Below are 115,343 nucleotides of genomic sequence, written 5' to 3' on the forward strand. Positions count from 1 at the left end.
TTTCACTTCTATGCTTCGAAGTAAGGGTGGATAAAAATGCATATGAAAATGCCATTCAGGATGGTCTTTTCCGTCAGCCGGAGACTGATGAATCCCGGCAGAATATGGAAAAGACGTTTCAAAAAGATTATCATATTTTATGGTAATATTCTTCAATATTTCTGCATAAGACCATTTTTCCTCTTCCGTAAACTGTGTGATATTTCCCATCTTCCTTTTACTGACAATCATTGTTTCATAAGGCCAGGCTGCCCAAAAAGGAACCAGCACCGCAAAGTAATCATTTTCCAGGACAATCCGTTCCCCGGCTTTAATTTCTTCAGTCAGATAATCCTGTAATAAAGAACGGTTATGCTTTTCAAAGTAAGCTTTAAAATTTTCCTGGGTTTTGGCAACCAAGGTCGGAATGGAAGACTGTGCCCAGATCTGGCCATGCGGATGAGGATTGCTGCATCCCATAATGCTTCCTTTATTTTCAAAAATCTGTATATAATTAATGTAATCAAGCGCTTCCAGTTCTCTGTACTGATCCTGCCACAGATCGACCACCTTTTTTATTTCGTCCAGAGACATTTCCGGCAGCGTGAGACTGTGATCTTGAGAAAAGCAGATCACCCTGTTGATCCCCCTTTCGGGTTTAGAGGTAAAAAAAAAGCCGGTGTCCGGTGGTGATTCCACTTGCTCGCTCAGTAAAGCTCCAAAATCATTATCAAAAACATAGGTTCCTTTGTATTCGGGATTCCGGCTTCCGTTTACGCGTAAATTTCCGGAACACAGGTAACAAGACGGGTCATGCGTAGGAAGGTCTTCTTCCGTTACTTTCTCTTTCTGCCCTTGCCAGGGACGGTTGGCCCGCTGTGGTGAAACCAGTATCCATTCATCCAAAAGCGGATTATATCTTCTGTGGGGATGTTTTTTACTGTCAAATGATGTATTCATTGGAGGTATATTCTTTTATTCCTTCAGAGATTTTAACCTGATAAACTTTCATTTCAATATTAAATTTCTTCAGATACTTTTCTTTTACACTATCGATCACGTCATTGATCTTATTCTCCTGTATCAGATTAATACTGCATCCGCCAAATCCACCGCCCATAATCCGGGCTCCCATCACGCCTTCTTCTTTCAGGGCTTCTTCTACCAGGAAATCAATTTCCTGGCAGCTTACCTCAAATTCAGTCGAAAGTCCGTGATGTGTTTCGGTGAGCAGTTGTCCAAGATGCTCAATATTTCTTTGTGATAAGGCTTCAGCTGCTTTTTTAACCCGTTGGGTTTCTTTTAAAAGATACAGACATCTTTTGTAGGAAATAGCGCCCATTTCATTTTTCACTTCATTCAACATTGACAAAGTAAAGTCCCTGAATTTTTTTACGTCAGGAAACCGTTTTCCTAAAACCGCTTTGCCACGCTCCACATCTTTTCTTCTTTCGTTATAGCCGGAGGTAAGATGACTGTGCTTTACACAACTGTCGAACAGCACCAGACCATATCCCTCAAGATTTGCGTTATAGTATTCATATTCCAGTGAGTGGCAGTCCAGCATTATTGCATTGTTTTCCTTCCCGAAAACTGAAGCAAACTGGTCCATAATCCCACACTGTACTCCAACAAAGGTGTGTTCTGATTTTTGCCCGATCAGTGCAATTTCATTTTTTGAAAGCTGAAGATCAAATAGTGTATTCAGTATGTATGCAAAACCGCATTCAAGAGCTGCTGAAGAAGAAAGCCCAGATCCCATTGGAATCGTACTGCTGAAAACGACTTCCATCCCGCACAGTTGCTCCTTCATCTTCTGTACCTGGCTGTAAACTCCTAAAATAAAGTTCATCCACAACTGCTCAACCGGTTCAGCCTGAAGGGTGACATCAAAGGAATATTGTTCCCCTAAATCTTTGGCAACAATTTTACAGATATGGGTATCCGGAATCTTCCGGACAGCAAAACAAATGTATTTATCTATGGCAGCAGGCAATACAAAACCATCGCTGTAATCCACATGCTCACCGATTATATTGATTCTTCCCGGGGAAAGAAAAATATGTTCCGGCTCTGCATCAAATTCAGATCTGAATGTTTTTGTAGTTGAGCTGATCAGCTGTTCGTGCATGGTATTTTTTCTTTACTGAAATGAATATATCAGACTATAAAACTAATAAATTCATTCCGAAAACTATTTTATTTTTCTTTTCTTTGAATCACTTTTATGACGGCTTTTACAATAGCATCAGCATTAAGTCCGTATTTTTCCATCAGCTGTTCAGGTGTTCCGCTTTCTCCGAAGGTATCATCAACAGCTACATACTCCTGGGGAACTAAGTAATTCGTGATTAAAAGTTGGGCTACACTGTCTCCCAAACCTCCCAGTCTGTTGTGCTCTTCTGCTGTAACAACACAGCCTGTTTTTTTCACTGAGTCAAGGATTGCTCCGGCATCCAACGGTTTAATGGTATGAATATTAATAATTTCAGCATCAATACCTTGCTCTTCCAATATTTCCCCTGCTTTAATGGCTTCCCAAACCAAATGTCCGGTTGCTATAATCGTTACATCCTTACCTTCGTTTACCATCCAGGCTTTACCGATCTCAAATTTCTGATCTTCCGGAGTAAAAACAGGAAGCACCGGCCTTCCGAAACGGAGGTATACGGGACCGTCATAATCTGCTATGGCAAGTGTGGCAGCTTTTGTCTGGTTAAAATCGCAGGTATTGATAACCGTCATTCCTGGAAGCATTTTCATAAGACCGATATCTTCAAGGATCTGATGTGTCGCTCCGTCTTCACCGAGGGTAAGGCCTGCATGGGAAGCACAGATTTTTACATTTTTATCTGAATAAGCCACCGACTGGCGGATCTGGTCATATACCCTTCCCGTAGAGAAGTTGGCAAACGTTCCTGTAAACGGGATTTTCCCTTCTATAGCCAATCCTGCTGCGATCCCGATCATATTGGCTTCTGCAATCCCGATCTGGAAAAATCTTTCCGGAGCTTTTTCAATGAATTTTTCCATTTTCAGAGACCCGACGAGATCTGCACAAAGGGCTACAACCTCCGGATTTTTATCTGCAAGCTCCGCCAGGCCTTCTCCAAAGCCGCTCCGGGTATCTTTTTTTTCTGTATACGTATATTTTTTCATAATTGTTTAATAGTCTCCAAGGGTTTCTTCCAGTTGTTCCAGTGCTTTTGCCAGCTGCTCATCATTCGGGGCTTTCCCGTGCCATGCGTGGCTTCCCATCATATAATCTACTCCATATCCCATTTCAGTTTTCAGGAGAATGCAGACAGGCTGTCCTTTAAATGCCAAAGATTTTGCTTCATCCAAGACTTTCAGAACCTCTTCTATATCATTTCCTTTCTCAGCCTCCAATACTTTCCAGTCAAAAGCTTCAAATTTTGCCTTAAGATTTCCGAGTGATAAAACTTTTGAAGTAGGTCCGTCAATCTGTTGGCCGTTATAATCTACTGTAGCAATAAGATTATCAACTTTATTGTGAGAGGCATACATGATGGCTTCCCAGATTTGCCCTTCCTGCAGCTCACCATCTCCATGAAGGCTGAAAACAAGATTCTCGTCCTTATTCAGTTTTTTACCAAGGGCATGACCTATGGCAACAGACATTCCCTGTCCTAAAGATCCTGAAGCAATGCGTACTCCCGGAAGATGCTCATGGGTAGTGGGATGCCCCTGCAGCCTGGAATTCAATTTGCGGAAAGTTTTCAGTTCAGATTTTTCAAAATATCCGGCATGAGCCAGAACACTGTAGAAAACCGGAGAAATATGTCCATTGGAAAGATAAAAGACATCTTCTCCTTTTCCTGTCATATCAAACCCTTCTTTTCTTTTCATCTTATCAAAATAAAGGGCTACCAGAAAATCGGTACAGCCAAGAGAGCCCCCCGGATGGCCGGACTGGCAGGCATGCACCATTCTTACAATATCTCTTCTTACCTGTGAAGCAATATTTTTCAGTTTTGAAATTGTATGATCTGTCATATTAGTGTTTCATTTTTTCTGAATCTTTGATAAACTGTTCCAAACCACTATCAGTAAGCGGATGTTTCAGCAATGACAATATAGGCTGTAAAGGGCACGTAACCACATCCGCACCTAATTTTGCACAGTTGATGATATGCATGCTGTGTCTTACGGATGCAGCCAGGATCTGAGTTTCATATCCATAATTATCATAAATGGTTCTGATCTCTTCGATCAGGTGAAGGCCATCGGTAGATACATCATCCAGCCTTCCCAGAAACGGAGAGACATAAGTAGCTCCCGCTTTTGCAGCAAGTAAAGCCTGCCCCGCAGAAAACACCAGAGTACAGTTTGTCTTGATTCCTTTTTCTGAAAAATACCTGATTGCCCTGATCCCGTCCTTAGTCACAGGAACTTTCACAACAATCTGAGGATTCAAAGCTGCAAGCTCCTCTCCTTCTGTGATCATTTCTTCATAAGTAACTCCTAAAACTTCGGCACTTACATCTCCGTCTACAATTTCACAGATACTCAGGTAGTGATTTAATATATCTTCTTTTCCGGAAATACCTTCTTTTGCCATAAGTGAAGGGTTTGTAGTAACCCCGTCCAAAACACCCAAAGCATTGGCTTCCTCTATCATAGCAAGATTAGCCGTGTCAATAAAAAATTTCATAAATAATATAGCGTTAATTTTATAAGTGTTAAAGTTACACTTATTTTATTTAATCGGATGCTTTATTATTTAAGTTTTTATCATTCTTAATCCGGAAATTTTCTTATTCAATAAAATAATTGAATTCTTTTCTGTATTGGGAAGGACTTTTTTTGATATATTCCTTAAAGGTTTTATTAAAATAGCTGAAATTGTTGAACCCGGATTCAAAGCAGACTTCCGTAATGCTTAAAGGCTGTTCTGCAAGCAGCTTCAGAGCGTGTGTGATCCTGTATTCATTCACAAACTGGGTAAAGGTTTTATTGGTGATTTTTTTAAAATACCGGCAGAAGGAAGGAACCTTCATATTGGCCAATTCTGCCATCTCATCCAATGTGATCTGCTCTCTGAAATGGTCTTTTACAAAATTGAAAATAATATTTATCCTTTCATTATCCTCTACCTGAGTCTGCAGATAGTATTTTCCGGCATTCAGAATTCTGTAGTCCTGCGTCGTGGCAAGTGTGTCCAGAATCTCCAAAAACCGGAGAAGCTTATCGAGCGAAGAAGCTTCATGCATCTGTACAATTTTATTCCCAACCTGTTTTTTCACCTCTTCACCGTACACTATTCCGGCTTTGGATTTATCGAGCAGGCTTGCAATCCTGTTCATTTCCGGAGCTTTCCAGAGCGCATCGCCCAAAAAATCAGGTTTAAACTGAAGCACCATCTCATATTCATTATTCGTATTCTCGTTTGTTAAGCCGCAATGTGGCAGGTTGCTTCCAATCAGCACCAGGTCTCCGTCTGAAAAATAGGAAATATTACTCCCGATCTGTCTTTTTCCAGAACCTCCGCAGACAAAAATCAACTCAACCTCAGGATGATAATGCCATACATGGGATTTAATGTTACCGTTCCGAAGAAATTTCAGACTGGTAAAACTGCTTCCGATATTAGGATTAATGATTTCAAATGCGGGATTTGAGTGTTTCATCATAAACAAGTTTATATGCACAAATTTAACAATTAAAATATAATTAACACCAATACAAGGTTAAAATAAAACATATATATGAAAATTATCTTGTAGAATACTATGAATTACCGCTTTATATTTGCAATATAAATAGCTGATAATAAAAAACTTACCATTATGAATAAATTATTAAAATATGGCTTTCTTGCCGGATTCTTATTGATCTCAGCAAGTTTGATGAGTAAAGACAAAGACTTTACGCTTTCTTTTGGAAATGTAACGGCTAAAACTTTAAATTTTGAAGTATCCAATGCACAAAATATCTCACTGTTGATCTACAATGATGTAGACGGAGAATTATTTTCCGAGAAAACAGGCGTTGAAGATCATATCGCAAAATCTTATGACCTTGCGAATCTGTCTACAGGGACTTACTACCTGGTGGCTGAGTCTGATTATAAAATTGAAAAATATAAAATAAGCATCAGCAGAAACAACACCATGCTGGTTGAAAAAACACCTGTTACAGATATCAGTAAGCCGCAATATAACGTTTCGGGGAATGTCGTAAAGCTGCATATGTCCGGCCTGAAAAACGGCATCCAGGTTTCCGTGTCTGATTTTTCAGACAATGTTTATTATACTTCCAACAAAAAAAGCGTTGATGGAGAATTTGACCTGACTTTTAATCTGAATCCGAATACTTCTGAAAATTATATTATCAGCGTTGAACAAAACGGAAATACTTTCAACAAGGTTATTTCCCTAAGACCATCTTTTTAAACCTTATATTTCAACTAATTATATTATAGACAATTCTGCTCATTTTGCAGCGGAATATAAATTTTACGTACAATCAAATTTTGTCTGATGCAACCCTTCTTTTTTAAATCACGGAGAATGGGTTGCTTTTTTTTAAGGTAACTATCACCACTTTTTATAACGCAAAATTTTTAAAATCCGACTGCTGTATTTTAAAGCAATAAGCTACTATGAAGCATTCTTTGAAAATCTATTGATAAGTGTATTTTAATTATGATGGGTCATATCAAGTTTAATTTTCTTCAGATCTTCAAGCTTGTGAACCGGAGGCTCTATACCGTAAGGAATCGGCATCTTTGAAAAAGTCTGAAAATAAAGCAGACAGGCATCTTTCCACCAGACGGCGTCTTTTGACTGAATTTTCAGCTTTGACTGAACTGCCATAAAACGTTCTCTATCTACATAAGGTTCCATTGTATCCCATGTTTTCTGATATTCACGTACTTGTTGCACGCCGCTTTCGTATTTATAACACAATTCATCCCATAAAGTTTTTCCATCATTCATTTTGTAATCCCAGGGAACATGATGGAACCAAAGAATGAGATTTTCCGGACAGGTTTTTAGATTTCCATAGGTTTCATTTAATGGCGGAAAGTACTGGGAAACCGCATTGCTTCCGCTCTTTGTTCTGTCGAATCCGATCCCCTGAATATCCGCCTTATGGTAATAAACCGGAGACCAGTCCGGTCTTACGCCTTTGTAATCTCCCCACGGTTCCGGGCCGTAATGATGACCTCCGGCAAAAATATGGTGTAAGCCAAGCGGCATCATATAATCTACAGCGGTTTCTCTTGATGAAAGCATCATTTGTTTTACCGGATCCAGGAAATTCCGGTCGTCTGTAAAGGTCATCCTGATCCATTCATCAGCAATCTGTTCGGAGGTGAGCTCATGATTCCAGGCCAGTCTTCCGAATGCATACCAGTTGGCCTGTGCAAAATGATGGCCGGTCCAGTTTTTATCTTCCCCGATATTGGCAACAGCAGAAATGGCGGTAATTTTTGCAGGTCTTAATGTGCCGTCCGTAATTTTAGCAATGGTAGAGCCTTTGCCTTCTGAGTACGTATCACTTTCCAAAGTTTCTTTCAATAAAGGCGCGAGATACACCAAATGATTGGAAAATCCGAGATATTCCTGGGTAATCTGAAATTCCACCATTTCGGAAGTCTTTCTGAGTGCCCCGAACAAGGGATTAAAAGGTTCACGAGGCTGAAAATCAACGGGTCCGTTTTTAATCTGTATAATGACATTATCCCTGAATTGACCGTCTAAGGGCACAAATTCCAGATGGGCCTGCTTGGCTCTGTCATCTTTGCTCGGACTGTACACAAAAGCCCGCCACATCACAATTCCGCCGTAGGGTTTCAGAACATCAGCCATCATATTGGCTCCGTCTGCATGGGTTCTTCCGTAATCCTGTGGTCCCGGCTGTCCTTCGGAATTGGCTTTTACCAGAAATCCTCCGAAATCCGGGATTAGTTTATAAATTTCGGAAGCTTTGTCTTTCCACCATTTCTGTACCTCTTTGTTTAAGGGATCTGAATTTTCAAGGTTTCCCAATACTTTAGGTGATGAAAAATTGACCGATAGATACACTTTTATCCCATATGGGCGAAAGATGTCCGCCAGTGCCTTTACTTTTACCAGGTAATCCGTTCGCAGCATATTCGGTGATGTGTTGACGTTATTAAGAACAACAGCATTAATGCCTATGGAAGCATTGGCTCTTGCATATTCCTGATACCGGGGAGAAATAGTACCCGGCAGTTGTTCCCATTTCCATAAAGATCGGCCGGCATATCCTCTTTCAATGCTTCCGTCAAGGTTATCCCAGTGATTCAGGATCCTTACATCGTATGAAGGCTTTTCTGTACTATTTATATTTTTAATGTCAGATTTCGTCTGCTGAAGCCGGAGAATATGATAGACTCCGTATAACAGCCCGATTTCTTTTCCGGCAGAAATGGTAATTTTTTCAGGGGTAGAGGTAATTTTGAAGCCGTCTTTCAGGTTTGTCAGCGATTTTTCGGTACGGAGTTCTACAGACTGTCCCTGCCAATGCCTGATCAGCTCTTTTCTGGCAATATCAATGGTTGGACTTTTTCCTTTAGAAATAATTTTGTCCGCCGAAATTCCTTTTTGTGTATCAGGGAAACGAAGCCAGAGCCTGCTGCCGTCTTCTGCGGAAAGCAGCAACGGAAACAACAATAATAGAGTGATATAGAAACGGAAATTACGCATGCCGGTTTTTTATTTGATCAGATTATATATTTTTATTAATCCAGCCCCTGAATGGTTTGGATGGTTCCGTCTTCATTATATTCAAGCTCAATGACTTTCATACTTCTAAGCCATGTTCTTCCTCCACTCGGAACACTGTCATGATAAAACAGATACCATTTTCCTTTGAACTCAACAATGCTGTGGTGGGTTGTCCACCCTACCACCGGTGTAAGAATAACGCCCTGATAAGTAAATGGTCCATAGGGATTATCTCCTGTTGCATAGCACAGAAGATGGGTATCTCCTGTAGAATATGAGAAATAATAGGTGCCATTGTGTCTGTGTACCCATGAAGCTTCGAAAAAACGATGCTCATCACCATGAAGCAGTGGATTTCCGTCTTTGTCAATAATCAGAACATCTTTCGGCTCTTCTGCAAATTCCAGCATATCTTCACTCAGCAAAGCAATCTTTGAACTGATCGCAGGTTCATTATCCGCGGGAATCACCGCTGATTCCAATGCTTTATTGTTCCTGTAACGTTGGAGCTGCCCACCCCATATTCCTCCGAAATACATATAATATTTCCCGTTATCTTCAAAAATACAGGGATCTATGCTGTAGCTTCCCATCATGGGATGTTTTTCAGGTACGAAAGGTCCGTAAGGTTTGTCACTTACTGCCACTCCGATACGGAAAATATCATTTTTATCTTTTAAAGGAAAGTACATATAGTATTTTCCATTTTTGAAGGCTACATCACAATCCCACAGCTGACGTCCGGCCCACGGGATATCTTTCACAGAAAGTACCGCTCCATGATCCGTAATTTCACCATTATCTATATCATCCAATGAGAATACATGATAATCATTCATATCGAAATGATCTCCGTTGTCATTTTCTTCGATTCCGCTTTCACGGTCGTGAGACGGATAAATGTACAGTTTATCTTCAAAAACATGTACGGAAGGATCTGCCATATAATCTTTAGGAAATAAATATTTTGATTTTTTCATGATGATAACTTGAAATTCTTATTTACAATTAATTTTTTTCTGCCAATTTTATAATTTTCTCTACAACAGGTTTTGCCTGGTCTTTTCTGTCAAAAAGCAATGGGTAGTCAGTTCTTCCTTTTACGGGAAAATCATTTTTCCAGGACTGTTTATCGGTAACACCCCATAATGTCACTCTTCTGATTTTATCTTTATTCTTTAAAAACAGGCGGAAAAAGTCGAGATAGCGGTTTTCCCACCGGGATTCCACACCCGCAGGAAGACCATTTGTGTAAGGGTTCATTTCTTTTTTAAAGGCAACCGTATCTGAAATATTGGCGGAACTGCCCCACGGTGAAGGTAAAGCACTGATCTCCAGCTCTGTGATATTAACTTTCACTCCCGCCTGGGAATAAGCAAGAATGGCTTTCTCATATTCTTCCATTGAGGGTGAATCCATTCCCACATGTGCCTGCATTCCTACCCCATCGATACGGATTCCTCTGGATTTAAAGTCTTTAACCATTTTTACCACAGTTGCCACTTTACCAGGATGCCATTCGTTATAATCGTTGTAATACAGTTCCGCATCCGGATCAGCTTCATGAGCATACTGAAATGCCAAAGGAATAAATTCTTCCCCCAGGATTTCGTAGAACTTGGATTTCCGGTAAGAACCGTCTTCCATGATCGCCTCATTCACTACATCCCAGCCTTTCACTCTTCCTTTGTACCGGGAAACAACAGTCGTAATATGGCTTTTCATTCTCTGCTTCAGAACCTCGGGCGACACCTCTTTCCCGTTTTGATCTGTAAAAAACCATTTGGGTAACTGGGAGTGCCAGATTAAGGTATGGCCTATAATAAACATATTATTTTTCTCTCCGAAAGAAACAAATCTGTCCGCATCATCGAAAAAAAATTCACCTTCCTGTGGCTGAAGGAACATGCTTTTCATGCAGTTCTCAGCAACTATGGAGCTGAATTGATTTTTAATGATCTGCACTGCTTTCGCATCAGTTCCGTCAATCTGGGGCAGGCTCATGGCTGTTCCGATGTAGAATTTATTTTTATAAGCTGTTTTGAGTGAAGCATCCGAGTGGTTAGCATTTGCTGTTTTACAGGAATACCCAAGAGTCGCAACAACCACTATTGAAATTATACGTTTCATATTATTTTTATTCTCCTATTAAAGCTGATCATTTTTATTTTCTTCTTTCCGCCAGTTCTTTTTCAATCTGGATTTCCATTTTCTTATTTATTTTATAGAATAAGAGCAGTCCGCAGGCGATAAAGAACGGTATGGAAGGAAATATACTGACCAGCAATCTTGATCCTTCCGCTACGGTTTCAGGCTGAATTACATTTTCCGTTCCGCCGGTAGAGATGTAGCCATATTTACCTATAATAAAGGCAACAAGTGAGCTGCCGATACTTAGACCTACTTTTAATCCTACCATCATAGCAGAGAAAATAATAGCTGTTGCCCTGCGGTTATTTTTCCATTCCGAATAGTCTGCAACATCTGCAATCATAGCCCACAAAATCGGGGTACTGATCCCGTAAAAAAAGCCGTGTAAGATTTGGGATAGAAACATGATACCTACTGCTTTCGGTGGATAAAAGATAAAAAACAAAACAAATAAGGTGGAGATAAAAAGTGAGGCGATAAAAGTATCGCGTTTTCCGTATTTATCTGCAAATCTTTTAGAGAATGTAATTCCTACAATCATCATGATAATTCCGCCTGCATTAAATAATCCAAAGCCTGCCGATCTGGGATCTTCTCCAAAGAAATTCATTCCGATTGAGTTGAAAAAAGAAGTTATGGGCGAAATAAAGTTTTTAAGCGAATCACTATCCACATAATTATTGAAATAATACACATAAGACCCTCCTTTCATCGCCAGTGTGATAAATATAAATGCGGTCACCGTCAGCATAATGATCCATGGTCTGTTTCCGAAAAGATCTTTTAAATCTTCTTTTAAACTGGATTTTTGCTCAGGTTTCGGAATAATCCTTTCTTTTGTGGTAAAGAATGTGATCAACAGCATCACTGAACCGATAACAGCCAGCCATGTCATTACCGTTTCTATGCCGGCAGCTTTGTCACCGTTTCCTACAGACAGGATAATGGGCAGCATAAATACCTGAACAAAGAACTGCGCAAACATCACCGCTACGAACCGGTAGGAAGAAATACTGTTTCTTTCACCCATATCACCGGTAATCACTCCACTCAAGGCTGCGTAGGGTAAATTGTTGGATGCGTACAACAACAATAATAATGAATAGGTTGCAGCTGCATAGATCATTTTGCCCTGATAAGAAAAATCGGGAGTGCTGAAAGCAAAGAGAGCTGCCAGACCAAGCGGAACAGCCGTCCATAAAATCCATGGACGAAATTTTCCCCATTTTGTATGGGTACGATCCGCCAAAGCCCCGATAAGCGGATTGAATCCGAATCCCGCAATTAATCCTACAACGAGGGTGATAATGGACGCATCTTCTGCTTTTAATCCGTAAATATCTGTGTAAAAATAAGCCAGATACGTCACCAGTGTCTGGAAAACCAGATTGGCCGCGAGATCACCTAAACTGTAACCTACTTTTTCTATAACTGATATTTTTTGTGGCTGATTATTCATTTCGGGGTATATAATTCTGTTTATAATTAATTTTATTCTGTAGTAAAAGGTGATGCTGGAAGTCCTTCTTTATTTTTAAGGTTCCCGTCAGGATTATCTGCCCAGTCATATCTGACTGCAACAGGATTGTTGATCCCATCGTTCCAGACTATAATCTTATTACCTTCTATTCTGGCTTTTGCCCATTGGTACTGACCGTCATTTGATTTGATGGAAAACCCCTTCAATTCTGAAACCGGAGCTAAATGATCCGTTCCGGGCTTAAAGGAAAGAATGATTTGACTTCCTTCTGTTTTCATGGACTGATAGACAGGGCCGTCTGCAACGATATTTTTTTCACCGGCAAATTTCAACGCCTGTAAAGCGAGCCTGTCCCCAATCGCTTTTTTATTTAAGGGATGTATATCATTCCATTCGCCGACATCAATGCCTACAGCAAGTCCTGTATTGGGAACACGGACAGAAACTTTTCGCTGCTGTTCTCTGAGTTCCGCCCAGTTACTTTCCACCGGCTGGCTTTTCTGCTCCATAAAATTAGCCAGCTGTACAATGAGGAAGGGTGCATTTTTTTCATCCCATTTAGAACGCCAGTCTGTAATCATTGTTGTGAGTAAATCTGCATATTCTTCCGGTTTTCCTGTATTGCTTTCTCCCTGATACCAGAGGAAACCTGTAATTTTATAATTGATGAGCGGATGTATCATGGCGTTATAAAGCCCTACGGGTTTCCAGCGTATGAAGGTTTGTCCGGGAGCCATTCTCTCCATTTTAGCGCTTATTTTATACTTCCACTCTCCTTTTAAATCTATTTTCTGACCGTCTGTTTCAAGATAATAGGGCTTATCGGCAATGAACGCTCCTTTTCCGCTTCCGTTGGTGACTTTTACTGCAATTATATTTTTTCCTTCTTTTAAAACGCCTGCCGGAACTTCATACCAGCGCGGCGGATATTCGTATGTTACATTTCCTACCTTTACTCCGTTAATGTAAGTCACATCTGCATCTTTTATTCTTCCCATATTTAAAAATGCAGATTTTTTCTCAGCTCCTTTGGGTAAGGTAATTTCTTTTCTGAACCATATCGAACCATCAAAAGACCCTTCTTTATCTTCCCATGATCCGGGAATATCCATGGTCTTCCAGCCGGAATCATTAAGGTCAGAACTTTCCCAGTGCTGATTTAACCCGATATCACTCTGATTAAGCTCTTCATACCAGGCTTTGCTGAGTGCCTGCTCGGTAGATTCGGTAGACCGGATAAGGCCATCATCCTGCCATTTTTTTGCTTCATTCAGATATTCAGGGTATTTTTTGAGTGAGTTTTCATCCATCCAGGCCTGTACCGGAGACCCTCCCAAGCTGGTGTGGATAATTCCTACCGGAACTTTATTTTTCTCGTTAAGTTGCTTTGCAAAAAAATAAGCAACTCCTGAAAAATTAAGGATAGTCTGAGGATTTGTAGCTTCCCACTTCCCTCCGTCCAGATCATCCTGTGCTGTTTTAAAATTGTATTTTTGAGGAACTGTAAAAAATCGTATATTCTGATTATCAGCATTTTTAATCTCATTTCCGTAGAGCGGCATCAGCCTGCGCATCGGAAGTTCCATATTCGACTGTCCGGAAGCTACCCAGACATCACCTATCAGAATATCTTTAAGGGTAATGTCGTTGATGGTCATTGTAAACGGTCCGCCTGCCTTAAGCTCGGGAAGCATAATTTTCCAGTTCCCGTTTTCATCGGCAGCAGTCATATAGCTTTTATTGAGAAACTTCACCGCTACTTTTTCTCCTGCATCTGCTTTGCCCCAGATTTTCAGTTTCTGGTTTCTCTGGAGAATCATTCCGTCAGAGACCAGGGCAGGCAGTTTTACGCGGGCCTGCAGTAAAGAAATAGTACAGATAATAAAAAATAATACAATTTTGGATCTATTTATTTTCATGGCTGATGATCTGATTTTAATTTTTTACTTTTTTTACGGATTATTTATTTTCATATTTCCGGTTAAGCAGCCTTACCTCGATTATTTTTGAAGTCATAGCCTGATTTTCTGAGAAAAATTTCACCGTAAGGATTGCTTTATTTTTTTCGGAGTCGGGAATGGGTAAAAGAATATATTGGGATATATTTCCAGACTTACCTTCCAGCTTTCTGGAAATCAATTTCTGACCATTGATCTCTACATTAAGAACCCGGCCGCTGTTGTCATCAAAATAGGATACATACAGATATTCTGCATCTTTTCCGGGATTTTTCATCTGATAACTGAACCATCTTTTGGCATTACGGAAATGGCGGTCTTCCATATATCCGGTATCGGAGTCTTTACTATCCATAAAATGATCTGCTTCCGGCTGCTGCTCTCCTAACTGGATTTTATCAGCCGTCATCTTATCCAGTTTCCCGGTTTCTTCTTCCTCCCGGGCTTTCTGTTTCTGAATGGTTTCTATTTTATTTCTATCGGCTTGCGGCCAATACATAATATATCTTTCTTCGTGTATTGTATAGAATGGGACCAGCTGGAATCCGCTGCTGAATTTATTTTCAGGATAAAGCCCCGTAAGATTGAAAGTCAGGTTTTCTCCGTCTGCAGGTTTTACATGACTTACAACAGCTGAAGAATTCCCCATAATAACGGGTATGTCATTGAGTGGAATCTGTGTACCGTGAGCAATGTGCCCGCCACGACTGTCATCAGCAAAAAGACCATCCTGATTCTCCTTTCCGTATCTGGCAGCAAGAACCACCGGACCGTATTTAAATGCATAATAATCCGAATGATCCGGCAGCTGCTCGGCAGAAAGATGCATGGGTAATTTCATTTCTACCGTATCCCCTTTCTTCCATTTTCTGGTTAAAGTAAAATATCCGGCTGAATCCGACTGTACTTTTTCTTCTTTCCCGTTTACTGAAATTTTTACTTCGGAAGGGATGACCCATCCCGGGCAACGTAGTTTTAAATTAACATCAGATTTACCCACCACGTCAAAAACGAGTTTTGTTTCCGGTATTTCCGGAAAATTATTTTCCTGCCGGAGCAGAAGTTTTTTTTCTGCCCATTGAACCGCTGAAGGAATGAACAGGTTGATGTATAAATCACGATCAGAATGAGCATAAATCATTTCTCCATATTTGGCATGATTTTCCATACCGGAGCCCACACAGCACCAGAAGCTGGTATCAGGTTGTGAATACACCCTGTAGTGTCCCGGGCGCATCGGTGTAAAATAGACAAAGCCTCCTTTTTCCGTATTCTGTGTGGAAAGGATATGATTGTATAATGCACGCTCATAATAATCCATATAATAAGATTTGGGCAGCGTAGCAAACAGCGCTTTGGTGAGCTTGAGCATATTATAGGTATTGCAGGTTTCCGGCCCTTCTATGCTTTTTATCATCCCGCTGAAATCGGTTACCGGGTTAAAATGCTCACTGACACTGTTTCCGCCGATGACGGAAGATCGTTTTTCCGTTACGTTGTGCCAAAAAAAATCTGCTGCATTGCTCCAGGCTGTATTATTTTCCAAATCAGCAATACGTTTGTAGCCGATTACTTTCGGGATTTGTGTATTGGCATGCATTCCGGTAAGGTTGTCTTCCTCCGACAAAAGAGGATTGAGTACCGCTTGATGTGAAAACCTGTGGGCAAGCTGCAGGTATTTTTTATCCTGTGTGATTTCATAAACATCTGCAAAAACCTCATTCAACCCGCCATGCTCACTCTTCAACATTTCCTGAATCTGCTGATCGGAAAGTCCGGAAACTTCGTTAATCATCCAGTCGGTAAGCCTGATCAGCATTTTTTTTGCTTTATCACTTCCTGCATACCAATAGGCATCGCGCAAACCTGCATAGATTTTGTGAATATTGTAAAGCGGAACCCAGCGATCATTTAACCCGAACCCTGAAGCCCGGATATTTCCTTCTGCTATTTCTTTCCAGATCTTTTTGCCGGCCGGGATTCCTGAAATATATCCGCTTCCGGATGCATTCTGGCAATTTTCCAGGATGTCAATCATGTATTCAAGTCTTTGCTTAACTTTTGTATCTCCGGTAGCGGCATACATGAGTGAAAGAGCTGAAATATAATGTCCGCCAATATGCCCGTCAAGACCTGTATTTTCCCAGTTGGGGTAATTATTATCTTTAGTTTTTAAGCCTGCCTCTTTAAGATAAGGAGCTAACAGCCTGTCAGGATTCATAGACATGATATAATTTCTGTCTGTCTGCATGGCTTTACTGAACATACTTTCTGACAAGTGTACAGCATTCAGGGGAAAATAACTGACTTTCTGCTTTACCTGCGCAAAGGCAAATGAAGTAAAACTTAACAATACTATTGAAAGGTTTTTGTGCATGAGTAGATATCGTTCAATATTTATAAAAGTAAAAGAAAGAATCTGAATACCCAACGATTTGAGGGCTTCACCAATCCGTATCACCACAGTATAATGCATAAAATAACTCTAAAATCAATTAAACAAAAAGACCTTATCATAAAAAATAAGAATATCAAAACCGGTAAATCATTTCGCTTATCTATCTATAGTATTTGTATATAAATCAATACAAAGATTTTTGGAAAGCAACTCTGTGGCAGACTTGCGAGGCTTATCGTATTTTTAACGGTATCCCTTTAAAGCTGATCCTATGTGAACAGAATTATTAAAAACTGAAACTTTAACACAATTTTAACATTAAGTTCATTTATTTTTAATGCATTTCCTAAATAATTTACCGGTTTCTGTCGTTTTTTTTTCTCCCGGAAACACGTTATAATTGCCTATTTTCTGTTCATCCGGCAGAAAAAGTGTAAATATCACATTTATTTATTAAAATGATTCTGTTCAGCCTAAAAAAAATTACCTTTGCATAAAATCAAACAAGAGATGAAGGAGAATTATTCAAATTATCCTAAACACCTGGTCGCAGTAGACTGTATTATTTTTGGGTTTGACGGCGAAAACCTTAATATTCTTCTTATAAAAAGAAATTTTGAACCCCAGAAGGGAGAATGGTCTTTGATGGGAGGCTTCATCGGCAGTGATGAGACTTCTGACGAAGCGGCCAACAGGGTCCTGAATGCTCTGACAGGGTTGGAAAATATTTATCTTGAACAGCTGAATTCGTACACCCAAATAGACCGTGAGCCTACAGCCCGCATCATCTCGATATCCTATTATGCCCTGATCAATATTGAAAAGAATATTCAGATCAATGAAAAATACAATGCCCAGTGGTTTGAACTTCAAAATTGTCCACATCTTATTTTTGATCACAACGAAATGGTAAAAGATGCTGTGTTAAGACTCAGAAGAAGAGCCTCGACAAGGCCGATAGGTTTTGAACTGCTGCCGGAAAAATTCACGATGAAAGATCTTCAGAGCCTTTACGAAGCCATATTTAATGAAAAGTATGACAAGCGTAATTTTACCAGCAAGATCAATGCGATGGATATTCTGGTCAATACCAATGAGAAAGACATGAATTCTTCTAAAAAAGGGTCTTTTCTTTACCGCTTTGATGAAGAAAAATATAATAAAAAGATTGCGCAGGGCTTCATGTTTAAGATTTAACGCATTAAAAACTTCCGGTAAATTTCATTTTGATTCCCAGCTGGAAATTACCAATGGTCTTGAATATTTCCGTCAGAGTAACACGCTCTATTTTGGTAAGCCGGCTGATCTCAATATAATTATCCGGGCTTTTCTTTTCTATATTGATCTGCCTTGCCTGGTTTCTCAGTCTTAAGGACATCAGATAATAATAGGAATGATAAATTTCCTGATACTGTTCTTTTTTAAATACCCCTTTTTCTTCAAGCAGCTTCATTCTTTCGCCCGTATTTTCGCTGTCTAGCTGATGCTGTAGTGCATATACCCGAATCAGGTCTACAATGGGACTCATGGCTGTTTTAATGTCAAAAACTTCGGCCTTATCAATGGTCTGGGTCTTTATCTTTTTGAAAAACGTTAAAGGAGGTTCATATTGAAGTGCATTCTTTGCGATGAAGGTAAAAAATCTTTCGTTGGGTACAGCCAGTTTTTCTTTGATAAAATCTTTAAGCTCATCAATAATAGATTCTTCCCCGTAAATGGACCTGCAGTCGAAAAACGTAGAAAATTTCATGGCATCTTCAGGAACTGTTTCATTGATCCATTCTTCATAATTTCTCTTCCAGTGGGATAATGAATGGGTCCATTTCGGATTGCTTGCCATAAATTCTCCTTTACAGTATACAAATCCTATGGTATTCAGATCATCCGATACCTTTTTGGCAAAACTGAGAAAATATTCCCGAACCGTTTCTCTGTGTTCATTTGCCCTGTCTTCATATATAATGCCGTTATCCTGATCAGTACTCAGCGTCTGCTCTCTTCTTCCTTCACTTCCCGTCACCATGAAAACAAATTTTGCAGGCGGTTTTCCGATCTGCCGAATGACATTTTCAATTACTTTTACTGTAATGGTATCTGCAATGGTGGTAATTATTTTACTGGCTATTTCCCCATGAACGCCCCTTCCCAGCAGTTGGTTGATAATATCCGGCACCTGAAGCCATTTTCTGCGTAATTCATCGATACTCTGGGCCAGCTTTACCGACTGAATAAATACCAAAGGAGACTGAGCCTGCTCACTCAACAGGCGGTTTCTGCTGAGAAACCCCAGAATCTCCCCTTCTTTTTCGATCAGTAAATATCTTGTTTTTGTTTTGAACATCATCAGTATGGCTTCATACAGATAAGCATCGCTGGAAATGGCAACAATAGGGTTATCCATCACCTCACTAATGGGTGCCAATGGGTCTTTGCACTCTGCAATCACACGATCTCTCAGTGTAATATCCGTAACATATCCTACCATCTTTTTATTACTCTGATCCTTTATAAACAGGCAGCTTACTTTATTTTCAGCCATTATTTTCGCAGCTTCATAAATAGGTGTATTCTCTTCACATGAAACAATGCTTTTGTAGTCAATACCTTCTATCTTTCTGGAGTACAGCTGATCTGCCGCAAAGTAACTTTCCTCAAAGGAAGCGGGTGTTTTGACGAAATGGGAAAACTCTTCATCCAACATTCTTTTTCCAAATTCTGAAGTAAAGTAATGGAAGAAATCTTCATTGGAGCTGCATAATTCCATAAACTCCTTTTTAGGAAGCGTATAGACCACCGTTCCCTTTTTTGCTATCGCCGATTTTAATGCACGCACCCTGTTGAGCACTACGGAAATACCTCCGAAACAATAAGGTGAATGATGAATTTCAATGCATCTTTTATTTTCCGAAGAATCAAAGAAAAAGGTTTCATATTCACCCTGAACAATAATATCAACACCCTGCATTTCTGTAACTTCCTGCCGGTAAGCTAATGTTTCTTTATGAAATTTTTTTTTGAGCATGCATTCTGAAACCTCGGCTAATATACTTTCGGAGAGCAGGTCAAACGGCCTGGTATTTTTTAAAAGCTGTGTGGGATCCATCATTATATTGATATTATTTTCGAGGTTGGGAATTTTATCTTTTTAAAAACAGCCCAATGGATATCATTAAAATCTTTCTCTGAAATTTTAGCTTTGCGGTCTATTTCAAAAAAACATTTTGCCGTAATTTCAGCATCAATTAATGCATTGTGTGAATTTTCCATTGTTTCACCAAACAGGTGATTATAAAGCTGAGGCAAACGCATATACTCAATCCTCGGATTAAAAATATATTGTTTGCTTTTAAGCATTGTACAGTAAAAGAAGCTGTTTTTAAAAGGATTTTCCAGACCTGCCCTGAAGAGATCGGTACCTAAAACGTGGAGATCAAACTCGATAAAATGCCCGGTTATCAAAGGAGCATATTTCTGAATATCATCTATAAGTATTTTCAGCACATCTTTACGGGATTTTCCGTATATTTTCAGAAAGTCTCTGGTAATGCCGTGAACTTTCAGTGATCGCTCAGCAATTTCAAGGTCTTCTTCAAATACATAATGATTTTCTCTTTTGATTTCAGTTCCTTCAGCAGAACAGATGATCCATGAAATCTGCACTGCAGAGGGCCAGTTTCCTGTTTCGGAATAAGGTAAATCCCACCGCTTCGGTATATCGGTAGTTTCCGTATCAATAAAAAGGATATGCGAATTCACTTTTGTTTTGCTTAATTAAATGTAATCATAATCTCTGAAACTATATTCTTTACAAAAAGAAGCAGGATGCTTCACCGGCATCCTGCTTTAACTTTATGGCTAATTTTACCAGAATCTTACATATAATGCAGTTAATAACAGCAGCGTCATTACTATTAAAACCAGCGTTCTGGAATCTACTTTAAACATACTTTTATCGATTGCAAAGGCTTTCGGATTTACTTTCGGACCTGCAAGACTGATCAGTACCATCACAATAACTGTAATCACAAAAGACCAGCCCATATTGATAAGGAACGGAATTTCGGTGATCGTGTGAACTACTCCGTTTTCTAATTTCTCATAAGTAAATGCTGTGTACAGCCAGGTTTCTTTACCAAAAATACCTATGGCAAAACTGTTAAAGAAAATCGCCAGCACGAAGCCAAGGATTACTCCCACCAAAGCAGCAGTACCGGTTGTTCTCTTCCAGAACATTCCCAGCAGGAACATCGCGAAAACTCCGGGGCTGATAAAGCCTGTGTATTTCTGAATAAAAGTAAAGCCTCCTTCTCCTCCTATTCCAAGCACATCCGTCCAGGTAAAAGCCAATGCCACAATCATAGCAATAATGATCACCCACCGCCCGGTTCTTACCATCTGGATTTCGGTTGCATCTGTTTTTATGTATTTTTTATAAATATCCAATGTAAATATCGTGGAGATACTGTTTACTTTTCCGGCAAGGGAAGCTACGATAGCTGCCGTTAAAGCGGCTATTGCAAGCCCTTTAAGACCGGACGGTAAAAAGCCCAGTATAGCAGAATACGCGCCGTCTTTCACTCCATTGAATCCTTGTAGATGTCCTTTGGAATACAGCACATAGGCAGCAATCCCCGGAAGCATCACGATAATAGGCATGAAAAGCTTTAAAAATCCTGCAAACAAAATTCCTGTTCTTGCTGTTTTCAGATCTGCACCTAAAGCACGCTGAGTAATGTACTGGTTGCATCCCCAATAATTAAGGTTTACGATCCATTGTCCCGCAAAATACATGGCCAGACCGGGCAGGACAACATATTTCTGAACATTAAGATTCTCAGGCATTGCCAGTGTTGTGGTGGTTGTTTTAGGTTTTTCAAGCATCAGTTTGAAATGTTCGGGAGCCTCATTCATTAAGGTATTGAAACCGGCTAAGGCATTTCCTACCGCTGCCCCGTTTATTCTCTGGTCTACAATCTGCAAAGCCATATAAACGGTTGCAAAGCCTCCGATAATAAGTACGGCAACCTGTATCACATCGGTATATCCGATTACTTTCATTCCGCCAAGACCAATCAGCAAAGCCATCAGCAAAAGCACCACCATAATAATGTGAAGATGCTCACCTCCCAGCAATGTGTCAATAGCCAAAGCTCCAAGATAGAGGATTGATGTAAGGTTTACAATGACATATAAAAACAGCCAGAACACCGCCATAATCAGAGAGACCGATTTATTGTAACGGGTCTGCAGAAACTGGGGCATTGTATAAATCTTGTTCTTAAGATAGATCGGAATAAACCATACTGCGATAATAATAAGGGCAACAGCCGCAATCCATTCATAGGCTGCTACTGCTATTCCCACAAAAAAACCTTCTCCGCTCATCCCGATGAACTGCTCGGCTGAAATATTGGATGCAATTAAACTGGCACCGATTGCCCACCACGTAAGGGAACCTTCCGCAAGAAAATAATCCTTGCTTCCGGTAGATTCGGATTTTTTCTTTTTATAGATCCAAATCCCGTAAGAAGCTACGACTATAAAGTAAATAAGAAATATGACAATATCAATTGTTGCTAAGTCTCCCATAATTTATTTTTTAACTGAGAATTTATAAATAGTTTTAGTCTGGTATTTCTCCCCCGGTTTCAGCTCAGTCGATGGAAAAGAAGGCTGGTTGGGAGAATCCGGGTAATGCTGGGTTTCCAGACAGAAACCTGTTCTGACTGTATTTTTCCCACCTGTTTTTGTATCATATTTCCCATCAAGAAAATTTCCTGAATAGAATTGTACGCCCGGCTGATCGGAAATGACTTCCATTTCTCTTCCTGATGCCGGATGGTATACTTTTGCGATGGTTCGCAATCCTTTTCCATTCAGTATCCAGTTGTGATCATATCCTTTCCCTTTTTTAAGCTGGTCGTCATCCGCATTGATGTCTTTTCCTATTGTCTTTGAAACCGTAAAATCAAAAGGAGTGTTTTTCACATCCTTTTCTTCGCCGGTAGGAATGAGCGTTTCATTGACAGGTAAGAATTTATTCGCATCTATCTGTAATTCATGATCTGTAACGGGCTGTGTAAAATTCCCGGAAAGGTTAAAATAAGAATGCTGGGTCAGATTGACAACCGTTGCTTTATCCGAGATGGCTTCATATGAGATTTCCAGGGCATTATCATCCGTAAGGGTATATAAAACCGTCGTAGTCAGTTTTCCCGGAAATCCTTCTTCTCCGTCTGCACTTGTGTAGATAAGCTTCAGTGTTGGGAATTTGGCATCTTTTACCAGTTCAGCAGCCCAGACCTTGGTATGAAAGCCTTGTTTGCCTCCATGAAGACTATTCGGGCCGTCATTTTTATCAATGGAGTAAGTCTTCCCATCAAGAATAAATTTTGCATTGGCAATCCTGTTTCCGTATCTTCCGATCAATGCACCGAAATAATAAGGATTTCCGTTGAAATAATCTTCGGGTTTGGTAAAGCCCAAAACCACATCATTATATTTGCCGTCTTTGTCCGGAGCGGTTAAAGAAGTAATGATACCGCCATAGTTGATCACTTCAACCTTCATTCCGTTTTTATTTGTTAAGGTGTATTTTTTTATAGAATCTCCTATTGCTGTAACTCCATATTCTGAGACTGTATTTTCCATTTTTTTCGAATGATTCTGATTAGCATTTTCTTTATTGCAGCCGAAAATACATAAAACAAGTAAAATAATAACCAAATTATATTTTGTTTTTTTCATAATTAATTAGATTTTTTTACATAATTAGCGATAATATATTTCGTTCCAGCGAAGTGTGTTCTTAAAATCACGGATTTTTGTATTCTCATCAATAACCAGGGATTCAATGCCTGCCATTTCAGCAAAATCTTCCAGCTGATCTACCGTGAGATTTTCACTGTAACAGGTATGGTGCGCACCTCCTGCCAAAATCCAGGCTTCTGCGGCCGTATAAAGATCCGGAAGCGGTTTCCAAAGCACTCTCGCAACAGGAAGCTTTGGCAGTTCTTCAGTTATTTCAAGGGATTTTGTTTTGTTAATAAGGAGCCTGAAATGATTTCCGAAGTCCATGAGTGCAGCTACCAGTGAATCTGCATTTCCTCTTGAATTAAAAACCAGGCGAACGGGATCTGCTTTTCCGCCAATTCCCAACGGATGAATTTCGCAAGACGGTTTTCCTACAGCTAAAACAGGATCTACTTCCAGCATATGAGAGCCTAAAATGGATGGGTTGGACGGATCTAAATGATAGGTATAGTCTTCCATAAAAGCATTTCCGCCGGTGAGCCCCTGTCCCATTGTTTTCATGGCACGTACGAGGGCTGCCGTTTTCCAGTCGCCTTCTCCTGCAAATCCGTATCCTTTCTGCATCAGGCGCTGAACAGCAATTCCGGGCAGCTGTTCCATGCCGTGAAGATCTTCAAAGGTATCTGAAAAACCTTTAAATCCTCCGTCTTTTAAAAATTTCTCTAATCCCAGTTCTATTCTGGCCGCTATTTCCAGTGATTTTCTGTCAGATCCTCCGGCAAGAAGCGATTCCGCCATATGGTATGAAGATTCATACTCTTCTATCAGTGTTTTTACTTCACCGTTACCGATGGAATTAATCACTCCCACCAGATCTCCGATTCCCCATGTATTTACAGAAAACCCGAATCTGGTTTCAGCTTCCACTTTATCGCCATCCGTAACGGCTACAAATCTCATATTATCTCCGAAACGCGCAAACTTTGCACCCTGCCAGTCGTCCCAGCCCGCAGCCACACGGCTCCAGTCACCAATCTGCTTTTGAACCCTTTCTTCAGACCAATGTCCTACCACCACTTTTCTGCTTTTACGAAGCCTGCTTACCATGAAACCGTATTCCCGGTCTCCGTGGGCGGCCTGGTTCAGATTCATGAAATCCATATCCATCGTAGACCATGGAATATCCCTGTTGTACTGGGTGTGCAGATGTAAAAGCGGTTTTTGTAAAGCTTTCAGGCCTCTGATCCACATTTTGGCAGGTGAAAAAGTATGCATCCATGTGACAACGCCTATACAGTTTTCTGCATGGTTGGCTGCCGTAAGGGTTTCAAATATTTCTTCCGTTGTTTTTACCGTAGGTTTAAGAATAACTTTTACGGGAATGAAAGAAGACTTCTCAAAAGCTTCTACTATTTTCCCTGAATGCTCTGCAACCTGAGCCAGAGTTTCAGGTCCGTATAAATGCTGGCTTCCGGTGATAAACCAGATTTCTTTCGTATTGAGATTTGTTAACATTATTTTTTAGAGGTTAGTTTTATTATTCTTTTTTGATTGACTATTGCCCGTAGTAGGCATTTTCCCCGTGTTTGCGTTCGTAATGCTTTTTAATAAGGGCATCTTTTAGTCGCGGTACATCAGGGTTGATCTGTCTGGTAAGATAGGCCATCTCTGCAATGGTTTCCAGGACTTTACTGTTATACACTGCTTTCTCTGCATTTTTCCCCCATGTAAAAGGGCCATGGTTACCGATAAGAACCATTTCCACTTCATCCGGTGAAAGGTTTTTATCTTTGAAACAGTCTAAAATCTGGATTCCGGTATTGTGTTCATAGTTTCCTGCAATCAGATCATCCCGCATTGGCGCTGCGCAGGGAATGTCGGAAGTAAGATGGTCTGCATGGGTTGTTCCGAAAATCGGGATATCCATCTGCGCCTGTGCCCAGGCTACGGAATAAATGGCATGAGTATGGGAAATCCCGCCGATATTTTCCCAGTTTTTATAGAGATAAGCATGTGTTTTGGTATCGGATGAAGGTCTTAGTTTACCTTCAATCACTCGGGCATCATAATCCAGGATGACCATGTCTTCAGGCTTCAGCTCTGCATAAGGCACTCCGCTTGGCTTTATGGCAAAAATCCCTTTTTCCCGATCGACAGCACTTACGTTTCCAAAAGTATAGACTACAAGCTGTAAGGCATTGAGCTGCATATTGGCTTCATAACATTCTCTCTGGAGTTCTTTATAGGTATTCATTAGCTTAAAAATTAAGGGTTCAGAAAAAGAAAAGGTTAATAATTCTGTAGTTCTTTTCTTCTGTTTTTAGAGGCACTGTTTGTCTCCATGAAATCTGCAAGTCGTTGGTAGTGTTCCATCAGCTCTTTATATTTCAGGACAGTTTCCTGTTGTGGATGATATTCAGCTTCGAAGGTTGATCCCATCTTCTGGCTGGCTTCCTGAACGGTTGGATAAATTCCCGCCGCAACCGCCGCATAAATTGCAGCTCCCAGGGCCGGAGCCTGATCTGAAGCTGCGACACTGATCGGCATATCAAGAACATTCGCCAGGGTCTGCATGATAAAGGGTGATTTTCTGGCTACACCTCCGATACCGATTACTTTATTGATTTTAATTCCTTCTTCTTCAAAACGGTCTACTATTTTTTTAGCTCCGAAGCAAATGGCATTCACTAATGCTTTAAAAATATGAGGTGCTTTTGTTCCAAGGGAAATATGGCTGATCGCAGCTTTAAGTTCCTGATCTGCATCAGGTGTTCTTCTTCCGTTGATCCAGTCCAGGGCAACGGGCACCGTTTCGGAAAGCGGAATTTTTTCTGCTTCTGCTGTGAGGCTTTTAATTAAATCATTTTCAATTTCTTCTTTCAGCTGTTTTTTCTGGTTTTCATCGATTACAGAGGAATTCATTAAAATATGATGAACGGGCCAGATAAGAATATCTTTGTACCATGCCAGAAGATCTCCGAACGCCGACTGTCCTGCTTCCAGGCCTGTTAATCCCGGAATTACAGATCCGTCTACCTGTCCGCAGATGCCTTTTACGGTCCTTTCACCGATGACATCGTTTGGAGCTACCATAATATCGCAGGTGGAAGTTCCCATAATCCGGATGAGCGTGTTTTCTTCTACCTTTGCCCCAACAGCTCCGGAATGGGCATCAAAAGTCCCTACAGCAATTACGGTTTTAGTTGTTAAGCCTAGTTTTTCCGCCCACTCTTTGTTCAAATGACCGGCATTTTCATCTGAAGTATAGGTTTTTTCAAATAGCCTTTCACGAAGATCACCCAAAGAAGGATCAAGCCTGTTAAGGAATTCTGTCGAAGGCAGCCCGTCCCAGCTTTCATGCCACATCGCTTTATGACCTGCTGCACAACGGCTTCTCTTAAATTTTTTCAGGTCCGGCTGATCTGAAAGGAGAAAAGTCATATAATCGCAGTGTTCCATCCAGCTATAGGCTGAATTTTTCACTTTTTCATCTATTCTATTAATGTGAAGGATTTTTGCCCAAAACCATTCGGATGAGTAAATTCCCCCTTCAAATCTTGTATAATCTTCGCCGCCCCAGGTTCTTGCCAGAGTGTTGATCTCTTCTGCTTCTCTGATAGAGGTATGGTCTTTCCATAAAACAAGCATTGCATTCGGGTTTTCCTCAAATCCCGGAGTCAATGACAATGCAATTCCATCTTTATTCACAGGAATCGGGGAAGAGCCTGTGGTATCAATACAGATGCTGACGATATCTTCGGGGGCTACTCCACTTTCTTTTACTACGCCGGAAATTGTTTTTTCCAGCCCTTCGATGTGATCTGAGGGATGCTGACGGAACCGGTTTTCTTCCGGCCTGCAGAATTTCCCTTCTTTCCATCGGGAATAATAGTGGACAGATGTTGCCTGCTCTGCTCCGTTTTCCGTATCAATCAGGACCGCCCGTACGGAATCTGTACCGTAGTCCAATCCGATAACATATTTTTTCATTAGGAATGGTAAATTAAATTGTAAACAAAATTTATATTTCTCTTCATCAGAGATTAAAACAAATATAAGATTCTAAATTAAATAAATGTAAAAAATACACTTAATTTTATTATTAATTGATTATCAGTATTTTAAATTCAATTCAGCTTTAAAATAACCAAAGAATTACCGGGAATATCAACTGAAAGTCTTCCATTTTTCACTGTTGAGGTATTTTCTTCAGGTCTTACGGGCTCTTCGTTAAAATTATTTTCACTGGAAAGCTTTGGTGCTGTCAGGATAATTCTGGTAAGCCGGTTTCCATATTTTATATTTTTCGGATTGATGATAACGGACCTGTTTTGCGTTCCGGTATTTACAATTTTGATGATGACTTCGTTATTCCGGGCATTTTTAACAGCAGTTGCATACAATTTATCTTGCCCTGTCACTGCTTTTCCGTTATTTTTGATCGTCAGTAAATCTGTTCCTTTATTATTGGAGAATAATTTCTGAACGTAATAACTTGGGGTTGCATAGGATTCAAGATTATTAAACCAGATAAGATCCGGTGTCCACTGCCATCCTTCTGCATGGGCGAAAAGCGGAGCATAGGAAGTCATATGCACCAGATCGGCATTTCTTTCCAGTCCCGTCATAAAAGCAGCTTCAGAAAGTGCCGATTCCCAGTTGTTTTTATTATCCGGGCTTACAACTTTTACGGACTGTACGGCATATTCACCTGCAAAAACTTTAGGCCCGTTTCTGTCGTATTGATCATACCTTGCAGCATTTTCCTGAAACCATTTTGCAGAATTGTAATAATGTTCGTCCACCATCTGTGCCTTCAGTTTTTTGAGTTCTTTCCATCCGTAATCGAAAAACTCTCCGTCCGGAGACGGTCCGCTTCCTGAAATGATGATCATTCCGGGATATTTATCATGAATTGCTTTTTCAAAAACCTTGTATCTTTCTATATAATCTTCTCCCCACTGCTCGTTTCCGACGCCGATATATTTCAGGTTAAAAGGTTTCGGATGTCCTATTTCCGAGCGGAGCTTCCCCCATTTTGTAGTGGTATCTCCGTTTGCAAATTCAATTAAATCCAATGCATCCTGTACATACGGATTCAGATCTTCCAGATGCACAAGCTCACCGGTATTGAACTGGCATGCCATTCCACAGCTGAGAATGGGTAACGGTTCGGCTCCCAAATCTTCGGAAAGCTGAAAATATTCGTAGAAACCCAGCCCGAAAGACTGATAATAATCCGGAGCCGGACGGTGCGGAAAGCCTGAGCTCCATTTATTGATTAAATATTCTCTGTCGGCAACATTCCCAACTGTTTTTTTCCATTGATATCTTTCGGCAAGGGTTCTTCCTTCTACAATGCATCCGCCGGGGAATCTTAAAAAACCGGGCTGAAGATCATACAGCTTCTGAACAAGATCTTTGCGCAGGCCTCCTTTTCTGCTCTTCCATGTGTCTTGCGGAAAGAGTGAGACCATATCCAGATTAACGGTTCCGTTTCCTGAAAAAGTAAGCTGCAGTTTGGCCTTTTCTACAGTTTCAGAAGAAATCAATACGGTAGAATAATGCTGCCAGCCTTTTCCCTTTATAATAACGGAAACCGTGGAAACAACTGTTCCTTTCTCATCCACCAGACTTGCATTCACTGTAGAAATATTTCCTGAAACATTTTCCAGATCAAAACTGAAATCATATTGGGCATTCTTATGAAGCCCGATTCCTTTGAATCCTTCGTTCTGCAAAAGATATTTATGACTGTTACTGACTGTTACCCGTGCATAGTTCCTGTTGGTTTTGGATTTGTCTGAAAAGATGGTCATAAAGCCTGAATCCAGATTCTGAGAAAGCGTTTGTGTATTAGGTTGCTTCCATCCTGTAAACGGTTCATCAAACTCGAAGCTCCTGTTCTTGATGAGCTCGGCATATATTCCGCCATCTGCAGCCTGATTGATATCTTCGAAGAAAATACCATACATCGTCGGCTGGATTTTTATTCCGGTATTGCTGCCGTCTAAATCAAGCCTGTAGGCAGATCCGGAAGACTGGGCATAAAACAGCACATTCATCAGGCAAAAGGCAGCAGTGTAGATTTTATTTTTTAAGGTGATCATGGTATTAGCGTTTATTATCTGACTTGTATTTCAATTTTTTTAAGTGACCGGTCTGCTGAACTTCCTCCATACAGAATCGTATAATTACCGGACTTTGAAATCAGGTCGTCTGCTTTTTCGTCATAAAATTTAAATGAATCCGGGGAGAGGATCAGATCTACATTTTTTGACTGTTTTGATTTAATGAAAACTCTTTCAAAAGCTCTCAATGTTTTTACAGGAGCCGATGCATCATTATTTCTCTTCACATACACCTGTACGACTTCTTCACCATCTCTTCCGGAAGTATTGGTAACAGGAATAGAAATGGTTATATTTTCGTTGGAGCTGATTGTATTTTTATTCAGTTTTCCCATCCCATAGCTGAATGCAGAGTAACTCAAACCATAGCCAAATGAATAAAGCGGACTTTCGGTCATATAGCGATAGGTTCTTCCCTGCATGTCATAATTTTCGAATCCCTGATGCCTGCCTGTTTTTGAAAGGGCATTATCCAGCTGTTCAAGATTTTTGTAAAACGTAACCGGCAACCGGCCTGAAGGATTGTAATCCCCGAACAGAACGTCTGCCACTGCAGTTCCGCCTGATTGTCCTCCGTACCATGCATTGAGCAGCGCATCATAGTTTTTTTCGTCTTGTTCCAGGCCGAGGGCGCTTCCGGTACAAAGAACAAAAACAACAGGTTTTCCGGTTTTTCTTAATTCGGCAAGCAGATCACGCTGAATCTTGGGAAGGTCAATCGATGTTTTATCACCTCCTTTGAAGCCTTCTGCATTTACGAGCATCTCCTCCCCTTCAAAGCTTGGTGAAAGCCCGCCGGCGAAAACAATGACATCTGCATCTTTTATTTTCTCTTTTACGGCTGTAAAGTTTACAGGATCTTTCCGGAAGACTTCGAAACCTATGTTTACATATTTACCTTTCTGGCTGTGGCGAAGTTCAATGCGGTATTCTTTTCCGTTTTCAAGCTGTACGGGGAATTCTGAAGGATGTCTTGCATCAGGGCCTTTTCGTGCTAAAACTTCTTTTCCGTCGATAAAAAGCGTGTAGCCATCTGATGCCATTGCAGAGAATATGACTTCCCCGGAATAGCTGCTTTTAAAGATCCCGGAAATTCTTGCGGAGGTATTTTCTCTTCCAACCCCCGGCGCGAGCTGTGTACCACCGAAACTGTTGTAATTAATTCCTGTTCTGTTAACTGAAGTATTGACCGGAGTTCCTTTAAAGTCGGGATTGTTGAAAAATTCCACTTTCATTCCCTTTTCTCCTTTTTCCTGGCTCAGAAAGTTCTGATAAAGGGAGGTCCGGGCAGAAGAATCTGCAATTTCACAGCCTTTTTCATATATGATTTCTGCATTTGGAATTTTTGCTTTAATCCCATCCAGAATGGTAACAATTGAAGAAGGGGTTCCGTTATAATTTCCCAGCTGCATGATCCCGTCGTTCGCATTGGGTCCCACTACTGCAATTTTTTTGATATTCTTATTTAAAGGCAATATATTTTTATCATTCTTCATCAGCACGATAGATTTTTGGGCCATTTTTAAGGCCTGCTGCTTATGTTTTTCAGAATCTACCACTGAGTAAGGTATAGCATTCCAGGGTACGGAAGATTTGGGATCAAGCATTCCCAGCTCAATCCACCCTTTTAAAATCCTTCGCATGGAAGCATCGATGTCTTTTTCTGTAATGAGTCCGGCTGCAAGAGATTTATTGAGATTATTATAAACATCCCCGCATTCCAAATCCGTTGAATGCTTTAATGCATCAGCTGCTGTCGTTTTTTCATCGGGATGGGTTCCGTGGTATTTTTTCTGAAAAAAATCGGCCAGTGCCCAGCAATCAGAAACAATCATACCGTCATAGCCCCATTTTCCGCGAAGTATATCGGTAACCAGAAAGTCGTTGGCACAACAGGGCTGACCGTCAAAAGCATTGTAAGCGCACATCACTTCCCGCACATTGCCTTCCTGTACCAATGCTTTGAAAGCAGGAAGATAGGTTTCGTAAAGATCTTTTTTGGAGATTTCAGCATTATATGAATGGCGGTTCCATTCCGGACCGCTGTGTACGGCAAAATGTTTGGCACAGGCATGGGTTTTGAAGAATTCAGGATCATTGCCTTGCAATCCTTTTACTGCGGCTACTCCGAGCATGGAAGTAAGATAGGGATCTTCGCCATAGGTTTCCTGGCCTCTTCCCCATCTCGGATCACGGAAAATATTGATATTGGGAGTCCAGAATGTGAGTCCTTCATACCGTCCGGTTTTGCCGGCTTCATCAAAAGATTTATTATACTTGGCACGGGCTTCGTCGGAAATCATTTCAAAGGTTTTGAGATGTTCAGGGACGTCCCAGGTCGCGGCTAAACCTATTGCCTGAGGAAAAACTGTAGCCACACCTGCTCTGGCCACGCCATGAAGTGCTTCATTCCACCAGCCGTAAGCCGGAATGCCGAGCCGGGGCACCGCTTTGGAATTGTCCATCATCATTCCTATTTTCTCATCTACGGTTAATAATCCAAGAAGATTTTCTATCCTTTTCTCAACAGGAAGTTTAGGATTTTGGAAGGGGTATTTGTAAGTGTTCTGTGCAAAAGCTGAAGAAACAGCGCTCATTACTATGCAAATACCTAATCTGATTTTTTTCATAAGATCATTTCTTTGATTGTGGTTATCTTTATAAGTGAACCCAAAAACAAATATAGAATTCTATTTTATAATAAATGTGAATAATACACTTATTTTTTAATTACAAATCTTACATTTAAGAACAAAGCCATCCACCAGTGTGTATGATGGCTTTGAATTATTGATAATTAATTTTACTGCTTTACCAATTTTTGCAACAGCACCTTGGTATCCGGTTGTACAACTTTTATGAAATATACTCCTGAAGGAAGATCTCCAATGTAAATCTGGTTTTTCCCGGAATTTAGCTTTATGTCTGTTTTCACCAGACCTTCTCTTGTGTCAAGAATGGATGCTGTTCCCCCAGCCATTTCCAACTCAATGAAAAGATCATTTTTTGCAGGGTTCGGATATATTTTGATTTCTTCTTTAATGACCGGACTGCTTTTTGTGGCCAATACGGCAAAATTTAAAGGAAGAAGATTAGACGAATAGGCATTTTCTTCTCCAAGATATGCTCTGAAAGGACGAATATCAGGTTCATTTCCGGCGGTCACTTTATAAAATCCGGTAACGCCGTTTTCCGTTTTTAAAATATAGCCGTTCGCAGGAACTTTGATGGTGTGATATACCCCATTCATCTGATTAACGGTGATTGCCTTGGGTGTAGAAACATTTCCTGTTCCCTGGAAAGTAATGTTTCCTGAAGCATTAATCAGCACCGGTGTATTGGCAGGAATAATTCCGTTAGTAATTGCTGTACACGATATACCACTGGTACCAGGTGACATCAGATAAGCGCTCACCGCAGATGGTATATTTGCCTCAAAAGGCAGCAACAGAACATCATAACCATTGAACGTACGACTGTAAGATGCAGCGTTTGCAGTGAAATTAAAAGGAACCTGGAAATCTTTCCCCTGATCGGTAAGCTTAAGGCTGTTACATGAATTCCCTGAAATAACATTTATATTGCTATTACTTACATTTGCATTGACATAAAAAATACTGTTAGTGTTTGCCGCACTGCTGATCCAACTGTCTGCTGAAGTGATTCCTGTAACATCTCCGAAATCAACTGAAGTATAATACTCATTTTCTAAAGCGTCCGTAAGGTTGCTGTCCGTCTGTGAATAGGCTGCAGCAAATTTTGAAGCTCTTTCGTTTCCTACATTAAAATAAACATCTCCCAGGTTTAGGGTGAGAATGGAACTGTAATTTCCGTTTCTAAGCCCTATGATGCCTTTACACCCGTATGGAAGAACCGATCTTGAAATATCAAATACGAGATTGAAACTCCCTGATCCCGGTGAAGGTAATGCTATACTTCCATAGTTATAAGATCTCACCGTTCCATTACTGTCTACATAATACAGGGTGGTATTGGAGGAGGTCTGCAGATTGGACGTGGTATAGCTCAGCACATTTAAAATCAATCTGTTATATCGGTCATTAAGATTCAGGAATCCGTTGTTCGCATCTGTATTGGAGCTTATCAGCGGAGTGGAATTATAAAATGTAACGGTTTTCCCGGTAAGCTGGTAATTAACCCCAAATGCTGAATTGGTCGGGGTCTGTGTCTCTATTTTATTGTAATGAATATCACTTCCTGTCATCATCGAAACGGGTCTGTCCCCACTTTTATTGAAAACGAAAGTCATCACACTTGAAGGGCTCACCTGCACATTCGGCCTGAAATTCGGTGTAGTGAACGAAAATGGTGAGACAACCATATTCTGGGATTGTGATGTAATGGTCTTTGTTCCGGAGGTGGTGAAGAACGGCAGGTCAACTTTAAGATCATAGGTATTGGAAGATGAATTGATCACCACAAGGGTAATCTGGTTACCGTCCTGTGAAATGTATGACGATCCTTCCAGTGTTCCGCCGGTAACTTCCCATTTGCTGTCTATCCTGGTTTTACCGGTTGTGTTTTTAGCATACTGGGACAAGATATACCCTCTTTTGGTTATTTCTCCGGAGACTGTTCCGTATGAGCCATCGCCCATCAGACCATAATATCTTTTTGATGCATAATGAATCCAGGCATTTACATTTCCCAGCAATGCATTGTTTACATTTTTAGCAAAAGTGAAGGCATCTATATTCCAGCTAAAATCGCGTGGAGTCTGATTGCTGTTCCAGTTGATCAGATATTCTGTCTGCCATATTTCTTTGTTATAATTCTGAAACTGTTTGTAAACGGACTGCATGGTACCGTACTGGTGGCCTCCGTACACCTCGAAGTTGGCCATTACCGCAGGATCCAGAAATGCGCTGGAAAAATTATCTGTAAAACCTACACTTTCCGGAGCAATCACCTTACAGTTGATGAGGTGGCCATAATCTTTTACAAAGGTGGCAATCTGGGCCGGAGACCATATGCATCCCTGATACTGGGCCATTTCATCGGGCTCGTTTTGTATGGATATATAGTCTAAAGTCACTCCATTATTAGCAAGATAGGTAACAAAGCTATTGAGATATAATGCATAATCCTGATAATTTTCCGGTTTCAGATAGCCAATTTGCTGTACCCCGTTTGAATCGGTATAGACGGCATTGACATGGTTGTTGGTTTTCCATGCGGCCGGCATTGTCCACGGACTGGCAAAAATAGTCAGGCCCATTGATTTTGCCAGTTGTGCCGTAGCCAGAACGGTATTCCAGCTGCTGCTCTGCTCCGGAATATACAGGCGCATAATATTATACCCTGCTTCACTGTTTGCACCCCACAGCTTCTGGATTTCCGTAGTTGTCATGTGATTGTAAGCAAATTGCGGACTGCAGACAAAACCGCCAAAGCCCGTCACTTTCTGATATGCAATATTTTTATCAATTTTTACTTTTGCCGGCACACCCTGTGCATTCAGATGTGTTGATATTGCTATACCTGTAATCCATACAAGTATAAGCCTGAAGATTTTTTCCATAATAATAATTTGTTTAATTGTGATATACTGTAAGTTCAATGAATCTATTTAATGATTAAGGCTATAATCAATATTCCAGGTCTTATTTGAGAAACCCTTCTCCATTCCACTTTTCAATCATCAATTTCAACATGTATCACCTTCATTATTTACCTGAATAATCACTTTGGGGTGCACCCAGATAGCTTGTTCTGAGGCCTCCGGTATCAATAAGTATTTTTTCTAAGACAATTCCCGGCTCCAGGACTCTGAACCGTAAAGTATGTTTTCCCTTTTGCGAGATCTGATGTTTGGTAACAGATCTGATGATGTGCTCCGACTGCCATTTTCCGAGTTCTCCGCGATAATGTCCGTTAAAGTTGACGGTCTGTGGTTTTTCTCCGTCAAAAGAAATCTCGTAACAAAGTCCTTTGTTATGGTTAAAATTTAAAGTTGGAGCCAAAAGAAGCTGAACTTCAAATTCACCTCTGGATTCAAAATCAATATCGTATTCCAGCCAGATATTCTCATTGGCTGCAGGGTAAGCATTTTGCGGGAAAGTAGTGACACCGGATTTTGTTTTTCCAAAATCAGGGATCACTTCCCAATGAATCCGGTCCGAATGGCTAAACCTGGCAAAATTTTCTGCTTCTATGGAAACATAGCCGTCCTTTTCTGTAAAAACTTTTTCTTTCGGGACATTTTCTTTTGAAACATAGGTTACTTCAGGCATTATATTTTCTTTTCCATCTGCCCAGCTTTTGTATCCAATTTTCATTTGATCCATCATATGCTTCCATTTTCCGCCGGCGATCACATTATTGTACTGATTATCCAGATAAGCGTTTCTTTCAAAACATGCCTTCACTTTATCTGCGTAGAAATTGGCATCCGGATCTTTTTTCGCAGCCAGTTCTCTGTTTTTTGCCACCGCATAGTACATTTCGTATAAATTGCTGCAGGCATCAATCGGGTACAGAACCAATTGATAATAAGCATCCTGATATTCGGCAGGAATCTGTTCTTTTAACCGTAAAGCTTCTACTGCCAATGCCCTGTAATCATTTAAAACCGTTTCAAATTCATGATAATTTTCAAGACTGTACGTTTTGCTGTCAAGGGTTTCAGGCGTTACTCTTCTGTTGTATTTGGCATAAAGATTAATCATCCCCGCAATTTCTTTGGTGTGTTTTTCTCCAAACTGCTGAGTAGACCACTTTTCAGTATATTCCAAAAGGTTTTTAGCGTTAAACTGCTTTGGATTCCAAGCCATTTCCAGAAAAAAGCTGATTGGAAACTCCATGGGTTTTAAATCTCCCACATTCACTACCCAAAGCTTATCTACCTTATGTTCATAAGAAAGATTCATCTGTTCCCAGACTCTCTGGATGGGACTGATATTGATCCATTTGGAATTTCTCGGGCCGCCTACATAATCGAAGTGATAATACATTCCATAGCCTCCTTTATGCAAAGGCTTTGAAAGGTCCGGAAGCTTTCTTACATTTCCCCAGTTATCATCACAAAACAGCAGGATCACATCATCCGGAACCCGCATTCCTTTATCATAATAGTCCTGAACTTCTTTATACAATGCCCATACCTGGGGTGTTTTCTCCGCTTTTTTACCTGTAACATCTGCAATAATTTTACGCTGGTCCTTTACAATTTTCTCCAGCAGGGAAATATTGGTTCCCTCGCCCATCGCTTCATCACCGTCACCCCGCATTCCAACGGTAACCAGCTTTTCCCAGTTTTTACTGCGTTCAATTCCTGCCTTCCAGAATTCCTGGAGAACTTTCGGATTTTTTGAATAGTCCCATATATTCGGAAGGTTATTTTTTTTGATATAGCGATGCCAGTCAGTCTGTGCCATAGCCATTGGCTCGTGGTGAGACGTTCCCATGACAATTCCCATCTCATCAGCTAAAGGTCCGCTCAAAGGATCATCATCATAAAAAGCTTTTCCCCACATCGCAGGCCATATGTAATTCCCTTTTAGACGGAGGATAAGTTCAAATACTTTCTCGTAGAATTTACTATTTATTCCGCCAAATGTAGCTCTTGCCCAACCTCCGAGTGAAGGCTCCTCATCATTAAGGAAAATACCACGGTATTCTACTGCAGGCTCACCATCGGTATACATTCCTTTTTTAAAATATAAATTTTCTTTTACTGGAATCGGAACATCTGCCCAGTAATACCATGGTGAAACGCCGATCTGCTGAGACATTTCATAAATCCCGTAAATGGTTCCCCTTTTATCGCTTCCTGCAATCACAATCGCTTCAGTAACTCCCGGAAAAGGATTACTGACATTCTGAATGATATATTTTTCCCTTTTTCCTGCCAGTGCTTTTCCATCCAGTTTTTTTTGTCTGATTAAACCATCAATGGTCTTGCTTTTACCTGCTTCACCAATAATGATGATCATTCCGTTCATTCCAGAGTTTTGGGAAACCAGATTAGGCTGAACACCGGTTACTTTTTGAAAATCGGATTGAAGATTTGCAACAGCACGCAGAATTCCTTTGTCCGAATCGCTGTCTGAAAACAGCATCAAACCTGAATTACGCTCTTTCAATACCACCGAATTTTCTGTCTTGGCAAAAGAAATAAAAGGTTCGGCTGCTTTTACAAAAAATATAAATAGCAATGTAAGAAACAACGAAATGTTTTTTGTAAAATCCATACTATATCTTTTTGATTTTAATTTTTAAATAAATTCAGATCAACAAATTCTCCCATTCTCCTGTAACCGGCTTCATTGGGATGAAGAAAATCATGATCGTGCATATCGTTTAAGATGACCTCCGGATTTTCACTTTGCATCTGTTTTGCAAAATCGATGACGGCATCAAACTTCCCGCCGTTCCTGATCCAGTCGTTTACTTTTTTCCAGGCCTCGATACGGAAAGGTTTGTCGTAAAAAGACTTCGCGAAAGGAAGAATCGTTGCTCCGTACACTTTGATTCCGTTAGCATGTGCCTTATCGATCATCACCTGATAAGCGGCAATCAGCTCTTCTGTTCTTTTAGAAGCCTCATCAGTATCTCTTGTTCCTCCCAGATCATTCACTCCCTCCAAAATAATAAGCCATTTTACACCCTGCTGATTGAGAATGTTATAATCGAAACGGGCTAATGCTGTAGGTCCTAAACCACCGCGCACCACACAATTCCCACCGATCCCGAAATTAAGGACACTTACATTCCGGGTAGAAGGATTCGCCAATAACCGCTGCGAAAAAATATCCGGCCAGCGATTTTGTCTGTTGGTACCCGATCCTCTTCCGTCGGTAATGGAATTTCCCAAGATTGCAACCGCATATGAAGGTTCATCGGTCTTTACATCAATGTTAAAAAGCGAATACCAATGATCTGTTTTTACAGGATTTTTAAATACTGCAGCACTCGTCTGTTCACCTTGAACAATAAAAGATGTTGTTCTTGACCCTGGATGCCCGGTGACAGATGGGCTTACTTTTGCATAGGAAATTGTAATGGCCAGCAGCGAATTAGACTTCAGATTAAAGTTCACCTCATCAGAATAAATATCAGATCCGGGAGCAATTTTAAAATTGTTTTTCTTCTCAAACGTTAATGATCTGATGGTGGCTGCATCCACATTGCAGCTATCGGACGGCACGGCAATAGAAACCGCTTTTACCGCCAGACTATCTATGGAATATTTGTTGGAAAAACGTAACCGTAATTTTTTCCCACCCACAGATACACGGACAATCTGACGCAGAGTATTCCCCGAAAGCCCCGGTTCCGGCGGAAGGTTTTTAGGTACCACCAATTGGGGAGCTGTTGCCCAGGTAGTGAGCCACTGGTCCTTGGAAGACTTCTTTTCCAGACTTCGTGAGGAAGAGCAGGAAACCAAAAATCCCGAAATGATAAAGATATATAAGCTTTTGAAGCGCATTTTTTCTGTTTTTCGTTTTATCAATCTTTAATTTCTTACTACAAATCCTCCGTTCGGCTGAATTTCAATAATAAAATCACCTTTTGCATTCACTTTCACTTCTTTTTCTGAGGAAATTCCCTGAACATCATCATTAATTAATCTAACTGTTTTCCCGGCGAACATCCGAAGTTTTATTTTCAGTTTTTGGGATCGTTTTTCAGCATTTACACCAGCCACATACCATTGATTCTGATGTCTTCTCGCAACCACTACATATTTTCCGGGATAGCCGTCTATGAAAATTGTTTCATCCCAAAGTGTCGGAACTTCTTTCATAAAGCTGAGTTGAAATTCCGGTGCATCAGTCAGGTTATTCGGCATTACGGCAAACATCTGAACCGGATTCTGAAACAATACCGCTGTAGCAAGCTGAAAGCCGTCCGTGGTATATCTTTTATTTTTATTCCTGTTGGATTCCGTTAAATATTTATTGAGGAAAGTGCCGCCAAATTCCATACTTCCCACCGTATTTCTGATGAAAGGATGTAGTGTGGCAAAAAAAGCTTCCTGCTTACGTACATCTTCCGAAAAATAAAGCATTTCTGAGGCAAGAACGGCTTCGCTTCCTGCATAATTAGGATACATTATTTCCCAGCCTCTTGGTACAGTGGCTCCGTGAAAAATAATGGTTAATCCATAGTCGTTGGCATCCGACAGAATATCTTCGTAAAGACGCATGGTTTCCTGTTTGTCTCCGCCGAAGAAATCCACTTTCAGTCCTTTTACGCCTGATTCTTTCAGCCATTTCATTTCTTTTTTACGCTCAACGGATGAGCTCATTTTATTTCTTGGTCCCATAGGTGCATCATTGGCTGCCCCGTTGGAATTATACCAAAGCAATACTCCTACATTTTTTGATTTTGCATACTGAATAAGCTCTTTCATGCGGTCTTTGCCTATATTTTTATCCCAAAGCGCATCAATAAGAATAAACTGATATTTCAAAGTCGCAGCAAGATCTATGAATTTCACCTGATCATCATAGTTCATGCTTTTATCCTGCCAAAGAATCCAGCTCCATGTAGATTTTCCGAACTGATAATCCTGTGACGGCTCATACATCGGATCTACCACATCAAAAGGAATGGTTGTTTCTACCACAGGTTTCAGAGAGCTGCCCACTGTAATTGTTCTCCACGGCGTTTTTCCGGGAAGTGAAATTGCTGCTCCGGTACTTCCGAAACCATCATTTTCGGCGGTATTCGGATATGCTACTTTATAAAGACTTTTTTCTGCAGTGGTTTCAAGATGGGAAGCACAATACGTACTGTTCACTCCTGTCTCGGAAAGTAATACCCAACCTTCATCTCCAATATGGAACAGACCAGGGAAAACATAGCCGTACTCAGATGATATTCCCAGTTCAGCATCGGCTTTATAGCCGCTTTCATAACTTGGTGCGGTGCGGGCAAACCCGGTCATGGGTTTCATCATGGGTGAAAGAAAAGTAGTCGCCTGTAACGGGAACCTGTAACCGGTAGCTTCTGACTGTACAACAGCACTCAGCCGTTCTTTCATGGGTGGAATATTGTATCGGAAAGCAATATTGCTGTTGCTTACCCGGAATTCAACACCTATTTGATGTTGGTCTGCATTGATGAAATTAACGGTTAAAGTATTTGCTTTATAATTAACCTCAGATTTTTTGATTTTTGCGTTCGTGTATTTCTTAGAAACCACATCTTTTTGGCTGTCGATAAATTTCAGATTCTTTGAAAAATCGGATTCATTGGTTACCAGGCCCAGCGGGGATTTTTCAAGCATTATTTTTCCCTGAAGAATCACATCATACAAGGCTTTTCCATCTTCTGAAAAAACATGAAGTTTCAGCTGTCCGTCAGGACTTGAAATTTCCGCTACCTGTGCAAAGCTTTTGCTTATTAGAAACAGGCTGAATACGATATATAAAATTGTTTTTCTCATTGTTCATTATTTTCAAGAAAGGTCCAGTAATCGAAGTACATAATATCTGTTGAGGCTTTTCCATTGAATACAAAATACAGATCATGAACACCGGTAATCTTTTCAGCAATCTGCACTTTTACTGTTTCCCAGCGGTCATCTCCGCCAGTCAGCGGAACCTTTACCGTTGCGGCAACCGGGCCGTTCACAGCATCCAAATGGATGGTCATTGTTACGTCACTGTTATGGGTGGTTCCTACTCTTGCAGAGAAAGCACCGGCTCCTTTTTTTCCGAAGTCTACATTCTTCACGCTGGTATAAGCGTCATTTTTTTTTGCTTTGATGAAAACACCAGCCTCTTTATTCTGATAAGATTTGACATTCTCAGACCATGCAATCATTTCAGCTTGGTTGAACGAATAAGGATTAACTGTTGCAATAGCTTTTGTAATTCCGCCAGTCATTTTAAACGGTGAAATGGAGCCGTCTTTATTGAATGTAAGTTCTTCCAGACTTACCGATCTTGTAAACCCGCTTCCGCCCGGCAATGCGCCATTGTGATAAAAGAAATAGGTTTTCCCCCGGAAATCAATAACGCCGGGATGATTGGTGAAAGATTTCCCTTCCGCAGGCATGATAATTCCGCCGTATTTCCAAGGTCCCTGCGCCGTTTTAGCGGTTGAATATCCTATAAATTCGGGTAGCGGGCCTCCGGGCCAGAACAGGTAATACAGATTTTTTCTTTTGTACAGCCACGGACCTTCCTCGTATTTTGTTGGTCTTTCCGGATTAGGTTTTCCATCTCTTTTGCCAAATGATTCTTCGTTCATTGGTACTTCTACAATATTACCGGAATAGGAAATCATATCTTCATTCAATTTTACGTATTTAAGCTTTGGGTTTCCCCAGTACATATGTGCCTCACCGTCATCACCCACAAAAACCGTGGGATCGATATCCCCCCATTCGCTCTGAACGAGTGGCTTTCCCAGCGGGTCATGAAACGGACCGAAAGGACTGTCACCCACCGCAACACCGATAGCGCCTTTGTTATTGGTTTTTGACCACATCGGAACATATATAAAAAACTTTCCATTTCTTTCTACGCATTGTGCAGCCCAGGCGTCACGTTTTGCCCACTCGAAATCTTTATACGAGAGAACTGTTCCGTGGTCTGTCCAGTTGACCATATCATTGGTGGAATATACTTTCCAATCATTCATGGTAAACCAGGTGGAATCGTCTTCATCATGTGTGGTATATACGTATAGCCTGTCATTATAAACCATCGGTGCAGGGTCTGCTGTATAATTGGTCTGAATAACAGGGTTCTGAGCTGATAAGCTTTCTGAAAAACCCATCAAAAAAAGACCTAATATATATTGTATCGTATTTTTCATAGTCAGTTTTATTTTTTCTGAAAGCTCCAGTAATCGAAATTAAACAGCTTTCTTCCTGCCGTAATATTTTTCCCCTGAAACACAAAGTATACATCATGAATACCGGAAACAGATTCTGAAATTTTTGTTGTCAGGGTTTTAAATTCTTCCCAGCCACCGGTTCTCGAAATATCAATCTGGGCTATTTTCGGTCCTTTAGTATCATCCAGATGAACTTCCAGGATGCCACCATCAATTCCTGCGGCAACAGAAGCTGAAAATTCAGAAGCACCTTTTTCAAAGTTCACTGAACGGACTTTGATATACCCTCCTGCTCTGACATCGGAAACATACACTCCGGTTTTCTTGTTTTCGGAAGTGCTGCATTTTTCCGACCACGCCATGGTCTCGGCTTCGGTTCTCTGGTATGGATTTAAGGTTCCTGCCGGAGTCACACCTTCTTTGGTCATTGTTATCTTCGGAATACTTCCGTCGGCATTATATTTGAATTCTTCGATAGCAGTTGAACGTCCGTAGCTTCCACCGGCCGGCAATAATCCGGTATGGTAGAACAGGTAGGATTTTCCTTTGAAATCGATAATTCCGCCGTGGTTGGTAAAACTGTTGGTTGCCTGGTCAGTCATAATTTTCCCCTGATATTTCCATGGTCCGGTTGGTGACGGACTGGTTGAATAGGATAAACATTCTGTTTTTCCGGTCATTCCTGCATACATCATATAGTATTGATTGTTACGTTTGTAAAGCCATGGCCCTTCTACGTACACATCATCAAATTTCTCCTGCTTCTGCAAAACTTCATCACTTTTCCCGGGACGTCTCAGCCCACCAAAAGTTTCCACCGATTGCGGAATTTCTGTGATTTCCCCCTGATAAGAAGTCATATCTTTATTGAGCTTCACATAAAATAATTTACTGTTCCCCCAATACAGATAAGCCTGCCCGTCATCATCTATAAAAACCGTCGGGTCAATATTATTCCAGGTCCCGGTCGAAATCAACGGTTTTCCCAAAGCATCTTTGAATGGTCCGGTGGGACCGTCAGATACTGCAACACCAATAGCCATATTGTTATCAATAGTCTGTACACAGATATACCAGTAGAATTTGCCATTTCTTTCAATACACTGCGCCGCCCAGGCTCTGTCCCGCGCCCAGCTGAAAGACTCTAAAGAAATGGGTGAACCGTGGTCTGTGTAATTGACCATATCTTCCGTGGAATACACCCTCCATTTGGTCATCGTGTAAAAATCAAACCCCGGCTGATCATCTCCTGTATAAACATATATTTTTCCTTTATAGACCATTGGAGCCGGATCTGGTGTAAAATGCGTCTGAATAACCGGATTCTGAGCAGAAATACCGATACCTGCCAACAGAAAAGTGAGTGTAATATATTTTAAGTTTCGTTGAATCATATTTAAATACTATTATTTGGGTGAAATGAATTTATAGTAAGCAACACCATGTGCAGGAATATCAAGGGACAGAGTTCCTATATCGGTATTGATTTCTGCAATATTCTTCTGTCTCCAAAGATCGCGCACCGTCTGAGCACCTGAAATCGCTAATTTTTTGAAATCTTTATACGGTAGTTTCACTTTTTCTCTTCCGAAATTGGCGAATGCCACCGCTTTGCCTCCGTCTTCCAGTTCTTTAACATAAATTCTGAGTTCACCTATGGTCTGTAAACAAACACCCTGCTTTCCCAAGGCATCCTGATTTACCGCAATTACCTCGTCATTGGTCAGCAGATTTAGGGTAAATTCATCCAGTTTCTCAAGGTCACAGCCAATCAGCAATGGTGCTGAAAAAATACTCCACAGACTCATATGAAGATATTGCTCATCAGGTTTCAATCGGCTTTGATGCGGATTTCCCCAACCTACAACGCCAACAACCAGCATATCCGGATCATTCCGGTTTCCGGGCTTCGCAAAAGGAGCCGCCTTATCCTGAGCAAGAGCAATATTCTTTACGCTTGACCAGGTATCTGTAATATCGTTGGTGGTACGCCAGGATTGTGCATTGACCTCATCACCCCACTTCCACACATCGCCCATGCCATACTGGCAGAGGTTGTATACAATATCTCTTGGCTGTTGTTTCAAAAGATTTCCCATCAGTCTGAACGGTTTCACGCCTTTATCCAAATCTCCGCCACCCTGAAAGGCGAGAGAAGGAACTTTACCGGGATCATTATCCGGCAACCCGTCAATTACGCCGCCATAACTGCACCAGTCGTATTTCAGGTAATCAACGCCCCATTTAGTGTAGCTTTCAGCATCCTGTTTTTCGTAACCGTAGCTTCCGGCACATCCGCCACAGGTCCATGGGCCGGGAGAAGAATAAATTCCCATTTTCAATCCGTTGTTATGAATGTAATCCGCAAGGCCTTTCATATCCGGAAATTTGGAATTGGTCAGGATATAACCATTTTCATCACGCATTTTTCCGTGGAATGAAGGGTCCTTTCCGTCCCTGTTATATTGCCATGAATCATCGATATTGATATAATTCCAGCCATGATTGATTAATCCTGATTTTATAAGAGCGTCTGCTGCACGTTTCACTTTGTCGGCAGAAACTTCATGTCCGAAGCAGTTCCAGCTATTCCAGCCCATTGTAGGCGTGAGAGCGATTCTGTCACCACATTCTATTTTTAATTTTTTTGAGGCTGAGCCTTTTGCATTGTCAGCAGACAATACAACTTCGTAATTGCCTTTTACATCGATTTTTCCGGTAATAATTCCGGTTTGAGTATCGATTTTTAAACCATCGGGAAGATTTTTTGCTGAAAAAGTCATCGGTCTTTCTCCTGTTGCCGGAATCCTGAAAAGAAATGGCGAACCGGGACGGACTCCGTAAATTCCGGCTGAATTGATACGAGGGGAAGCAGCAGGTGGAGGTGTTAAAATATAAGGTTCCGAAGCAATGGGGTTAAATGTTTGTAATGTAGAAACTCCCATAGTTTCAAATCTGGCATTTACCCAGTCCGCATGATCATAATAAGGGCCGTTTCCACCATCGGTAACTACGAGTTCCAATTGCCTGATCCCTTCCAATGAAACGGAAACCGATTTTGCTTTGTCTCCCAGATGCATGAGCCCGCTGGACCAGAGTTTTTTATTATCTCCGTAAATTTCAAATTCCACAGCAGGGTTCTGCCCTTTGATCTCATCATCTATTCCTGCTAAAGCTGAGAATTTTTTGACTTTCCCGTTTATTTTAATCAATAAGGAACTTTCAGCGTGTGTCCCAAAACCTCTGTCAAATGTTTCGCCGGCAATGGTCAGTTTTTTTCCGTCTACAGAAGTATTAATTCCCGGCTTTCCATGTCCCTGAGTTACAGTGCTCAAATCCAGTTTATCCAGCCAGACCACTGACTGAGCTTTAGAAGCAGTAAAGGACAGCAAAGTAATTCCTGTAATTAAAAATAGTATATTCTTCAACATGATTTAAACCGATTTAATTAAACTTCCACCAGTCGAAATAGAAAAGATCTCTGTCTCCTTTGAATATAAAATACAGATCATGAATACCAGTGATACTTTTCACAGGTGTTTTAATGGTTTTGAAAATGTCGCCTTCTGCTTTTCCTGTTACTTTTACAATTCCTAAAACCGGTCCGTCAGGCGTATCGGTATGAACTTCTATATTGCCGCCGTACAGAGCAGCTACCGAAATCTCTATAGATTGAGCTCCTTTGGAAAATTCCACACCCTGTACTTTGATATAGTCCCCATTATTGATGGATGAAACTACCATACGGTCAGTAATTTTCTTACCCGTATCGTAAGGGTTGTTTCTTTCCCATTCGGTCAGTTTCTCAGTTTTCAGACCTTCGCTGAATGCAATGGTTTCCGCTTCTGTTTTATTGTAAGGATTGAGGGTAGCGATCCTTTTTACACCTTCAGGATTCCAGAAAGGCAGTTTCTGTATCGTCCCGTCAGCGTTATATTTCATTTCGCTTACGCAGACAGAACGGCGTTCATAATGCTTGCTCATCGTCTGCTTTCCTATATTATAATTGAATCCGAAAATATAAGTTTTCCCTTTATAATCAATGATTCCCGGATGGTTTCCGTTAGAACGCCTGTCACTGTCCATTATCATTCCCTTGAATTCCCAGGGGCCGGTTGCAGATTTGCTTATTGCATACCCGATTCCTTCAGGGCAGCAGGTGGATGCATACGCCAAATAATAAAGTTCGTTTCTTTTCCATGCCCAGGGTCCTTCCTGGTAATGAAACAGATCAGGTGAGCCTTTCACTTTAGCAATCGACGGATCTTTTACAACATCTCCATTCACAGAAATCATATCTTTATTCAACTTTACATACCAAAGATTAGGATTCCCCCAATAGAGGTATGCCTGGCCGTCATCATCAATCAGAACAGTAGGGTCTATATCATCACTCGAATTTTTAACCAAAGGCTTTCCTATAGGATCTTTGAAAGGACCATACGGGCTGTCAGCCACTAAAACCCCGATTCCTCTTTGTCCCGGCATCGGACAATACATATAAAACTTTCCGTTTCTTTCGATCACCTGAGGAGCCCAGGCTCCGTTTTCAGGATCAGTCCATTTGAAATCTTTTAAAGAAGCCACTATTCCGTGATCAGTCCAATTGACCATATCAACAGAAGTGTAAAGCAGCCAGTTTTTCATTTTAAAACCAAACGCATCATCTTCGTCATGGCTGGTATAAAGAAAAACCGTGTCTTTGTAAACCATTGGCGCAGGATCGGCAGTGAATTTGGTCTGGATGACCGGATTTTGGGCGAAACAAATTTGGAAAAAACCCAATATTATTATTAAACTTAAATTCTTCATATTCAATATTTTAAGCTTATTTAAAATGGACATCTACTTTTTTTCCGGAATAACTTATCGTTTTCTGCTGACCATTCGGAAGAATCAGATTAAAACTCCGTATCTCAATCATTCCTTTGTATTTACCTTTCCGGTCACCGATCGAGAGTGTTTTTGATTTTTCGTTCCAGTGAAAAGGTATTTCCGTATAGGCTCCTTTTTCGTAATTATAATTATCAAATTCATCCTCATACAACACAAAAGAAGCATCCGCACCCGGATAAATTTTCACGGTAAGATTATCCCATTTTTTTTCTGTTGCATACTGAACATCGGGACCCAACGGAATGATACTTCCTGCTTTTACATATAATGGAATGCTTTGAATATTCACTGTTTTATCAATTTCCCGGCCGCCAGTATATTTTTCATTATTCCAGAAGTCAAACCAATCTGCTCCTTCCGGAAGGTAAACTTTCACATTTTTATTTTGGGTAAAATCTATGTTGGAAACCGAATTTTCCTTGTTACCGTCGTTTTTATTCCAGCCTTCATTTTCATCGGTTTTGATAAGCTTTTCAGGTGTATATTGGGCATTGAGAACCGGTGCCACTAATAATGATTTTCCAAACAGATATTCATCATTCATATCCCACGTTTTTTTGTCTGAAGGAAAATCCATGGAAAGTGCCCTCATAAAGCTTGATCCATTTTTTGAAATATCCCAGGAAACGGAATAGATATAGGGTAACATACTGTAACGCAGCCTAATGAATTTTTCTATTGCATCATATACGGCACCACCTTTATTCCCGAACTGGTAAATCTCTCTCGGCACATCGGTTCCATGCGAACGCATCATTGGCGTAAAAGTTCCATACTGCAGCCAGCGGACATACAATTCCTGAAACATCGGATTATTTGGACCTCCATTTCTTTTATAAACACCGGCAAAGAAACCACCGATATCGGAATTGAAATTCGGGTTTCCGGTAAGACTGAAATTCAATCCTGCAGGCACCTGTTTGCGCAATGTTTCCCAGGAAGAGTTGACATCGCCTGACCATGTATTGGCTGCATATCTCTGCTGGCCTGCAAAAGCTGACCTGGTTAAAATAAAAACCCTTTTATCACCGGAAGTTTCACGCTGATTATCGTAAACACCGCCTACCGTCATCAGCGGATAAGCGTTTCTTACTTTTCTGAATGAGCCGAGATAGGTTTTGGTATCCAGATCTTCCGCTTTCTGGCTGAGATGATCAGGTTCCGTTGAATCCATCCACCAGGAATCTACTCCCAGGCTGAAAATACCTTTATTCAGATATTTCCAGTATATATTTCTGGCTTCAGGATTGTAAGCATCATAAACACGGACACCGGAAGGATAATTCATATCCGGAGGCCAGACATCCCTGCCTGATTCCGGCCAGGTACTGATATTGAAAAGCACTCCTTTTGAATCCATTTCACGATATTGTTTGGTCATTGGCCCGAATGACGACCAGATGGAAACCGAAAGATGAGCGTTCATGTCATGGATATCCTGTACCATTTTTTTAGCATCCGGAAAATCGGGACTGATGAAATCCATTGCATTCCACTGATAATTGTTTCCCCAGTATTGCCAGTCCTGTATGATTCCGTCTAAAGGAACTTTCAGATCACGGTATTTTTTAACCACCTCTGTCAGCTCATTCTGGCTCTTGTAACGTTCTTTGCTTTGCCAGTAGCCATATGTCCACAAAGGAAGCATCGGTACATTCCCTGTAAGATCGCGCATTGCAGCAACTACTCCATCGGCATTTTTGCCGTACATAAAATAATAATCAATGCCATCTCCCACTTCTGACGAAAAGGATGTTTTCTGGGGCGTATCCGTAAATTGTGTCGGTGAATAGTTGTCCCAAAAGATACCATATCCCTTTACAGACTGGAAAAAAGGCACAAAATCCCATGTATTATTCTGAATCATTTTTACATCGGTATTCCGCTGAGACATTTTTCCGTTTTGCAGAATTCCCAAACCGTAGATAGGTTCGTCTTTTTCGAGCTGAAAATCCTGTATTACAGAATAGGTCTGATTTCCGGCGTCATTAAATGGTTTGAAATCACTTGCGGTTTCTTTCAGAAGTTCTTTGCCCAATGACGATTTATAAGTGATCACTCCATTTTTAGCATTAATGGAAAGCAACAGGTCATTCGTTTTTAATGAAATAGTATTATCTTTTTCTGAAACTGAAAATTTAATTTTTTGTTCCTGCTTAATGACGGACAAACTATTTTTTACCCATGATTTTCCGGCGGGATATTTAATGACTCTTATCATATTTTCTCCATACAATTTTATTTCAACAGCGATATTCTCTGCAGAAAAGCTCAATCCGGAATCTGTTTTCCTGTAGGACTGTGCATAGGTATTTCCCGATAGTATTACCACCGTGATGATCAATGCTTTACTGGTTATTTTGCTGAAATTCATTGTTTATGGATTATGGTGAGATCAAATTTTCAAAGTCATTGGTATTTATTCTGATTTCAGAACAAGGTTAACGTCTTCCTGATTTACAGGTTTGAAAAGCAGTTGTGAAAACAGATACAGATCATTTTTCCAGACTTTGAAATCGTGACCGCCCGGCTCTACATAAAAAATATGCGGAACTTTATTTTCTGTGAGATAGTCGCTTGTTCTTTTGCTGAAAGGCATCAATCTGTCCTGATCTCCACATGAAATCCATAAAAGCTTTAATTCTTTGGCTTTGGATGGATCCGGAAGAAGCAGCTGAGGCTCTTTGGTATTCGGAGCTGCGGAAAAAGCCCCTACCCATGCGAACCTGTCGATATTGCCCAATCCGAAATTCAGGGTCTGCCCGCCACCCATGGAAAGTCCGGCAATGGCTCTGTCATTTCTGTCTTTTTTTACCGGATATTTTTTTTCTACAAAAGGAATCAGATCATTCAGCAGGTTTTTTTCAAAGGCTGTAAAAGCTTCCACTTTATCTTTTGCCATGATATCTCCGGTTGCCCTGTCGTCTTTCATTGCACGACCGTTAGGCAGCACGACGATCATTGGGGTAAGCTTTCCTTTGGCATACAGGTTATCTAAAATAATATGGGGTGTCCCATTTCGGAACCATTCTTTTTCATCTCCGCCAATGCCGTGAAGCAGGTATAAAACAGGATACTTATTGCCTTTTTTATATCCGGGAGGAGTATATACCAACGCTTTGCGTGTCGTACCAACAGTTACAGACGAATATTGTATGGTATCAATCTTTCCGTGTGGAATTTCTTTTTTCTCCGTATCAAAATCCTGTGGCACCTTTTTCTCAAAAGCCTGTGCAGAAATAAAAACTCCTGACAGCATAAAACTTAATGCTAATACAACTGATTTATTCATGATTTTTATTTGTATTTTTAACACTTATTATTTCAGATAAAAAAATAATAGGGTATTATTTTATTTCAATATTGATAGCAGACTTTTCCCTGCCTCTCTGATTTTATTCCTATTTCTTTCCGGCTTCACTGACTCTGAAAAAATCTACATCTACAAATCCTCCGGTATTTTTAGTGGCATAATTAAAAATCGCGAATTTCGATCCCATAAAAAATCTCCGGTAATCAAAGATCATTTTGTAATCCTTTGCCATTTCTGTCCAGCTTTTCTGATCCGTACTGTAATAAAAGTCTGCAAGATCTTTTCCAAGATTAAAATTGGCATCAATACGAAGGAAAACTTTATCCGACTTGAGAGGAATGCGTTTTTTCTCTTCTTTTTTAACCCCTGTAATCGCTTTTGTCTTATTGTCCAGACTCACTTCATTGGTTGAAAAAACAATGAATTTTTCTTTGCCTTCTCTCACTATTGATAAGATCCCGGAGTCACCATTGAAAGCACTGAAACCGGCAATATCTCCATCTTTCATTCCTTTGAGGTCCATGGCAACAATTGCTGAAGAGGTCGGACCTTCCATTCTCTGGGTTAAAGTATTGGGTGCTGCGTAAAGATTATCTACCATTCTGCTGGTTTTCAGCCTCAAAAATCCTTTTCTTTCGGATAAAGACCACGCTTCATTCACCGGATTATGGTTCCATTGCCACTGGATTTTCATTTCTTTATCAGAGAACTCATCACTTTCCACCAAATGATTTTTTGCTTTGAATGGCGGAAGAGGAACTTCACCTTTCAGAGGAACTTTTCCGTTTTCTCCCAACACCGGCCAGTCGTTTTCCCATTGTACGGGCAGCAACAGCGGAACACGTCCCACTCCGTTTCTGTCTTGGAAAATAAGGGAGTACCAGTTTCCGTTTTTATCATCGATCAAAGCTCCCTGGCCAGCGTAGGAAAATCCTAAAAAATTGTCTTCAAGAATCACTTTTTTCTCATAAGGTCCTGTCACTTTATCAGCTCTGTAGACTACCTGACGGCGTTTTCCGTTTCTTGGCCACGAAATCATCATCATATAGTATTTCCCGTTTCTTTTGATGATCTGATTTCCTTCCAGAAGTCCGGTTTCCGAAGCATCTTTCTGAAATACCTCAGTTCCATTAGAGTTTCCGATAACCTCTTTAAAGTCAGGACTCAGTTCAAAAACTTTGTTGGAAGTGAAAACATATACCCTGTCATCATTATCGAAAAACAGTGAAGCATCATGAAAATGCCGTGTTCGGGTGATGAGTTTCCATTTTCCTTTTTCAGGGTTATCAGTCACATAGAAATAAGATTTGAAAGGCTCATCATTCGGAGAAAACAAAACATAGTATTTCCCTTTGTGATACCGTATGGAAGAAGCCCATTGCCCTCTGCCGTAAACGGTGCCTTCCAGAAGGTCATATTTGGAATTGTCATTCAGCGTATTGAAAACATAGCTTGCCATTTCCCAATGGACAAGATCCCGGGAATGCATTACCGGAGCTCCCGGCATCAGATGCATTGTGGTACTGATCAGATAAAAATCATCTCCGTTTCTGGTTACTGATAAATCCGGAACATCCGCCCAGATAATGGGATTGGTAAAAGGTGTTTCGTTCTGTTTCTGAACAGGATTCATCTGGGCCGAAAAAAGATTCAGCCCGATAAATCCATAAAAAGAAACTATATAAAATGATTTTTTTAAATTCAAAATGATTAAGGTTTAATATCGTTAGACGAAGTACTGTATAAACCAATCAGGCTTCCGGTAAATCCTCCGGCTATATCTGTTGACAGAATGTCTCCTGAAACCGGACCGCCCAGGTTTTTAAAGTTTTTACCGTCCGGAGAATAATTAAAGCTGTATTCATCTTTTTCTGCGATGACCTGCAGTTTTATAGTTTTGGACAGCGCAATTTTCTCACTGGCAATAAGCCTGGACTCTCCTTTTTCTGTTCTTTCTAAAACTAAATAATAATCCTTATCTTTTTTAGTCACTCCAAAAACATAATTGAACCTTTCGCTCTGATAGCATGTAATTCCCGCCAGCTCTTTTTCAGATTTCGGTTTGAAATCCAACGTTACCGAGGCTTCAAATGCGGCATGCTGCTGCCTGTGAAATAAAGCGGAAACAGGAGCCAAGGCTTTGATATTATTTTCGGAAGGATTAACGGTCACTCCGTTTTTAGAAACACTGATAAAGTTTTCACGGGGTCCTCTCATTGCAATCCACCGGTAATCCAGCTTGCTGCCTTTAAGATTATCGGAGAACGTAAAATTTCCATTGGGGAAGAAACCGTTTTGCCCGGTCTTGTTTTTTGCTCCTGTAGGCATTTTAAGCTTAGGTTTCATAGGAACAAGGCCGTTCTGGAAAACAGGATAGGTTCCACTCCAGTCTACGGGAAGAATAAAAGTTTCGCGACCGCTGTTTACGCGGTTATTTTCATTCGGTCGAATGGCTAAAAATACGCCATAGTATTTTCCGTCAGGTGTTTCCACCAGATCGGCATGTCCGGCCCAGTCTACCTTATCTTTTCTGTCTTTCGGAAAATACCTCTGTGTAAGAATAGGATTGCTGGGTGCAGGAACAAACGGACCTTTCGGACTGCTGCTCATAAAAATAACTTCACTGTGATTACCGCCTGTTCCGCCTTCTGCACACATCAGGTAATACTTTCCGTTCTTTTTATACAGGTGGGGTCCTTCTATCCAGATCGGCTTCTGGGTAATATCCACACCGCCATTCACAATAATTTTATCTGAGCCTGCCACTACCTGATCTTTTTCAAGGTCATAATCCCACATCTTGATCACACGATGGCCGTTATAAAGCTCTGTTCCTTTTGGCGGAGCATCATTGTGAATGATATATGCTTTGCCGTCATCGTCAAAGAAAATGGAAGGATCAATCCCGTCGAAATTAAGCTTCTGAACTTCACTCCATCCTTTTGCGGGATCTTTTGTTTTCACAACCATATTCCCGATACCGCCTGCAATCTGGGTGGTAATCATATAAAAAGTGTCATTATACTTATTGTATTTGATATCAGGGGCATAAATTCCCTGCGAAACTCCTGATTTTTCAACTTTAAGCTGGGAAGGTCTGTCGAGAACGTGCCCGATCTGCTTCCAGTTTACGAGATCATCAGAATGAAAAATCGGAACCCCGGGAAACATAGAGAAAGATGAATTGACCAGATAGTAATCGTTTCCTTTTCTGGTAATACTTGGATCCGGATAACATCCCTGAAGTATTGGGGAATAAAACTCATCATCATTCAATGGATGGTCTGTATAGATTTTATCATTCCCGCGGTAGCTGAAATCTGAAAAAGTCTGTGCCGAAAAACTATTGACTGAAAGTAAGGCAGCAGCGGCAATTGCTTTGACATTATTTCTTTTTAAAACCGTATTCATTATCTTCTGTTTCATTATTTTATTTTATAGATTATTGTTTATTTTCTTTGATTGATCTCTGTTTAAAAGCCAGATAATCATCCAGGCGGCGAGATAGGAAATTCCTGCAATGAAAAATATGATATTGTATCCGCCATTGATATTTCCTGCTTTTTTAAAGGAATCCAAAACGATTCCTATGAATAAAGGAAAAATAATTCCGGCAACAGAGCCCATCATCCCGCCAAAACCAATGACCGAACTTACATAATTGTTGGGCAACTTATCACCTACCGTCGTCATCAGATTGGCACCCCAACCCTGATGTGCAGCAGTAGCAAAGGCAATCACCATTGTGATGATCCACATATTGTCTATATATTTTGAAAACATGACGGGAACAACCATAAGAGCAAAAAGAAGCATCGTAAAACTTCTTGCTTTACCGATTCCCCAACCTTTTTTGATCAGTAAGGAAGAAAGATAACCGCCACCAATACTTCCGATGGTTGTTCCGCTGTAAATGATGATTAATGGTATCGATGGTTTTGTAAGATCCATTTTAAAGACATCGGAAAAATAGGCCGGCAGCCAGAACATAAAGAAATACCAGATAGGATCTGTCATGATTTTGCCGATCGCAAAAGACCAGGTTACCTTATATTTAAACAATTCGGATAATGGAACTTTAGATTGTTCAGAAACGGTTTCTTCCTGATCACTTTTAATATACCGGTATTCTTCCTTACTTAAGTTTTTGGATTTTTCAGGAACGTAATAAAACTTCCACCAAAGGACAATCCACAGCATCCCTGCCGCACCAATCCAGACAAAAGTCTGCTGCCATCCATAATGTCCGAGAATCCACGGCACCAACAGCGGTGCAAGAATGGCCCCTACGGTTGCCCCTGAATTAAAAATACCTGTTGCCAATGCGCGTTCTTTTTTGGGAAACCATTCTGCCACAGATTTTATAGCTGCAGGAAAATTCCCTGCTTCGCTGAGCCCTAAAGTAGTTCTTGCCACTAAAAACCCAAAAGTACTTTTTACGAGGCCGTGTCCCATTGAAGCAATACTCCAGACTATTAGAGAAACGGCATAGCCAATTTTTGTTCCTACCCTGTCAATAAAACGTCCCATTGCAAGATACCCGAAGGCATAAGCTCCGGTAAATGCCATAACAATGTAGCTGTAATCTTTTTCTGACCATTGAAACTCTGCTTCTAAGGTAGGTTTGAGCAATCCCATCACCTGGCGGTCAAGATAATTGATCGTTGTGGCGAGAAATACCAGAGACAGCATCCACCATCTTACGTTACTTTTCTTGGGAATCTGCATTAATTAATTGGAATTAAGTTTTTGTAGTATTTTTTTCACATTTTCTGTCAGCTGTCCAGTGGAAAAATCAGCCTTGATCAAAGCACTTCCCAATCCGACAGCCGATGCACCTCCGTTCAGCCATTCTGTGATATCTTCAGCATCCGCAGCGATACCGCCGGTAAGCATGAAATTCATCCCGGGGAAAACGGGCTGTATAGATTTTATATAATTTTTTCCTAAAACATCCGCCGGAAAAAGCTTCACCATCTGAAGTCCGTTCTGAAAGGCAATATTAACATCAGACGGTGTAAAACAGCCCGGAATTAAGAGTACATCCCGCTGAACGGAATATTTTACAAGATCTTCGCTGATAACCGGAGTGATGATAAAATCGGCTTTCACTTCAATATAATCACTCATTTCCCGGATATTTTTTACGGTTCCTATTCCTAATAAAAGCTCAGGAAATTCTGTGACTGAAATCTCCTTTAACTTCCGGAAATTTTCAAGCGCCTGGCTCCCGCGGTTGGTGTATTCAATAACTCTGATTCCTGCTTCATATAAGGCATGAATGATATTTCTGGAAACCTCAAAAGAGTCGTTGTAAAACAGCGGAACTATTTTCTGGCTTTTTATTTTGTCTATAACCGATAAATTCATAATTCTTCGATATTAATAGTTTCGTTAATGGTATCTCCTTTCACGAATAGTTTTCTGAAAGCTACCCTGGTGGCATCGTCTAAAATCTTTTGGGGAGCATTTCCCTTTATTTTTCCATGGATAAGTGCAGCCATGAATGCATCGCCGCTTCCTACCCTTTCTTCAATTTTTGCTGAATAATACTGATCAGAAATTAAAAGCTTTTGCCCGGCAAATAATGTTGCATAATAATTCACCTCATCTCCTTTTGTAAAGCGGAATGTATTGCCTATCAATATGACGTTGGGATAAGCCTTCTGAATTTCGGAAGCAGATTTTTCCGCCTGCTTTAAAAGATTCTCATCATCATATTTTCCATTGAGCTCATATTCAACAGGGATACCCAGAAATTCCTGAACAGACCAGATATTTCCCATCAATACATTCACAAATGGCATCAGAGCATTGATTTTCGCTGCAGGATCCTGATTTTTCCAGAGTACGGCACGATAATTCAGATCCAGTGAGACCGTGATATTTCTTTTTCCTGCTTCTTTCATCAGGGCCAGACATTTCTGAAATGCATTTTCACTTAAAGCCGGTGTAATGGTGCTGATATGCAGCCATTCTACTTCTGAAAAAATCTCATCAAAAGTAAAGGCCGAAAAATCAGAATCCGTAAATACGGAAGGAAAACGGTCATATACTACTTTTGCATGCTGCATATCACCATCAGAAGCCAGATAAAACGCACCAATCCTTCCGGGATTTCTTTCTGCCAATACTTCAATTTTTTCATTCTGAAGTTGATGGCTAAGCTGTTCTCCTATGAAATTTTCAGGTAAAGCCGTAAGATATTTCACAGGGTTTTTCCACCGTGCAAGCGCTGAGGCGACATTATATTCCGCTCCGCCCAGACAGGTTGTAAGGGACTGATTACCGAGCCATTCTCCATCAGAATCGGGGGCAAAGTGCAAAAGCAATTCCCCGAAGCAAAGTATTTTATGTGAACCTGACTGATGCATCATTATTTAAAATTTGAAATAATTTTTAGTGTTATTAAAACAGATATCCTGAATGATTTCTCCCACCCATTTTTCATCATCGGGAAGCAGCCCGGATTCTATTTCGCTGCCGAACATACTGCAAAGCAACCTTCTGAAATAATCATGTCTTGAGAAAGAAAGAAGACTTCTGGAATCGGTAAGCATTCCTATAAAAGTGCTGATAAGGCCAATGTTGGAAAGCGTATTCATCTGTTTTTTCATCCCATCCATCTGATCGAGGAACCACCATGCAGCACCTAACTGTATTTTTGATTTGATACCTCCTTCATTGAAGTTGCCCGCAAGTGAGGCCAACACTTCGTTGAAAGCCGGGTTAAGATTATAAATTACAGTTTGTGTGAGCTGCCCGGCTGCATTGAGCTGATCGAACATCACACTCATTCTCTGGGCAAAATACTGTTCGCTAATGGCATCATAGCCGGCATTGACGCCGATCTTATTCAGCATTAATGTATTGTTGTTCCGGGTGGCTCCTATATGAAACTGCTGAACCCAGCCTTTTTCTGCATATATTTTACAAAGTTCCTTCAAAAGATACCCGGACAGGGCTTCGGAATCTGAGAATGATTTTCTGTTTCCGTTTAAAAATTCTCTGAATTCATGTTCTAATGCTCCGCTCCATTTTTCGGTATCAGGAAAGTATTCGAACCCGTGGTCTGAAAGCCTTGCTCCATGATCATGAAAATACTGAATTCTTACAGACAGCGCATTCAATAAATCCGAGGTCGACTTTATAGCCATTCCGCTCACATTTTCAAGCTTTTTGATCTGAAAAATATAATTTTCGGGATTCACTATATTGATGTAACTGTCGGGCCGGAAAGCCGGGAGAACCCGGGTCGTAAAGGAACTTTCTTTTATTGCTTTGTGATATTCCAGATTATCTGCGGGATCATCTGTTGTACAAAGGGTTTCAACATTAAAACCCGTAATGATGGACTGCGGAAGAAGTTCCGGACTCTGCAGGCTGCTATTCATCTGCTCATAAACAGAACGGCTGTTTTTTGGAGACAGGTATTCCTGAATTCCGAATGAATTTTTCAGCTCGAGATGTGTCCAGTGAAACAATGGATTACGAAGGGTATAAGGAACAACCTCCGCCCATTTAAGGAATTTTTCTTCTTCCGCTGCATTCCCCGAAATATATTTTTCTTCTATCCCGAAATTTCTCATCGCCCGCCATTTGTAATGGTCACCATCCAGCCATATTGCTGTAGGGGAACGGAAATTTTGATTTTTTGCTATAACGTCCGGCTCAAGATGATTGTGATAATCAATGACCGGCATGTGCTTCGCATAACCGAAATACAGATTCGCTGCTTTCCGGGAGCTTAAAAGGAAAGATTCGCTGAAAACATCTTTGCGTTCTGTAGGTTGGGTATAAGACATATTTTTATTCAGTTATGGTGAACTATTCGTTTATAAAAGCAAGGCCTTAATTACTGATCTGAAGGCCCTGCGGCTAACTGTATATTATTAAACTCCGCTGAATGCGCTGAAGCCTCCGTCAACAGGCACCAAAGCACCTGTAATAAAGCTTGCTGCATCTGAGCAGAGGAATTGTACGATACCATTAAGCTCTTCTGCTTCTCCGAATCTTCCCATCGGGGTTTTAGCAATTACTTTTTTACTTCTCTCAGTGAAAGATCCGTCTGGGTTTAATAAAATCGCACGGTTCTGATCGCCTATAAAAAATCCCGGAGCAACAGCATTTACACGGATCTTATCACCGTATTTTAAAGCCAGGTCTGAAGCAAGCCACTGTGTAAAATTGGTAATTGCAGATTTTGCCGCTGAATATCCTGCCACTCTTGTAATGGCTGAATAGGCTGCCATTGAAGAGATATTGATAATACTTCCGCTTCCTTTTTCTGCCATTACTTTCCCGAAAACATAGCTTGGATATACGGTTCCGTTGATATTAAGATCTGTTACCTGGTTCCATCCTTCTATATTCATATCTAAAAAAGACTGGTCCGGGGACAGGGTTGCCGAGGGAATATTACCGCCGGCGATATTGAGCAGGATATCAATTCTCCCATATTTGGCAGTGATTTTCTGTGAAGCTAACTCTAAGCTTTTAATATCCATCACATTGGCTTCTACCGCAAAAGCTTCTCCGCCTGAGGCTGTCAATTCTGTCACACGGGCATCCAGAGTTTCCTGATTTCTTCCTACAGCAACTACTTTAGCTCCTGCTGCCATAAAGCTTTTGGCAAGACTGCCGCCCAGAACACCTGAAGCTCCTGTAATCACCGCTACTTTATCTTTTATACTAAATATTTCGTTCATTTTATTGTATCATTAATTATTGCAGAGCCTGCCATCAGCTTTTCTGTAATTCTGCTTTAACCGCTGCCATAACGCCTTCAATCTGTCCCAAAGCGAGCATTCTTCCTAAAAAAGAATATCCCGGATTGTATCCTTTATCCATATCATCCGTTAAAAGGCGGCCATGATCAATGCGCATCGACAGATCAGGATTTTCTTTTTCAAATATCCGGATGACCTCAACAATTTTGCCTCTGCCCTCCAGATGGTGGGCTTCGATAAAATCTCCGTTATCAAAAACACGGGTGCTTCGCAGGTGAATGAATTTTGTACGGGAAGCATATTTCTTAGCTAATTTCGGAACGTCATTCTGAAGTCCGGCACTTAATGAACCGGTGCAGAATGTCAACCCGTTATGGGGATTGTTTACTGCATTCAGAATCCAGTCTATGTCTTCTTCACAGGTAACAATTCTGGGTAAGCCTAACAGTGAAAACGGCGGATCATCGGGATGTACACACATCTGGATATTCCATTCTTCACAGACAGGCATTATTTTTTCAAGGAAATATTTCATATTCCGGCGAAGCTGATCTTTATCTATGCCATCATACAATGACAACAGGTTTTTAAAAATAGCAACGGGATTCTGATCGCCTTCTTTAATGTTTCCATTTACGAAACCCTGAGTTTTAACAATAATTGAATCTACAAGATCATTTTTTCCTTCTTCTGTCATTGAATTATCAAGCTCACGGGCTTTTTCAAGAATCTCAGGACTGTAATCATTTTCAGCGCCTTCTCTTTCAAGTATATATATTTCGAAATAAGCAAATTTTGCTTTATCAAAATATAATGATGATGAACCGTCTTTCCATTGGTAATACAGATCTGTGCGGGCCCAGTCCAGGACCGGCATAAAGTTGTAGCAAACTGTTGTAACTCCCGCTCTTCCTAGATTTTCCAGACTTTTGATATAATTATCTATCAACCGGTCTCTGTCTTCGCCTCCGTATTTGACAGACTCGCTTACAGCAAGGCTTTCAACTACAGACCAACGAAGTCCGAAACTTTCAATATAATTTTTATAATCATTAATCGCTTCCAGCGGCCATATTTCTCCGTTTGGAATATCGTGAAGGGCAGAAACAATACCTTCCACTCCGATCTGCCGGAGCATATCTAATTTTATGTTGTCCTTTTTACCGAACCAACGCCATGTTTTTTCCATATTCTCTATACACAGTTTTTCATTAAACAAAGCAGGTGTTTTTCAGGCACCTACTTTGCTTGTTGATATGAATGTGAAAAATTATTAATTGTAACCAGGGTTTTGATATTTAGCTTTTATATCTGCAGACACTTCCATTGCATCCAATTGTCCCTGAGGAATTGGCCTCAGATAGTGATACGGCAGTATTGTTCTTGTAACGGTTTCCGGAGTATGGTTTCCATAAGAGGAGCCGCCAATTTGATAGGTTGCTGCATATTCGCCCCATTTCTGAGTACGTACCAGATCATACCATCTGTAAAATTCACCATAATATTCACGGGATCTTTCCGCAAGAATGTAATCAACAGTTATATTTGAAGGGGTAGCCGCTATCATCTGTGCACTGTTATCAGCGATATATGAGGTATTCCCGTTATTATTCCATTTCCATTTTCCTGCACGGGCACGAATGACGTTGATAAGATCTCTGGCATTCATGGCTCCTGAAGCTCCTTTTACAGCGGCTTCTGCGGCAATGAAATAAAATTCTGAGAATTTGGCTACGTTGAAAGGACGTGTTAACCCGGCATTAGGGTATCCCAGTCCGTTAGGATCATCTGTACGGTAGGTTCCTATTTTCCATAAACCCGGATATACAATTCTGCTGATGCCATTCGGTGCGATCACCCAGTCTGCTCTTCCCGGCAATGTTCCTGCTCCTACTCCATTTTGTCCGCTTCCTGAAGGATAAACGGGAGCCTGAGAGTCATCATTCAGGAAACTAAGGATCGCTCCTCCCGGCTGAACGGGTAAATTATTGGCATTATACAGAACCTGGTTTGTAACGCCTGCTTTATCCCAGTTTCCTCTGTATGTCGTTACGAATGTTCCGTCATATCTTGAATCATTGGTTTTATCTGCAAATGTATTTTTAATAACCCCGATGGTAGGACACATACGTACCCATGGACGGCCCAACGGCTGGGTGGCAGCACGCTGTACGGAACTTACGATATCTGCAGAAGCCCACGACGGAGATTTGCTGCTTTTAATCGCTGTGTAATTCCATGTCTGCATCCAGGCTGCAAAATTATCAGGAGCCCAGCCTGAACCGAATCCTACGGGATCTCCTTCGTTGTAATACGAGCTTGACTGGGTATGATCTGCATATAACATGCATTCGTTATTTCTGTCATTAGGACCTACATTAACATCGTAAAAAGTAGGCTGTAAACCGTAAGGACCGGGAGCATTAATTCCCGCCATTGCGATGTCATAAGCCTGCTGGAAATACCATTGTGCATTATGTCCATCGGGATCGTTTCTTGATACTTCAGGATAGGTAGGGATATTATTGGGATTCTGCAGCCACCATCCGTAGGTAAGATAAGCTTTAGCCAAAAACAGTCTTGCCACATTTTTTGTTACACCTCCTGTTACACGCGGACTGGAAGGTAAGTTATCAATTGCCATCTTAAGGTCGGGGAAAATAGCTTTTGTATATACTTCCGAAACATTATTCCTTACGGAAGTTGTAGCGGGTTTAGTATTAAATTTCAATTCGCCGGCGCCCAGATCCAGAGGTACTCCTCCATAAGTCTGAACAAGCATGAAGTAATCGAATCCTCTAAAAAATCTTGCTTCGGAAATCATTGATTCTGCAACTCCGAAACCGGGGCCTTTTTCTATAATTCCGTTGGCTGTGTTAATGTAAGGGAAAACAGCGCCCCATACCATGCTTGTTGGAAATGTATTGGAATTGATTGTTCCGTTTCCGGACATGTCAAGCTCTTTAAAATTTCCGTCAGCGCTTTGGGCAAAGGTAGATTCATCGGTTCCGTTCTGGCAGTTGCTCATGAAATATCCGTTACCGTATAACAATCGCAATTGTCTGTATAAAGAGGTGAAACTCTGGTTAATTCCTTCCGGTGTGCTAAAGTAGTCAACAGTGTATATTGATCTCGGCTCCTCATCCAGAATTTCATTACAACCTGTAAATGTTAATGATAAAAAGATGGCTCCTAATATCATTTTTTTATTAAAATTTATCATGACTGTACAGTTTTAAAAAGTTAAGTTAAGTCCCATTAAATAATTTCTTGTAGAAGGGTTATTAGTTCCTATAATCAGCTGACGGCTTGAATAACCGCTTACCGCCTGATTTTCGTTTCCATAAGAATTCGGCTCCGGGTCCATACCGGAAAATTTATGATAAGGGGAGAATAGTACAATAGGGTTTGTTACTGTAAAGTAGATTCTAAAACTATTAATCTTTAAATCTTTTAAAAACTCCTTATTCACATTATATCCCAGAGTGATGGTACGAAGCTTCAGATATGATGCATCAAACATGGCCAGTGTGGAAGAATACTTCGGATTATCACCGCTCAGATGACGACCCGGACGAGGGAAGTAAGCACCTGTGTTTTCTTCTGTCCAGTAATCTACATCCACGTTATTACCTCTACCTGTCAATCTGTTAAGATAACTTGCAGACCCGTATACTGAGCTGATCAGAATTCCTCCGTGCTGGAATGCTCCAACCGTGCTCAACTCAAAATTTTTGTAGGCAAAACGCATGTTAAATCCACCCTGAAACTTCGGAGCTGTATCAAAGATCTGTCTGTCTGCAGGACCTATTGCTCTTACAGGGGTTCCATCAGGATTATATCCGCCTGTATAGAGTACTTTTATAGAGCCGATCACGTCTGCTGCACTTCCAGGTTCCAGAATGTTCTGGTAAGGATCGCCTGCCTGCCATAGACCGACGTACTGGTAATCATACAGAGAATTAATGTTATGGCCTACAAACCATAAATTGTTTACATCCTGAGTGGTTCCGGAGGCAAGAGACAGGATTTTATTTCTATTGGTATAAAAATTCACTCCCGCTTCCCAGGTAAAGCCATCAGGGTTATCGAAAATAATACCGTTCAGGCTGATTTCAACTCCTTTATTTTCCGTCTCTGCGACGTTGGATACAATAGATCCGATGGCCGTGGAAGATGGAAGACTTTTTTGAGTTAAAAGATCGAATGTGTGGGTTTTGTAATATTCTGCACTTCCCGTAAGACGGTTATTAAACAATCCGAAATCTACCCCATAGTTTTGTGTTCTGGAATATTCCCACCCTAAATCCGGGTTGGGAGCCTGGCTTACATATACTCCCGTACTGTTGGTGCTGCCATAATTATAAGGGGTAACGCTCAGTCTTCCTAAGGTAGAATACGGATCAACTGCCTGATTTGAAGTTTGTCCCCAACCGGCTCTGAACTTAAGGAGATTAATGACTTTGATGTTTTGCATAAATGACTCATTGGTCACATTCCATCCCACGGATACTGCCGGATAGGTATGCCATTTATTTCCGGGAGCAAGCCTTGATGATCCGTCGGCACGAAGAGTTGCTGTCAGCATATACTTGTTATTAAATGTATACATCACTCTTCCCATGGCGGACAGCAAGCCGGTCTGCCAATATATCTGGTCTTCCGGTCTTACCGTAATATCTGCCTGTGGAGACTGTCCTAAATTATAGTATTGGAAAAAGTCTGCAGGAACATTTTTCGCACTCATGTAAGAGCTCGTATATCTGTTCCCTTCTGCCGAATATAGTGCTACAGCATTTATTTTATGCTTCCCGAAAGTACGGTCATAGGTCAGGAGGTTTTCCAGAACCCAATGATAGGTCTGGTTGTTTCCTTTTCCGGCAGATGAAGGCCCCAACGGGTTGGTATTAAATACTCCTACTCCTGTATAGTTTCCACTGTTTGAGGTACGATAGTCTAATCCTACATTCAATCTGTATTTCAACCCGGTCACAGGCAGGTTCAATTCACCGTAAAGATTATTATATGATGCAAAAGATTTTGTTTCATCAACATATTTATTCCCCAGACTTTCTAAATTCTTACGTGTATAAATCCAGGTCTGATCTATTCCTCCTGCCGTGCTCATTAATGTTTTCATGCTTCCGTCAGCTCTGTAAGGGTCTGCAATGGGAGAATATCCCAGAACTGCTCCCGGATTTACACCATTGCCTTCTGATACGGTATAATTGGTATTGGTAGTGAATCCGAACCGGAAAATTTTACCAACCTGCTGATCAATGGCTGTACGTAAGGCAAACCTTTCATAATTCTGAATAGGAATTAATGCATTCTGCTTAAAGTATGACAGTCCCACATTATAATTTCCGCCTTCTGTTCCTCCCGAAACTCCGATATCATGACTGGTCATCATGGCCGGCTTATAGTAAAGGTCCTGCCAGTCTGTATTGGTATTGTTGTTTTCATCGGCACCATTACTGTATAAAGGTGTCGTGTTTCCGGCAGGAATGGCATAAGCACGCAGCTGGGCAAACTTGGGACCATCCATCATAGGATATTTTGAGAATAAAGTCTGAACTCCGGTAAAGGTATTATAAGTAAATCTTGGCTTCTGACCTTTTGTTCCTCTATTCGTTGTCACAAGGATTACGCCATTGGCACCTCTTGATCCGTAAATTGCTGTTGCGGATGCATCTTTCAAAATATCAATACTCTTGATATCACTTGAGCTGATATCTCCTAATGATCCTACGAAAGGAATACCATCCAATACGATTAACGGATTGTTGTCCCCCGTTAATGACCTGGTTCCCCTGATACGGATCTGCATCGTGGCTCCCGGTTTGGTAGAGGTCTGAGAAATATCAACACCGGCTGTTCTGCCCTGTAAGGCCTGCGTAATGTTTGCAGACGGTACTTCTCTCAATGCATCTCCCTTTACCGTAGCAACAGATCCTGTTACCGCTTCTTTTCTCTGTGTGCCATATCCAATAACAACAACTTCATCTATCTTCTTCTCTTTTGTTACCGTATCTTTTTTAACCTGGGAATAAATCATGCCTGAAGGCAACAAAGCCATTGCAAAAAACAACGCCGCCTTATTACTACTTTTGGCCAAATAAAATCGGTTCATAATTATAATCTTTAAATATTAGGGTTGAAAAAAGGCTGTTATTAAATTCATCCTTAGTGTTATACCAGCCTTTCTGTTTTATTAGATGTACATATTCACGATAGCTTCAAACAATTCCTGCTTGCCGCTTTTTGGCTGAGGCTCACCTATTTCGTGGGCTATTCTCTGAAGATCTTCCAGCGTGAGAGTACCTTCTTCAAAAGCTTTCCCGCTACCGCTGTCGAATGAAGCGTAACGTTCGGTGCGTAATTTTTTATAATCGGATTTTTCAAGAATATCAGCAGCCGTCAGTAAGCCTCTAGCAAAGACATCCATCCCTGAAATATGAGAAATAAATAAATCTTCAGGGTCAATAGAATTTCTTCTGATCTTTGCATCAAAGTTAACCCCGCCGTTTCCTAATCCTCCTGCAGGAAGAAGAACCAGCCAGGCCTGAGCCAGATCGTAATAATCTATAGGGAACTGGTCGGTATCCCATCCGTTTTGGTAATCGCCACGGTTGGCATCGATACTTCCCAGAAGTCCTGCATCTACAGCAACCTGAAGCTCATGCTCGAACGTATGTCCTGCAAGAGTAGCATGATTGACTTCGATATTCAATTTAAAATCTTTATCAAGACCGTAATGTCTCAGGAATCCGATTACCGTTTCAGAATCGTAATCATATTGATGTTTTGTAGGCTCCATAGGCTTAGGCTCGATCAAGAAAGTTCCTTTAAAACCTTGCTGACGTGCATAATCACGGGACATCATAAGGAAGCGGGCCAAATGATCTTTTTCACGCTTCATATCGGTATTCAGAAGACTCATATAGCCTTCTCTTCCACCCCAGAAAACGTAGTTTTCACCTCCAAGTGCAATTGTTGCGTCAATAGAATTTTTAACCTGAGTCCCGGCACAGGCCAGAACATCGAAGTTTGGATTGGTAGATGCTCCGTTCATGTATCTTTCATGGGTAAAGACATTGGCAGTTCCCCACAAAAGCTTAATGCCGGACTCAGCCTGTTTTCCTTTTGCATATTCTACGATAGCCTGCATATTTTTTTCATAATCTTTCCAGTTATCTGCCGGTTCTACCAAATCTACATCATGAAAACAATAGTACTGGAAGCCTATTTTTGACATAAACTCAAAGCCGGCATCCATTTTATGCATTGCTCTGGAAATAGCATCATTTCCTTTATTCCAGGGATGATGAATCGTTGCACCTCCAAACGGATCATTTCCATCTGCACACAGGGTATGCCACCAAGCCATTGCAAAACGCATCCATTCTTTCATAGGTTTTCCCATTACCATTCTTTCTGCATCATAGTAGCGGAATGCTAAAGGATTCCTGCTTTCCTTACCTTCAAATTTAATTTGGTCAATACCTGGAAAAAACTCTTTTGTACCTGTTAAAATGTTCATATTTATTTGATTTTTATATTTAATTTGTTATTTAAAATTGATATAGGATTCCCTTGCTCACTGATTCTTTAAATCAGTAAGTGTTATGGAAACTTCCGTTTGTAAATTGGGTTATATTATTTCGTTAAGATGATCTTTCCATCTTGAATAGGCTTCTAAATATTGTTCTCTTTTTTCAGTTTCAGGCTCAATCACTGCAATTTTTTCGAGGGCGGTAAAGGCTTCCTTAGAGTCGGCATAAAAACCTATTCCCATTCCGGCAGCTCTTGCAGCTCCTACCGCTCCATCTGTATCATAAAGCTCAATAACTGCATTACTAACTCCTGCAAGCGACTGGCGAAAAATTGAACTTAAAAACATATTGGCATTTCCTGCCCTGATTACCTGGATATCCATCCCCATTTCTCTCATGATATTCATCCCGTATTCGTAAGAAAAGACAATTCCTTCCTGTGCTGCACGCAGAATATCTCCTTTTGAATGGATATTAAAATTAATCCCGTGTATAGAGCAGCTGGTGTCTTTATTTTCGAGCACTCTTTCTGCACCGTTTCCGAAAGGTATAATGCTGAGCCCTTTTGAACCGATCGGTGAAAGTGAAGCCATATCGTTCATATCTCCGTAAGACGGCAATGATGTGGCAAAATTATGTTTTAGCCAGGAGTTTAAAATACCTGTTCCGTTGATACACAGCAAAACACCTAATCTGATTTCTTCCGGCGTATGGTTAACGTGAGCAAAGGTATTTACCCGGGAACGCCTGTCATAATCAAGCTGATCAAGCACTCCGTATACTACTCCCGAAGTTCCTGCCGTAGATGCGATTTCACCGGGGTTAAAAACATTTAATGACAAAGCATTATTGGGCTGGTCTCCTGCCCTGTAGGAAATCGGGGTTCCTTCTTTCAGTCCCAATTCCTGTGCTGCAGCTGCAGATACCGTTGCCTGAATGCCAAAAGTTGGGATGATCTCAGGGAAAAAGCTTTTGGGAATCCCATAATAACTGATTATATCTTCTGAAATACAGTTGTTCTTAAAATCCCAGAATATCCCTTCTGACAGACCTTCAACAGTCATTCCTATCTGCCCGGAAAGCCTCATGGCGATGTAATCTCCGGGTAACATGATTTTATCTATCTTTTCAAAAATTTCCGGTTCGTTTTCTTTTACCCACGCCAGTTTTGAAGCTGTAAAATTTCCCGGCGAATTTAAAAGACGGGAAAGACATTTTTCTGTTCCTATTTCCTGAAAAGCTTTTTCTCCATAGGGCACAGCACGGCTGTCACACCAGATAATGGAAGGGCGTAAAAGATTCTGATCTTTATCTACCAGGATCAGCCCATGCATCTGCCAGGTAATGCCAATTCCTTTGATGTCTTCCGCCTGTATCCCGGATTCATGCATTACGGCTTCATGAGCCAGCTTCAGGTTTATCCACCAGTCAGCAGGGTTTTGCTCTGCCCAACCGGGATTGACAGCAGTGATTTTCATTTCTTTTTTAGGAGAAAAATCTGATGCTATAATTTTTCCACTGGATGCCTCAATGAGACAAACTTTTACAGAAGAACTGCCAATGTCATATCCTAACAAGTACATAATTCAAAAAGCGGGTATTTATTTTATTAGTTTAGTGTTGTTTTTCTTGAAAATTTTAGCATCAAATCTGTAATATCTTGCAGCCCGATGCGAAACATTAGCCTCTATCTCCTCTAAAGGTATAATGTAGTTGAAGGATGAAATCTTTTTGTGAAAATTCTTAATATCAATACGTTTCTCGCTCAGAGCACTATAGAGCTGATAAAGCTGTCTTATTGTAAATCTCTTCGGCAGCAATTCGAAAATAATAGAAAAGTCGGATTCTATCCATTTTCTGATCTCGACTAAGGACTCATTAATAATTTTATTATGATCAAAAGGCAGTGAAGGAACTTCATCTATCGGATACCAGTCTACCGTATCATATTTTGTACTGTTGATCTTATGGTCAATTTTACAAAGAGACAGATAAGCCACAGTAATGATCCTGTCGATATGATGCTTATACTCCTTATCCATCCATTTTATATCCACTTTGTTACTGGCCCGCAAAGGATCTGCAAAGCATTTGAACTGCTTAAGGACCATTTTCTTAATACCGGTCAATTCATGAAGTACCCGCTGTGCGGCATCGTCTACATCTTCGTCACTAAAAATCAGGCTACCCGGCAGCTTTCTTTGGCTTTCTTCGGGAACATCATCAAAGTGGCGCTGCACCAATAAAATATTAAGTCGATTTTCATAATCAAATCCAAAGACGACACAATCGACAGAAACATATGTATGAATAAAGTTCGGAATCATTTCTATGTTAACATTTACGTAACATGACAAATATAAAAATTCAATTGATAAAAAAAAATAAAATCAACATTATCTGCTGCTTATCAGTAGATTACATATCGATTTTTTATGATAAGAATGTTGTTAAAAATATGATAAGGTTATCATAAAAATAACACTAATGATTCTTATAAGACATGAATAAACAATTAATTATAAAGTTGAGTCATTTAAAAAATCAGATTAATTTTCAGATTAAAAAATATGATAAGAATCGTAAAAAATTCTTAATTCTTTTTTTTATTTTAAGTGTAATAAAAACACTTTTTAGCTTAAAAAAAGCAAAAAAAAACGTTTTTTTTTTACCATTTCTTTAGGCAAGGCGATATAAATTGAGAAAATCAGGAATAGTATAGCACTATCTATTGTAGACGAAACGGATCATATTTTTCTAAGGTTAATATGAAATCTTACCCAATTTTCTCAGAGTCGATCAAAACTGGTTGCAGTATTATTAAAAGTAGAATATAGTTATTTAAAACAAAGTTCTCCGGAGTTTAAGGCGAAAACACCCTCCAAATTATACAATCCAGAACATTCCTCGATTTTGTTACAAGAAACCTCAATCAGGTTACAGGTACCATTTGAGATATAATGACCTTTGCTCATCAAACATTTAAAATTAAAAAAAATGAAAAAGGCATTAATTATAGGAGCAAACAAAGGCATTGGTTTAGAAGTGGCAAGACAGCTGGCTAAAAAAGGTTATTATGTTTATTTGGGCAGCAGAAATCTTAAAAATGGTACAGAAGCCGTTGAAAAATTAAAAAATGAGGGACTGGAAAATGTAGAATTTTTAGAAATAGATGTTACCAGTCAGCATTCGGTAAACAATGCCCGGATAGAATTGGGAAAAAAAACAGAGGTGTTGGATGTACTGATTAATAATGCAGGGATCAATGGAATAGAATTTAACGGTGATAAACCTGTAATGCACACTGCAACAGAAACCGGTGTTGATGTTTACAAAAAAGTATATGAGGTAAATGTGTTTGGTGTGATAAGAGTTACGCAAGCGTTTTTGGATTTATTGCGAAAATCACAAGCACCCAGAATTGTCAACGTAAGTTCAAGTCAAGGCTCGCTCACTTTGCACAGCGACCCAAATTTCATTCATTACAACTTCAAAAGTTCGGTGTATCAATCTTCAAAATCAGCTTTAAATATGTACACCATTGTACTGGCTTATGAATTGAAGGACCTTCCTTTCAAGGTGAACGCAGTAAGTCCGGGTTCTACAAAAACAGATTTCAATCATAATCTGGGACAAGGTTCTGTTGAAGATGCCGGCAACCGAATTGTAAAATATGCCATCATTGATGAGGACGGGCCAACAGGTAAATTTTTCTCCGAAGATATGAATCCCGACACAGGTGAAATTCCCTGGTAGAAAATCACTAAATTTATGAGATGAAAAAGGGCGAAAATATTCCTTACAATTACAATTCACTATCAGAATTGCACCGGTTGCTTGGGTTACCAAAACCCATGCATCCGTTGATTAGTTTTTTTGATAATACCAACAAAAAAATAGATTACAGCAATATAGCTGGCCTGCGTACTTCTGCGTTTTATAAGATTTCTTATAAGTCAAATCTCAGCGGACAATTAAAATACGGCCAGCATTATTATGACTTTGATGAAGGCGGGTTGTTTTTCGTATCGCCCAACCAGGTGACTGCAGACAGTGATAATAATGGTGATCATTCCGGCTACACTTTATTGATTCACCCCGATTTTTTAATGACCTATCCTTTAGCAAAAAAAATTAAGCAGTATGGCTTTTTTGCTTATTCAGCCGACGAAGCATTGCATCTTTCGGAAAAAGAAAAACTAACCGTTATTTCAATTTTTAAAAATATCGAGGATGAATTGCAAAACCGGATTGACGATTTCAGTCAGGATGTAATTATCTCACAAATTGAAACATTACTCAATTACAGCAATCGGTTTTACAAGCGTCAATTCATTACCCGAAAAGCTGTAAACCATAACCTGTTGCAAAAAATGGAAGAACTTTTGGAAGAAATTTTTAAAGATGAAAATCTGCCCACCCAAGGAATTCCGACTGTTCAGCATCTTTCAGAAAGTCTCAATCTCTCGCCAAGTTATCTGAGTGATATGCTGCGTTCCTTAACAGGACAAAATGCACAGCAACATATACAAAACAAAATCATTGAAAAAGCAAAGGAAAAATTATCTACTTCTAACTTATCAATTTCAGAAATAGCTTACGAATTAGGTTTTGAGTATTCACAGTCATTCAGTCGTTTATTTAAGACTAAAACTAATCAAAGTCCGTTGGAATTCAGGGCTTCTTTAACTGTGTAAAATCATACTGCATAAATTGTCAAGTCACTCCCGGCTATTTCCAGTAACATCCTAATCATTGATGTTAAACAATAAGGAATTTTCAGCATTTAACCACGGAAAAAATAAACAATAAATATTTATAATTAATTATAAATAAATCATATAAATAAAAAACACCGAATAGTGAAAAATTATCATTATATTTATGTGATTCTAAAAACCATGAAAAAAAGCTGACGCTTCTCCTAATTTTTAAATTGAGAGTTCCCTTAAGAAGCCCGTCATGATATTGATGGGCTTCTTTAATTAAATTAGCTGTACACTTTCAATTGAGATGATTTATGAGATAAAAAAGGTTAGCTTTTTTGTAAACTAACCTCTTTTGATACATTTTACTTTTTGATGAAGTTAAGAAATTCCTCAATGAAGAGTATTGCTTTTATGAGTGTGATCATAAATGTCTCATGAGACTTACAACACCACGACCACTTTTCCTCTTACTCTTCCTGTTTCCACTTCCAAATGGGCTTTTTTCATATCCTCAAAAGCGAATTGCTGATGGATATGGGGTTTAATAACACCCTCTGATAGAAGGTTTGCAAGAACCTGTATGGTTTCTTTTTTTGATTCTACCATCATAAATTGAATATTAATGTGCTTTTCTTCTGCCCTGGATTTTATATCTTCAGGAATTTCCGGAGTTGGCAGGGTTACAATTGTTCCGCCGGAACCCATTACATCCACAGAATCTGACAGTGTCTGTCCCTGGATGGTATCAATAACAATATCAATATTTTTAATCGTTGATACCAGATCACCTTTTGCATAATCAACATGTTCATCAGCTCCCAGTGACAGTACGAATTCCCTGTTTTTGATTGATGAAGTACCAATAACATAGGCACCGAAATATTTAGCAAGCTGAACAGCAATATGCCCAACACCTCCTGAAGCCGCATGAATTAACACCCTGTCTCCTTTTTTAATTTTGGCTACTTCCACTAATGCCTGATAGGCAGTAGATCCTACCATTGAAACTCCTGCTGCTTCCTGGTGGGTAATGCCTTCAGGCTTCAGTGCCAAATGATTTTGTGGGGCTGCCACATATTGGGCATATGCTTTTCCGTTTCCAAAAAAATTGACCATTCCAAAGACTTCATCTCCAACTTTAAATGAATGTACTTCATGGCCGATTTCCACAACTTCTCCGGAAATGTCCCAGCCCAAAATAATGTCTTTTTCTCCTTTATAAATCCATTCCAGAACACCTTCATATGCTCTTGCCTTGACATCTACAGGATTAATACTGATCGTTTTTACTTTAACAAGTACTTCATCTGGTTTTACAGAGGGTTGCGGAGTTTCTGCTATTTTAAGATGATCTGCGTTGCCTGCTTTGTTTAGAATAATTGTCTTCATTGTCTGACTTTTTAATTGCATCAAAAGTAATAACACAGTATATTTGTGTCAAGTATGCACTTTTTTGTAATCTACATACTAAAAAGATACTATGCTGATTTACAGTAAAATAAAATTGGTAAAAAGAATGAAAAAATATCCAAACGAACCTGCGTGCTCAGTAGATTATGCTTTTAGAAGGATCGGCGGCAAATATAAAGGACGTATTTTATGGTACCTTCATGCAAAAAGTATTATGCGTTATGGTGAACTGAGAAAAACACTGACAGATATTACGCCTAAAATGCTTACTCAAACACTCCGTGAATTAGAAGCTGATGATTTGGTAGAGCGGAAAGTTTATCATGAAGTTCCGCCAAAGGTAGAATATAAACTGACCGCAATAGGACAAGAATTGATTCCTTTCATTGCGCACTTAAAAGAATGGGGCGACAGGCAGATTCAGAAAATTAAAAATTAATGAAATAGTTGATGTAGCCATAGAAAAAAGACCGTCCGAAATAGACAGTCTTTAGTTCTTTTCTTTTATTAAACAAAGGGTGATATAGACATTATCGCCAATTCAATGAAATGGAATAACTATAAGGTATTCCCATGATTTAGTAAAAGATCTGGCGGTCTCTGATTTCCAGTATCTTTTCTTTTTCCATTTTCTTGACCGAACGAATAACGGTTTCCACACGTAGTCCGGTAAGGTTGGCAATTTGTTGTCTGGTAAGCGGAACTTTATATGAATACTGATCCTTGTGCAAAGAGCTTTCTTTATAATAATCCAACAGCGATTTAATCTTTGTAATGGGTTCGGCTGACGAATTATTAAACAACATCACATATTTATAAAACAGTCTGTCGGATAGGTATTGAAATAGCGTAAGAATTATTTCCGGATTTTCAGTTACCAATTTCAGAAAATCCGGTTTTGCCAATTTCAAAATTCTGCAATCTGTCTTTGCAACAGCATTCATTGGATAGTTTTTTTTACCGAAAAGCATTGATTCTCCGAAACTTTGTCCTTCAGAAAGAATGTTTAAGGTAAATTCCTTCCCATCCTGATGATAATTGTTCAATTCTACTATACCGCTAACAACCTGGAAATAAAAGTGTGGTGTGTCTCCCATTTTAAATATGATTTCCTGGGCGCGATAATCTTCATATACAGCTCCATTTTCGAGCAGTAGGTTTTCATCCAAAATCATACTATTTATATTTGTTACGGTTAACGCATATTCTTAGTGACAGAAACTGATGACCTGTTCAATGCAAATTGTAGACCACCCGGTGAAGAAAACTTTGATAAAAAAGAATCCCGTATTTTAAAGATAATAAATATTTATAAAAATTTATCCATAAACCACAGACATCATCTTTTGCATGAGTCTTATGAGATCTTCAAATTCACTTTTGGTCAGAGAATGCCCAATCGTTTTCGCAGTACTTTCCCTAAAGTTCTCAGAGTTGTCAATGATATTCTTTCCTGCCGTCGTTACACTTAAATTAAACACCCGCCTGTCTTTCTCGGATTGCTGCTGTTCAATAAGCTTCTTTTCAACCAGAAATTTAAGTTGTCTTGAAATGGCTGCCTGGCTTATGTTGAATGCTTTTGCAATCTGCTTTCCGGTCGTATTGTTGTTTCTGTAGAGGTATTCAATAATATTATAATGTGTTGCCGTAACTCCACGGATGTCCCCTTTGTTCATATGAGCAAGTATATAACACTGTAAATCTGTAAATACGTGGTAAAATTCCGTTTCTGTTTTATTCATAAAAACATTACAATGCTTAACTTCGTTAATATTTAACAAAGTTAACAATTATGGAACACATTATCGTTACCAATGCAAGACAAAATAATCTAAAGTCAGTTTCGCTGCAGATACCTAAAAGAAAGATTAGTGTTTTTACAGGGGTATCGGGCTCCGGTAAATCATCTTTGGTATTTGAAACAATCGGAGCTGAGGCGCAGCGCCAGTTTAATGAAACTCAAAATAGCTTCATCAGAAACCGCCTGCAGCATATCGGAGTCCCGGATGTTGACAAAATTGAAAATTTAAATGTCCCTATTATTATCAATCAGAAACGGCTTGGCGGGAATGCAAGATCAACCGTCGGAACAGCAACTGACGTCTATGCTTCCCTGAGATTGCTTTTTTCACGAATGGGAAAACCTTTTGTAGGCTATTCGAACGTGTTTTCGTTTAATAATCCGCTCGGAATGTGTAAAAAGTGTGACGGACTGGGCTTTGTTCAAACAGTCAATATAGATGTTCTTTTAAACAAAGAGCAATCCCTCAACGAAGGTGCCATACACTTCCCTACTTTTCAACCCGGCGGCTGGCGATTGACAAGATATACACAGTCCGGTTATTTTGACAATGATAAAAAATTAAAGGATTACACGGAAAAGGAATTGGATATGTTATTATATGCATCATTGCATAAGCCAAAGAAACCGGATAGCGAATGGGGAAAAACCGTAAAATATGAGGGTCTGATACCACGGATTGAAAAAGCATTTTTAATAAAGGATTCCAAGGAAAATATTACTCGAAAAGAAGCTTTAAAGAATGTCATCATCACAAAAAGCTGCCCGGAATGTCACGGGGCGAGGCTAAACAATAAAATTTTATCCTGCAAAATCAATGGTAAAAATATTGCAGACTGTACCGCTCTTTCAATTGACGAACTCCTGGAATTTGTGAATTCACTTCAATCGAAGACTTATGAAATCATACTGGATGAGTTGGTAAAAAAACTGGAAAACATTGTGAACATTGGCCTGCAATATCTCACATTGGACAGACGAACCGACACCTTATCGGGCGGGGAATCGCAACGGATAAAAATGGTAAAAAATCTGGGAAACAGCTTAACCGATCTACTTTACATTTTCGATGAACCCAGTATCGGCCTGCATCCCAAAGATTTGCAAAATATTGCAGGAATTATAAAACAAATACGGGACAAAGGTAATACTGTACTCATTGTTGAACATGATCCCGACCTTATTAAAATTGCAGACCGGGTAATTGATATGGGTCCGGAAGCCGGTAAAGGAGGTGGCGAAATTATTTTTGACGGTGAATTTAATCAGTTAAAAAAATCAAAAGGAAAAACAGGGTCCTATTTTGCAAAGAAGGCAAAGATTAAGACCTCACCAAGGACTTCAAATGAGTTTTTGGAAGTTAGAAATGCTGATTTACACAATTTAAAAAATGTCACTGTAAAAATACCAACAAACGTGATGACGGTGATCACGGGCGTGGCCGGATCGGGAAAAAGTACTTTGATTAATAAGGTCTTGCCAATATTCTACTCCGATGTTACAGTGATAGACCAATCTTTATTTACAGCAAGCAAACGGTCAAACCTTCTGACCTACCTTAATTTATCTGATTCTGTCAGAAAGCTTTTTGCCCGAACAAATCATGTTTCTGACAAACTGTTTAGCAGAAACAGCGAAGGCGGCTGCGAAAATTGCAAAGGTACCGGTGTAGAAAAAATCGATCTTGCTTTTATGGATGATATTGAGCAACCCTGTGAAAACTGTGGCGGTTCAGGGTTTAAGCCAAAAGTTTTAAACTTTCACTATAACGGAAAAAATATTGTAGAAGTGATGGATATGACCGTAGTGGAAGCCATTATTTTCTTTAAGGATAAACAATATCAGGACAGCTTTAATCTATTAGACCAACTTGGTCTTGGTTATCTCACTTTAGGACAAAGACTGGATAGCTTTTCCGGTGGTGAGAGACAACGGTTAAAACTGACAAGGGAACTGAACCAAGCCGGAAAGATTATTGTTTTGGATGAACCCAGTACAGGTTTGCATCCCAATGACACTCAAAAGCTGCTTAATTTTATGGATAAAATGGTTGACAGCAGGAATACGCTCATTGTTATTGAGCACAATCTTGATGTTATTGCACATGCGGACTGGATCATTGATATCGGCCCCGGAGCCGGTAAATACGGTGGTAAGGTTATATTTGAAGGAACTCCAGTCAATTTATTAAAAGAGAATAAGTCATTTACCGCCGAATATCTACGGCAACATTTAAAAACAGTTTAATTAGCAGCATGTTTCTTCTTAATAAAAAAAGTGTATATTTATCTATCTAGTAATAGGTAGATACATATATATGAATACAAAAGAAAAAATATTAGCTGTGGCATCAGAACTGTTGTCTGATAATGGTTTCAACGCCTTTAGCTTTCAGGATATATCTAATGTTATTGGTATCAAAACTTCTTCTATCCACTATTATTTTCCAACTAAAGCTGATCTTATTGTGGGCATAATTAATTATTCCCAACGACAACAAAATGATCTATTTGAAACGATAAAAAGAAAATCCCCAAATAAAAAGCTATCCATGCTTATTGATTTCTATGTGGATTTGGCTCAAAAGGGAAAAATGTGTCCGATTGTTTCCATTTCATCTGACATGAATAACATAGATGAACAAATAAAATTTGAATTAATAAAATTCTATGATTTTATGGTGGCCTGGTTAGCAGCCGTATTAGAAGAGGGAATAAATACCAATCACTTTGTAAGCAATCAAAGCCCAACAAATAAATCTACCGAAATATTAAACATTCTGGCAATGTTGCCTATTTTATCCCGGCTTGGTAAAGGACCGGAAAGTTTTACCAGAATTAAGCAATCCATTAAAGATGACGTTGTCAATAAAGATTATTCGATAAAAGAAATATAGTAAGTGCTAAAAACAGAAGCAATGAAGAATTACGATAACAAACCAACACTTCCCCACATAGGAAAAATTATTAGCAGGCTTACGCTCGAAAAATCACTAAATAAAGATGATATACTGGCTTATCTGAATATTAACGAGTCAATGCTGGAAAATATTTATGATAGCCCCTCTGTAGACATTCAGACTCTCATTAATTTTTCAAATCTCCTTCAGACCAATCTCTTCATTTATTATCGTGACCATAGTTTGATAGAAAATCTCTTTGATGATTGCATAACAGCACAAGAGATCGAACAAAAAAACGAAACGATTGCGCATTTAACAGCCATTATCGCAGCCCAGAAAAAAATAATATCCTTCTATGAAGCAAATGAAACTGTGCAAAGCCGGACAAAACAAAAGTAATATTGTGATGAAATCAAATTAGTCCACAATGTGAATTCACTTTTATACCAAAAGAACAATCCCATCACAAAATACTCCGGAATCAATTAATTTATACAGACAGTGCAGGATAATTTATAATCATAATTATTTTAGATTGCGATAAATAAAGGAAAAATACCTGAAGTAGCCTTCTTTAAAATCTGTCATTATGAAAAAACATGCTTTATTCTTTATCATTCTATTACTATCGATTTCAGTTTCGGCTCAATATAAACCCTGGAATTCTGCACAACAACCGCTAAAAGAAATTCAGGCTCTCAAAGAACAAATTGTAAAACCCAACTTTAGAAAAAAAGATTATCTCATTACAGATTTCGGAGCCATTGGTGATGGAAAGACAAAAAATACGGAAGCTTTTAAAAAAGCCATTGAAAAATGCAATGCAGAAGGCGGCGGCAGAGTTGTCGTTCCAAAAGGAATCTTTTTGACAGGAGCTATTTATTTAAAAAGTAATGTGGATTTACACGTAAGCGAGGGAGCTACCATTTTATTCAGCCGGGACAGTAATGATTATCCTATTGTTTTTACAAGATGGGAAGGAATGGAATGCATGAACTATTCATCCCTGATTTATGCTTACGAAGAAGAAAATATCGCCGTAACCGGAAAAGGAACATTGGACGGAAACTCTGATAACGACCATTGGTGGTTTTGGTGCGGTGCAAAAAAATATGGCTGGAACGAATCCCGTCCGGGAAGACAAAATCCGGCTCGTGCAAAACTGCATGAATACATGGCTCAAAAGAAAGATCCGAGAGAAAGAATATTTGGTGACGGATATTATTTGAGACCTAATTTCGTTCAGCCTTATAAGAGTAAAAATTTCTATATGGCGGATGTTTTGGTGAAAAATTCTCCAATGTGGAATCTTAATCCCGTATTGTGTGAAAATGTACTGATTGAAAGAGTAAAAGTAATCAGCCACGGTCCTAATAATGACGGTTTTGATCCTGAAGCGTGTAAAAATGTATGGATCAAAGATTCATATTTCGACACGGGAGATGACTGTATCGCCATAAAATCAGGAAGAGATGAAGACGGAAGAGGTATCGGGAAACCAGCAGAAAATCACATCATCGAAAACTGTGAAATGAAAGACGGACACGGCGGCGTGGTGATCGGAAGCGAAATTGCGGGCGGTGCAAAAAATATTTATGCCATAGGAAATGTGATGGACAGTAAAAACCTTGACAGGGCACTTCGTATTAAAACCAGTTCAAGCCGTGGCGGAATTATCGAAAATGTATTTTTCTACAATACAAAAGTAGGCGCTTACAAAGAAGCTGCAGTACGTTTCAATATGCATTATGAAAAACCGGGGAACTTCATCCCGACCATCAGAAATATCTGGGTGGAAAATTTAACGGTAGAAAAAGGAGGAAAATATGCTGTCTTCTCCGATGCTTATGAATCTTCGCCTGTAACAGATTTCACAATGATTAATGCCAAAATAAACGGTATTGAAATTCCGTATAAAGTTGATTACCTGAAAAATGTAACCTTAAAAAACGTAATCGTTAACGGAAGGCCATTAACTGAGCTAAAAAACTAAAATGCGAAGAAAAACCATTTTTGCAGGACTGATTGTTTTATCGGCATTCTCACATTCTTATTCCCAATCCAAACATTGGCAGAAGAATCAACGGGAGCTTCACTACAAAGAAGATAAAGGAGATTTTTTGTTGGTTAACGGAAAATACCGCTTCAACCGTGCTTTGTACGGAGATAATCGTGCCTCCCGTGTAGAAGCCGGAGATTTGCCGGAATTTGCGTTGTATCTTCCCGGAATGGGCGGAAATCTCCAGTTTGTGATTCAAAAAGGAAATTCGATAAAAAAATTAATTCATGCTGATAAAATTGAAACCCGGTATCGTCCCGGATCAATGTTGTATGAAGTTAAAGATCCGATTTTAGGAAAAGGAAGTTTAAAACTTACCGTTTTAGCACAAGCCAAAGAAGAAGGTTTGGTTTTAAAAATGGAAACTGTAAATGCAGATTCTGCTATAAAAATCTATGCAGTTTATGGAGGTGCAAGCGGAACCACTTTCAGCAGAAACGGTGATATCGGTGCCGATCCGGAATCCGGATTTTATTTGCTTCCTGAATATTGCTTAAATAATCAGATTCAAATCAATAAAAATCAGTTTCAACTCAATTATTTAAACAAGAAAAAAGAAATTCAAACCGTCAACGGAAGTTTTTCATCTGTTAATTCTTTACAGCAAACTGATGCTCAAACGTTAGAAAAACTTTCGGAATTTACTCAAAATAAGACAGACAAATCTCCAATCGTTTACGCAGCTTATTCTTCACAAAACCAACCTGTTTTCATTCAGATTGCCAAAGGGAAATCCGGGAAAAATTTTTCGGATAAAGAATTGAAAAACATATTTAATGAAGCCGAGAAATCTCGTTTAACATTAACCAATCGAATCCAGCTTAAAACTCCGGATGCAGATTTAAATAATTTCGGAGCCAATCTTGCCGTCGCCGCAGACGGAATCTGGGAAAGCCCGACCTTTCTCCACGGTGCCGTTGCCTGGAGAATGCGACTGAATGCCTGGCGCGGAGCTTATACAGCTGATGCATTAAATTGGCACGACAGAGCAAAAGAACATTTTGAAAGCTATTCAAATTCTCAGGTTTTAAAACCTGATTTTGCACCCGCTGAAATGGATACGCTTTTACATTTGGCAAGACACAAAGAAAAAATGGGAACCTCAGTGTTCTCAAGCGGATATATTTCCAGAAATCCGAATGACAATACAAAACCACATCACTATGATATGAATCTGGTATTTTTTGACCAGATGTTTTCGCATTTTAATTACACCGGAGATGTTGAATTTTTAAAGAAAATGTGGCCTGTAATGGTTCGTCATATAGATTGGGAAAAACGAAATTTCAAACGGGGTGATCTGTATGATGCGTACGCTGCAATTTGGGCAAGTGATGCGTTGCAATATTCAGGCGGAAAAGTGACTCATACTTCAGCTTATAATTACAGAGCCAACCGTGAAATGGCTAAACTGGCAAAAATCATTGGTGAAGATTCCACCCCTTATGAAAAAGAAGCCGAAGCTATTTTAAAAGCGATGAAAAACCAGCTTTGGATGAAAAAGAACGGTTATTTCGCGGAATTCAAAGATGCTTTAGGAAATCAAATTCTTCATGACAAGCCCGGAATATGGTCGATTTACCACGTTTCGGATGCTTATATTTTAAATGAATTTGAAGATTATCAGAACTTACAATACATCAACAATTATATTCCAAAAATTCCTATAACAGTAAAAGGTGAAATTAATAAAAACTATTACACACTTTCTACAACAAACTGGCAACCCTACGACTGGTCCATTAATAATGTGGCTTTGGCAGAAAATCTCCAAACTGCTTTGGCGTATTGGCAAGCCGGAAGAAATGAAGATGCATTCCGACTTTGGAAGGGAAACTTAGTTGAAAGTATGTATTACGGAATCAGCCCGGGAAATTTTGAGCAATTATCACATTATGACGCATTCCGTGGCGAATTGTACCGTGATTTTGCCGATCCGATTGGTGTTGCATCCCGAACTTTAACGGAAGGACTTTTCGGGGTTTATCCTAAATTACTGGAAAATAAAATTGAAATAAAACCAGGCTTCCCAAAAGACTGGAATTTTGCCGAATTAAAGCTTCCTGATTGGGAATTGAAATTCAATAGAAATTCAAAAAAATCGGAATATTCATTTAAATCAAATTATCCGAAATCAGTGGCTTTGGAAATGCAGATTCCTGTGAATCATACGCAAATACAATCGGTGAAAGTGAATGGTAAAAAAGTAGACTGGAAAATTAAGCCCAACTCTATTTTACAGCCTATTGTACAATTTGAAACGCCAACAGAAAAAGAATTTAAAATTGAAATCAATTATTCCGGAGAAGAATTAAAGAACGAACAAACCGATTACATCAATTATATTTCTGAAAATCTTCAGTTAAATTTAGATTCAAAAAAGAAAATCCTGCAAATCTCCGATCCCCAGGAACTGATTAAAAATTCCCCTCCTCTGGAGGGGTGGATTCGACCGAAGGGAGAAGACGGGGTGGTTAAGCAAAAATTTGAGTTAATTAAAGAAGAAAGAAAAGGAACTTTTTTCGTTCAATTGGAACAAGATGGAACGAAATGGTGGCAGCCTGTGAATGTTGATATTCAATATCCTTTGGAAACAAAATGGGTGAATAAACAATTACAGATTCAATCAAAATCAGCCAATCTAATCAACGGAAAATTGAGTAGTAATGGTTTAAATACAACATTTTCAATTCAACCCAATCAAACTACTTCCGTTGAAGTTCCCACAAATATTTTAAGCAAAGGAACCAATTCAATTGAGCTTGAATACAACGGAATTAAACAAAATGTAGAAATAACAGATTGGGAAATCGAAAATAAAGGCGAGTTCAATCCAGTTTCATTAACTTCAAAATACAATGAAAAAGTTACTGAGATTTTTAATCAGAAATACCTTTCACCACGATTGAAAGTCCCTACTCTACAACTTCCGTGGCAGGGAATTGGAAATTGGTGCTATCCTTTAATCAATGCTCAAATCGATGATAGTGGATTAATGAATAAAAGAAAAAACGACAAAGTTGATTTTCTTGGAATTCCTTTTTTAATTGACAATGCTGAGAAAAATATTGTTTTTACAAGTCAGTGGGATCATTTTCCGAAATCAGTTGAAATTCCGGTTTCCGGCAAAGGAAAGAAAATTTATTTTTTGATGGCAGGTTCTACCAATCCGATGCAGTCACAAATTATTAACGGAACAATTACTGTCAAATATTCTGACGGCTCAGGTACAGAATTAGAACTTAAAAACCCTGTGAATTGGTGGCCGATTGAGCAGGATTTGTTTGATGATAATTTTGCTTTTGAAATTCCGGATGATAAAATTCCTTACAGAGTTCAACTGAAAACCGGAGAATTATACAAAGGCGGCAGTCTAAGTAAATATTCAGGCATCAAAGGATTCACAGAACGGGCTGTAGAAGGCGGAGCTGCTACAATTCTGGATTTGCCGATTGACCCGAATAAAGAATTAAAATCTATAAAACTAACGGCAGTAAGCAACGATGTTGTTATCGGAATGATGAGTGCTACTGTTTTGAAATAAATATGAAAATTTTTTAATTAGAATTTTGTTATTCCGGGAAACGAGGAATCTACCAGCACGTTTAACACCACGTTTCATTCAGAGTGACAACCGTTTAATCAAAAAGAAATAAAAAATATGAATAAAAAAATTGCAATATATCTGAGTCTTTTTTGCATTGGATTTTCATCTCTCAATGCACAGAAAATCGATCGTAAAAAAGTGGTTCAGCGTCATAATGTAGTCAACACAAAAGTGGATACCTTATCTTCTTTAACGGTTGGGAACGGAAAGTTTGCTTATACAGTCGATATTACCGGAATGCAATCTTTTCCCGAATATTATAAAAACGGAGTTTCTCTCGGAACACAGTCCGAATGGGGCTGGAACAGTTTTCCAAATACCGAAAATTATAAATTTGATGAAACCTTGAAAGCTTATGATTTCAATAATGACGGCAGAAAAGCGTTGTATAGTGTACAAATCAAAGAACCCGAACGCAATAAAAAAGCAGTTGAATACTTCCGGGTCAACCAACATCGTTTGCAACTGGGAAACATCGGAATCGAACTCTATAAAAAAGACGGCCAGAAAGCAAAAATTTCAGATCTCACCAATATTAATCAAAAAATTGATCTTTGGACGGGGATTATTACCAGTGAATTTTCTTTAGAAGGAACCCCTGTAAAAGTCTGGACTGCATCTTTCCAAAATTCCGACAAAATCGGGGTCAAAATTGAATCGGATTTAATTACTCATAAAAGATTAAAAGTATTTGCACGCTATCCTTCTCCTACCGGACAATTCCTGGATGATGCTGCGTTTTATGGAAATGAAAACGATCATTCCACAAAAATTATTTCATCAAATTCAACACAGGGATTGATTGAGCATACATTGCAAAGTGCCTATTATTTTACTCAATTATATTTTACGGAGGGAAAATTAAGCGAATCCGGAAAGCATCATTTTATTTATGAGCCGTCGGTTAAAAACAAAACTATAGAATTAAGCGTTGAGTTTTCAGCTAAAAATCCGAAAAGCAGTAAAACCTTATTTGCTGATGCAGAAAAAGAAAGTACTTCAGGATGGGAATCTTTCTGGAAAAGCGGTGCAGCAGTCGATTTTGAAGGAAGCACAGACCCGAGAGCCAACGAGTTGGAACGAAGAATTATTCTGTCTGAATATTTAACCAAAGTACAATGTGGAGGAAGCAATCCGCCACAGGAAACAGGATTAACGTTTAACAGCTGGTACGGAAAGCCACACACGGAAATGCATTGGTGGCATGGAGTTCACTACGCGTTGTGGGGAAGACCGGAAATTTTAGAGAAGCAACTGGATTATTATTTCAGATCGTTTGAAAAAGCAAAAAAACTGGCACAAAGACAAGGCTATAAAGGAGTTCGTTGGATTAAAATGTCTGATAATGAAGGCAATGAAAGTCCGTCTTCTGTGGCTGCATTTTTAATTTGGGAGCAACCGCATTTGATTTATATGACCGAACTTCTGTATCGCAATAATAAAGATAAAAAAGTACTGGAGAAATATAAAGATTTGGTTTTTGCTACGGCAGAGTTTATGGCAGATTTTGCCACTTATGATAAGGAGAAAAACCGGTATAATCTCGGAAAAGGTGTCATCCCGGCACAGGAAGTTTTCCCTGCAAAAGATACTTATAACCCTACCTACGAAGTCGCTTACTGGGATTGGGCATTGAGAGTTGCGCAGCAATGGAAAGAAAGATTAGGTGAGTCCAGAGATAAAAAATGGGACGATGTAATTTCAAAATTAGCTCCACTTCCGGTTCAGGACGGCGTTTATCAGTCGACTGAATCGGCAAAAGATTCCTTTACATTTCCTAAATGGATGACCGATCATCCTTCGGTTCTGGGTGCACTTGGAATGGTTCCTGAATCTCCGAAACTGGATAAAAAAATCATGAAAAATACGCTGGATATCGTTTGGGACAGATGGAACTGGGAATATACCTGGGGTTGGGATTTCCCTATGACCGCGATGACTGCAGCAAGACTGGGTCTTCCGAACAAAGCTTTGGATGCTCTTTTTATGAATATTCAAACCAATACCTATCTGAAAAACGGTCATAATTATCAGGATGGAAGATTAAGAATTTATCTTCCCGGAAATGGCGGAGTTTTAACAACTGTTGCTATGATGCTTGAAGGTTGGGACAATTCGAAAGGTGAATTTCCGGGTTTTCCAAAAGACGGTTCATGGAAAATAAAAGCTGAAGGTTTTAAAAAGATGCCTTAAATTTCAGATTTATATAGCCGGAGTCTGCTTAAGGGCAGACTTTTTTATGCCTTGATCTTAAATTTTTCAAAACCAAATAAAGATAGAGAAGTTCAGATTAAATAATTCACAGAAAGTACAGGATAGTCTATTTATATGTTTATGCTAAATTAGCAGTAAATCATATAAATGGACAAGTCCAGACCCTTTACACGCAGAGATTTCTTACAGATTTCAGCCCTTGGAATCACGGCTGGAGTTCTGGGGTTATCATTTACAGATTCATCATCAGACAAACCTTATTTCAGCTTAAAACCAACCGGGCGAACCTTTTCATTGGAAAATTATTACATCTGGTGTAATTGTCCGATTTGGGGCGAAGACGGTAAGGTTCATCTTTTCTATTCCAGATGGAAGAAAGAAAAAGGAATGGGCGGCTGGCTCAACGGTTCTGAAATTTGCCGTGCAGAAGCCGAATCTCCCTATGGAGAATTCAGGCATAAACAAGTTATTCTTACTCCAAGAGGTGGCGAATTCTGGGATGCCACAACTTGTCATAATCCTTTAATTACCAAAGTGGACGGCGAGTATTATCTTTTCTATATGGGCAACCAAAACGGAAAAACAAATACCAAAAGAATAGGGCTTGCCACTTCAAAAAGTCTTGACGGAGATTGGGTAAGGCCTGAAGCACCTCTGCTTCTTCCCGGAGAAAAAGGTTCTTGGGACGACCATTGTACCACAAACCCGGCTTTTATAAAAGGAAATGATGGCAAATTCTGGCTTTTTTATAAATCCTGGAACACTGAAGAATATGAAAATCAGAAAGGTCCGGTAAGAGGAAACCGAAAATATGGACTGGCAAAGGCTGAGCATCCTTCAGGTCCTTACGAGAAAATAAAGGAAAATCCTGTCATTGATTTTTCATTGTTGCCCGACAATGCCCAGCTGGAAGATGCTTTTATCTGGAAACAAAACGGAAAATTCCATATAGTAGCCCGTGATATGGGATTTTTTAATCATGAATACGGTTTACATTTAACTTCCGGGGACGGCCTTAACTGGTCTAAACCGGAAATCGCCTATCTTAATATGAAGAGTTATATTAAGGAACCTGCACCACCTAGTCATTTAAAACGATTCGGGAGATTAGAACGGCCCATGATTTTGATGGACAAAGACGGTAAAACTCCTAAATTTTTATTCGGAGCAACACAGGGAGGAAAGTTCGAAACATCTACATCTTTTGTCTTTGAAATTACAAACACCAAAATTTAATTCTTAAATCAATTTTTGTGTTTTTTTATTTTATAAAAAATAATTGCAATCATTAAAAGCATATCAAGAAAAATTATTATAAATTTTTGTAACTTGCCATTACACCGTTCGTCAACTTTTGAATTATTTTTAAACAAATAAATATCTCCAATCTCAATATCATGGCAGAAACATTTGAAATAATGATCAATGAGCATTCCAGAGTTCCCAAATACAAACAGATTGTGGATTCTATTCTTAATGGAATTGATAGTGAAGAGATTAAAATTGGAGAAAAGATTCCTTCCATAAACGAACTCAGCGAGTCCTGCTTTCTTTCAAGAGATACTGTAGAAAAAGCGTATAAAGAGCTCCGAAAAAGACAAATCATCGAATCTGTAAAGGGAAAAGGCTATTATATCTCACGGGTTAATAAAAACGACGTCATCAATATTTTCTTTCTTATCAACAAACCCAGCACATATAAAATGATGATCTATAATTATTTTGTTAATGCAATCGGTACCAAAGGAAATGTTGAAATGTACATTTATCACTGTGACGAAACGCTTTTCATTAATTCGTTAAAAAAGAACCTTGGCGGATTTGATTATTACGTAATCATGCCTCATTTCCGTGATGAACAGTCTAAGCATACCAGTTCAACACAGCAGGTGCTGGATATGATTGAACAAATCCCGAAAAACAAATTGTTGTTGTTAGACAATACCAAGCCTAATATTTCCGGAGAATACGGCTCTATTTTCCAGGATTTCGAACATGATATCTACAATGCTTTAAAGGAAGGTTTAGACAAAATAAAGAAATATGAAAAAATAATTTTAGTTTATCCCGATAAATCCATCCACCCCTATCCTTTCCGTATTGTACGCGGTTTTGAGAAATTTTGTAAGGATTTTAAACTTGATTATGAAATTCTCGATGAAATTTATCCCGACATGGAATTGCAGGATAAGGATATTTTCATCACGATTCGGGAACGCGATCTGGTGAATCTGGTTAAGCAGGTCAGACAGAAAAATCTTGAGCTGGGCAAAGACATCGGAATTATTTCCTATAACGAAACACCTCTTAAAGAATTACTTGGAATTACGGTGATTACTACAGATTTTAAAGCGATGGGAGAATCTGCTGCCTACATGATTTTGAAAAATAAAAAAGAGTCAGTCAATAATGTTTTTAAGTTTATTCAGAGAGATTCTTTATAAACTGTCACTTATTTTTTAATTATTAAATTGCGCAATCGATTACACTCATTGTTATTTTTAACATTCAGATAATAATCTAACCATCACAAAACTTTTCATATAGAGCTTACTATTCAAAAAAATATTATTTAATTATGCTTAAAAAAATAATTTTCGCCATAAGTTTTTTAATGGCAGTTACTGTTTCCGCACAGAAAATAAATGATAAAGATGCAGTCACAGCTGCTGCTGAAAAGTTAAGATTAGCGATGATAAACGGAGAACAATCAGTATTAGAATCTTTGATTTTACCGGAATTAACTTATGGTCATTCAGGAGGTCATATCGACGATGCAAAAGAGTTTGTTGAAAAATTAGTCTCTAAAAAATCTGATTTTGTAACCATCGATATTACCAATCAAAATGTAAATATTGTTGGAAATACGGCAATAATTCGCCATCATTTTTATGCAACAACTGCGGATGCGGGAAAGGCTCCGGGAGACGTGACCTTAGAGATCATATTAGTTTGGGTTAAAGTTAAAAACGATTGGAAACTATTGGCTAGACAGGCCGTAAAATCGGAGAAAAAGAAATAGTTTTCTATTATTATAAATTAAAATTCGCAGGATTTTCTTGCGATTTTTTTATTTTGAAACTTTTTTTGACGCAAAGATTTTATTTGTTATTCTTAATATTTTAAAGGAGCAAAGAATAAAATCAATAAATTGATTTTATGAAGCAGGCTTCTTCAGCGATTTTGTCGCAATCTTTGTCACCTTAAATAATACATTTTAAGATTAAATCTTTGCATTAAGAATTCGTTTTAAGTTTTGGCTAAAGCCAATAGAATTTCTTTTATTGAAAACGGGCTAAAGCCCGTTCCTATTGATAAATTGATTCTTTAATATTTTATTTCGTATAAAGTTAGGAAACTTCCAGCCTCCATCTTCTAACTCCCAGTCAAAAACTACTTCACTCTAAAATTTTGCAAATCTTCCGGTCTTTCGCAGCAAACCTGCTCCATTACCTGCCTGAACTGCATTTTAAGCATTTCAATGATATGATCACCACCTTTGTCACCTAAAGCCCCGACTGCATACATGAAAGTTCTTCCCATAAAGGTAAATTCTGCGCCACAGCTTAACGCGCGGGCAACATCCGGACCGGTTCTTACCCCGCTATCCATCATTATTTTGATCTGACCTTTATATTTTTCACTGATTTCTTTAACTACGGCAATGGTTGATTCTCCGGCATCAAGCTGTCTTCCGCCGTGGTTTGAAATAATCATTCCGTCGAATCCTAAACGGACAGCTTCTGCGGCATCTTCATCGGAAGCAACCCCTTTGATAACCAATTTTCCTTTCCATTTGTCACGGATAGCCTTGATTCTGTCCGGATTCAATCTTCCGGAAAAAGTAGAATTCATGAACTGACCCAGCTGTTTCACATTCATGTTTTTGTCCATATACTTATTCATCGTTGCAAAACTCGGAACGCCGTGTTTCAGCATCTCCAAACACCATTGCGGCCTGATCAAAGCCTGGGAAACATTCCGGAAATTAATTTGAGGCGGCATTGCCAGACCATTTCTGATTTCCTTTGCTCTATATCCAAAAGTGGGAACATCTGCCAAAACTACCAAAACATCATACCCTGAAGCTTCACAACGCTCGAGGATATCATCTCTCAACCATTCTTCTCTCGGATGGTATAATTGATACCAGGCTTTTCCTTCTGTCAATTCAGCAATTCTTTCAAGACTGCTCGTCGTAACTGTACTTAATATAAAAGGAATATTATGTTTAAAAGCTGCTTTTGCCAAAATTTCCGGTGCATTGGGCCACATTAATCCTTGTAAACCAACAGGAGAAATCCCAAAAGGTGCGGAATATTTCACTCCAAATAATTCAGTTTCCATACTGGTTTCGCTGTAATTATTCAGGTAACGCGGACGAAGCAAAACTTCTCTCAATTCGCTTGTATTCCTGTCTCTGTTGATGTTTTCATTACAACCTCCGTCCAAATATTCGAAAGCGAAACGGGGCATTCTTTTTTTTGCTTTTTCAATTAAAAGCTCAAGTGAAGCATAACGGGTATCGAATGGAAATGACATAATTTATAAATTAAGAATTAACGGTTGAAGCACTTTCATCTGATAATGCTGCTGTAAAAAAGTTTCGTCAATTTTCTTGTTGGAAATTACCATGGAAGCTCCCAACGCAGAACCCAACGGAGAATGTGTAGACATCACATTATAATGCTGGAAATGATGAGACATCAATTTCATGAATACGTCATTATCGGTGAATCCGCCATCGATATAAATGTTTTCAATATCTGAATTTCCGATTGCATTTTTAATGGTATGAATCTGTAAATCCATCAGTTCGATCATTAATTGATGATAGGCTTCTTCAAAAGTTGTGAATGATTTTAAATCTGTTTCACTGATCATTTTCCGTTTTAAAATAATTCCTTCAAAGCGAAAATAGATATTTTTATTTTTCATTAAACGCATGTACAAATCCTGATCAAACTGCACTTCTCTGTGGAAACCATATTCTTTTCCGTAGTAAGCACATAATTTTTCAACCTGAATTTTGTATTCATTTCCCATGAAAAAACGGGATGCTTTTACACGTTTCCCATCAATCCGCATATAATTCAGACAATTGTTTTCTATATCTTCATTGGTCAGACTTTCATCATTAAATGGATTTAACGAAATACTCCAGGTTCCTGTTGAAAGCAATAAAAAAGGATCTTTCTTGCTTAAAATATAAGGCAACAATGCGGAAGAACTGTCGTGAATTCCAACGCCTATTTTAATTTTTTGATTTCTGTAAGAAGTATTGATACTCGCCGAAGTCGGTACAATTGGCGGCAATAAAGCATCTATTTCTTCGTCATACACCCAGTCGTGATAATCTGATTTGTCATAATCCCACAAATTGGTGTGACAACCTATTGAGGTAAATTCCGACACACAAATTCCGGTAAATAAATACGATAAATACTGAGGTAAATGAAGACTGTAACGTATTTTTCCGAATATTTCCGGATGCTTGTATTTCAACCAAAATAATTGCAGACCTGAATTGAGCATTCCTGCCTGGGGAGATGCCGTTTCGCGGGCAATTTTCAGCTTGCTCCCGTGCTTTTCATAAAATAAATCAAGAATTTCCTGATCCATCGGTTTGGTGTAATTATATAAAGGAGTCAGAACATTTCCCTTCTGATCCAGATGCACAAAACTCGCTCCATAAGTAGAAAAATTGATGGCTTTTACTTCATATTTTTCATTATCAAGTATGGCATTAAAATTATCTTTTATCCAGTTTTGCAGAGCTGAAAGATCTTCCGTAGGATAACCATCTTCATCGGTTGTGAGCGGTAATTCCGTATATTCACGAACGACTTCTTTATAATTTTTATCGAATAAAAAGAACTTTTTATTGGTTTTTCCAATATCAAATACTATGGTTACCTTCTTTTTTTTGGACATTCTTATGATGAATTAATTTTTATTATTTGTCATTGCGAGGAGCGAAGCGACGAAGCAGTCTATTTTTTAACGCAAAGTCCGCAGCAAAGACTATAAATTTTCATTTTTTAATTTAAAATTTTCAACCATTAAGGAGTGTTCAGATAGTAAGATGCATTAAGAAAAAATCCACTAATTCTTAAAGCAGCCATGCTTAAATCCTACTCATCCAAACACTTTCAACCTTAATGATAAAAAATAAGGATACATATAATAAAAACTTTCGATTGCACTCAAAAGTTGAAATTATCAATTTTAAAACAGGATTTTATAACCCCGTTGCTTTGGTTTCTACCCCTCTTTCGGTAATTAAATTTTCTCTTACCTTTAAGCTTCTGTAAGCCGCAATCGGATCTAATGCTGCACCGGTCTGTAATCTTGCAGCTCTTAATAACGGACGAACATCTGTTCTGTAAGCATTCTGCAAAATATCCTGCGCACCAACGACATCGTTGTTCAATTGTGCTGCTTTTAATGCTTTCTGATCAACCAGAAGTGCCTGCGCATAAGCAATTAAAATAGCTTCCAGAGATTGTAATAAATCTTCCAGCGGATCTTTGATATTGTGACTTGCATCGATCATCCAGGCCGGATAAGGATTTTGAGGATTGTTTTCCATTCCGTACACCAGCTCATTGAAAATCAAGAATAATGCATAAGGTTTAATAGAGCCAACCGTCAAATCATCATCTCCATATTTGCTGTCATTGAAGTGGAAACCTCCTAACTTCCCTTTGTACATTAAGGTTGCAACAATCTGCTCAATATTGGTATTCGGCAAATGATGCCCCAAATCTACCAGTGTATAAGCTCTTTCACCACAAGCATTTGCCAACATAAACGACGTTCCCCAATCCTGAATTGTTGTTGAATAGAAATTCGGCTCGTAAGGTTTATATTCGATGAAAAGCTTCCAGTCTTCAGGCATTCCTACATAGATTTCTTTTAAACTTTTTTCAGTATTGGATAAAGCCGTCTGGAAATTCAATTGTCCCGGAAAACTAGCTCCGTCTGCTAACCAAACGGTTAAACTTTTTGAACCTAATTCTTTTCCGATTCTGATCACTTCTTTGTTGTGCTCTACGGCATAAGCTCTTGAATCTTCATTCACAGAGTTTAGAGAACCGAATTTATAAGAATGCTGAGCTCCCGCCTGATCCTGGAAAGTATTGGAATTCATGGCATCAAAAACAAGTCCGTGAGATGCAGCTTTTTCTTTAATTGCATTCACATCACCCGGAATATCCCAGGGAATATGTAGTGAAACAGCTCCCGCAGAATGCGTTAATGCATGAATTAAACCGACATCGTCTAATTTTTGTTCTAAAGAAGAGGGTTCGCCACCGTAAGAAAATCTTCCGAAACGGGTTCCTCCGGCTCCTAAAGCCCAGCTCGGAATCGCTACCTGGAAATCGGCTATTTTATTGACAATTTCAGTGACATTTATGCCTGATTTTGTTAATTTATTCTGTAGGAAATCGAAATCTGTCGTAAAGTTTTCAATTTCTGTTTTATTATATTGTTCAATGATATCTTTTCCTATAATCATAATTTGATTTTTGAAATTTTCAATTTGAAGACTTACTTTTAAAACTCCAAATTAAACTATATATTTTTTAACCAGCTGTAATTTTAAAAGTAATGTAACTATCAAGAATATTTTGTATTACTTACATAAACGAAGTGCCTTTGTTTATCTTTAAAAAAGATTATTATTAATTTGTTTATCCTTGCGATAACTTTAAACGCAAAGCAATACAAAGATTATTTAAATGTCCTGAAAAATAAGATAATCAAAGGCGTTTCACTTATTTTTGAAAAACAAAGTTTCAAATAAACAACTGTTATATTTAATCTTATCTTGGAAATGCATTTGCCATTCCTCCATCTACATTGATGATGTTTCCTGTCGTTTTATCTAAGATTGCGACACATGCGAAAACACCGTTTGCGATGTCTTCAGGAAGGATAATTTCGTTTAACAAATTTCTTTTTGCGTAAAATGCAGGCAGTTCTTCAACAGAAATTCCGTTTGCTTTTGCACGGCCTTCTGCCCAGGCTCCTTCCCAGATTTTACTTCCTACGATAACTCCGTCAGGATTTACCACATTAACACGGATTTTATCTGTTGCCAATTCTGCCGCCAATAATCTTGTCATGTGCTGTTGAGCGGCTTTTGCAGTTCCGTATGCCACGTTATTTGGCCCGGCAACCAATCCGTTTTTACTTGCAATATTTACGATATCTCCGCCTAAACCTTGCTTTTTCATGATCTCCACACCATTTTTCACCATCAAAAACTGACCTTTTACTAAAACATTTTCCAGCAAATCCCAGTCTTTTGTTGTAGTATCTTCCAACGATTTAGAAATCGCCAAGCCGGCAGAATGAACAATGATATCTACTCCACCAAACGCTAAAACAGTGTCTTTAAAAGCATTAACAATAGCTGCTTCATCGGTTACGTCACAAGTAACTGCTACAGCCTGATCTTTGCTGTATTTTTCTGTAACAGCATCTAAAGCTTCCTGATTTAAGTCTGTAAAAACGACCACAGCTCCTTCCTGAACCATTTTGTCAGCAATTGCCTGTCCAATTCCACCTCCGGCTCCGGTTATGATCGCAATTTTTCTTGACAATGGTTTTTCTTTAGGCATTCTTTGCAATTTAGCTTCTTCCAGTAACCAATATTCGATGTCGAATGCTTCCTGTCTTGGTAAAGAAGTGTATTCGGAAATAGCTTCCGCACCACGCATTACATTGATCGCATTGACATAAAATTCACTTGCAACACGTGTTGTCTGCTTATCTTTTGAGAAACTGAACATACCGACTCCGGGATAAATGATGATTACCGGATTCGGATCACGCATTGCAGGGCTGTTCGGATGCTTGCACGTTTCGTAGTATTCTTTGTATTCTTCTCTGTATTTTTCAAAAAGAGGAGTTAGCTTATCCAAAATTGCAGCAGAGTCTGTCAGATCTTCATTTGGAGAAAAATTTAAAACCAATGGCTGAATTTTCGTTCTTAAGAAGTGATCCGGACATGAAGTTCCCAACGGAGCCAAACGATCTAAATCATTACTGTTAATGAATTCCAAAACCGCATCACTATCGGTAAAATGACCCACCATTCTGTTTTCAGAAGAAGCTAAACCACGCAATAAGGGCATGATTTGAGCAGCTTTGTTTTTACGATCATCCGCTGGAAGAGATTCCACTTTTTGTCCGCCAAAAACCTGTCCTTTTTCTTCGATTTTTTTGGCAATATATTCAGAAGCCATTTCGATAACTTCCAAACTGTTGATGTAACATTCGTAAGAAGTATCACCCCAGGTGAACAGTCCGTGACTCCCCAAAACAATTCCTCTGATTCCGGGATTATCATTTAAACATTTTTCCAATTGTAATCCCAGATCAAATCCCGGGCGCTGCCATGGAACCCAACCCATTGTGTCTCCCCAGATTTCTTTGGTGATTTTTTCGCTGTCTTTTGCAGCAGCTACCGCAATTAAAGCATCAGGATGAAGGTGATCAATATGTTTGAATGGAAGTAAACCATGTAAAGGCGTATCAATAGAAGGTGCTTTGCTGTCCAGATCAAAAATACAATAATTGAATAAGCCCACCATTCTGTCTTCATCTGCCAAGCCCTGATACACATTTTTCAGATTTCTTAATCTTTGTGTGTATAATCCGGCAATTCCTTTTCTGGTTAATGTCCCGATGTCACCACCAGAGCCTTTTACCCACATTACTTCAACTTCTTCGTTGGTTAACGGATCTTTTTCGATGGTTTTACAGCTTGTATTTCCGCCTCCATAATTTGTGATTCTTAAATCTGCCCCCAGAATGTTTGAACGGTATAAAAATAAAGCAACCTGATCATCTCCTAAAGATGCCGCTTTGTTTTCATCCCACAGATAGTCTACGTATTTGAATGTTTTTACTTTTTCCATTGTTTGTCTTATATTTCTAAATTTTACCCAAAATTAGATCGTAATATTTTTTACAGCATCCCGTACTATACTGGTAAATACTATATTTAAAGATAAATTAACGTTTGAATTTTTGTCAGTTAAATCATCTTTACAGAACAATCCGACTGAGGATATTTAATTAATATTTTGTGATTAAAAAGGCTGGTTTAAAAATTTAACCATTAATAAAATGTAAACAGTAAAGATTAATTTAATTAATGGTTAAAATATATTTTAAGTGTTAAATCTGATTAATATCCGGGAAGCTGAGACAGATTCGGGTTATCAACCAATGGGTGACCTGCCGACTGCGCAGCAAAAGGAAGTAATTCTGTTTTGTTGGGTACAAATCCGTAGAAAAGACCATCTCCCCCACCTTCTATCCAGTTCGGGTATGTTCCTCCGTTTTCAGCAGAACCGGTTGGCTTGGTATAAATAATATTACCGATCTGAAGTGTATTAAATCCTCCTGTAAATCCTACTGCTTTTCTGGCATTTCCGTTAAAAGTACTTGTATAGGCCTGGAACATGTTGACTGGATACCATTTGTCATCAGGTGCCACAGTTTGGCCATGCGCTGTAACTATATTGGCTAATGCAGTCTGATATGCCTGTAAAGCAGCAGCTGTACCATTTACGGGAACATTAGTTGCCACAGCAATTTCCGCGGGAGCTGTTAATTCAATATAAGTAACTGCCAGAAACGGGTCTCCGTAGATCTGTGCATTCTGATGGTATTTATACAAACGGTAAACCGGTGTATTCGCAAACTGGCCTGTACGGTTTGATAAGTTTTTCATCGCCAGTCTTGTCGCTTCAATTTCGCTTGCTAAACGATTCATTCTGACCAAATCTGTGCGAAGATTAAATTCTCCTGCAAATTCCCATTTACGCTCCTGAACAATAGCAGCTTCAAAAGCCTGCTGACCGGATGGCACCGGTACATTTCCGATTCCTGCACGGTTTCTTACCTGCATTAAAGCGGCAGTTCCCGCAGCAGTTGGCCCTCCGTTTAAATAATTTTGAGTTTCAGCATACATTAATAAAACATCTGAATATCTTAACAATGGGATATTTAAATTACGCCCGTCTGCAGCCTGTGGTTCAACGCACCATCCGATTCTGAACTTACCCGGCATGATGCATGAGTATGTTGTTCCTACATCTACCCATTTATCACTTGCATTTCCATTATTTAAGAAATAAATACTGTATGAAGTACAAGATACATCTCTTCGTGTATCTCCTGCATTGAAAGATAAATAATAGCTTGGCAACATAAACTGTAAAGCTTTACGGGAACCGTAAGTTCCGCCACGCGAGCCGGGATGTGCATAAACTCCAAAAGCTGAGTTGGTATTGGCACCATATTCAGCAATTTGCCAAAGGATTTCCGAATTGGTTGCAGAGAATTTTCTCTGACAGAAGTTATACCATAAATATTCAAAGCCGCTTTTTCCGCCCTGCGCCTGAACTAAAGAGTTCGTTCCGCCATTAATGATCGCGGCACAGGCACTATCAGCAATCTGGTACAATTGCTGAATTCTGTTGTTATCACTTCGACGCGACATCATTGCCCCGCTTCCGGTATTCAGATCCCAACGAAGGGAATATCCTGCTGCATAAAGAGCAATTCTGGCCAACAAGGCATTGACTCCCTGCTTCGTTAAACGTTCTGTTGTAGTGTATCCACTTTGAGCAAAATTTGGAATATTCCCTGCAGATTCCTGAAGATCAGCAATGATACGATCGTAAATTTCGTCTCTTGAAGTACGTTTTGGGTATAATGTATTCGGGTCATTCGGATCCATCTCATCCAGAGGTTTAAAAACCGAAGGAACGTCTCCATAAACACGAATTAAATTATAATAACAAAATGCACGGATTGCCTTCACTTCGGCCAATAAAGCATCACGTTTTGTGCTTGCTTCCATTTTGCTCAATCCGCTGACTGCAATGTTTGTTCTTTCAATAACTGCATACATCGCAGAGTAAATCCCTGTTACCGTATTGGGAGTATAAGCATCATATTGATAGTTGGCAATATTATATTTGGAATTATTTGTAGAGCCATCTTCTGAAGAGTGGGTTACTGTATCTCCAGCTCCCAGCTGATAATACATTTCAGTGGGAACTATGCCTCTGTAACAACCCAGAACAAACATCTCTGCAGTATCCAGATTTTTAAATACAGATTCTGTATCCAATGAATTATAAGCGGGTTGATCCAGAAAATCGTCACTGCATGAATTCATCGCTAAAACTGCGACAAAAATTGAGGAAAGAACTACTAATTTTCGTAAAAATACAGGAGTATTATATCTATTTTTCATGATTTAAATATTACATATTAGAAAGTTAAATTAAGACCGAGAACATAGCTTCTTGAACGAGGGTAGGTAGAACTGTCATATCCGGGTGTAACAGTCACCCCGCTTGCCGCAGAAACTTCAGGGTCGTAGCCCGAATAGCCTGTAATCGTCGCTAAGTTATTAATTGTAAAATAGATACGGGCATTCGTCAGCATCACTTTATTTAAAAACTCTCTTGGGAAAGAATATCCTAATGTTACCTGGGAAATTCTCAGATAAGATCCGTCTTCCACATAATATGATGATGGATAGGCAATATTTACAGTATTTGCATTGCTTAAGCTCCAAAGTCTTGAATTTTCATCCGGGTTTAGTTCTTTAAGCCTGATTAAATTACTCGTTGCCTGCCCTGTATTAGGATCGATCAAATGATAATAATTGTTTCCGAATTCTGAAGGAACATTTTGGAACATGGCGTATGGGCTTAAACTTTGTTTAGTAGCATTATAAATGTCATTACCAACGCTGAATTTCATAAATACAGCCAGGTCAAAGCCTTTGTAAGAGAAGTTATTACTGATTCCCCCGATAAAGTCAGGAGTACCGTTTCCGATCTTCTGCATTTTTCTTGTAAACTGATCTCCGGCTTCATTATCAGCAGCAAATTTCATGTCTCCCGGTTTAGGGGTTCCGGTTGAAGGTTTTACAACGCCCGGTTTTAAGGTTAATGATCCGTCCGGATTTTGAGTAAAATCATCCGTAGTATATACTCCCTGATAGATATATCCGTACATATCTCCTAATTCTTCTCCCACAGTTGCATAGTAGGTCACCATTCCCGTTCTGCTGCCTCCTACACTGAATGTTTTATTGAGTTGTCCGTTTTCAAGAGAAAGAACTTTAGATTTGTTGAAAGAGATGTTAAGATCTGTTGTCCATCTGAAATTTTCTGATTTTAAATTCACGGTATTTAGTGTGAATTCCATCCCCCTGTTTCTCATAGAACCGATATTCTGATATTGTCTTGAATATCCTGAAGAAACCGGAAGCACACTTTCGAAAAGCATTTTGCTAACGTTATTATTATACCATTCGGAAGTTAATTTGATTCTGTTATTAAAAAAAGCCAAATCTACCCCAATATTGGTTGTTCTCAGCTCTTCCCACTGAAGATCACGATTTCCCCAGTTTGTACTTGTAACATATGCAGGATATCCCTGGGTATTGTTCATTGGATAATCTGTGAGTAAAATATTGGTTCTCCATAAGTTATTAGCGACACCATTGTTACCCGTTACTCCATATTCAATTCTTAATTTAAAATCATTAACGATTTTATCGATCTTATGACCCTGCCAGAAACTTTCCTGAGAAACACGCCATGCACCCGCTATAGACGGGAAATATCCCCAACGGGAACCTTCTGCAAATTTTGAAGAACCATCCGCACGTATGGTCCCTGTAATTAAATAACGATTGTCATAATTATAATTCACACGGGCAAAATAGGAAAGTAGGCTGTTGCTTGATCTGTCCGTATTTTTATCGGCTACCGTAGCGTTTGCAATATCATCCAGCCCGAAATTAGGATAGGGGAATTTCGTCAGTCTCATGCTGCTTCCTTCGGATTCTTCATACCAGATTTCGTTCCCGATTAAAGCATTTACTTTATGTTTTTCTCCGAAAGTTTTATTATAATTTAAAGTATTTGTAATCTGATAACGGAATGTTTCCGCATTGGCGATATTTCCATTGATCCCCGTGTTGATAGGATCTGTAAGAAACGCACGGGAATTCTGATCTGAAAATGATGTGGATTTGCTGTTTGTCCAGCTATATTGTCCGGCCGTTCTCCATGTGAAGTTTTTCAGGAAATCAAATTCGATACCTGCATTGGCCACGAATGTTCTGGTACGTTTGTTTGAAGTTGACGCCTGAGTTTCGATGTACGGATTTTCTGTATCAAAACCGGAATCCAAGGCTGAATAATCCGGAAAAGTCTGGGTATTGAATAACTGATCTTCGCTGAATAATGTTCCTCCGTTAATAGGCTGAAGAAGGATTTTTTTCATTCCGGAATAGGCTCCCCCCCCGTTTACGGAGTTATTTGTAAACATTGTATTGAAGTCTACTCTTACCCCTTTATACAATTCTGAAGTGATGTTGGCGCGTAATGAATTTCTTGTTTCGCTATAATTTTGAAGTAAACCCTCCTGCTTATTGTAATTATAACTAATGAATGCCTGTGTTTTATCATTTCCTGCAGAAACATTCACGTTGTGGTTTTGGGTTACTCCTGTTCCTCCCAATATTCTTTCCTGCCAGTCCAGTGCATACGCAGATCCGTAACGGTTGGCAATTCTGCTATATGCTCCTGTATAAAATCCCGGTGTATCTGTTCCAAGGCTATTATCAAAAACATTACTCCATTGGGTTGTTTTTCCCTGAAGCTGGGCCAATTCATATTGATATTTTACAAACTGCTCCGAATTGGAAACCATATCCAGCTTTTTAGAAAGCATATCAAACGACATGAAAGTATTGTAGTTGATAACTGTTCTTCCTTTTTTCCCGCTTTTAGTTTTAATAACAATAATACCGTTGGAACCACGGGCTCCGTAAATGGCAATGGCAGAGGCTCCTTTTAAAACATCAATACTTTCGATATCATTAGGGTTAATAACATTCAAAGCGTTATCCAACTGGAAACCATCTACAATATAAAGCGGATCAGAACTTTGAGTAATGGAAGAACCACCTCTGATCGTCACGTTTGCGCCGGCTCCGGGAGCACCTCCTGCTGTCACGATATTCAGACCTGCAGCTCTTCCCTGCAACGCCTGTAAAGCGTTCATTGCCGGTGTGGCCGCTAAATCTTTTGCAGAAACTGAAGAAACAGATCCTGTTAAATCGGACTTCTTAACTTTACCATAACCGATAACAACCACTTCCTCGATATCTTTTGTTTTTTTCACAGTATCATTTACCGCCTTTTGCCCCCAGACAAAACTGGTTGAAAGCATAAATGCCGGAAAGACTATTCGCTTTATATTTTTGTGTTTAACTATCAAAGACATATGTTAATTTTTATGTTACCAAAATACACCGTTACAAAAATTCGGGCATCCTGCAATATCCTGTATTGAAATATTCATAATTTATCATAATTAACTGCAAATATTTAAATTATATATTAAAACAAACTATAAAAGACTTATAAATTATCAATCATTTAGCAAAATATTTAACTAAACCGTGAATTAAGAACTCCCATTTTACACAGATACCCCTTTTTAGAGTTAAATTATTTTCCATAAAAAAGACACTGAAAAAAATCAGTGCCTTTAAAAGAGCTAAATTCTAACTCTGAAACTATATGAATGGATAATGTGAAATCATAAATGAATTGCTAAAAGCTTTATCTCAAAGAATTTCCGTAACCTACCATCAAAATGGAAATAAACATTACAATCATTCCTACAGCAATGGTAGTAATGGTTCTTTTGGAAACCCCTTTCCATTCTTTAATGATAATTCCCCATAAATTGGCAATAAAAATGATAAATGCCATGTGCAAAATCCATGAACTGGCACCATTTCCCATTTTACTTTCGCCCATTCCGTAAAAGAAAAACTGTAAAAACCACATCGTTCCGGCAAGCGCGCAGAAAATCAGGTTCCGTAAAACCGGTACGTTTCTTTTGGTATAATCTGTATATGATTTATTTTTAACGGCTAAATAAAGACAGCCTATAAGATTGACTGCCATACCGCCCCAAAGCACAACAATATAAGTTACATTGTTTTGAAAAAGGAATTCTCCTTGATCCGGATTAGCTATTTTCCAGGCTTCATTAGCTACGATTGCCATTGGCTTTCCAGCTTCCAGTCCGAAGTTGAAACACGCACTTAAAACACCGGAAATGATGGAAACGATTATTCCCAGCCCGAATTTATATTCCGTTTTTACTTCTCCACCGTGAGGATCTGTTGAATTGGTTTGCAGCTCTTTTTCCTTCATCATCCCTGCTTTTCCACTGATGACAATTCCAATAACACAAACCAGAAGTCCTAGTAAGACAAACTGTCCCCACTCACTGGAAAACAACAAACCGATATTGTCTTTCCCTGTTTGCGGAGAAAATTCATAATAAACAGAGGGAACCAATGAGCCAAACACCATACAAAGTCCCAGAATAATGCTGCTTCCGAGCGCTACTCCCAGATATCTAACTCCCAACCCATAAGTAAAACCGCCAATTCCCCACAAAGCACCAAACAAAAACGTTAATCCCAATATAGAAGAGCTTTCATTCTGAATAATTTTCCAAAAATCAGGAATGGTAAGAAATGCCGCGAGGGGCGGAACGATGATCCAGGAAAAAACACCTCCTATTAACCAATACGTTTCCCAGGACCAGCCTTTTACTTTTTTATAGGGCAAATAAAAGCTTCCTGAAGAAAAACCTCCCAAGAAGTGAAAAAAAACGCCTAATAATGCATTCATAATTTTATCTTATGTTGAATTTGAAAATTAACACTATGTAATCGATTGCGCATCTTGTAGTGTCATGTTTGCAATATAATTCTTTTGTTTTGAAAATTTAAATAATTCCCAAACTTAGATATTTTACTTCAGTTTATAAACTTCACTTGCAGCAAGCAACAGACAACCTAAGCCATAATCTTCAAAATCGGGTTGTTTGTCAACAGCAAGCGGCTGACCATCTTTAGGTTCCTTTCCTGTTCCCTGAACCCAACCTAAAAATCCATTCGGCTGAACAGAATCTTTTACAATCGCTTTCCAGGCTTTCACTACAACAGGTAAATACGTTTCTCTGTCGATCAGCCCCTTATTGATTCCATATGCCATTCCGTATACAAACAAAGCGGTTCCGGTCATTTCCTTACCTCCGAAATTCGTAGGATCATGCAAGCTTGCGTTCCAAAAACCATCTTCTCTCTGAACAGGAAGTAAAGCTGATAACAGATCTTTATAATCCTGTAAATATTCCTGATAATGCGGGTCGGATTTCGGGATGTCTTCCAGTGTTCGGGCAAGAGCAGCAACTACCCAGCCATTTCCGCGACTCCAATAGCAGTCTTCGCCGTTAGGTTCTTTGTAGGGTGGAACGAAGCTTTTGTCCCGCCACCAAAGCTTATCTTTAGGATTGTACAAACCGCTTCCTCCGTGCTTATATTTCGTAAAGGCATACATTTCGTAATTTTTGTCAAAATACTTCTGTTCTCCTGTAATTCTGCCCAGTTTCGTAAAAATTGGCATTCCCATTTGCAAGGCATCGATCCACCACCAGTCGTCTGATTTTTTGGAGATAATCATACTGTCCATCGAGGCTTTCACGAATTTTATCCGTTCCGGATTTTTTCTTCCGTCTATTTCATAAAGATCAAGATACGTCTGTCCGCAAGCCTGATTGTCGGCATTCCGGGTGTAAGTTTCGCGCATCATGTTCCAATTGTGCTTTTGAGACCAGTCGATAGCGTAATCGTAATATTCTTTTTTAGGATCTATTTTATACAGAGCCATCAATCCTTCATAATAGACAGCTCTCGTCCACAGATTACTTGGCCATACTTTTTTGCCGACAACTTCCTTTCCCGGATCCGGCCATTTGTTCATGAAATATTGATTTGCCCTTCGTGAAACTTCCAAAACCTCTTTTTTATCCGGAAGGTTAACTTTCTTTGCCGTTGCTTCTTTCTGAACTGAGCAAGAGGATAAAACTCCAAGAATCAACGCAAAAAAAGCGCCTCTCATTAGTACTTTCTTCATAATTATATATATTTTTTTATTTACAATGTATTGGTTTAAATGTTTTAAGCTTAAACATTAAGAAATTAAAAAGGGTTAAGATCAATTAAGAAAATATCAAAGATATTTTTAAGCATGATACTTATTATTGGACTTCGTCAAATCTCTTAATCTTTCTTTTAATGATCTATTTTACTAAACTTCTTAATGTTTAAAATAAATTTAAGTTCTATCATATTAAGGTTTAACGGTATAAATATTTGGCGGAGGAATCTTTGAAACCGATTCATCCAGATAATAATCCGTATGTGGAGGCTGGTTGTATCCTACATTTTGCCAAACGATACTCAATCGGTATTGAGGATTATGCATCAACGTATACAAACGGTGCTTCGTCGGAATTGTCGAGCTGAAAATCCGGAGTTCCTGATTATCAGAAGTTCTGTAAATCAATTCTTCCCGCCAGTCTCCAAATAAATCGGCAACCAAAGAAGGGTTTTTCTTGGTGCCGTTGTTAGATTCACATTGAAAATCTTTAGCGTCAAAAATCAGAGTTGATTTTTCTTTCATCCAATCCCATTTTGACACGGAAGTTCCATCTAAAATTTCGCTTAAAAAATCTCCATCCCAATAAATTCCCATATTACAGGCAGGATTTTTATCACTTATTTTATTTCCTTTAGCATCATAAACGCCTTTCAATCCGGCTCCGGCAGCCCAGGATTCTGAACCCTGATACCGGGGATCTATGTTTAAAGATAATCCTCTTCCCGGTCCCTGAAATTTGCCTTGCTTACTATAAATTAAAGAAGGTAATTTCCATAAAACTTTCCCTGTCGCACCTGCTCTGAAATGCGCTCCCGCATCATCAAACCTTTCCTGAATATCAAAAATTTCCAGTCCGGGATGAGAGGGATCCAGATCACCGACATGCAACGCATCACCGTGACCAAAGCCCGTGCTGTTCAGAACCTTCCCGTTGTCATCAACCGTCATTGCACCAAAGACAATTTCATCTTTCCCATCGTGATCAATATCGGCAATACTCAAATTATGATTCCCCTGACCACGGAATTTTTTATTTTCTTCTGAACTTTCGGTATCAAACAGCCATCTCAAACTGAGTTTTTTCTCTTTATAATCCCAGGCCGCGATTGCCGTTCGGGTATAATATCCTCTTGACATAATGACACTGGGAGTTTTGCCATCCAGATAAGCAACTGCACCCAAAAAACGGTCTACCCTGTTCCCTTTCACATCACCCCAGGTTTCTGTAAGCTGTTCGGGGGTCGGATTCAGGCTGTCTTTAAATCTTGGAACAATATAATTGACTGTATTAATTTCCTCGCCTGTTTCTCCATTGAAAACAGTCAGATATTCGGCTCCGGAAAGGATAAACCCGTTTTCATTTCTATAATCTTTTGTGGAGTCTCCGATCACTTTACCCTTACCGTCTTTGCTGCCATCTGCCGTTTTCATAACCACTTCTGCTTTACCGTCCTGATCTAAATCATACACTAAAAACTGTGTGTAATGTGCACCTTCCCTGATATTTTTACCTAAATTAATTTCCCATAAAAACCTGCCGTTCAATTTATAAGCCTGAATAATAGGTTCATCCGTAAAACCCTTCTGACTGTTATCCTTAGATTGTCCCGTTTGATGAAGGATGATTTCATATTCGCCGTCACCATCCAGATCCGCAACAGAAACATCGTTTGGTGTATATCCGGCCGGAGTTTTTAAAGGAATTGAAAAATAGGGCTTTTGATTAGCAACATATTTCGCAGAATCCAGATCAATCTCCTGATTTTGGGTGTTGGATTTCACGAAATACGTGTAATTTTTTGTTTTATCTGCTGTTTTATCTAAAAAGCAGGTTTCATTAACCAATGCTTTTTCATTCAGTTTTTTACTTTTGTTATTTTCGATACGGTATAGATCAAACTGTATATTTTGAGGTTCTGTTCCCAGCAAACGCCAGCTCACAAAAACACCTGATTCTGAAGGTATCGCTACAATCCCTCTCTTCAAATACTCCATTTGCCTTTGTGCTGAAAGGAATTGTGAAAAAAGCATTGTCATTAAAATAAAGTTATATTTTATATTCATAGTTATGAATGATTTAAATTAACATAATTCAATCGATTGCACAATTATTTTGATATCCTTTTCTTTCATTCTGATTCTATTTCGAATAATATAACGGAATTAATTGAATTTGTCCATCCAGCCCGGAAGGCTGAACTTTCCAGTTGGAAGCATCAAAAGCTTTATAATCAATATTTACAAAATTGATCTCGTGGTAATTACGCCACTGAATTTTATTCTGATCCATGTAACGGATTCTATTGGCCATTAAATTACAAACTTCAATCTGAATGGTGTTTTTCCCTTTTTTCAGATATTTCCCAATGCTAATTTCGAAAGGAATGCTCCAGACAATTCCTGCTTCCTGACCGTTTACAATCACCTTTGCACTTTCGTACAGCTTATCAAATTTCAAAAGATAATCATCTGCATTTTTTTTCTTCATAGGCAAAGTTGTCGTGTAAACTCCCGTTCCTGAAAAGCTTTGTGTTGCGGGATCTTCTGAAAAACTGGTCCATGGTTCCAGTTTCTTTAAGTTTCTTGATTTCGGAAATTCAGGACCGCCTTCTTTGAAACTTAACTGCCAGGATTGATCTAAAATTACCGGAGATTCTGTCTTTTCAACATATTTCCATTTTGCGATGGAACTATCAACCGTTTCAGTATTTTTCAGAATTAAGGATTCTCCGGATTTCAGCTGAATTTTCACGGAATTATTTTGTGTTTCCGCTACTCCGAAATCTCCGGATTCAGGATTCAGAATCACGGTTTGTTTTCCTGTATAATTTAAAGGAATAAACTGATTGATTTCCTTAGAAGTATGGTTGACAATAAAGTAGTATTTTCCGCCGTTAAACTGCCTTCTTACAAACTTCAATCCGGTATCCGTTAATTGTTCTCTCTCTATTTTTAAATATTCCAACCCTTTTTCAATATCGGAACTTAAAATAATTTTACCTTTTCCGAAGTTTGCAGTTTTCACATTTCCACCCTGGTTCTGAAACGGAATTTTATTCCATAATGATTTTAAAAGGTTTCTTCTTTTTTCGACTTCAAAGTTTCCGGGAATATCTTTTGGCTGGTTTTGAAAAATAACAGAGGCGCCATTTTGAGCTAGTTCCAGAATATTATCTAATGTAGTTTCCGGCAAGTAATTTAATTCTGGAATAATCAAAACCTGATAAGAAGATCCTCCTTTTACAGTCTGAATTTCCTGATTTTCCGATTCCGTTTCGCCACTCATCTTATCAGAAATCATATCGATAGAATAGCCCATTTTGTTTAGCTTCGTCAAATTCTCATACATCGGAGTGGGCTGCAGCCATTTTTCCACATTATGAACTTTAAAGGTTAAATCTTTCCCTTTCGGATTGGCCCATTGATCATAAATTGGCCAGTACATCAAAACTTCGTTATCAGATTTTCCGTTCTGCAAAACACTTTGAGTGCGTGTAACATAGGAATTTAATCCTGTCAAATGCGACCATAAACTATTTTCCGGAACAAAATTAACCGAAGCATAAAAGAGCCACCCCGGAAAGGGAACATCGGCCGGCGTATAAGTCGTACCGTGGTAAAAAACATGATTGATCCCGGATAAAAAAACCTGCTCTACCTCAGGTTTCGCCTGCGACCACGACGTTTTAAAATGTTCCGTAAGCCAGGTAAAGGTTTCGTTTGAAATTAATTGTTTGCCTGTAACATTGGCTGCGGACGATGCAAACTTGAGCATATTGAAATCAGGAATATCTGATTTTTGAATGTCTGCGCTGTCCCTTCTCAATCCGGGAATATTAAAGACAGAGCTTCCGAAGGTTTCAGATTCAGGAATATCGACTGCTGCATACAAATCAAGTAAATTTCCGGGTGAGCCGTGCGCCTGGCTGGTATTTTTTGAGTTTTTGGAATGTGCCCAATGGGTAAAATTTTCCGTAAAATTGTTTAAAATCAATTCGTTCAGCGTTTCTCTGTAATCCGATTTAACTCTGCCTGTTATCTCATTTTCCTCGTTACTAACCAGATATTTGATGTACGGACTTAAATCATAACCCCGCCTTTTTTTAAATTCATTTTTAAAATCAGGTGTCCAGTCGGCATTATAAACTTCATAACTGTCGTTAAAAAAGGAACGGACACCATAGTTTGAATTTCCAAATGCCTGATCGAAAGTTTTAAAATAATCAACAATTGCAACAGGTGAAAAATGGTCTAATGTATAGCCTTCCCCGCCCGGAGCTGCACGTTTTACTTTTTGCAAAGTTTTGCCTGTAAAAACTGCATAGATCGTCCATTTCCCAGAATTGGGTTTCCAATCGAGAGAACCGTCATTTGTTATTTTATCGGTTAAGACAACCGCTTCATTTTTCTCGTTATAAGCGGTTACAATATCGAGTTTTACTGTTTTTAAATTCTTTTGTTTTTCATCTTTCAGGACAATTTTTTCTGCTAATTTTTCACCTGATGAAATGGTATAAGTCTGAACGATCATTTTTGTGGCAGCATCCTGCTCATCAACCTGCGGTCCCCCGATTGGCCAACCCGTTCCAACTGCCATATCAACGCCCATGTTCAGGCTTTTGGCTTTGTCCGTAGTGAATTGAAGCATTTTCATCCATTCCGGGGAAAGATAATTGATATATTGCTTCTCAAAACCTTTTGCACCGTAAATGGGCACGATTTCTACGCCTCCAAAACCTGCTTTATTTAAAGTTGTCAGTTGTTTATCCAGTCCTTTTTCATCGACCGCATTTCCCATCCACCACCAACGGGTCCATGGTTTTGCAGTTTCGGTAGTTTTTGGCCACGGATTTTGTGCGGAAAGGTTTCCGAAGACAAAACAGATGAGACTCAGACTGACTATATTTTTAATTTTCATTTTTACATATTTAATGTAACCACAAAAGACACAAAAGACTTTACACTTAAGCCTGATGGAAGTTAACTACTTTAATTTTTCAGTTTCCATCCGGTTTTAAAGCTTCCATAAAGATACTTTCAGGCCAATGGAATTTTTCGACAGGATCAGGTTTATTTAAATCAAACCCTTTATAGTTTTTGGAAACAAATTTACTCAAAGGCAATTTTTGATCAACCATACTTTTTACCACACATTTTGCCAGTTCATAGGCTCCATAGGTATTAAAATGAGTGTCATCTGCCAAAGCATCCGGCTGATTGGGATAGCTGTTTGCCGGATAATATACAAATGCTTTTTTGGAAAGTTCCGGTCCCATCGCTTCAAACAGGGTTTTACTCATGGCATTCAAATCGATTAAAAATACATTTTCTTCTTTCGCAATTTCCCGCACCGCATCAGGAAAATCATCCAACGTATTGACAATCTTATTGTTTTCATCAAAAACTCTCCGATTCATTGATGTAACTAAAACCGAAATTGCTCCCAATTGTCTAGTTTTCTGAACCCATGCTTTCAATCTTTTTTTATACCCTGACCGGAAACTGTTTCCAGATTTCTGGTCATTGTGTCCAAACTGGATAAACAGATAATCTCCAGGTTTTATTTTATTCCAAATTTTATCAATTCGGTGGCGGTCTTCAAAGGCTTTCAACGTTTCCCCGCTTTCTGCATAATTGGCCACAACAACATCTTTCGGAATAAAAAAATAAGGCAGCATTTGTCCCCAGGAAGCCCACGGCTCGTAGAGTGCATCTACCACAGTGGAATCGCCGGTAAGATAAATTGTTTTTGCTGTTTTGTTTGGCTGAATAATTATTGCACAGACTTTCGGAGTTTTATCATTAAATTCTATAGTCAGTACATTATCCCAGTTTAAATATTTTCTTTCTCTCGGTTTTAATTTTACGATCCCGATCTGAGTTCCGTTCTGATTGCGAATGATGCTGTCTTTCATGTGAACAGTTATCAGTTTTTCGACAATTTCACTTTCTTTTGTTTTCAAATCATCCAGCATTAGGCGTCGGTTTTCTGCGCGAACTGTTGTTTCAGAAGTTCCTTTAGAATCACCCAGACTTAGCTTAATATCATAATTTCCTTCGGGAATTACCACCGAAAAATAGAAAGGTTTGTTGCTCGTGATATAATCTCCTGTCAAAGCATTTCCTCCTCTGTCAACGGATTTCAAATTGGAAATATCCATAAATCCGTATCCTGTTTTCTTGTCAAACTTTAAAGCTGGGGTGACAGGAATAAATCCATTCCCGGTTCTGCTTCCACCAAAATCAAATTTGAAAACAGTTTGTTGAGCCAACATTGATGAGCAAATAAAAACTGCTATAATTCCTATCCAGTTTCTCATAATCAATCGGTTAAAATATTGACCTCCGGCATTGTAAACTGCTTCTTTTCATCACCCAGATCAGGTAATCCGAAATAAAAATACAATGTCCTTTTAAAAGTTCCATTGAGATGATTCAATTCGCTTTCCGGTCCTAAAGTTTCTGTTTTATCATTAATATTAAATGCCAAAACAGTTCCCAATGGGGGAATTGCATCTAAAAATGAAATATTTTCCGTCGGTAATTCAGGATAGCCTTCCGCACCATAAACTCCGTAAAAATCGAAGAGCCTTACAAACATTTTTTCCTCTTTTGTCCCGATGGTGATTTTTCCTTCTGCAGTGTTTAACTGTAACCACGAAACATCATCATAATATCCTTTAAATTCGGGATAAATCCAAGGCGAAAAACCGGTCCGGGTTGAGTTTTTCAAATTCTGCCAGACATTATAAGTCTGTCCCTGAGTTCTGTTTTTCCAAACATGATACGGGCCTTTACCCAGCCATTTTGCACTGATGACATAATTTTCGGGATAATCAAAACTGATACCTGAAAACGGATAATCTCCTGAAAGTGAATATTCATAATTGAGTTCTAAAATTCCGCTGGAATTCAATTTCCAGTTAATTTTTTTCCCATCACTGTATAAAACCTCAATGACCTGATTCTGACCTTCTGTGAAAGATTTTATTGATGATAATTCTGCTTTTCCATTTACGAAAACCGGTCCGTTTCGGAAAGTCATTTTTTTGCCTTTTTTATCTACAATGACTGATTTTAACAGACCGTCTTTCTTTCCGATGGAAAATTCTTTTTCGTCTGATTTCAAAATAAATAAAGAATCATTTTCTACTACAGAAACCGGAAATTCTTTGAGTAATGATTTCAGAAATTGTTTTGAAATTGTTTCATTAGCAACAATTTTCCACGTCCAGGTGTAGATTTCTTTTCCGAAAGGATCGGTGGCTGTTAATAATAGAGCTTCACTTTCTTTCCAATTTGCCGGAAGATTAAGGTTGATTTCTTTTTTTTCTGTCGGTTTTATATCTGGAAATTCAGCTTTTCCTTTTTGAATTACTTCAAATCCTGATTCAGAAGAAAAAGGTGTTTTGAATTTTATCAATTTCCATTCAAGCTGACATTCATTTAAATTGGTAAAATGATATCGGTTTTCTACAGGAATAATTCCGTTAAAATCGTTTAGAATCGTTTTAATATTAATTTTTACCGGACTGTAAATTTCACGAATCGCGTAAAAACTCCCTTCTTTTTCCCGATGCGGACCCACTACTCCATCCGGAGCATTGATGGCATTCACATCTATTTGATTATTGAAATCAGTACGTACCAAACCTTCATCAGCAAAAGCCCAAAGAAAACCTCCGGCTCCTTTTTTGGAATTCCAGTGAAGTTCCCAGTAATCGGCTAAAGAAGTTCCGCCACCACCGTCATCCTGCGCATGCAGAAATTCAGTCGGCATATAAATATTTTCTCCTTCGAGAATTTTTTTGGTGCTGTAATAATCTTCGTAATGATTGCAGTCGATTCCGTTGAACGCATTTCCCGGTTTGTGATGTGCGTGAATGACCGGGCGATCTGACAAATCATATTTTGCGAATTCCGCATCCAGATCAAAATTATGTCCGCCTTCATTTCCGTTACTCCAGAAAATGATTGAGGGATGGTTTGCATCTCTTGTAACCATTTCCCTGACCAGCTTTTTCCCGATTTCTGAGCTATATTTCTTTTGCCAGCCCGCCAACTCATCCAAAACATACAATCCTAACGAATCGCAAGCTTTTAGAAATGATTTATTTGGTGGATAATGTGAGCAACGAACGGCATTCATATTCATTTCTTTGATCAGCTGAACATCCATTAAATCAATATTTTTATTGACAGCACGGCCAGTTTCCGGCCACCAGACATGGCGGTTGATGCCTTTCATTTTAATTTTGGTTCCGTTGATGTAAATTCCGTCACCTTTTTTAATTTCAATAGTTCGGAAACCGAATTTTTCTTCGGTTTGAAAGATATTTTTTCTGTTCTTATGTAAGCTGAATTTTGCTTTATATAAATTCGGTGTTTCGGCTGTCCAGAGCTTAGGATTTTTAACGGAGAATTGAATTTGTTTTAAAGTGTCTCCTTTCTCGATTTTAACCTGAGATTCGCCAATAAGAATATTTTTAACATCAAATAATTCTACTTTTAAATTATTAACGGATTCAATTCCTTTTAAATAAATATTGGATTGAAAAGATCCGTCTGCTTTGGCATCAATTGATATTGATGAAATATTTTCTTCTGGAGCTGCTTCAAGATAAACCGGCCGAAAAATTCCTCCCAAAACCCAATAATCTGCAAGGCGTTCTGCATTGTTCACAGATTTGTCGGCGGACATTTTAGAAACTTTAACTTCAAGAATATTTTCTTTTCCGAATATTAATTTATCTGAGATATCATATTTAAATTCATAAAAAGCACCCTGATGAATTTCGCCGGTTAATTTTCCGTTGATTTTTACTTCGGTATCCGTCATTGAACCTTCAAAAACGATGTTGATGGTTTTTCCTTTCCAGGAATCCGGAACTGAAAATTGATGCTTATAGATACCTGCTTCATCATTAAATTTAAAATTTTTGCCGTAGGTCACATAATCCCGTCCGTAATTGTAAGAGCCGAATCCCTGCTGTTCCCAATGTGAAGGAACCTGAATTTTATTCCAATTCCCGGATTTCCGTCCTCCATTAATCCAAAAGTCCCATTCTTTTGTATGCTCAGAATCTGTCCCACTCAGGAACTGAATTTCCTTAGACTGGGCATGCAACAGTTGTGAGCATAGATATAGCAGAACGAATATTTTGGAAAAACAACTCATTTTGCTGCAATGTCGGAATCGTCTTTTTTATCGTATGATTTATCTAAAGAAGCAACCTGAGTGACATTTACTTTAATTTTTTTCAAATTTTTAACAGCATCTAGATTTTCCTCTTTAGGTTTTAACGCTTTTATCGTCAGGTTTTCCAAGGTGAAATCTGTCAAATCATACAAATCTGATTTTTCAACATCGAACGCCGTTTCACAACTGAGGTCAATATTTTTAATCAGAATGTTATTTGCTAAAGATTTTTTAGGTCTTTCTTCTCCTTTTAAATCAAAAAACTGGTTCCAGCCTTTTACATACAGGAAAGTTTTTACGTTTCCGGTTATATTTTCAACTGTAATATATTCGTAGTGTTGAGGGGTATCGGGTCTCATTTTAAGATGTAACAATCTCGAAGCATCTTTTACCTTTGAGTTTCGTAAAATTACGTTGTAATTATGGATCGATTCGCTGCCGCAGGTAAGAACACTGTGACAAAACCCAAAGCTGTTGTCTTCTATAATAATATTTCTGTTTTCACCATTTTCAGGAGCTTTATCTGCCTTCGGGCCTTTTCCTCCTTTCAAAGCAATCGCATCGTCGTTCACTGACATATAGCAGTTTTTAATCAGGAAATTTGTGCAGGCATCGATGTCAACAGCATCTGTACTTGGTGCTTTTACCGGTTCTTTCGGTGCCAGAATTGTCAGGTTCAATAGTTTTACAAATTCGCTTTTATAATAATGTGTACTCCAGAAAGGTGAATTTTTCACGGTAATTCCTTCAATCTGAACGTTTTTAGAGTTTGAAATATAAATGATTCTCGGTCTCATTTCATCCATATTTGTGCACTTAGGATTCCACTGGCGTCTTTTCCAGAATGCTTTCCAAAAGCGTAACCCGTTTCCATCCAGCGTTCCTTTTCCCGAAATGGTAAATCCATCCAGTCCGTCTGCGTTGATTAATGCCGGAAAATATTTTACAGTCTGCCCTTCCATTCTTGTTTCTACAACCGGGAAATCGCTGATATCATCGCTTCCTTTTAATTTCGCACCGTTTTCCAGATGCAAATGCGTTCCCTGCCTGAAGAAGACAGAACTGATCAGGAATGTTCCTTTAGGCACAATGATGACACCGCCGCCATTTTTAGCCGCCAAATCAATGACTGCCTGAACCTGTTTTGTCTGAAGAACGGTACTGTCGTTTTTCACTCCATTATCGGTAAGAATATATTTTTTCCCTAATTTATTGATATCCGTAGGTTTATTTTCTTTAAACCATTTTGGAATTTTGGTTCCGTCGGGAAATTTATCCTGACTTTTTACTCCCGATGAAAACAATAAGAGTACAAACAGAGATAATAAGAAGTTTGATATATTTTGAGATTTCATAATTTATCTTTTACTGTAGAACCTGATTTTTCATTCATACAACTTATTCCGTTCTTTTCATAAAAAATCAGTAAATAATTTTCAACTGTTTAACGAAAATTATCCTTTCATTTCATTTTCATAAAAATATACATTTTAGGAACCGACGGTATCCTGCTCTTTCATGTTGATTAATTTTGCGCAATCGATTGCTGAATATTTCGGTTTTTCAAATTTACAGATTCAATATTTGAATGTCATCAACTTAAATACAGAATCATTACTTTATTTCTCAAATCATATTACATTTATTATCCCGAACTCAGGCTATTTAATAATAATTTTAAAATTGCTATTCAGATTTTCTCCTGAAACATTGAGTATATAATTTCCTGAGGCGTTTTTGTCTGTGATATTTAATTTAAAGTTTCCACTTCCATCAGTATTAATTTTTTCCCTGACAACAATTTTTCCTGTCAGATCAAGTAATGTCGCAATCAGGCTGGATTTTTTATAATCAGGAAGCTTAATGAAAATTTGGTCTTTGACAGGATTTGGATATACTGTTCCAACATTTTTGCTTATACTAAACTCATCATTGCTCAATACTGCCTCATTGTACAAAGCATATACTTCCGATGGAGATAAAGCATAATTGTACATCTGCAGTTCGTCGAATGCGCCTTTATAAGGAGCCGGAGCATTAGTAGCTGCTAAAAATTCAAGCTCACCAATATTCCCGATGATCAAATCACTTGCTTCACCAATACCTGTAACCGCCGTTTCGTCTCCTTCAGTGCTTAAAACACCGTTGGTGTAAATTCTCATTTTATGAGCAGCAATATCTCTCTGAATCACAACATGCACCCAGTTATTGGTAAAATAATTGGCAACGGGTGATGTGATTTCCTTTTTCGTAATATCATCATCAATAGCGTATCGAAGCTGCCCGCCTTTAATCTCAACATTAAAACGTTTACCGGTGGCTCCGGTTGTAATATTTTTAGTAAAAGAACCTTTACACAATACATAAAGACTTGTAGCCGAAGACGAGGGTATCATGCTTGTCGGAGCTTTCATCCAAAAAGAAACGCTAAAAGAATGATTATCAAATGATATCTGATTCTGATGAGGAATACTCG

At 39.1% G+C, this 115,343-nt stretch carries 75 protein-coding genes (1 of these 75 cut by a window edge); 14 read left to right on the top strand and 61 right to left on the bottom strand.

All coding sequences use genetic code 11. From position 1 onward, the window contains the following. From AB8P06_RS05310 to AB8P06_RS05335, 6 genes are all read right to left on the bottom strand, one after another. Nucleotides 1–939 (bottom strand): UDP-glucose--hexose-1-phosphate uridylyltransferase (locus AB8P06_RS05310; RefSeq protein WP_369838888.1); only part of this gene is annotated, 939 nt, incomplete at its 3' end. Continuing rightward, nucleotides 923–2,110: a galactokinase gene (gene galK, locus AB8P06_RS05315; RefSeq protein ID WP_369838890.1), complete on the bottom strand. Its 1,188-nt coding sequence runs from the start codon at nt 2,108–2,110 to the stop codon at nt 923–925. The genes AB8P06_RS05310 and galK, both read right to left, overlap by 17 nt. A gap of 68 nt (nt 2,111–2,178) precedes the next feature. Then, nucleotides 2,179–3,138 carry a transketolase family protein gene (locus tag AB8P06_RS05320; protein ID WP_369838892.1) on the bottom strand — a complete coding sequence of 320 codons (960 nt, stop codon included), beginning with the start codon at nt 3,136–3,138 and terminating at the stop codon, nt 2,179–2,181. Nucleotides 3,139–3,144: 6 nt separating this feature from the next. Continuing rightward, nucleotides 3,145–3,996 (bottom strand): transketolase, encoded by an 852-nt coding sequence (locus AB8P06_RS05325; RefSeq protein WP_369838894.1) that lies wholly within the window; start codon nt 3,994–3,996, stop codon nt 3,145–3,147. A 1-nt stretch (nt 3,997) separates the two neighbouring features. After that, nucleotides 3,998–4,654 (bottom strand): fructose-6-phosphate aldolase, encoded by a 657-nt coding sequence (gene fsa / locus AB8P06_RS05330; protein WP_369838896.1) that lies wholly within the window; start codon nt 4,652–4,654, stop codon nt 3,998–4,000. 103 nt (nt 4,655–4,757) lie between these two features. Next, complete coding sequence (locus AB8P06_RS05335; RefSeq protein ID WP_369840041.1) at nt 4,758–5,630, bottom strand: AraC family transcriptional regulator; 873 nt, start codon at nt 5,628–5,630, stop codon at nt 4,758–4,760. Between the two features lie 159 nt (nt 5,631–5,789). Here AB8P06_RS05335 and AB8P06_RS05340 point away from each other — a divergent pair, with 159 nt between their 5' ends. Continuing rightward, on the top strand, nt 5,790–6,395 hold the full coding sequence (locus AB8P06_RS05340; protein WP_369838899.1) for a hypothetical protein: 606 nt from the start codon (nt 5,790–5,792) through the stop codon (nt 6,393–6,395). A gap of 246 nt (nt 6,396–6,641) precedes the next feature. Here AB8P06_RS05340 and AB8P06_RS05345 read toward each other — a convergent pair whose 3' ends face one another. The 6 genes from AB8P06_RS05345 to AB8P06_RS05370 are packed head-to-tail and all read right to left on the bottom strand — an operon-like array spanning nt 6,642 to nt 16,665. Continuing rightward, nucleotides 6,642–8,678, bottom strand: a complete 2,037-nt coding sequence (locus AB8P06_RS05345; RefSeq protein ID WP_369838902.1) for an alpha-glucuronidase — start codon at nt 8,676–8,678, stop codon at nt 6,642–6,644. 35 nt (nt 8,679–8,713) lie between these two features. Then, nucleotides 8,714–9,679, bottom strand: a complete 966-nt coding sequence (locus AB8P06_RS05350; protein WP_369838904.1) for a glycoside hydrolase family 43 protein — start codon at nt 9,677–9,679, stop codon at nt 8,714–8,716. Nucleotides 9,680–9,707: 28 nt separating this feature from the next. Beyond that, nucleotides 9,708–10,829: an endo-1,4-beta-xylanase gene (locus AB8P06_RS05355; protein WP_369838907.1), complete on the bottom strand. Its 1,122-nt coding sequence runs from the start codon at nt 10,827–10,829 to the stop codon at nt 9,708–9,710. A 34-nt stretch (nt 10,830–10,863) separates the two neighbouring features. Further along, nucleotides 10,864–12,309, bottom strand: a complete 1,446-nt coding sequence (locus AB8P06_RS05360) for an MFS transporter (protein WP_369838910.1) — start codon at nt 12,307–12,309, stop codon at nt 10,864–10,866. Nucleotides 12,310–12,341: 32 nt separating this feature from the next. Further along, complete coding sequence (locus tag AB8P06_RS05365) at nt 12,342–14,249, bottom strand: sialate O-acetylesterase (RefSeq protein ID WP_369838913.1); 1,908 nt, start codon at nt 14,247–14,249, stop codon at nt 12,342–12,344. A 40-nt stretch (nt 14,250–14,289) separates the two neighbouring features. Further along, the gene (locus AB8P06_RS05370; protein ID WP_369838916.1) at nt 14,290–16,665 is read right to left on the bottom strand and encodes a beta-L-arabinofuranosidase domain-containing protein; all 2,376 of its coding nucleotides are present in this window, start codon (nt 16,663–16,665) and stop codon (nt 14,290–14,292) included. Between the two features lie 531 nt (nt 16,666–17,196). On the opposite strand from AB8P06_RS05370, the gene AB8P06_RS05375 reads away from it, so the two are divergent. Next, a complete protein-coding gene (locus AB8P06_RS05375) occupies nt 17,197–17,883 on the top strand; it encodes an NUDIX hydrolase (protein WP_369838919.1) in 687 nt (228 codons plus the stop codon). Nucleotides 17,884–17,887: 4 nt separating this feature from the next. Here the strand turns inward: AB8P06_RS05375 and AB8P06_RS05380 are convergent, their stop codons facing one another. The 32 genes from AB8P06_RS05380 to AB8P06_RS05535 form a co-directional block, all read right to left on the bottom strand. Next, nucleotides 17,888–19,792, bottom strand: coding sequence for a DUF294 nucleotidyltransferase-like domain-containing protein (locus AB8P06_RS05380; RefSeq protein WP_369838922.1), 1,905 nt, complete (start codon nt 19,790–19,792; stop codon nt 17,888–17,890). Continuing rightward, nucleotides 19,792–20,442 (bottom strand): 3'-5' exonuclease, encoded by a 651-nt coding sequence (locus AB8P06_RS05385; RefSeq protein ID WP_369838925.1) that lies wholly within the window; start codon nt 20,440–20,442, stop codon nt 19,792–19,794. The genes AB8P06_RS05380 and AB8P06_RS05385 overlap by 1 nt, the downstream gene beginning before the upstream one ends. 105 nt (nt 20,443–20,547) lie before the next feature. Beyond that, a complete protein-coding gene (locus AB8P06_RS05390) occupies nt 20,548–22,275 on the bottom strand; it encodes a sodium:solute symporter family transporter (protein ID WP_369838928.1) in 1,728 nt (575 codons plus the stop codon). A gap of 3 nt (nt 22,276–22,278) precedes the next feature. Continuing rightward, entirely contained in the window at nt 22,279–23,433 is a 1,155-nt protein-coding gene (locus AB8P06_RS05395; protein WP_369838931.1) for an aldose epimerase family protein, read from the bottom strand. A gap of 24 nt (nt 23,434–23,457) precedes the next feature. Further along, nucleotides 23,458–24,954, bottom strand: a complete 1,497-nt coding sequence (gene araA / locus AB8P06_RS05400) for an L-arabinose isomerase (protein ID WP_369838934.1) — start codon at nt 24,952–24,954, stop codon at nt 23,458–23,460. A 40-nt stretch (nt 24,955–24,994) separates the two neighbouring features. Next, nucleotides 24,995–25,693: an L-ribulose-5-phosphate 4-epimerase gene (locus tag AB8P06_RS05405; RefSeq protein ID WP_369838937.1), complete on the bottom strand. Its 699-nt coding sequence runs from the start codon at nt 25,691–25,693 to the stop codon at nt 24,995–24,997. Nucleotides 25,694–25,728: 35 nt separating this feature from the next. Then, a complete protein-coding gene (locus AB8P06_RS05410; protein WP_369838940.1) occupies nt 25,729–27,429 on the bottom strand; it encodes a ribulokinase in 1,701 nt (566 codons plus the stop codon). Between the two features lie 137 nt (nt 27,430–27,566). Continuing rightward, the gene (locus tag AB8P06_RS05415) at nt 27,567–29,549 is read right to left on the bottom strand and encodes an alpha-L-arabinofuranosidase family protein (RefSeq protein ID WP_369838942.1); all 1,983 of its coding nucleotides are present in this window, start codon (nt 29,547–29,549) and stop codon (nt 27,567–27,569) included. Between the two features lie 14 nt (nt 29,550–29,563). After that, the gene (locus AB8P06_RS05420; RefSeq protein ID WP_369838945.1) at nt 29,564–32,200 is read right to left on the bottom strand and encodes a glycoside hydrolase family 3 C-terminal domain-containing protein; all 2,637 of its coding nucleotides are present in this window, start codon (nt 32,198–32,200) and stop codon (nt 29,564–29,566) included. 173 nt (nt 32,201–32,373) lie between these two features. Continuing rightward, complete coding sequence (locus AB8P06_RS05425; RefSeq protein ID WP_369838948.1) at nt 32,374–35,112, bottom strand: T9SS type A sorting domain-containing protein; 2,739 nt, start codon at nt 35,110–35,112, stop codon at nt 32,374–32,376. Nucleotides 35,113–35,257: 145 nt separating this feature from the next. Next, on the bottom strand, nt 35,258–37,783 hold the full coding sequence (locus AB8P06_RS05430; protein WP_369838951.1) for a glycosyl hydrolase 115 family protein: 2,526 nt from the start codon (nt 37,781–37,783) through the stop codon (nt 35,258–35,260). A gap of 17 nt (nt 37,784–37,800) precedes the next feature. Continuing rightward, the gene (locus AB8P06_RS05435; RefSeq protein ID WP_369838954.1) at nt 37,801–39,021 is read right to left on the bottom strand and encodes an SGNH/GDSL hydrolase family protein; all 1,221 of its coding nucleotides are present in this window, start codon (nt 39,019–39,021) and stop codon (nt 37,801–37,803) included. Nucleotides 39,022–39,048: 27 nt separating this feature from the next. Then, nucleotides 39,049–40,986 (bottom strand): glycoside hydrolase family 97 protein, encoded by a 1,938-nt coding sequence (locus AB8P06_RS05440; protein ID WP_369838957.1) that lies wholly within the window; start codon nt 40,984–40,986, stop codon nt 39,049–39,051. After that, nucleotides 40,983–42,365, bottom strand: a complete 1,383-nt coding sequence (locus AB8P06_RS05445) for a glycoside hydrolase family 43 protein (RefSeq protein ID WP_369838960.1) — start codon at nt 42,363–42,365, stop codon at nt 40,983–40,985. The genes AB8P06_RS05440 and AB8P06_RS05445 overlap by 4 nt, the downstream gene beginning before the upstream one ends. A gap of 8 nt (nt 42,366–42,373) precedes the next feature. Further along, nucleotides 42,374–43,780, bottom strand: a complete 1,407-nt coding sequence (locus AB8P06_RS05450) for a glycoside hydrolase family 43 protein (protein WP_369838963.1) — start codon at nt 43,778–43,780, stop codon at nt 42,374–42,376. A 12-nt stretch (nt 43,781–43,792) separates the two neighbouring features. After that, nucleotides 43,793–45,817, bottom strand: a complete 2,025-nt coding sequence (locus AB8P06_RS05455; RefSeq protein ID WP_369838966.1) for an NPCBM/NEW2 domain-containing protein — start codon at nt 45,815–45,817, stop codon at nt 43,793–43,795. Nucleotides 45,818–45,830: 13 nt separating this feature from the next. Next, nucleotides 45,831–47,198, bottom strand: coding sequence for a glycoside hydrolase family 43 protein (locus tag AB8P06_RS05460; RefSeq protein ID WP_369838969.1), 1,368 nt, complete (start codon nt 47,196–47,198; stop codon nt 45,831–45,833). A 16-nt stretch (nt 47,199–47,214) separates the two neighbouring features. Then, nucleotides 47,215–49,656, bottom strand: a complete 2,442-nt coding sequence (locus AB8P06_RS05465) for a glycoside hydrolase family 31 protein (RefSeq protein WP_369838972.1) — start codon at nt 49,654–49,656, stop codon at nt 47,215–47,217. A gap of 45 nt (nt 49,657–49,701) precedes the next feature. After that, entirely contained in the window at nt 49,702–50,574 is an 873-nt protein-coding gene (locus AB8P06_RS05470; protein WP_369838974.1) for an alpha/beta hydrolase, read from the bottom strand. A 109-nt stretch (nt 50,575–50,683) separates the two neighbouring features. Then, nucleotides 50,684–52,300 (bottom strand): glycoside hydrolase family 43 protein, encoded by a 1,617-nt coding sequence (locus tag AB8P06_RS05475; protein WP_369838977.1) that lies wholly within the window; start codon nt 52,298–52,300, stop codon nt 50,684–50,686. Nucleotides 52,301–52,305: 5 nt separating this feature from the next. Next, entirely contained in the window at nt 52,306–54,021 is a 1,716-nt protein-coding gene (locus AB8P06_RS05480) for a glycoside hydrolase family 43 protein (protein ID WP_369838980.1), read from the bottom strand. Nucleotides 54,022–54,030: 9 nt separating this feature from the next. Next, nucleotides 54,031–55,323 (bottom strand): MFS transporter, encoded by a 1,293-nt coding sequence (locus AB8P06_RS05485; RefSeq protein ID WP_369838983.1) that lies wholly within the window; start codon nt 55,321–55,323, stop codon nt 54,031–54,033. A gap of 3 nt (nt 55,324–55,326) precedes the next feature. After that, nucleotides 55,327–55,965, bottom strand: coding sequence for a bifunctional 4-hydroxy-2-oxoglutarate aldolase/2-dehydro-3-deoxy-phosphogluconate aldolase (locus AB8P06_RS05490; RefSeq protein ID WP_369838986.1), 639 nt, complete (start codon nt 55,963–55,965; stop codon nt 55,327–55,329). Next, complete coding sequence (locus AB8P06_RS05495) at nt 55,962–56,972, bottom strand: sugar kinase (protein WP_369838989.1); 1,011 nt, start codon at nt 56,970–56,972, stop codon at nt 55,962–55,964. The genes AB8P06_RS05490 and AB8P06_RS05495 overlap by 4 nt, the downstream gene beginning before the upstream one ends. A gap of 3 nt (nt 56,973–56,975) precedes the next feature. Then, nucleotides 56,976–58,400, bottom strand: a complete 1,425-nt coding sequence (uxaC, locus tag AB8P06_RS05500) for a glucuronate isomerase (RefSeq protein WP_369838992.1) — start codon at nt 58,398–58,400, stop codon at nt 56,976–56,978. Between the two features lie 87 nt (nt 58,401–58,487). Then, nucleotides 58,488–59,303 carry an SDR family oxidoreductase gene (locus AB8P06_RS05505; RefSeq protein WP_369838995.1) on the bottom strand — a complete coding sequence of 272 codons (816 nt, stop codon included), beginning with the start codon at nt 59,301–59,303 and terminating at the stop codon, nt 58,488–58,490. 34 nt (nt 59,304–59,337) lie between these two features. Beyond that, nucleotides 59,338–60,513, bottom strand: a complete 1,176-nt coding sequence (gene uxuA, locus AB8P06_RS05510) for a mannonate dehydratase (protein WP_369838998.1) — start codon at nt 60,511–60,513, stop codon at nt 59,338–59,340. Nucleotides 60,514–60,597: 84 nt separating this feature from the next. Beyond that, entirely contained in the window at nt 60,598–62,547 is a 1,950-nt protein-coding gene (locus AB8P06_RS05515) for a RagB/SusD family nutrient uptake outer membrane protein (RefSeq protein WP_369839000.1), read from the bottom strand. Nucleotides 62,548–62,559: 12 nt separating this feature from the next. Further along, the gene (locus AB8P06_RS05520; RefSeq protein ID WP_369839003.1) at nt 62,560–65,457 is read right to left on the bottom strand and encodes a SusC/RagA family TonB-linked outer membrane protein; all 2,898 of its coding nucleotides are present in this window, start codon (nt 65,455–65,457) and stop codon (nt 62,560–62,562) included. A gap of 81 nt (nt 65,458–65,538) precedes the next feature. Continuing rightward, complete coding sequence (gene xylA / locus AB8P06_RS05525) at nt 65,539–66,867, bottom strand: xylose isomerase (protein WP_369839006.1); 1,329 nt, start codon at nt 66,865–66,867, stop codon at nt 65,539–65,541. 111 nt (nt 66,868–66,978) lie between these two features. Continuing rightward, nucleotides 66,979–68,463, bottom strand: coding sequence for a xylulokinase (locus AB8P06_RS05530; protein ID WP_369839009.1), 1,485 nt, complete (start codon nt 68,461–68,463; stop codon nt 66,979–66,981). 18 nt (nt 68,464–68,481) lie between these two features. After that, nucleotides 68,482–69,207, bottom strand: coding sequence for an NUDIX hydrolase (locus AB8P06_RS05535; RefSeq protein WP_369839012.1), 726 nt, complete (start codon nt 69,205–69,207; stop codon nt 68,482–68,484). Nucleotides 69,208–69,877: 670 nt separating this feature from the next. Between AB8P06_RS05535 and AB8P06_RS05540 the strand changes: the two genes are divergently transcribed. After that, nucleotides 69,878–70,636: an SDR family oxidoreductase gene (locus AB8P06_RS05540; protein ID WP_369839015.1), complete on the top strand. Its 759-nt coding sequence runs from the start codon at nt 69,878–69,880 to the stop codon at nt 70,634–70,636. A gap of 20 nt (nt 70,637–70,656) precedes the next feature. Then, nucleotides 70,657–71,577 carry a helix-turn-helix domain-containing protein gene (locus tag AB8P06_RS05545; RefSeq protein ID WP_369839018.1) on the top strand — a complete coding sequence of 307 codons (921 nt, stop codon included), beginning with the start codon at nt 70,657–70,659 and terminating at the stop codon, nt 71,575–71,577. 453 nt (nt 71,578–72,030) lie between these two features. Here the strand turns inward: AB8P06_RS05545 and AB8P06_RS05550 are convergent, their stop codons facing one another. Then, nucleotides 72,031–72,978 (bottom strand): NADP-dependent oxidoreductase, encoded by a 948-nt coding sequence (locus AB8P06_RS05550; protein WP_369839021.1) that lies wholly within the window; start codon nt 72,976–72,978, stop codon nt 72,031–72,033. 127 nt (nt 72,979–73,105) lie between these two features. Here AB8P06_RS05550 and AB8P06_RS05555 point away from each other — a divergent pair, with 127 nt between their 5' ends. Beyond that, nucleotides 73,106–73,438, top strand: coding sequence for a winged helix-turn-helix transcriptional regulator (locus AB8P06_RS05555; RefSeq protein ID WP_369839024.1), 333 nt, complete (start codon nt 73,106–73,108; stop codon nt 73,436–73,438). A 139-nt stretch (nt 73,439–73,577) separates the two neighbouring features. Here AB8P06_RS05555 and AB8P06_RS05560 read toward each other — a convergent pair whose 3' ends face one another. Both AB8P06_RS05560 and AB8P06_RS05565 read right to left on the bottom strand, forming a co-directional pair. Continuing rightward, nucleotides 73,578–74,174, bottom strand: a complete 597-nt coding sequence (locus AB8P06_RS05560; RefSeq protein ID WP_369839027.1) for a Crp/Fnr family transcriptional regulator — start codon at nt 74,172–74,174, stop codon at nt 73,578–73,580. A gap of 144 nt (nt 74,175–74,318) precedes the next feature. Further along, entirely contained in the window at nt 74,319–74,741 is a 423-nt protein-coding gene (locus tag AB8P06_RS05565) for a MarR family winged helix-turn-helix transcriptional regulator (RefSeq protein ID WP_369839029.1), read from the bottom strand. 50 nt (nt 74,742–74,791) lie between these two features. Between AB8P06_RS05565 and AB8P06_RS05570 the strand changes: the two genes are divergently transcribed. From AB8P06_RS05570 to AB8P06_RS05610, 9 genes are all read left to right on the top strand, one after another. Then, nucleotides 74,792–77,047 (top strand): ATP-binding cassette domain-containing protein, encoded by a 2,256-nt coding sequence (locus AB8P06_RS05570; protein WP_369839032.1) that lies wholly within the window; start codon nt 74,792–74,794, stop codon nt 77,045–77,047. Between the two features lie 70 nt (nt 77,048–77,117). Beyond that, nucleotides 77,118–77,696, top strand: a complete 579-nt coding sequence (locus AB8P06_RS05575; RefSeq protein ID WP_369839035.1) for a TetR/AcrR family transcriptional regulator — start codon at nt 77,118–77,120, stop codon at nt 77,694–77,696. Nucleotides 77,697–77,717: 21 nt separating this feature from the next. Then, the gene (locus tag AB8P06_RS05580; RefSeq protein WP_369839037.1) at nt 77,718–78,101 is read left to right on the top strand and encodes a hypothetical protein; all 384 of its coding nucleotides are present in this window, start codon (nt 77,718–77,720) and stop codon (nt 78,099–78,101) included. 190 nt (nt 78,102–78,291) lie between these two features. Beyond that, the gene (locus tag AB8P06_RS05585) at nt 78,292–79,695 is read left to right on the top strand and encodes a glycoside hydrolase family 28 protein (RefSeq protein ID WP_369839040.1); all 1,404 of its coding nucleotides are present in this window, start codon (nt 78,292–78,294) and stop codon (nt 79,693–79,695) included. A 1-nt stretch (nt 79,696) separates the two neighbouring features. Continuing rightward, nucleotides 79,697–83,305: a DUF4450 domain-containing protein gene (locus tag AB8P06_RS05590; protein WP_369839043.1), complete on the top strand. Its 3,609-nt coding sequence runs from the start codon at nt 79,697–79,699 to the stop codon at nt 83,303–83,305. Between the two features lie 117 nt (nt 83,306–83,422). After that, nucleotides 83,423–85,561, top strand: coding sequence for a hypothetical protein (locus tag AB8P06_RS05595; protein WP_369839046.1), 2,139 nt, complete (start codon nt 83,423–83,425; stop codon nt 85,559–85,561). Between the two features lie 168 nt (nt 85,562–85,729). Beyond that, complete coding sequence (locus AB8P06_RS05600; protein WP_369839048.1) at nt 85,730–86,818, top strand: family 43 glycosylhydrolase; 1,089 nt, start codon at nt 85,730–85,732, stop codon at nt 86,816–86,818. Between the two features lie 161 nt (nt 86,819–86,979). After that, the gene (locus AB8P06_RS05605) at nt 86,980–88,026 is read left to right on the top strand and encodes a GntR family transcriptional regulator (protein WP_369839051.1); all 1,047 of its coding nucleotides are present in this window, start codon (nt 86,980–86,982) and stop codon (nt 88,024–88,026) included. Between the two features lie 134 nt (nt 88,027–88,160). After that, on the top strand, nt 88,161–88,604 hold the full coding sequence (locus AB8P06_RS05610) for a nuclear transport factor 2 family protein (RefSeq protein WP_369839054.1): 444 nt from the start codon (nt 88,161–88,163) through the stop codon (nt 88,602–88,604). 371 nt (nt 88,605–88,975) lie between these two features. Here AB8P06_RS05610 and AB8P06_RS05615 read toward each other — a convergent pair whose 3' ends face one another. The 14 genes from AB8P06_RS05615 to AB8P06_RS05680 form a co-directional block, all read right to left on the bottom strand. Continuing rightward, nucleotides 88,976–90,124, bottom strand: coding sequence for an alpha-hydroxy acid oxidase (locus tag AB8P06_RS05615; protein WP_369839057.1), 1,149 nt, complete (start codon nt 90,122–90,124; stop codon nt 88,976–88,978). A gap of 3 nt (nt 90,125–90,127) precedes the next feature. Further along, nucleotides 90,128–91,516 (bottom strand): FGGY-family carbohydrate kinase, encoded by a 1,389-nt coding sequence (locus tag AB8P06_RS05620; protein ID WP_369839059.1) that lies wholly within the window; start codon nt 91,514–91,516, stop codon nt 90,128–90,130. 307 nt (nt 91,517–91,823) lie between these two features. Next, nucleotides 91,824–93,104, bottom strand: coding sequence for a sugar isomerase (locus tag AB8P06_RS05625; protein WP_369839062.1), 1,281 nt, complete (start codon nt 93,102–93,104; stop codon nt 91,824–91,826). A gap of 307 nt (nt 93,105–93,411) precedes the next feature. After that, a complete protein-coding gene (locus tag AB8P06_RS05630; protein ID WP_369839065.1) occupies nt 93,412–95,514 on the bottom strand; it encodes a bifunctional aldolase/short-chain dehydrogenase in 2,103 nt (700 codons plus the stop codon). Nucleotides 95,515–95,786: 272 nt separating this feature from the next. Next, nucleotides 95,787–97,868, bottom strand: coding sequence for a RagB/SusD family nutrient uptake outer membrane protein (locus tag AB8P06_RS05635; RefSeq protein ID WP_369839068.1), 2,082 nt, complete (start codon nt 97,866–97,868; stop codon nt 95,787–95,789). A 17-nt stretch (nt 97,869–97,885) separates the two neighbouring features. Further along, complete coding sequence (locus AB8P06_RS05640; RefSeq protein WP_369839071.1) at nt 97,886–100,924, bottom strand: SusC/RagA family TonB-linked outer membrane protein; 3,039 nt, start codon at nt 100,922–100,924, stop codon at nt 97,886–97,888. A gap of 341 nt (nt 100,925–101,265) precedes the next feature. Then, nucleotides 101,266–102,354, bottom strand: a complete 1,089-nt coding sequence (rhaT, locus tag AB8P06_RS05645; protein WP_369839074.1) for an L-rhamnose/proton symporter RhaT — start codon at nt 102,352–102,354, stop codon at nt 101,266–101,268. A 123-nt stretch (nt 102,355–102,477) separates the two neighbouring features. Then, nucleotides 102,478–103,641 (bottom strand): glycoside hydrolase family 88/105 protein, encoded by a 1,164-nt coding sequence (locus AB8P06_RS05650; RefSeq protein WP_369839077.1) that lies wholly within the window; start codon nt 103,639–103,641, stop codon nt 102,478–102,480. 216 nt (nt 103,642–103,857) lie between these two features. Beyond that, a complete protein-coding gene (locus AB8P06_RS05655; RefSeq protein WP_369839079.1) occupies nt 103,858–105,732 on the bottom strand; it encodes a rhamnogalacturonan lyase in 1,875 nt (624 codons plus the stop codon). A 76-nt stretch (nt 105,733–105,808) separates the two neighbouring features. Beyond that, complete coding sequence (locus tag AB8P06_RS05660) at nt 105,809–108,586, bottom strand: glycosyl hydrolase (RefSeq protein ID WP_369839081.1); 2,778 nt, start codon at nt 108,584–108,586, stop codon at nt 105,809–105,811. Between the two features lie 79 nt (nt 108,587–108,665). Then, entirely contained in the window at nt 108,666–109,988 is a 1,323-nt protein-coding gene (locus tag AB8P06_RS05665; RefSeq protein ID WP_369839084.1) for a rhamnogalacturonan acetylesterase, read from the bottom strand. Between the two features lie 2 nt (nt 109,989–109,990). Beyond that, nucleotides 109,991–112,846: a glycoside hydrolase family 2 TIM barrel-domain containing protein gene (locus AB8P06_RS05670; RefSeq protein ID WP_369839087.1), complete on the bottom strand. Its 2,856-nt coding sequence runs from the start codon at nt 112,844–112,846 to the stop codon at nt 109,991–109,993. Then, on the bottom strand, nt 112,843–114,222 hold the full coding sequence (locus AB8P06_RS05675) for a rhamnogalacturonidase (protein ID WP_369839089.1): 1,380 nt from the start codon (nt 114,220–114,222) through the stop codon (nt 112,843–112,845). Before AB8P06_RS05675 ends, AB8P06_RS05670 begins: the two co-directional genes overlap by 4 nt. Nucleotides 114,223–114,528: 306 nt before the next feature. Further along, a protein-coding gene (locus AB8P06_RS05680; protein ID WP_369839092.1) for a LamG-like jellyroll fold domain-containing protein crosses the window boundary here: on the bottom strand, nt 114,529–115,343 show its 3' end. The gene runs 2,191 nt beyond the window's last position; 815 of the gene's 3,006 nt are visible here — the last part of the coding sequence; its start codon lies beyond the right edge, outside the window — the gene reads right to left on this strand; the stop codon is at nt 114,529–114,531.

Origin of the sequence: Chryseobacterium tongliaonense (genome assembly GCF_041224435.1) — a bacterium.
Classification (GTDB): domain Bacteria; phylum Bacteroidota; class Bacteroidia; order Flavobacteriales; family Weeksellaceae; genus Chryseobacterium; species Chryseobacterium tongliaoense.

What these genes read in the sequence shown, in the direction of transcription:
- AB8P06_RS05495 (WP_369838989.1), bottom strand. Translation starts at nt 56,972, where the DNA reads ATGATGCATCAGTCAGGTTCACATAAAATACTTTGCTTCGGGGAATTG.
- AB8P06_RS05425 (WP_369838948.1), bottom strand. Translation starts at nt 35,112, where the DNA reads ATGGAAAAAATCTTCAGGCTTATACTTGTATGGATTACAGGTATAGCA.
- AB8P06_RS05670 (WP_369839087.1), bottom strand. Translation starts at nt 112,846, where the DNA reads ATGAGTTGTTTTTCCAAAATATTCGTTCTGCTATATCTATGCTCACAA.
- AB8P06_RS05340 (WP_369838899.1), top strand. Translation starts at nt 5,790, where the DNA reads ATGAATAAATTATTAAAATATGGCTTTCTTGCCGGATTCTTATTGATC.
- AB8P06_RS05380 (WP_369838922.1), bottom strand. Translation starts at nt 19,792, where the DNA reads ATGATGGATCCCACACAGCTTTTAAAAAATACCAGGCCGTTTGACCTG.
- AB8P06_RS05445 (WP_369838960.1), bottom strand. Translation starts at nt 42,365, where the DNA reads ATGAAAAATACGATACAATATATATTAGGTCTTTTTTTGATGGGTTTT.
- AB8P06_RS05465 (WP_369838972.1), bottom strand. Translation starts at nt 49,656, where the DNA reads ATGAATTTCAGCAAAATAACCAGTAAAGCATTGATCATCACGGTGGTA.
- AB8P06_RS05350 (WP_369838904.1), bottom strand. Translation starts at nt 9,679, where the DNA reads ATGAAAAAATCAAAATATTTATTTCCTAAAGATTATATGGCAGATCCT.
- AB8P06_RS05625 (WP_369839062.1), bottom strand. Translation starts at nt 93,104, where the DNA reads ATGATTATAGGAAAAGATATCATTGAACAATATAATAAAACAGAAATT.
- AB8P06_RS05355 (WP_369838907.1), bottom strand. Translation starts at nt 10,829, where the DNA reads ATGAAACGTATAATTTCAATAGTGGTTGTTGCGACTCTTGGGTATTCC.
- AB8P06_RS05470 (WP_369838974.1), bottom strand. Translation starts at nt 50,574, where the DNA reads ATGAATAAATCAGTTGTATTAGCATTAAGTTTTATGCTGTCAGGAGTT.
- AB8P06_RS05610 (WP_369839054.1), top strand. Translation starts at nt 88,161, where the DNA reads ATGCTTAAAAAAATAATTTTCGCCATAAGTTTTTTAATGGCAGTTACT.
- AB8P06_RS05440 (WP_369838957.1), bottom strand. Translation starts at nt 40,986, where the DNA reads ATGAGAAAAACAATTTTATATATCGTATTCAGCCTGTTTCTAATAAGC.
- AB8P06_RS05365 (WP_369838913.1), bottom strand. Translation starts at nt 14,249, where the DNA reads ATGAAAATAAATAGATCCAAAATTGTATTATTTTTTATTATCTGTACT.
- AB8P06_RS05335 (WP_369840041.1), bottom strand. Translation starts at nt 5,630, where the DNA reads ATGAAACACTCAAATCCCGCATTTGAAATCATTAATCCTAATATCGGA.
- AB8P06_RS05405 (WP_369838937.1), bottom strand. Translation starts at nt 25,693, where the DNA reads ATGAATACCTATAAAGAACTCCAGAGAGAATGTTATGAAGCCAATATG.
- AB8P06_RS05555 (WP_369839024.1), top strand. Translation starts at nt 73,106, where the DNA reads ATGAAAAAATATCCAAACGAACCTGCGTGCTCAGTAGATTATGCTTTT.
- AB8P06_RS05395 (WP_369838931.1), bottom strand. Translation starts at nt 23,433, where the DNA reads ATGAAAAAAACAAAATATAATTTGGTTATTATTTTACTTGTTTTATGT.
- AB8P06_RS05415 (WP_369838942.1), bottom strand. Translation starts at nt 29,549, where the DNA reads ATGATCACCTTAAAAAATAAAATCTACACTGCTGCCTTTTGCCTGATG.
- AB8P06_RS05450 (WP_369838963.1), bottom strand. Translation starts at nt 43,780, where the DNA reads ATGATTCAACGAAACTTAAAATATATTACACTCACTTTTCTGTTGGCA.
- rhaT (WP_369839074.1), bottom strand. Translation starts at nt 102,354, where the DNA reads ATGAATGCATTATTAGGCGTTTTTTTTCACTTCTTGGGAGGTTTTTCT.
- AB8P06_RS05410 (WP_369838940.1), bottom strand. Translation starts at nt 27,429, where the DNA reads ATGAAAAAATATGTTATCGGATTGGACTACGGTACAGATTCCGTACGG.
- AB8P06_RS05325 (WP_369838894.1), bottom strand. Translation starts at nt 3,996, where the DNA reads ATGACAGATCATACAATTTCAAAACTGAAAAATATTGCTTCACAGGTA.
- AB8P06_RS05615 (WP_369839057.1), bottom strand. Translation starts at nt 90,124, where the DNA reads ATGTCATTTCCATTCGATACCCGTTATGCTTCACTTGAGCTTTTAATT.
- AB8P06_RS05455 (WP_369838966.1), bottom strand. Translation starts at nt 45,817, where the DNA reads ATGTTGAAGAATATACTATTTTTAATTACAGGAATTACTTTGCTGTCC.
- AB8P06_RS05580 (WP_369839037.1), top strand. Translation starts at nt 77,718, where the DNA reads ATGAAGAATTACGATAACAAACCAACACTTCCCCACATAGGAAAAATT.
- AB8P06_RS05570 (WP_369839032.1), top strand. Translation starts at nt 74,792, where the DNA reads ATGGAACACATTATCGTTACCAATGCAAGACAAAATAATCTAAAGTCA.
- AB8P06_RS05480 (WP_369838980.1), bottom strand. Translation starts at nt 54,021, where the DNA reads ATGAAACAGAAGATAATGAATACGGTTTTAAAAAGAAATAATGTCAAA.
- AB8P06_RS05545 (WP_369839018.1), top strand. Translation starts at nt 70,657, where the DNA reads ATGAAAAAGGGCGAAAATATTCCTTACAATTACAATTCACTATCAGAA.
- AB8P06_RS05655 (WP_369839079.1), bottom strand. Translation starts at nt 105,732, where the DNA reads ATGAATATAAAATATAACTTTATTTTAATGACAATGCTTTTTTCACAA.
- AB8P06_RS05360 (WP_369838910.1), bottom strand. Translation starts at nt 12,309, where the DNA reads ATGAATAATCAGCCACAAAAAATATCAGTTATAGAAAAAGTAGGTTAC.
- AB8P06_RS05485 (WP_369838983.1), bottom strand. Translation starts at nt 55,323, where the DNA reads ATGCAGATTCCCAAGAAAAGTAACGTAAGATGGTGGATGCTGTCTCTG.
- AB8P06_RS05345 (WP_369838902.1), bottom strand. Translation starts at nt 8,678, where the DNA reads ATGCGTAATTTCCGTTTCTATATCACTCTATTATTGTTGTTTCCGTTG.
- AB8P06_RS05540 (WP_369839015.1), top strand. Translation starts at nt 69,878, where the DNA reads ATGAAAAAGGCATTAATTATAGGAGCAAACAAAGGCATTGGTTTAGAA.
- galK (WP_369838890.1), bottom strand. Translation starts at nt 2,110, where the DNA reads ATGCACGAACAGCTGATCAGCTCAACTACAAAAACATTCAGATCTGAA.
- AB8P06_RS05620 (WP_369839059.1), bottom strand. Translation starts at nt 91,516, where the DNA reads ATGTCCAAAAAAAAGAAGGTAACCATAGTATTTGATATTGGAAAAACC.
- uxuA (WP_369838998.1), bottom strand. Translation starts at nt 60,513, where the DNA reads ATGGAAAAAACATGGCGTTGGTTCGGTAAAAAGGACAACATAAAATTA.
- AB8P06_RS05535 (WP_369839012.1), bottom strand. Translation starts at nt 69,207, where the DNA reads ATGATTCCGAACTTTATTCATACATATGTTTCTGTCGATTGTGTCGTC.
- AB8P06_RS05600 (WP_369839048.1), top strand. Translation starts at nt 85,730, where the DNA reads ATGGACAAGTCCAGACCCTTTACACGCAGAGATTTCTTACAGATTTCA.
- AB8P06_RS05505 (WP_369838995.1), bottom strand. Translation starts at nt 59,303, where the DNA reads ATGAACGAAATATTTAGTATAAAAGATAAAGTAGCGGTGATTACAGGA.
- AB8P06_RS05560 (WP_369839027.1), bottom strand. Translation starts at nt 74,174, where the DNA reads ATGATTTTGGATGAAAACCTACTGCTCGAAAATGGAGCTGTATATGAA.
- AB8P06_RS05585 (WP_369839040.1), top strand. Translation starts at nt 78,292, where the DNA reads ATGAAAAAACATGCTTTATTCTTTATCATTCTATTACTATCGATTTCA.
- AB8P06_RS05565 (WP_369839029.1), bottom strand. Translation starts at nt 74,741, where the DNA reads ATGAATAAAACAGAAACGGAATTTTACCACGTATTTACAGATTTACAG.
- fsa (WP_369838896.1), bottom strand. Translation starts at nt 4,654, where the DNA reads ATGAAATTTTTTATTGACACGGCTAATCTTGCTATGATAGAGGAAGCC.
- araA (WP_369838934.1), bottom strand. Translation starts at nt 24,954, where the DNA reads ATGTTAACAAATCTCAATACGAAAGAAATCTGGTTTATCACCGGAAGC.
- AB8P06_RS05530 (WP_369839009.1), bottom strand. Translation starts at nt 68,463, where the DNA reads ATGTACTTGTTAGGATATGACATTGGCAGTTCTTCTGTAAAAGTTTGT.
- AB8P06_RS05430 (WP_369838951.1), bottom strand. Translation starts at nt 37,783, where the DNA reads ATGGATTTTACAAAAAACATTTCGTTGTTTCTTACATTGCTATTTATA.
- AB8P06_RS05575 (WP_369839035.1), top strand. Translation starts at nt 77,118, where the DNA reads ATGAATACAAAAGAAAAAATATTAGCTGTGGCATCAGAACTGTTGTCT.
- AB8P06_RS05605 (WP_369839051.1), top strand. Translation starts at nt 86,980, where the DNA reads ATGGCAGAAACATTTGAAATAATGATCAATGAGCATTCCAGAGTTCCC.
- AB8P06_RS05590 (WP_369839043.1), top strand. Translation starts at nt 79,697, where the DNA reads ATGCGAAGAAAAACCATTTTTGCAGGACTGATTGTTTTATCGGCATTC.
- AB8P06_RS05490 (WP_369838986.1), bottom strand. Translation starts at nt 55,965, where the DNA reads ATGAATTTATCGGTTATAGACAAAATAAAAAGCCAGAAAATAGTTCCG.
- AB8P06_RS05520 (WP_369839003.1), bottom strand. Translation starts at nt 65,457, where the DNA reads ATGAACCGATTTTATTTGGCCAAAAGTAGTAATAAGGCGGCGTTGTTT.
- AB8P06_RS05320 (WP_369838892.1), bottom strand. Translation starts at nt 3,138, where the DNA reads ATGAAAAAATATACGTATACAGAAAAAAAAGATACCCGGAGCGGCTTT.
- AB8P06_RS05515 (WP_369839000.1), bottom strand. Translation starts at nt 62,547, where the DNA reads ATGATAAATTTTAATAAAAAAATGATATTAGGAGCCATCTTTTTATCA.
- AB8P06_RS05435 (WP_369838954.1), bottom strand. Translation starts at nt 39,021, where the DNA reads ATGCGCTTCAAAAGCTTATATATCTTTATCATTTCGGGATTTTTGGTT.
- AB8P06_RS05675 (WP_369839089.1), bottom strand. Translation starts at nt 114,222, where the DNA reads ATGAAATCTCAAAATATATCAAACTTCTTATTATCTCTGTTTGTACTC.
- AB8P06_RS05660 (WP_369839081.1), bottom strand. Translation starts at nt 108,586, where the DNA reads ATGAAAATTAAAAATATAGTCAGTCTGAGTCTCATCTGTTTTGTCTTC.
- AB8P06_RS05390 (WP_369838928.1), bottom strand. Translation starts at nt 22,275, where the DNA reads ATGGGAGACTTAGCAACAATTGATATTGTCATATTTCTTATTTACTTT.
- AB8P06_RS05460 (WP_369838969.1), bottom strand. Translation starts at nt 47,198, where the DNA reads ATGAAGAATTTAAGTTTAATAATAATATTGGGTTTTTTCCAAATTTGT.
- AB8P06_RS05665 (WP_369839084.1), bottom strand. Translation starts at nt 109,988, where the DNA reads ATGAGAAACTGGATAGGAATTATAGCAGTTTTTATTTGCTCATCAATG.
- AB8P06_RS05630 (WP_369839065.1), bottom strand. Translation starts at nt 95,514, where the DNA reads ATGGAAAAAGTAAAAACATTCAAATACGTAGACTATCTGTGGGATGAA.
- AB8P06_RS05595 (WP_369839046.1), top strand. Translation starts at nt 83,423, where the DNA reads ATGAATAAAAAAATTGCAATATATCTGAGTCTTTTTTGCATTGGATTT.
- AB8P06_RS05375 (WP_369838919.1), top strand. Translation starts at nt 17,197, where the DNA reads ATGAAGGAGAATTATTCAAATTATCCTAAACACCTGGTCGCAGTAGAC.
- AB8P06_RS05640 (WP_369839071.1), bottom strand. Translation starts at nt 100,924, where the DNA reads ATGTCTTTGATAGTTAAACACAAAAATATAAAGCGAATAGTCTTTCCG.
- AB8P06_RS05635 (WP_369839068.1), bottom strand. Translation starts at nt 97,868, where the DNA reads ATGAAAAATAGATATAATACTCCTGTATTTTTACGAAAATTAGTAGTT.
- AB8P06_RS05420 (WP_369838945.1), bottom strand. Translation starts at nt 32,200, where the DNA reads ATGAAAAAAATCAGATTAGGTATTTGCATAGTAATGAGCGCTGTTTCT.
- xylA (WP_369839006.1), bottom strand. Translation starts at nt 66,867, where the DNA reads ATGAACATTTTAACAGGTACAAAAGAGTTTTTTCCAGGTATTGACCAA.
- AB8P06_RS05370 (WP_369838916.1), bottom strand. Translation starts at nt 16,665, where the DNA reads ATGCACAAAAACCTTTCAATAGTATTGTTAAGTTTTACTTCATTTGCC.
- uxaC (WP_369838992.1), bottom strand. Translation starts at nt 58,400, where the DNA reads ATGTCTTATACCCAACCTACAGAACGCAAAGATGTTTTCAGCGAATCT.
- AB8P06_RS05550 (WP_369839021.1), bottom strand. Translation starts at nt 72,978, where the DNA reads ATGAAGACAATTATTCTAAACAAAGCAGGCAACGCAGATCATCTTAAA.
- AB8P06_RS05650 (WP_369839077.1), bottom strand. Translation starts at nt 103,641, where the DNA reads ATGAAGAAAGTACTAATGAGAGGCGCTTTTTTTGCGTTGATTCTTGGA.